105 protein-coding genes, 2 tRNA genes, 1 pseudogene and 1 riboswitch (1 of these 109 running past the window's edge) are annotated in these 112,593 nt (G+C 73.3%); of the genes and pseudogenes, 65 read left to right on the top strand and 43 right to left on the bottom strand.

The features are described 5' to 3' along the window. The 3 genes in view from J7523_RS02890 to J7523_RS02880 are tightly spaced (at most 18 nt apart) and all read left to right on the top strand, a layout consistent with a single transcriptional unit that may run on beyond the window. Positions 1-1,277 carry the 3' portion of an RNB domain-containing ribonuclease gene (locus tag J7523_RS02890; protein ID WP_291881998.1) on the top strand. Its footprint begins 187 nt before the window's first position, so 1,277 of the gene's 1,464 nt are visible here — the last part of the coding sequence; the start codon falls outside the window, past its left edge; its stop codon occupies positions 1,275-1,277. A gap of 7 nt (positions 1,278-1,284) precedes the next feature. Beyond that, positions 1,285-2,625 carry a hypothetical protein gene (locus tag J7523_RS02885; protein ID WP_291881996.1) on the top strand — a complete coding sequence of 447 codons (1,341 nt, stop codon included), beginning with the start codon at positions 1,285-1,287 and terminating at the stop codon, positions 2,623-2,625. Positions 2,626-2,643: 18 nt separating this feature from the next. Continuing rightward, positions 2,644-3,225: a YdeI/OmpD-associated family protein gene (locus tag J7523_RS02880; protein WP_291881993.1), complete on the top strand. Its 582-nt coding sequence runs from the start codon at positions 2,644-2,646 to the stop codon at positions 3,223-3,225. Between the two features lie 66 nt (positions 3,226-3,291). On the opposite strand, the gene J7523_RS02875 is transcribed toward J7523_RS02880, so the two are convergent. Then, the gene (locus tag J7523_RS02875) at positions 3,292-4,830 is read right to left on the bottom strand and encodes an MFS transporter (RefSeq protein WP_291881990.1); all 1,539 of its coding nucleotides are present in this window, start codon (positions 4,828-4,830) and stop codon (positions 3,292-3,294) included. A 266-nt stretch (positions 4,831-5,096) separates the two neighbouring features. Between J7523_RS02875 and J7523_RS02870 the strand changes: the two genes are divergently transcribed. Both J7523_RS02870 and J7523_RS02865 read left to right on the top strand, forming a co-directional pair. Further along, the gene (locus J7523_RS02870) at positions 5,097-6,377 is read left to right on the top strand and encodes a threonine/serine exporter family protein (protein WP_291881987.1); all 1,281 of its coding nucleotides are present in this window, start codon (positions 5,097-5,099) and stop codon (positions 6,375-6,377) included. A gap of 51 nt (positions 6,378-6,428) precedes the next feature. Next, a tRNA-Ser gene (locus tag J7523_RS02865) sits at positions 6,429-6,517 on the top strand. A gap of 46 nt (positions 6,518-6,563) precedes the next feature. On the opposite strand, the gene J7523_RS02860 is transcribed toward J7523_RS02865, so the two are convergent. After that, positions 6,564-7,793 (bottom strand): low temperature requirement protein A, encoded by a 1,230-nt coding sequence (locus tag J7523_RS02860; RefSeq protein ID WP_291881983.1) that lies wholly within the window; start codon positions 7,791-7,793, stop codon positions 6,564-6,566. Positions 7,794-7,901: 108 nt separating this feature from the next. Here J7523_RS02860 and J7523_RS02855 point away from each other — a divergent pair. The 4 genes from J7523_RS02855 to J7523_RS02840 all read left to right on the top strand — a co-directional run bounded on the left by J7523_RS02855 (position 7,902) and on the right by J7523_RS02840 (position 10,399). After that, positions 7,902-7,974: transfer RNA gene (locus J7523_RS02855), tRNA-Arg, on the top strand. A gap of 88 nt (positions 7,975-8,062) precedes the next feature. After that, complete coding sequence (locus J7523_RS02850) at positions 8,063-8,533, top strand: T6SS immunity protein Tdi1 domain-containing protein (protein WP_291881980.1); 471 nt, start codon at positions 8,063-8,065, stop codon at positions 8,531-8,533. Between the two features lie 241 nt (positions 8,534-8,774). Continuing rightward, a complete protein-coding gene (locus J7523_RS02845) occupies positions 8,775-9,944 on the top strand; it encodes a magnesium and cobalt transport protein CorA (protein ID WP_291881978.1) in 1,170 nt (389 codons plus the stop codon). A gap of 110 nt (positions 9,945-10,054) precedes the next feature. Continuing rightward, positions 10,055-10,399: a CD225/dispanin family protein gene (locus tag J7523_RS02840; protein ID WP_291881976.1), complete on the top strand. Its 345-nt coding sequence runs from the start codon at positions 10,055-10,057 to the stop codon at positions 10,397-10,399. Between the two features lies 1 nt (position 10,400). On the opposite strand, the gene J7523_RS02835 is transcribed toward J7523_RS02840, so the two are convergent. Both J7523_RS02835 and J7523_RS02830 read right to left on the bottom strand, forming a co-directional pair. Next, positions 10,401-11,273, bottom strand: coding sequence for a methyl-accepting chemotaxis protein (locus tag J7523_RS02835; protein ID WP_291881973.1), 873 nt, complete (start codon positions 11,271-11,273; stop codon positions 10,401-10,403). A 26-nt stretch (positions 11,274-11,299) separates the two neighbouring features. Continuing rightward, entirely contained in the window at positions 11,300-11,851 is a 552-nt protein-coding gene (locus J7523_RS02830) for a PAS domain-containing protein (RefSeq protein ID WP_291881971.1), read from the bottom strand. Positions 11,852-12,019: 168 nt separating this feature from the next. Here J7523_RS02830 and J7523_RS02825 point away from each other — a divergent pair, with 168 nt between their 5' ends. The 13 genes from J7523_RS02825 (at position 12,020) to J7523_RS02765 (ending at position 25,568) form a co-directional block, all read left to right on the top strand. Further along, on the top strand, positions 12,020-13,093 hold the full coding sequence (locus tag J7523_RS02825) for a sodium/calcium exchanger protein (RefSeq protein ID WP_291881969.1): 1,074 nt from the start codon (positions 12,020-12,022) through the stop codon (positions 13,091-13,093). Between the two features lie 118 nt (positions 13,094-13,211). Next, positions 13,212-14,066 carry an STAS domain-containing protein gene (locus J7523_RS02820; RefSeq protein WP_291881966.1) on the top strand — a complete coding sequence of 285 codons (855 nt, stop codon included), beginning with the start codon at positions 13,212-13,214 and terminating at the stop codon, positions 14,064-14,066. Then, positions 14,066-14,467 (top strand): STAS domain-containing protein, encoded by a 402-nt coding sequence (locus J7523_RS02815; protein WP_291881962.1) that lies wholly within the window; start codon positions 14,066-14,068, stop codon positions 14,465-14,467. The genes J7523_RS02820 and J7523_RS02815 overlap by 1 nt, the downstream gene beginning before the upstream one ends. Next, entirely contained in the window at positions 14,464-14,880 is a 417-nt protein-coding gene (locus tag J7523_RS02810) for an ATP-binding protein (protein ID WP_291881958.1), read from the top strand. Before J7523_RS02815 ends, J7523_RS02810 begins: the two co-directional genes overlap by 4 nt. Further along, positions 14,877-15,902, top strand: coding sequence for an ATP-binding SpoIIE family protein phosphatase (locus J7523_RS02805; RefSeq protein ID WP_291882306.1), 1,026 nt, complete (start codon positions 14,877-14,879; stop codon positions 15,900-15,902). The genes J7523_RS02810 and J7523_RS02805 overlap by 4 nt, the downstream gene beginning before the upstream one ends. Before the next feature lie 7 nt (positions 15,903-15,909). Then, the gene (locus J7523_RS02800; protein ID WP_291881954.1) at positions 15,910-17,664 is read left to right on the top strand and encodes an ATP-binding protein; all 1,755 of its coding nucleotides are present in this window, start codon (positions 15,910-15,912) and stop codon (positions 17,662-17,664) included. Then, on the top strand, positions 17,661-19,292 hold the full coding sequence (locus J7523_RS02795) for a SpoIIE family protein phosphatase (RefSeq protein ID WP_291881952.1): 1,632 nt from the start codon (positions 17,661-17,663) through the stop codon (positions 19,290-19,292). Before J7523_RS02800 ends, J7523_RS02795 begins: the two co-directional genes overlap by 4 nt. Before the next feature lie 22 nt (positions 19,293-19,314). Further along, positions 19,315-20,214 carry a dihydrodipicolinate synthase family protein gene (locus J7523_RS02790; protein ID WP_291881950.1) on the top strand — a complete coding sequence of 300 codons (900 nt, stop codon included), beginning with the start codon at positions 19,315-19,317 and terminating at the stop codon, positions 20,212-20,214. Positions 20,215-20,362: 148 nt separating this feature from the next. Continuing rightward, entirely contained in the window at positions 20,363-20,530 is a 168-nt protein-coding gene (locus J7523_RS02785; RefSeq protein WP_291881948.1) for a hypothetical protein, read from the top strand. Positions 20,531-20,584: 54 nt separating this feature from the next. After that, positions 20,585-21,100 carry a hypothetical protein gene (locus tag J7523_RS02780; protein ID WP_291881945.1) on the top strand — a complete coding sequence of 172 codons (516 nt, stop codon included), beginning with the start codon at positions 20,585-20,587 and terminating at the stop codon, positions 21,098-21,100. A gap of 81 nt (positions 21,101-21,181) precedes the next feature. Then, on the top strand, positions 21,182-23,713 hold the full coding sequence (locus J7523_RS02775) for a sodium-translocating pyrophosphatase (protein WP_291881943.1): 2,532 nt from the start codon (positions 21,182-21,184) through the stop codon (positions 23,711-23,713). Beyond that, positions 23,710-24,759 carry a glycosyltransferase family 1 protein gene (locus J7523_RS02770; protein WP_291881940.1) on the top strand — a complete coding sequence of 350 codons (1,050 nt, stop codon included), beginning with the start codon at positions 23,710-23,712 and terminating at the stop codon, positions 24,757-24,759. Before J7523_RS02775 ends, J7523_RS02770 begins: the two co-directional genes overlap by 4 nt. Before the next feature lie 80 nt (positions 24,760-24,839). Next, positions 24,840-25,568: a hypothetical protein gene (locus tag J7523_RS02765; RefSeq protein WP_291881937.1), complete on the top strand. Its 729-nt coding sequence runs from the start codon at positions 24,840-24,842 to the stop codon at positions 25,566-25,568. A 51-nt stretch (positions 25,569-25,619) separates the two neighbouring features. On the opposite strand, the gene J7523_RS02760 is transcribed toward J7523_RS02765, so the two are convergent. Continuing rightward, the gene (locus J7523_RS02760; protein ID WP_291881934.1) at positions 25,620-25,832 is read right to left on the bottom strand and encodes a hypothetical protein; all 213 of its coding nucleotides are present in this window, start codon (positions 25,830-25,832) and stop codon (positions 25,620-25,622) included. Between the two features lie 324 nt (positions 25,833-26,156). After that, entirely contained in the window at positions 26,157-26,933 is a 777-nt protein-coding gene (locus tag J7523_RS02755) for an alpha/beta hydrolase (RefSeq protein ID WP_291881931.1), read from the bottom strand. A gap of 232 nt (positions 26,934-27,165) precedes the next feature. Here J7523_RS02755 and J7523_RS02750 point away from each other — a divergent pair, with 232 nt between their 5' ends. The 7 genes from J7523_RS02750 (at position 27,166) to J7523_RS02720 (ending at position 36,899) form a co-directional block, all read left to right on the top strand. After that, the gene (locus J7523_RS02750; RefSeq protein WP_291881928.1) at positions 27,166-28,203 is read left to right on the top strand and encodes a LacI family DNA-binding transcriptional regulator; all 1,038 of its coding nucleotides are present in this window, start codon (positions 27,166-27,168) and stop codon (positions 28,201-28,203) included. A gap of 42 nt (positions 28,204-28,245) precedes the next feature. Beyond that, positions 28,246-29,622: a sugar ABC transporter substrate-binding protein gene (locus J7523_RS02745; RefSeq protein WP_291881926.1), complete on the top strand. Its 1,377-nt coding sequence runs from the start codon at positions 28,246-28,248 to the stop codon at positions 29,620-29,622. A 65-nt stretch (positions 29,623-29,687) separates the two neighbouring features. Next, positions 29,688-30,629, top strand: coding sequence for a sugar ABC transporter permease (locus J7523_RS02740; protein WP_291881922.1), 942 nt, complete (start codon positions 29,688-29,690; stop codon positions 30,627-30,629). After that, on the top strand, positions 30,626-31,558 hold the full coding sequence (locus tag J7523_RS02735; protein ID WP_291881919.1) for a carbohydrate ABC transporter permease: 933 nt from the start codon (positions 30,626-30,628) through the stop codon (positions 31,556-31,558). The genes J7523_RS02740 and J7523_RS02735 overlap by 4 nt, the downstream gene beginning before the upstream one ends. A 48-nt stretch (positions 31,559-31,606) precedes the next feature. Then, complete coding sequence (locus J7523_RS02730; protein WP_291881917.1) at positions 31,607-33,736, top strand: beta-galactosidase; 2,130 nt, start codon at positions 31,607-31,609, stop codon at positions 33,734-33,736. Further along, positions 33,733-35,739, top strand: coding sequence for a beta-galactosidase (locus J7523_RS02725; protein WP_291881914.1), 2,007 nt, complete (start codon positions 33,733-33,735; stop codon positions 35,737-35,739). Before J7523_RS02730 ends, J7523_RS02725 begins: the two co-directional genes overlap by 4 nt. A gap of 50 nt (positions 35,740-35,789) precedes the next feature. Continuing rightward, positions 35,790-36,899, top strand: a complete 1,110-nt coding sequence (locus J7523_RS02720) for a WYL domain-containing protein (protein WP_291881912.1) — start codon at positions 35,790-35,792, stop codon at positions 36,897-36,899. Here the strand turns inward: J7523_RS02720 and J7523_RS02715 are convergent. Genes J7523_RS02715 through J7523_RS02705 form a run of 3 tightly spaced genes read right to left on the bottom strand, consistent with a single transcriptional unit; the run spans position 36,877 to position 38,697 of the window. Continuing rightward, on the bottom strand, positions 36,877-37,464 hold the full coding sequence (locus J7523_RS02715) for a DUF664 domain-containing protein (protein ID WP_291881909.1): 588 nt from the start codon (positions 37,462-37,464) through the stop codon (positions 36,877-36,879). The genes J7523_RS02720 and J7523_RS02715 overlap by 23 nt on opposite strands. Before the next feature lie 50 nt (positions 37,465-37,514). Next, positions 37,515-37,859, bottom strand: a complete 345-nt coding sequence (locus tag J7523_RS02710) for a GNAT family N-acetyltransferase (protein ID WP_291882304.1) — start codon at positions 37,857-37,859, stop codon at positions 37,515-37,517. Further along, positions 37,831-38,697, bottom strand: coding sequence for a PQ-loop repeat-containing protein (locus tag J7523_RS02705; protein ID WP_291881906.1), 867 nt, complete (start codon positions 38,695-38,697; stop codon positions 37,831-37,833). Before J7523_RS02705 ends, J7523_RS02710 begins: the two co-directional genes overlap by 29 nt. A 204-nt stretch (positions 38,698-38,901) precedes the next feature. Here J7523_RS02705 and J7523_RS02700 point away from each other — a divergent pair, with 204 nt between their 5' ends. Both J7523_RS02700 and J7523_RS02695 read left to right on the top strand, forming a co-directional pair. Next, on the top strand, positions 38,902-39,864 hold the full coding sequence (locus J7523_RS02700; RefSeq protein WP_291881903.1) for an SPFH domain-containing protein: 963 nt from the start codon (positions 38,902-38,904) through the stop codon (positions 39,862-39,864). Positions 39,865-39,866: 2 nt separating this feature from the next. Next, a complete protein-coding gene (locus J7523_RS02695; protein WP_291881901.1) occupies positions 39,867-40,130 on the top strand; it encodes a hypothetical protein in 264 nt (87 codons plus the stop codon). Positions 40,131-40,135: 5 nt separating this feature from the next. On the opposite strand, the gene J7523_RS02690 is transcribed toward J7523_RS02695, so the two are convergent. The 5 genes and pseudogenes from J7523_RS02690 to J7523_RS02670 all read right to left on the bottom strand — a co-directional run bounded on the left by J7523_RS02690 (position 40,136) and on the right by J7523_RS02670 (position 43,514). Beyond that, positions 40,136-40,975 carry an aldo/keto reductase gene (locus J7523_RS02690; protein ID WP_291881898.1) on the bottom strand — a complete coding sequence of 280 codons (840 nt, stop codon included), beginning with the start codon at positions 40,973-40,975 and terminating at the stop codon, positions 40,136-40,138. A 47-nt stretch (positions 40,976-41,022) separates the two neighbouring features. Continuing rightward, positions 41,023-41,520, bottom strand: a complete 498-nt coding sequence (locus J7523_RS02685; RefSeq protein ID WP_291881895.1) for a hypothetical protein — start codon at positions 41,518-41,520, stop codon at positions 41,023-41,025. A gap of 298 nt (positions 41,521-41,818) precedes the next feature. Beyond that, a pseudogene (locus J7523_RS02680) lies at positions 41,819-42,091 on the bottom strand (RtcB family protein); the annotation flags it as partial. A 485-nt stretch (positions 42,092-42,576) separates the two neighbouring features. Beyond that, positions 42,577-42,804, bottom strand: coding sequence for a helix-turn-helix transcriptional regulator (locus J7523_RS02675; RefSeq protein WP_291881892.1), 228 nt, complete (start codon positions 42,802-42,804; stop codon positions 42,577-42,579). After that, positions 42,801-43,514, bottom strand: coding sequence for a hypothetical protein (locus J7523_RS02670; protein ID WP_291881889.1), 714 nt, complete (start codon positions 43,512-43,514; stop codon positions 42,801-42,803). The genes J7523_RS02675 and J7523_RS02670 overlap by 4 nt, the downstream gene beginning before the upstream one ends. Positions 43,515-43,690: 176 nt before the next feature. Here J7523_RS02670 and J7523_RS02665 point away from each other — a divergent pair, with 176 nt between their 5' ends. Further along, on the top strand, positions 43,691-46,162 hold the full coding sequence (locus J7523_RS02665) for a glycogen/starch/alpha-glucan phosphorylase (RefSeq protein ID WP_291881886.1): 2,472 nt from the start codon (positions 43,691-43,693) through the stop codon (positions 46,160-46,162). Positions 46,163-46,227: 65 nt separating this feature from the next. Continuing rightward, positions 46,228-46,623 carry a DUF5997 family protein gene (locus J7523_RS02660; RefSeq protein ID WP_291881883.1) on the top strand — a complete coding sequence of 132 codons (396 nt, stop codon included), beginning with the start codon at positions 46,228-46,230 and terminating at the stop codon, positions 46,621-46,623. A 48-nt stretch (positions 46,624-46,671) separates the two neighbouring features. Here the strand turns inward: J7523_RS02660 and J7523_RS02655 are convergent, their stop codons facing one another. From J7523_RS02655 to J7523_RS02640, 4 genes are all read right to left on the bottom strand, one after another. Next, the gene (locus tag J7523_RS02655) at positions 46,672-47,565 is read right to left on the bottom strand and encodes a YhjD/YihY/BrkB family envelope integrity protein (RefSeq protein WP_291881880.1); all 894 of its coding nucleotides are present in this window, start codon (positions 47,563-47,565) and stop codon (positions 46,672-46,674) included. Positions 47,566-47,569: 4 nt separating this feature from the next. Next, positions 47,570-48,376, bottom strand: a complete 807-nt coding sequence (locus J7523_RS02650; protein ID WP_291881877.1) for a LysR family substrate-binding domain-containing protein — start codon at positions 48,374-48,376, stop codon at positions 47,570-47,572. Continuing rightward, positions 48,373-49,116, bottom strand: a complete 744-nt coding sequence (gene trmB, locus J7523_RS02645; protein ID WP_291881874.1) for a tRNA (guanosine(46)-N7)-methyltransferase TrmB — start codon at positions 49,114-49,116, stop codon at positions 48,373-48,375. The genes J7523_RS02650 and trmB overlap by 4 nt, the downstream gene beginning before the upstream one ends. 98 nt (positions 49,117-49,214) lie before the next feature. Further along, positions 49,215-50,012 carry a VOC family protein gene (locus tag J7523_RS02640; protein WP_291881871.1) on the bottom strand — a complete coding sequence of 266 codons (798 nt, stop codon included), beginning with the start codon at positions 50,010-50,012 and terminating at the stop codon, positions 49,215-49,217. 126 nt (positions 50,013-50,138) lie between these two features. Between J7523_RS02640 and J7523_RS02635 the strand changes: the two genes are divergently transcribed. Then, positions 50,139-51,152: a cation transporter gene (locus J7523_RS02635; protein WP_291881868.1), complete on the top strand. Its 1,014-nt coding sequence runs from the start codon at positions 50,139-50,141 to the stop codon at positions 51,150-51,152. 99 nt (positions 51,153-51,251) lie between these two features. Beyond that, complete coding sequence (locus J7523_RS02630) at positions 51,252-52,649, top strand: ion channel protein (RefSeq protein ID WP_291881865.1); 1,398 nt, start codon at positions 51,252-51,254, stop codon at positions 52,647-52,649. Here the strand turns inward: J7523_RS02630 and J7523_RS02625 are convergent. Then, positions 52,564-53,592: an alpha/beta hydrolase gene (locus J7523_RS02625; RefSeq protein WP_291881861.1), complete on the bottom strand. Its 1,029-nt coding sequence runs from the start codon at positions 53,590-53,592 to the stop codon at positions 52,564-52,566. The two genes, J7523_RS02630 and J7523_RS02625, sit on opposite strands and share 86 nt — an antisense overlap. Positions 53,593-53,710: 118 nt before the next feature. Between J7523_RS02625 and clpB the strand changes: the two genes are divergently transcribed. The 3 genes from clpB (at position 53,711) to J7523_RS02610 (ending at position 58,156) form a co-directional block, all read left to right on the top strand. After that, a complete protein-coding gene (clpB, locus tag J7523_RS02620; RefSeq protein WP_291881858.1) occupies positions 53,711-56,329 on the top strand; it encodes an ATP-dependent chaperone ClpB in 2,619 nt (872 codons plus the stop codon). A gap of 24 nt (positions 56,330-56,353) precedes the next feature. Beyond that, positions 56,354-57,403: a Gfo/Idh/MocA family oxidoreductase gene (locus J7523_RS02615; protein WP_291881855.1), complete on the top strand. Its 1,050-nt coding sequence runs from the start codon at positions 56,354-56,356 to the stop codon at positions 57,401-57,403. Positions 57,404-57,517: 114 nt separating this feature from the next. Beyond that, positions 57,518-58,156: a UdgX family uracil-DNA binding protein gene (locus tag J7523_RS02610; RefSeq protein ID WP_291881853.1), complete on the top strand. Its 639-nt coding sequence runs from the start codon at positions 57,518-57,520 to the stop codon at positions 58,154-58,156. Between the two features lie 103 nt (positions 58,157-58,259). Here the strand turns inward: J7523_RS02610 and J7523_RS02605 are convergent, their stop codons facing one another. The 3 genes from J7523_RS02605 to J7523_RS02595 form a co-directional block, all read right to left on the bottom strand. Beyond that, positions 58,260-59,039: a DUF4190 domain-containing protein gene (locus J7523_RS02605; RefSeq protein WP_291882301.1), complete on the bottom strand. Its 780-nt coding sequence runs from the start codon at positions 59,037-59,039 to the stop codon at positions 58,260-58,262. Then, positions 58,952-60,196, bottom strand: a complete 1,245-nt coding sequence (locus J7523_RS02600) for a DUF4190 domain-containing protein (RefSeq protein ID WP_291881850.1) — start codon at positions 60,194-60,196, stop codon at positions 58,952-58,954. Before J7523_RS02600 ends, J7523_RS02605 begins: the two co-directional genes overlap by 88 nt. Positions 60,197-60,263: 67 nt before the next feature. After that, positions 60,264-61,061, bottom strand: a complete 798-nt coding sequence (locus tag J7523_RS02595) for an exodeoxyribonuclease III (RefSeq protein ID WP_291881848.1) — start codon at positions 61,059-61,061, stop codon at positions 60,264-60,266. Positions 61,062-61,248: 187 nt separating this feature from the next. Here J7523_RS02595 and J7523_RS02590 point away from each other — a divergent pair, with 187 nt between their 5' ends. Further along, positions 61,249-62,004: an SDR family NAD(P)-dependent oxidoreductase gene (locus J7523_RS02590; protein ID WP_291881845.1), complete on the top strand. Its 756-nt coding sequence runs from the start codon at positions 61,249-61,251 to the stop codon at positions 62,002-62,004. Between the two features lie 15 nt (positions 62,005-62,019). Here J7523_RS02590 and J7523_RS02585 read toward each other — a convergent pair whose 3' ends face one another. Beyond that, positions 62,020-62,610 (bottom strand): TetR/AcrR family transcriptional regulator, encoded by a 591-nt coding sequence (locus tag J7523_RS02585; RefSeq protein WP_291881843.1) that lies wholly within the window; start codon positions 62,608-62,610, stop codon positions 62,020-62,022. A 100-nt stretch (positions 62,611-62,710) separates the two neighbouring features. Between J7523_RS02585 and J7523_RS02580 the strand changes: the two genes are divergently transcribed. After that, the gene (locus J7523_RS02580) at positions 62,711-65,299 is read left to right on the top strand and encodes an MMPL family transporter (protein WP_291881840.1); all 2,589 of its coding nucleotides are present in this window, start codon (positions 62,711-62,713) and stop codon (positions 65,297-65,299) included. Positions 65,300-65,347: 48 nt separating this feature from the next. Here the strand turns inward: J7523_RS02580 and J7523_RS02575 are convergent, their stop codons facing one another. Then, positions 65,348-66,163 (bottom strand): hydrolase, encoded by an 816-nt coding sequence (locus tag J7523_RS02575; RefSeq protein ID WP_291881839.1) that lies wholly within the window; start codon positions 66,161-66,163, stop codon positions 65,348-65,350. A 39-nt stretch (positions 66,164-66,202) separates the two neighbouring features. Beyond that, positions 66,203-67,096 (bottom strand): putative adhesin, encoded by an 894-nt coding sequence (locus tag J7523_RS02570; RefSeq protein ID WP_291881838.1) that lies wholly within the window; start codon positions 67,094-67,096, stop codon positions 66,203-66,205. Positions 67,097-67,233: 137 nt separating this feature from the next. Here J7523_RS02570 and J7523_RS02565 point away from each other — a divergent pair, with 137 nt between their 5' ends. Then, positions 67,234-67,806, top strand: a complete 573-nt coding sequence (locus tag J7523_RS02565; RefSeq protein WP_291881836.1) for a DUF2231 domain-containing protein — start codon at positions 67,234-67,236, stop codon at positions 67,804-67,806. A gap of 105 nt (positions 67,807-67,911) precedes the next feature. Here J7523_RS02565 and glpK read toward each other — a convergent pair whose 3' ends face one another. From glpK to J7523_RS02550, 3 genes are all read right to left on the bottom strand, one after another. Beyond that, the gene (gene glpK, locus J7523_RS02560) at positions 67,912-69,435 is read right to left on the bottom strand and encodes a glycerol kinase GlpK (protein WP_291881832.1); all 1,524 of its coding nucleotides are present in this window, start codon (positions 69,433-69,435) and stop codon (positions 67,912-67,914) included. Between the two features lie 50 nt (positions 69,436-69,485). After that, positions 69,486-70,235, bottom strand: a complete 750-nt coding sequence (locus tag J7523_RS02555; protein ID WP_291882299.1) for an MIP/aquaporin family protein — start codon at positions 70,233-70,235, stop codon at positions 69,486-69,488. Positions 70,236-70,327: 92 nt separating this feature from the next. After that, positions 70,328-72,139, bottom strand: coding sequence for a glycerol-3-phosphate dehydrogenase/oxidase (locus J7523_RS02550; protein WP_291881830.1), 1,812 nt, complete (start codon positions 72,137-72,139; stop codon positions 70,328-70,330). 137 nt (positions 72,140-72,276) lie between these two features. On the opposite strand from J7523_RS02550, the gene J7523_RS02545 reads away from it, so the two are divergent. From J7523_RS02545 to J7523_RS02535, 3 genes are all read left to right on the top strand, one after another. Further along, positions 72,277-73,266, top strand: a complete 990-nt coding sequence (locus J7523_RS02545) for a sugar-binding domain-containing protein (RefSeq protein WP_291881827.1) — start codon at positions 72,277-72,279, stop codon at positions 73,264-73,266. Between the two features lie 246 nt (positions 73,267-73,512). After that, the gene (locus J7523_RS02540; protein ID WP_291881825.1) at positions 73,513-74,427 is read left to right on the top strand and encodes a hypothetical protein; all 915 of its coding nucleotides are present in this window, start codon (positions 73,513-73,515) and stop codon (positions 74,425-74,427) included. Between the two features lie 83 nt (positions 74,428-74,510). After that, a complete protein-coding gene (locus tag J7523_RS02535) occupies positions 74,511-74,690 on the top strand; it encodes a hypothetical protein (protein ID WP_291881823.1) in 180 nt (59 codons plus the stop codon). 194 nt (positions 74,691-74,884) lie between these two features. Here J7523_RS02535 and uca read toward each other — a convergent pair whose 3' ends face one another. The 3 genes from uca to J7523_RS02520 are packed head-to-tail and all read right to left on the bottom strand — an operon-like array spanning position 74,885 to position 79,997. Then, complete coding sequence (gene uca, locus J7523_RS02530) at positions 74,885-78,466, bottom strand: urea carboxylase (protein ID WP_291881820.1); 3,582 nt, start codon at positions 78,464-78,466, stop codon at positions 74,885-74,887. After that, the gene (locus tag J7523_RS02525) at positions 78,463-79,125 is read right to left on the bottom strand and encodes an urea amidolyase associated protein UAAP2 (RefSeq protein ID WP_291881818.1); all 663 of its coding nucleotides are present in this window, start codon (positions 79,123-79,125) and stop codon (positions 78,463-78,465) included. The genes uca and J7523_RS02525 overlap by 4 nt, the downstream gene beginning before the upstream one ends. Beyond that, entirely contained in the window at positions 79,122-79,997 is an 876-nt protein-coding gene (locus J7523_RS02520; RefSeq protein WP_291881815.1) for an urea amidolyase associated protein UAAP1, read from the bottom strand. Before J7523_RS02520 ends, J7523_RS02525 begins: the two co-directional genes overlap by 4 nt. 136 nt (positions 79,998-80,133) lie before the next feature. On the opposite strand from J7523_RS02520, the gene J7523_RS02515 reads away from it, so the two are divergent. The 3 genes from J7523_RS02515 to J7523_RS02505 all read left to right on the top strand — a co-directional run bounded on the left by J7523_RS02515 (position 80,134) and on the right by J7523_RS02505 (position 83,045). Further along, on the top strand, positions 80,134-80,784 hold the full coding sequence (locus tag J7523_RS02515; RefSeq protein WP_291881811.1) for a TetR/AcrR family transcriptional regulator: 651 nt from the start codon (positions 80,134-80,136) through the stop codon (positions 80,782-80,784). A gap of 207 nt (positions 80,785-80,991) precedes the next feature. Next, positions 80,992-82,524, top strand: a complete 1,533-nt coding sequence (locus tag J7523_RS02510) for a sodium:solute symporter family protein (RefSeq protein WP_291881808.1) — start codon at positions 80,992-80,994, stop codon at positions 82,522-82,524. 20 nt (positions 82,525-82,544) lie between these two features. Then, positions 82,545-83,045 (top strand): amino-acid N-acetyltransferase, encoded by a 501-nt coding sequence (locus tag J7523_RS02505; protein WP_291881806.1) that lies wholly within the window; start codon positions 82,545-82,547, stop codon positions 83,043-83,045. A gap of 4 nt (positions 83,046-83,049) precedes the next feature. Here J7523_RS02505 and J7523_RS02500 read toward each other — a convergent pair whose 3' ends face one another. Further along, positions 83,050-83,412 (bottom strand): cupin domain-containing protein, encoded by a 363-nt coding sequence (locus tag J7523_RS02500; RefSeq protein WP_291881803.1) that lies wholly within the window; start codon positions 83,410-83,412, stop codon positions 83,050-83,052. A 20-nt stretch (positions 83,413-83,432) separates the two neighbouring features. Beyond that, the gene (locus J7523_RS02495; protein WP_291882297.1) at positions 83,433-84,287 is read right to left on the bottom strand and encodes an A/G-specific adenine glycosylase; all 855 of its coding nucleotides are present in this window, start codon (positions 84,285-84,287) and stop codon (positions 83,433-83,435) included. Positions 84,288-84,506: 219 nt separating this feature from the next. Here J7523_RS02495 and J7523_RS02490 point away from each other — a divergent pair, with 219 nt between their 5' ends. Continuing rightward, complete coding sequence (locus J7523_RS02490; RefSeq protein ID WP_291881801.1) at positions 84,507-85,538, top strand: TIGR03885 family FMN-dependent LLM class oxidoreductase; 1,032 nt, start codon at positions 84,507-84,509, stop codon at positions 85,536-85,538. A gap of 32 nt (positions 85,539-85,570) precedes the next feature. On the opposite strand, the gene J7523_RS02485 is transcribed toward J7523_RS02490, so the two are convergent. Together J7523_RS02485 and J7523_RS02480 are read right to left on the bottom strand one after the other, a co-directional pair. Continuing rightward, on the bottom strand, positions 85,571-86,032 hold the full coding sequence (locus tag J7523_RS02485) for a pyridoxamine 5'-phosphate oxidase family protein (RefSeq protein WP_291881799.1): 462 nt from the start codon (positions 86,030-86,032) through the stop codon (positions 85,571-85,573). Next, positions 86,029-88,359 (bottom strand): heterodisulfide reductase-related iron-sulfur binding cluster, encoded by a 2,331-nt coding sequence (locus tag J7523_RS02480; RefSeq protein ID WP_291881797.1) that lies wholly within the window; start codon positions 88,357-88,359, stop codon positions 86,029-86,031. The genes J7523_RS02485 and J7523_RS02480 overlap by 4 nt, the downstream gene beginning before the upstream one ends. Positions 88,360-88,615: 256 nt before the next feature. On the opposite strand from J7523_RS02480, the gene J7523_RS02475 reads away from it, so the two are divergent. Genes J7523_RS02475 through J7523_RS02445 form a run of 7 tightly spaced genes read left to right on the top strand, consistent with a single transcriptional unit; the run spans position 88,616 to position 95,838 of the window. After that, entirely contained in the window at positions 88,616-91,660 is a 3,045-nt protein-coding gene (locus J7523_RS02475; protein ID WP_291881794.1) for a Na+/H+ antiporter subunit A, read from the top strand. Next, on the top strand, positions 91,657-92,160 hold the full coding sequence (locus J7523_RS02470; RefSeq protein ID WP_291881791.1) for a Na(+)/H(+) antiporter subunit C: 504 nt from the start codon (positions 91,657-91,659) through the stop codon (positions 92,158-92,160). Before J7523_RS02475 ends, J7523_RS02470 begins: the two co-directional genes overlap by 4 nt. Then, a complete protein-coding gene (locus J7523_RS02465; RefSeq protein WP_291881789.1) occupies positions 92,157-93,752 on the top strand; it encodes a Na+/H+ antiporter subunit D in 1,596 nt (531 codons plus the stop codon). Before J7523_RS02470 ends, J7523_RS02465 begins: the two co-directional genes overlap by 4 nt. Continuing rightward, positions 93,749-94,303 (top strand): Na+/H+ antiporter subunit E, encoded by a 555-nt coding sequence (locus J7523_RS02460; protein WP_291881787.1) that lies wholly within the window; start codon positions 93,749-93,751, stop codon positions 94,301-94,303. Before J7523_RS02465 ends, J7523_RS02460 begins: the two co-directional genes overlap by 4 nt. Beyond that, positions 94,300-94,734: a monovalent cation/H+ antiporter complex subunit F gene (locus J7523_RS02455; protein ID WP_291881784.1), complete on the top strand. Its 435-nt coding sequence runs from the start codon at positions 94,300-94,302 to the stop codon at positions 94,732-94,734. The genes J7523_RS02460 and J7523_RS02455 overlap by 4 nt, the downstream gene beginning before the upstream one ends. Positions 94,735-94,762: 28 nt before the next feature. Further along, positions 94,763-95,242, top strand: coding sequence for a monovalent cation/H(+) antiporter subunit G (gene mnhG, locus J7523_RS02450; protein WP_291881781.1), 480 nt, complete (start codon positions 94,763-94,765; stop codon positions 95,240-95,242). Beyond that, positions 95,239-95,838, top strand: coding sequence for an ATP-binding protein (locus J7523_RS02445; RefSeq protein WP_291881778.1), 600 nt, complete (start codon positions 95,239-95,241; stop codon positions 95,836-95,838). Before mnhG ends, J7523_RS02445 begins: the two co-directional genes overlap by 4 nt. Positions 95,839-95,848: 10 nt before the next feature. Here J7523_RS02445 and J7523_RS02440 read toward each other — a convergent pair whose 3' ends face one another. Next, positions 95,849-96,430: a dienelactone hydrolase family protein gene (locus J7523_RS02440; protein ID WP_291881776.1), complete on the bottom strand. Its 582-nt coding sequence runs from the start codon at positions 96,428-96,430 to the stop codon at positions 95,849-95,851. 158 nt (positions 96,431-96,588) lie between these two features. Here J7523_RS02440 and J7523_RS02435 point away from each other — a divergent pair, with 158 nt between their 5' ends. Continuing rightward, the gene (locus J7523_RS02435) at positions 96,589-98,091 is read left to right on the top strand and encodes an NAD(P)/FAD-dependent oxidoreductase (RefSeq protein WP_291881774.1); all 1,503 of its coding nucleotides are present in this window, start codon (positions 96,589-96,591) and stop codon (positions 98,089-98,091) included. Between the two features lie 30 nt (positions 98,092-98,121). On the opposite strand, the gene J7523_RS02430 is transcribed toward J7523_RS02435, so the two are convergent. After that, positions 98,122-98,412 carry a DUF4235 domain-containing protein gene (locus J7523_RS02430; protein ID WP_291881772.1) on the bottom strand — a complete coding sequence of 97 codons (291 nt, stop codon included), beginning with the start codon at positions 98,410-98,412 and terminating at the stop codon, positions 98,122-98,124. A gap of 138 nt (positions 98,413-98,550) precedes the next feature. Then, a riboswitch (TPP riboswitch) is annotated at positions 98,551-98,681 on the top strand. Between the two features lie 83 nt (positions 98,682-98,764). Between J7523_RS02430 and J7523_RS02425 the strand changes: the two genes are divergently transcribed. The 4 genes from J7523_RS02425 to J7523_RS02410 all read left to right on the top strand — a co-directional run bounded on the left by J7523_RS02425 (position 98,765) and on the right by J7523_RS02410 (position 103,566). After that, complete coding sequence (locus tag J7523_RS02425) at positions 98,765-99,877, top strand: thiamine ABC transporter substrate-binding protein (RefSeq protein ID WP_291881770.1); 1,113 nt, start codon at positions 98,765-98,767, stop codon at positions 99,875-99,877. After that, on the top strand, positions 99,877-101,640 hold the full coding sequence (locus J7523_RS02420; RefSeq protein WP_291881767.1) for an iron ABC transporter permease: 1,764 nt from the start codon (positions 99,877-99,879) through the stop codon (positions 101,638-101,640). Before J7523_RS02425 ends, J7523_RS02420 begins: the two co-directional genes overlap by 1 nt. Continuing rightward, on the top strand, positions 101,637-102,653 hold the full coding sequence (locus J7523_RS02415) for an ABC transporter ATP-binding protein (RefSeq protein ID WP_291881764.1): 1,017 nt from the start codon (positions 101,637-101,639) through the stop codon (positions 102,651-102,653). Before J7523_RS02420 ends, J7523_RS02415 begins: the two co-directional genes overlap by 4 nt. Before the next feature lie 91 nt (positions 102,654-102,744). Then, positions 102,745-103,566: a hypothetical protein gene (locus J7523_RS02410; protein WP_291881761.1), complete on the top strand. Its 822-nt coding sequence runs from the start codon at positions 102,745-102,747 to the stop codon at positions 103,564-103,566. Positions 103,567-103,627: 61 nt separating this feature from the next. Here the strand turns inward: J7523_RS02410 and J7523_RS02405 are convergent, their stop codons facing one another. Continuing rightward, positions 103,628-104,716, bottom strand: a complete 1,089-nt coding sequence (locus J7523_RS02405; RefSeq protein WP_291881759.1) for a GNAT family N-acetyltransferase — start codon at positions 104,714-104,716, stop codon at positions 103,628-103,630. Between the two features lie 53 nt (positions 104,717-104,769). Here J7523_RS02405 and J7523_RS02400 point away from each other — a divergent pair, with 53 nt between their 5' ends. From J7523_RS02400 to J7523_RS02390, 3 genes are all read left to right on the top strand, one after another. Beyond that, complete coding sequence (locus J7523_RS02400) at positions 104,770-105,492, top strand: hypothetical protein (RefSeq protein WP_291881757.1); 723 nt, start codon at positions 104,770-104,772, stop codon at positions 105,490-105,492. Positions 105,493-105,741: 249 nt separating this feature from the next. Then, complete coding sequence (locus tag J7523_RS02395) at positions 105,742-106,926, top strand: Nramp family divalent metal transporter (protein WP_291882295.1); 1,185 nt, start codon at positions 105,742-105,744, stop codon at positions 106,924-106,926. Positions 106,927-107,757: 831 nt separating this feature from the next. Next, positions 107,758-108,075: a hypothetical protein gene (locus J7523_RS02390; RefSeq protein WP_291881754.1), complete on the top strand. Its 318-nt coding sequence runs from the start codon at positions 107,758-107,760 to the stop codon at positions 108,073-108,075. 90 nt (positions 108,076-108,165) lie between these two features. Here J7523_RS02390 and J7523_RS02385 read toward each other — a convergent pair whose 3' ends face one another. The 5 genes from J7523_RS02385 to J7523_RS02365 form a co-directional block, all read right to left on the bottom strand. After that, entirely contained in the window at positions 108,166-109,608 is a 1,443-nt protein-coding gene (locus J7523_RS02385) for a sigma-70 family RNA polymerase sigma factor (protein ID WP_291881751.1), read from the bottom strand. Then, on the bottom strand, positions 109,605-109,886 hold the full coding sequence (locus J7523_RS02380; protein ID WP_291881748.1) for a hypothetical protein: 282 nt from the start codon (positions 109,884-109,886) through the stop codon (positions 109,605-109,607). Before J7523_RS02380 ends, J7523_RS02385 begins: the two co-directional genes overlap by 4 nt. Further along, positions 109,883-110,284 carry a YciI family protein gene (locus tag J7523_RS02375; protein ID WP_291881745.1) on the bottom strand — a complete coding sequence of 134 codons (402 nt, stop codon included), beginning with the start codon at positions 110,282-110,284 and terminating at the stop codon, positions 109,883-109,885. The genes J7523_RS02380 and J7523_RS02375 overlap by 4 nt, the downstream gene beginning before the upstream one ends. A 77-nt stretch (positions 110,285-110,361) precedes the next feature. Then, the gene (locus J7523_RS02370) at positions 110,362-110,709 is read right to left on the bottom strand and encodes a YciI family protein (protein WP_291881743.1); all 348 of its coding nucleotides are present in this window, start codon (positions 110,707-110,709) and stop codon (positions 110,362-110,364) included. A gap of 1 nt (position 110,710) precedes the next feature. Then, a complete protein-coding gene (locus tag J7523_RS02365) occupies positions 110,711-111,076 on the bottom strand; it encodes a YciI family protein (protein ID WP_291881741.1) in 366 nt (121 codons plus the stop codon). A gap of 113 nt (positions 111,077-111,189) precedes the next feature. Here J7523_RS02365 and J7523_RS02360 point away from each other — a divergent pair, with 113 nt between their 5' ends. Both J7523_RS02360 and J7523_RS02355 read left to right on the top strand, forming a co-directional pair. After that, complete coding sequence (locus J7523_RS02360) at positions 111,190-111,930, top strand: SDR family oxidoreductase (protein ID WP_291881737.1); 741 nt, start codon at positions 111,190-111,192, stop codon at positions 111,928-111,930. 172 nt (positions 111,931-112,102) lie between these two features. Continuing rightward, a partial coding sequence (locus J7523_RS02355) for a PadR family transcriptional regulator (RefSeq protein WP_291881734.1) occupies positions 112,103-112,593 on the top strand: 491 nt, incomplete at its 3' end.

Raw genomic sequence — 112,593 nt, 5'->3', positions numbered from 1 at the left:
CCACCGACGTCGAGCTCGTCACGATCGACCCGCCCGGCTCCCGCGACCTCGACCAGGCCGTCCACATCGAGCGCCGCGACGGCGGCTACCGCGTCCGGTACGCCATCGCCGACGTCGCCGCGTGGGTCGCGCCCGGCGGGGCCGTCGACAGCGAGGCCCGGCGCCGCGTCGAGACCCTGTACGCACCCGACGGCCGCACCCCGCTGCACCCGCCCGAGCTCTCCGAGGGCGTCGCGAGCCTGCTGCCCGGCCAGGACGCGCCCGCGCTGCTGTGGACGATCGACCTCGACGCGACCGGTGCGCCCGGGGACGTCTCGGTGCGCCGGGCGCGGGTCCGCAGCCGCGCGCAGCACACGTACGACGACGTGCAGGCCGCCCTCGACGACGGCACCGCCTCGCCGTCGCTGCAGCTGCTCCGGGAGGTCGGACGCCTGCGCGAGGACGCCGAACGGGCGCGCGGCGGCATCACGCTGCCGACCCCCGAGCAGGAGGTCGTGCCCGTCGCCGACGACGGCTGGGCCCTCGTCAGCCGCGCGACGCTGCCCGTCGAGGACTGGAACGCCCAGATCTCCCTGCTCACCGGCATGTGCGCGGCCCGGCTCATGATCGACGCCCGCATCGGCGTGCTGCGCACCCTGCCCGCCGCCGACCCGCGCGACGTCGACCGCCTCCGCCGCTCGGCCGCCGCCCTGGCCGTCCCGTGGCCGCAGGGCGCGTCGCACGGCGAGTTCATCCGTGACCTCGACGCGTCCAAGCCCGCCGAGGCCGCGCTTCTCACCGAGGCCACGACGCTCCTGCGCGGCGCCGCCTACGTCGCGTTCGACGGGACGGTGCCCGACGACGTCGAGCACGCCGCCATCGCGGCCCCCTACGCGCACGCCACCGCGCCGCTGCGCCGGCTCGTCGACCGGTTCGTCGGCGAGGTGTGCGTCGCCGTGTGCGCGGGCGACGAGGTTCCCGGGTGGGTCCGCGACGCGCTGCCGCTCCTGCCGGCGCTCATGGCGGGCGGCGACCGTCGGGCGTCCGAGTACGAGCGCGGATGCCTCGACCTCGTCGAGGCCGTGCTGCTCGCCGACCGGGTCGGCGAGACGTTCTCCGGCGTGGTCGTCGACGTGCGCGACGACCGGACCGCGGGCGTCGTCCAGCTCCGTGACCCTGTGGTGCGCGGACGCGTCGAGGGTGTCGAGCTGCCGCTGGGGGAGCGCGTCGACGTGCGGCTCACGGAGGCGTCCGTCGCCAGGCGGACCGTGCGGTTCGTGCTCGACGGGAACCGCTGAGGCTGCCGTGTCGGACGCGCCGCGCTCCGAGGTGCTCGACGACCTGTACGGGGGAGCGCCCGACGACTTCGTCGCCCGCCGCGACGCCGCCGCGAAGGCCGCCCGGGCCGCCGGCGACCGCGACCTGGCCCGCGAGATCGCCGCGCTGCGCAAGCCGACCGCGGCTGCCGCGCTCATCAACGCCCTGGTCCGCGACGACCCCGGGCTCGCCGACCGGGTCGTCACGCTCGGCGACGCGCTGCGGGAGGCCGAGCGGACCTTCGACGGGCGCGCGCTGCGCGACCTGTCCCGGGAGCGGCGGGCGCTCGTGACCGGCCTCGTCGCGCGGGCACGGACACTGGGCTCCGCTGCCGGTCAGCGCGTCGGGGACGCCGTCGCGCAGGAGGTCGACCAGACCCTCACCGCCGCGCTCGCGGACCCCGACATCGCGCGGGACGTCACGTCCGGCCACCTCGCCGCCGGCCGCGAGTACTCGGGGTTCGGCGGTCTGGGCGGGTTCGGGCTCGCGGTGGCCGACGACGACGCCCCGGCGGGTGGCGCCGACGACGCGCCTGCCGCTCGAGCGGCGAAGACCGGGTCCGGCGGCTCGCTCCGCCGCGTACCGCGCGGGCGTCTGACGGTGGTCGAGGACGTGGACGAGCCCCGCGACGCGGACGACGAACGCACGAGCACCGGCCGCGCGGCGTCGCGCGGGCCCGCGGAGCCCGTCGCGACGTCGATGCGTGCGGGGACGAAGGCCGGCGGCACGACGAAGGCAGGCAAGACGAAGCCAGGCAAGACGAACGACGGCGGCACGACGAAGGCCGGCAAGACGAAGGCCGGCAAGACGAAGGACGGCAAGACGAAGGACGGCGCCACGACGAAGGCCGGTGGGGCGACGACGGGTGCGGGCGGCACGACGACCGACGCTGCCCGCGGGTCGACGTCCGCCGCGGGCAGGGCGCGAACCGGCTCGTCGGCGACGGCTGCGGAACGACGCCGCCGTGCCGCAGAGACCGCTCGGGCGGCAGCCGTCGATGCGCGCGACCGCGCCCGCAAGGCCGCCGATCGCGCGACCGGCCGACGCGACGAGCGCAGGGCCGACCTCGACGCCGCGTCGCAGGCGGCCCGCGCCGCGCACGACCTGCACGACGAGCTCAGGACCGCCATGACCGACCTGCGACGCCGCATCGCGAAGGCGGACAAGGACGCGGTCCGCGCCGAGGACCGCCTCGCCAAGGCCGAGCGTGCGCTGCACGACGAGGAGCGGTCCGCGATCGCCGCCGCCCAGGACCTCCGCCGAGCGGAACGAGCCCTCCAGGCGGCGGACCGCGAGCTCGACGCCCTCGACGACGAGCCACCCTCATGACCCCGACGAAGGAGCCCCATGGCCGGAACCCGTGACGACGCACCTCGGGTGCACGCCGAGACGGTCGAGGAGTGGCGGGCCTGGCTGGAGGCGCACCACGCGGACACCCCGAGCGTCTGGCTGGTGTCGTGGAAGTCGGCGACGGGCCGGCCGTCGGTCCCGTACGAGCGGGCCGTCGAGGAGGCGCTCTGCTTCGGCTGGATCGACTCGACGAACCGGTCGCTCGACGACGAGCGCGGGATGCTCTGGTTCACCCGCCGGAAGCCGGGCAGCGGATGGGCGCGGACGAACAAGGAGCGCATCCTCCGCCTGGAGGCCGACGGTCGGATGACCGCCGCGGGAAGAGCCGTCATCGATGCCGCGAAAGCGGACGGCTCGTGGACGCTGCTCGACGACGTCGAGAACCTCGTCGTCCCGGACGACCTGGCGGCCGCGTTCGACCGCTATCCGGGCTCCCGCGAGCAGTACGACGCGTTCCCGAAGTCGGCGCGCCGCATGATCCTCGTCTGGATCGTCCAGGCGAAGCGCCCCGAGACCCGGGCCGCCCGCCTGGAGCAGACGGCCCGCCTGGCCCAGGAGGGCAAGCGCGCCGTCCAATGACGGCGACCAGACCGGGTCCGTCAGGGGGTGCCCGGCCCCTCCAGCACGGGCACCCCCTGACCGACGTCAGGCCGCGACGGCCGCCTCACGAGGCAGGTCGGCCTTGTTCGCGGAGATCAGGGCGAGCGCCACGAGGAACGCGAGCGCGAGCAGCACCCCGCCGCCGAGGAAGGCGACGTGGTACCCGGCGACCTGCGCCTGCGCGGCGACGGCCGGCTGGGTGACGTCCTGCCCGGACGCCGCGAGGTCGGCCATCTTGTTGGTCGTCGCGGTGATGGCGAACGTGTTGAGCAGCGCGAGCCCGAGCGACCCGCCGACCTGCTGCGACGTGTTGAGCAGCGCGGAGGCGATGCCGGCGTCGTGCCCGCCGACCCCGTACAGCGCGGTGCTCGACGCGGGGATGAACACCATGCTCATGCCGACGCTCATGACGATGAGGCCGGGCAGCACCGAGGTCGCGTACGAGGACGTCGGCGACGTGCGCAGCAGGAGCAGCAGACCCGTGGTGGCGAGCGCGAGCCCGACGAGCATGAGCGGCTTGGGCCCGACGCGCGGCAGCAGCTGCGCGACGACGCCGGCCATGAGGATGATCCCGACGCTGAACGGCAGGAACGCGAACCCGGCCTTCATGGGCTCGTACCCGAGCACGTACTGGAAGTACAGCGTCATGAACAGGAACATCGAGAACAGCCCGGCGCCGACCAGGAAGAACACCAGGTAGGAGCCGCCCCGGTTGCGATCGAGCGCGATGCGCAGCGGCAGCAGCGGGTTCGCGACGCGACGCTCGAGCAGCACGAACGACACGAGTGCGACCGCGGCGAACGCGAGCAGCCCGACGACGAGCGGGTCGGTCCAGCCGACGGCCTGCGGGAGCCCGTCCTCGCCGGTGGTCTGCTTGGCGGCCTCCGTGAACGCGTAGACGAGCGCGACGAGCCCGGACGACGCGAGGATCGCGCCGGGGATGTCGAACCGGGTGTCGCCGTGGGCCTTCGACTCCTTGAGGATCCGCGCGCCGGCGATCGCCGCGAAGATCGCGATCGGCAGGTTCACGAACAGGCACCAGCGCCAGCCGAGGTACTCGGTGAGCGCACCACCGGCCAGCAAGCCGATTGCGGCACCACCGCCGGAGATGGCACCGAACACGCCGAACGCCTTGGCGCGCTCGCGTCCCTCGGTGAACGTCACGGTGATGAGCGCGAGAGCCGCGGGTGCGAGGAGCGCGCCGAAGGCGCCCTGCAGCGCACGGGCCGCGAACAGCAGCGCCTCGCTCTGCGCGGCGCCGCCGAGCGCGGACGCGACCGCGAACCCGAGGAGCCCGATGAGGAGCGCGCGCTTGCGGCCGACGTAGTCGGCGATGCGCCCGCCGAGCAGCAGCAGGCCGCCGAACGCGAGCGTGTAGGCGGTCACGGCCCACTGGATGTCGGCAGGCGCGATGTCGAGGTCCGCGGCGGCGGACGGCAGCGCGATGTTCATGATCGACGCGTCGATGATGAGCATGAGCTGCGAGATGGCGATGACGGCGAGGATCAGCCAGCGTCGCGGGTCGGGTGCGGGGGACTCGGACGCGTCGCGAGGCGCGTCGGTCGTGAGGGCAGGGTCGGTCACAGCAGGCTCCCTGGAGGCGCAGGAAAGGTAGGGATCGGCGTCGTCGCCGGATGAGGTGTGGGGATGCAAGCCGCACGCTAGCGGCGCCCTCTGACATCCCCGGGTCGCAGGGTTGCCGCTGGTCAGCACACCAGCGCGCGAGACGGAGGGTCAAGGGAGATTCGCCCGCAGCGGACAGGGGACTCTCAGGCGGTTCTCAGGTGTTCGCCTCCGGCACGAGGTCCCTGGTCCTGCCGACCAGGGCCGGTCGCCGCCATGATGGGCGGGTGCCCACCGCGCCCACGGACGACGAGCTCGAGCTGATCCGACGCTCCGGCGTCGCGCTGCGGGTAGGGCGGCTCAGCCTGTCCGCCGGCACCGGCTCCTACCGCGTGAAGGCCTCGATGGCCCGCATGGCTCACGCGCTGGGCGTCGACCGCCACGAGGCACAGGTGACGCTGACGGAGATCACGACGACGTCGCACCGCGGCCGCAGCTTCCGCACGGAGGTGTCGGAGGTCCGCCGCGTGGGCGTCAACGCCGACCGCCTCGCCGACCTCGAGATCCTCGTCAGCGACCTGGAGCGCGACGCGAGGACCACGGGCGAGGAGATCACCGTCGAGCGCGCGACGGCCGAGCTCGACCGCATCGCCGCCAAGCCGCCGCTGTACCCGGCCCTCGTGAACGCGATCTGGTCGGGGATGGCGTGCGCGGCGTTCGCGTTCCTCAACAACGGCGGGCCCGTCGAGATCGGCACGGTGTTCGTCGGTGCCGCGCTCGGCCAGCTGGTCCGCCGCGCGATGCTGCACCGTGGGTACAACCAGTTCGGCGTGACGATGCTCGCGGCGGCCGTCGCGGCATTCACGTACCTCGGGCTCGTCGAGCTCTTGCAGGCCGCCGGTGCGATCGAGGGTCGTCACCAGGCCGGCTACGTCTCGGCCGTGCTGTTCCTCATCCCGGGCTTCGCGCTCGTCACCGCAGCGCTCGATCTCGCCCGTCTGGACTTCTCCGCGGGGCTGACCCGCCTGGTGTACGCGCTCATGATCCTGGTGTCCGCGGCGCTGTCGTTGTGGGCGGTGTCGAGCATCGTCGGCCTCGCGCCCGACCCCGCGACGCCGCTCGACCTCGACCCCGGGGTGCTGCTCGTGCTGCGGTTCGCCGCGAGCTTCCTCGGCGTGCTCGGGTTCGCCCTCATGTTCAACAGCCCGTGGCGGATGGCGCTGCTCGCTGCGACCGTCGGGATGCTCGCGAACGTCGGACGGCTCGAGCTCATCGCCGCCGGGTTCGCGGCGCAGAGCGCGGCGGCCATGGCGGCGCTCGTCGTCGGGGTGCTCGCGGCCTACGCCGCCCCGCGGATCCACGTGCCGCGCGTGACGATCTCCGTGCCGGCCGTCGTCATCATGGTCCCCGGCGCGACGGCCTACCGGGCCGTGTTCCACCTCGCCGACGGCGCCACGATCCTCGCGCTGTCGTACACGGTGCAGGCCGCGCTGGTCGTCGTCGCGCTGTCCATCGGCCTCGCCGTCGCCCGGATGCTCACCGACCGGACCTGGGCGTTCGACCGCTGACGGACGGCTTTGGTGCAGGGCGCCGGGCCCGGGTACCCTGTCCCACGTCCTGGAGACGTCGCATAGCCAGGTCTAGTGCGCGACCCTGCTAAGGTCGTGAAGGGGCAACCCTTCCGTGGGTTCAAATCCCACCGTCTCCGCTTCACGAAGGCCCGGTCCACGACGGACCGGGCCTTCGTCGTGAGGTCAGACGGACGCCGCGGCCCGCCGGGCCCGGACGACGTCCCCCACGAGCACGGCGAGCAGCACCGCGTTGGTCAGCCAGCTCAGCGTGAGCGGCGTGACGGCCCCCCGGAGCAGCGCCAGGCCGAGCGCGACGACGACGCCGCCGAGGTGCCACGCCGACCACCGGCCCCCGGTCGCTCGTCGGAAGAGCGCGTTGCCCAGCAGGTAGACGGCCGCCGCGCCGCACATGATCCACGCGGTCCACGCGTCTGTCGCACCCTCGTGCCCACCCGGGTGGAGGAGGACGAGCTCGTCGGCCACGGCCGTCAGGATGATGCCCGTGACCAGCAGGAACGGCACGTACGTGTAGGCCGTCTGCGCGACCATCCCGGGCTGGTCCTGCGCGGCGAAGTACGCCGCGGCCTTCTGCTCGGAACGGTCGAAGAACAGCAGCCACATGAGCACCGTGCTGACGAACGCCGCGAGGAACGCGACGACCGTGACCGCGTCGACCTCGAGCTCGGAGAACGCGGAGCCGGTGACGATGATCGACTCGCCCAGGCTGATGATGATGAACAGGGACACCCGCTCGGCCATGTGCTGGCTGCGGACCTCCCACGTGTTCGGGTTCGTCGGGCCCATGCCCGGCACCCAGAACAGCGCGCGCGGCCCGACGACGTCGATGAGCGCCGCCACGACCCACAGCGTCATCCGTGCGTCGTCGAGCAGCGCACCCGCGACCCAGAACGCCCCGGACACGGACACCCAGATGGTGATCCGCACGAAGTTCGTCGCGTTGTCCGGCCAGTGCCGGCCCATCGCCCACGTGGTGAACGCCGTCCGCCCGACCTGGATGACGACGTACGGCACCGCGAACAGCAGCGCCTTGTCGCCGAACGCCTCCGGGATCGCGCTCGACATCACGAGCCCCAGCAGCATGAGCACGATGAGCATCGCCCGCACCGGCAGCCGGTCCGGGTCCAGCCAGTTCGTCACCCACGTGGTGTCGATCCACAACCACCAGACCGCCCACGCCAGCACCAGTACCTGGAGCAGGTGCTCGACGTCCGGGTGCGCGATGAGGCTGTGCGACAGCTGGGTCACCGCGAACACGAACACCAGGTCGAAGAACAGCTCGACGAACCCGACGCGGCTCGAGTCGTGCCCGCCGCCGTGCCGCAGGACGTCGGCCCGCATGCCCCACCGGCCGCCGCCCGTGCCGAGCCGACCTTCTGTCGCGGGTGCCGTCATGCGCGCGATCCTGCCAGGGGCTGCGGCGACGTGGGCAGGGTCACCCCTATCCGGTTTGGGCCGGGGGCCCGTGACCTGTATCGTCTTACGCGGCCCGCAGAGGGCCATGCGCCCGTAGCTCAATGGATAGAGCATCTGACTACGGATCAGAAGGTTGGGGGTTCGAGTCCCTTCGGGCGCACATCACATTGACAAGGCCCCGGACTCACAGGTTCCGGGGCCTTGTTGTTTCCCGCACGGGAACGCCCAGCCGGCGCTAGCGTGCGTCCGTGGACCTGATCCGTCGATTCGCGCCCGACGACTACGCGCGTGCCCTCGAGTCGTGGGCGTGGCTGGGCGAGGCCGGCGGGGCTCTGACGCCCCGGCTCGCCACAGCGTTCGGTGACGTCTTCCTCGAGGGACCGGACGGCCAGTTCTGGTTCCTCGACACCGTCGAGGGCTCATTGACGGTCTCGTGGGCCAGCGGCGCCGAGCTCCAGGCAGCGCTCAACACTCCGGACGGCCAGGACCGCTACCTCATGGCCGGCCTCGTCGTCGCGGCCTCCGAGGCGGGCCTCAACCCGACGGGCAACCAGGTGCTCGGCTTCACGGTTCCTCCCGTCCTGGGAGGCGAGCTCACGGTCGAGAATCTCGAGCTCGTCGACTTCGTCGTCTCGCTCGCCCTCGGCGGGCAGATCCACCAGCAGGTCAAGGACCTCCCGCCCGGCACGCCGATCTCGGGGCTCCAGGTCTCGGACTGACGTCTCGCTCAGGCTGTCCGTCCGACCACCGTCGAGGAGTACCGTGTCCCCGGCGCCGGGAGGACCGGCGTCCTCAGTGCGGCCAGCGCCGCCGGTCGGAGGAGGTGTCGCATGACTCGCAGCGAACCTCCCAGTAGTCAGCCGCCCCGTCCCCTCGACGGCTGACCGCCCGACCCGTCCGGCACCACGAGTGCCCGCAGCGGTGTGCTCGGGCGGTCCCGACATGACCGCTGGAGCACCCATGACCACCCGCACCCCCGCACGCCCGTCGGCCCGCACGTCCGTGCGTGCCACCGTCCTCGGCCCGCTGGCGGCGCTCGCGCGTCGTCCGCACGACGACGCGGCGCAGCCCGCCCCGGCCGCCGCGACGCCGGCCACGCCCGACGCCCGGTCGAGCCTCGTCGCCGCCGCGACGTACCGGCACGGTCGGCGTGTCGCGGTGTTCGACCAGCTCGACGAGACCGTCCGTGCCCTGCGGGCGAAGCCCGGGACGATGGCGTGGATCGGGCTCGAGCGTCCCGAGCCGTCCGAGCTCGCCCGGCTCGCCGCGGAGTTCGACCTGCACGACCTCGCGATCGAGGACGCGATCGTCGCGCACCAGCGCCCCAAGCTGGAGCGCTACGGGGACACGCTGTTCGTCGTCCTGCGTCCGGCGCGCTACCTGGACGACGTCGAGGAGGTCGAGTTCGGCGAGCTGCACGTGTTCGTCGGCAAGGACTTCGTCGTCACCGTGCGGCACGGTGCCTCGCCGGACCTGGCGGCGGTGCGGCGCCGGCTCGAGTCCGAGCCGGAGATGCTGGAGCGCGGACCCGAGGCGGTGCTCTACGCGATCCTCGACGCGGTCGTCGACGCGTACGTGCCCGTCATCGCGGGCCTGGAGAACGACGTCGACGAGATCGAGTCCGACGTGTTCGGGGGTGGGCTCGAGGTGTCGCGGCGCATCTACGAGCTGTCCCGTGAGGTCGTCGAGTTCCTGCGCAGCGCCCGGCCCCTGCAGCACATCCTCGCGGCGCTCGCCGTCGGGTTCGACAAGTACGGCGTGCACACCGAGCTCCAGCGGTACCTGCGCGACGTCGCCGACCATGTGACTGAGGCCGTCGAGCGTGCCGAGGGTCAGCGGGCGGCGCTGCGCGACATCCTCACGGTGAACTCGACGCTCGTCGCGCAGCGGCAGAACGAGGAGATGCGCGTCCTGACGGAGACGAGCAACGCCCAGAACGAGGAGGTCAAGAAGATCTCCGCGTGGGCGGCCATCCTGTTCGCGCCGACGCTCGTCGGGACCGTGTACGGCATGAACTTCGACGCGATGCCGGAGCTGCACTGGCGGTTCGGGTACCTGTTCGCGGTCGGGGCGATGGCCGTGGTGAGCCTCGGGCTGTTCGGGGTGTTCAAGGTCCGCCGCTGGATCTGACCGGTCGCCTCCCGTTCGCGCCCGCGTGACGAGGAGTGCCCGTACTGTTCGGGCCACGGCACCCGACGACCGTCCGCGCGCCGTCACCCGCCACCACGTGAAGGACCCCGATGACCCTCCCCGACGAGGCCGCGCAGCAGCCGGCGTACGGTCCTGCCGTCCCGCCGCAGCAGTTCTACCCACCGATGCCGCCGAACAAGAACCTCGGCTGGGTCATCGCGGGGATGCTCGTGTTCTGGCCCGTGGCGATCCCGGCGTTGCTCGCCGTGTCGAAGGTCTCCGACCTCTGGTTCACCGGGCGCCACCAGGAGGCGTTCCAGGCCGCGGCCGACGCGAAGAAGTGGGGCCGGATCGCCGTCATCGTCGGCGCGTGCTACTTCGGCCTGATGATGGTCGGCTACGTCCTGTTCATCGTCTTCGCCGTCGTGCTCGCGAGCCAGGCGCCGACGTACTAGGTCATTCCGCGAAGCGCCCGATGTCCGCGCGCAGCGACTCGGCCATCCGGGCCAGGCCGCCCTCGGCGTGACCCGCGGCGGACGAGACACCGGTCGCCTCGGCGTCGATCTCCGCGATCAGCGCGGCGACCCGGCTGATCGACGTCGAGACTTCGCGAGACACCGCCTGGGCCTCGTCGACCTGCGCCGAGATGTCCGCGGACGACGCCGCGACCCGGTCGGACAGCTGCCGGACCTCGTCGGCGACGACCCCGAACGCCTTGCCGTGCTCGCCGGCCCGCGCGGCCTCGATGGTCGCGTTGAGGGCGAGCAGACGGGTCCGGGACGCGACCTCGAGGATCAGGGTGACGGCCTCGTCGATGCGGGTGGAGGCGTCCTCCAGCCGGTGCACGAGGTCGACGGTCGTGCCGAGCTCGTCCACACCGGCCGAGACGGTGCCGCGCAGGCTCTGCGCGGACGCGCCGAGCTCCGTCGACGCGGCCGCGACGTGCTGGGAGACCTCGACGGCCTGCGCGACGATGACGCTGCGGACCTCGGCCTCCTCGGTGGCGGCCTCGTCGGCGGCGCGCAGCAGGTCGCGGGCGTCGTTGATGCGGCGCGCGCCGTCGCGGTACGCCCCGGGCAGGCCGCGTTCGACGAACGTCCGGTGGAAGCGCCCGCGGGCGCTCGCGGCGAGCGCGGCACCCGACTCGCGGACGAACGCGTCGACCACGTCGAGCAGGGAGTTGAGCGCGCGGCCGGCCTCGTCGAGCGCGGGGTCGTCGGATTCGGCGGTGCGGGCCTCGAAGTCGCCGGCGGCCGCACGGTGCAGCACGTCGACGATCGCGTCGAGCCCGCCCGTGCTCGTCGCCGGACCGGGATCGACGACCGTCACGGTCCCGCTCCGCCGGAGCAGCTGCCTCACCGGGCACCGCCCTCGTGCGCGTTGATGACGCTCCACACCCATTCGTCGTAGGTCGTGCGGCGCTCGTCGAGCCAGTCCCGCAGCAGCGCGGACGACGCGTCGACCGCCGCGTTGCCCGTCGGGTGCCGCTGCTCCTCGGCAAGGAGCAGCGCGTAGACGGGTTCGACGGCGCGGATCGCCGCGGGTTCGGGCAGCCGCCGGTTGGAGTGGTAGCCCACCGGGACGCCGTGCGCGTCGGTCGACGGCGTGACGTGCGCGAGCACCCAGTAGAACGACCCGTCGGCGGCGAGGTTCTTCACGTACGCGAAGATCTCGTCGCCCGACTGGACCGTGTCCCACAGCGTGCGGAACACGGCACGCGGCATGTCGGGGTGCCGGATCAGCGAGTGCGGGCGGCCGAGCAGCTCGCGCCGGGTGTAGCCGGAGACGCGGACGAACACGTCGTTCGCGTAGGTCAGGTGCCCGCGCAGGTCGGTCTTGGAGACGATGATCTCCTCACGCGCGAACGTCCTCTCCTGGGAGGTGGGGCGGGCTGCGGGTGGTCGCACACCCCGACCCTTCGTCGCAGGTCGGGCCAGCGATCTGGGACCTAGGTCCCGACCCTCGGGGTGATCGAGCGGGTGATCGTCGCCGGCGGCAGCCGTTGCCGGGCGACTCCGCCCGCCTCCACGATGGGACGGCGTCCGCTCTGCAGCCGGCCCGACGGAGGGCTGCCCGTGCTCCCGGTGATCGAGTTCGTGCTCGGCGTCGCGCTGCTCGTGTACAGCGCGGAGAAGCTCGTCGGCCACCTGGTCGGCGTCGCGAGCCGGTGGGCGGTGTCGCTGTTCCTCGTCGCGGTCGTGCTCACGGGGATCGAGCTCGACGACCTCGCGTACGGCGTCGTCGTCAACGTCGAGGGCATGCCGCAGGTCGCGCTCGGGTCGGTGGTCGGGACGTCGGTCGCGATGACGGGCGTCGTGCTGGCGCTCGCGGCGCTGCTCGCGCCCAGCCGGGTGGACGTGCCCCGCGACTACCTCGTGCTGTTCGTGGCCGCGCCGGTGCTCCTCCTGCTGGTGGCCCTGACCGGTGTGCTCACGCGGGTCGTCGGGGGCGTGCTCGTGGTGCTGTTCCTGGGGTTCGTCGCGTGGGTCGCTGTGCGGGAGTACGTGTCGCGGCGGCCGGTGTTCCGGACCGCCGGGCTCTACGAGGAGCTCGAGCGGGTCGGCGCCGGGGCATCGGCGACGAGCCCGGCCGGCCCTCCCGACGAGCCGCGGGGCGCGTTCGTGCTGCCCGCCGACCTGCGCGTCGACCAGGGGTTCCTCCGGGCGCGACGCCGTTCCGCGCCCGCCGGTGCGGCGCTCGTCGTGCTCGCGCTCGTCGGCGTCGTCGTGGGGTCGGTCGTCGCCGGACGCGGCACCGGCGGGGTGCTCGACACGTTCGGCCTCGACGGCACCGTGTTCGGCGTGACGGTCGCGACGCTCGCGCTGTCGCTGGAGGACGTGCTCCTCACCGTCGAGCCCGCCCGACGCGGCGTGCCGGAGATCGGCGTCGGCAACGTGATCGGGAGCGTGGTGTTCTCCGTGACCGGCAAGCTCGGCGTCGTCCTGCTCGCGGGCGGCGTGATCACCGTCGACCGTTCCGTGCTCGTCTGGCACCTGCCCGTGCTGCTGGTGCTGACGGCGCTCGCGGCCGTGCTGCTCGCGACCGGGCGGCTGCGCCGCCGGCACGGCGTCCTGCTGCTCGGGCTGTACGTCGTCTACGTCGTCGTGAGCCTGACCGTGCTCGGCGGCGTCCCGCTCGACGCGGGCTGACCACGCCTCGCGGCTGTACCGCGGAAGGTAGAGTCGCCCCGCCGGTCGGCTCCTGCGTGCGCACACACGTGGATGCTGCCCCGAACCATCCTCGTCGGACCGTGCAAGGAGACCCCTGATGGCCCAGGAACCCGTCACGCCGCTGTCGTCGTTGCTGCAGGACCGCCGCGAGCGCATCGCCGCCGCGTGGCTCGAGACCGCGGCCGGGGAGCTGCGCGGCCGGATCACCCGGTCCGAGCTGGAGCGTGAACAGACCGACGTGCTCGACACCCTGGTCGCAGGGCTGGCCGCCGGTGGCCTGGCGCTCACCGACCCGGCGTTCGAAGGGCTCCGCGGGCTGCTCGGCAGCGTCTCGACGACGCGGGCGCGGCAGGGCTTCTCGCCGCGCGAGACGGCCATCTCGGTGTTCGCGCTCAAGGAGGGGCTGTACGCGATCCTCTCGGACGGCGACGCGACCCTCGCACCGGCCGACCTGCTCACGCTGCTCCGCCTGGTCGACGACCTGGGGCTGTTCACGTTCGAGACCTTCGCCTCCGCGCGCGAGTCGATCATCGCGGAGCAGGCCGAGCAGCTCCTCGAGCTGTCGACCCCCGTGGTCAAGCTGTGGGAGGGCGTCGTCGCGGTGCCGCTCGTGGGCACGCTCGACTCGGCCCGCACCCAGGTCGTGATGGAGAAGCTGCTCCAGACGCTCGTCGACACGGGCAGCGAGCACGCGATCATCGACATCACCGGCGTCCCGGCCGTCGACACGCAGGTCGCCCAGCACCTGCTGAAGACGGTCGTGGCGGCCCGGCTCATGGGTGCCGAGTGCACCATCAGCGGCATCCGCCCGCAGATCGCGCAGACGATCGTGGCGCTCGGCATCGAGTTCGGCGACATCCGCACCAAGGCGACGCTCGCCGACGCGCTGGTCGCGGCGCTCCGCACCGGCAAGGGCCGGAGGGCGGAGACGTCGGCCCTGACGGTCGCCTGATGGAGAGCGTCCCGATCCTCAAGATCGGCACGACCCTGCTCGTCTCGATCCAGGTGGACCTGCAGGACCACACGGCCCTCCAGCTGCAGGAGGACCTCGCCGACCGGATCACGTCGACGGGTGCGCGCGGTGTCCTCATCGACATCTCGGGCCTCGAGATCGTCGACAGCTTCATCGGCCGGATGCTCGCGTCGATCGCATCGATCTCCCGCGTGCTGGACGCGACGACGGTCGTGGTCGGCATGCGGCCGGCGGTCGCGATCACGATGGTCGAGCTCGGGCTGTCCCTCGGCGGCGTGCGGACCGCGCTCGACGTGGAGAAGGGCCTGCGGCTGCTCGACGTCGGCGAGGACGACGCGGAGCACCTGCTCCTCGACCCGGACGGGACCGAGGCTGAGTGAGCGGCCCCCAGGTGGGTGAGCCGGAGGCGGTGCCCATCGCGGTGGACGCGGACGTGGTCCGGGTCCGGCAGGCCGTGCGCGCGCTCGCCCAGACCGCACGCCTCTCGCTCGTGGACCAGACGAAGTTCGTCACCGCCGCGAGCGAGCTCGCGCGCAACACGCTCGTGTACGGGGGCGGCGGCGAGGCCGTGCTCACGCTCGTGAGCGACGCGCGCCGCACGGGTGTGCGCGTCCGGTTCTCCGACGACGGCCCGGGCATCGCGGACCTCGACCTGGCCATGACCGACGGGTACACGAGCGGCAACGGGCTGGGCCTCGGCCTGTCGGGCGCGCGGCGCCTCGTCGAGACGTTCACCATCGACACGGCCCCAGGCGCGGGCACGCGCATCGAGATCACGTCGTGGTCGCGATGACCGGCACGGGCGTCGCCGACGAGGTCGAGGACGTCGAGTGGCTCGCGGTCGACCACATGAGCGCCGCGGGCGCGGTGCGGCGCTCGGCGACCGGCCTCGCCCACCGGCTGGGGTTCGACGAGGAGCGCACCGCCGGCGTCGCCATCGTCGCGACCGAGCTCGCGACGAACCAGGTGAAGCACGCGGGCGGGGGCAGCATGCTCCTGCGGGCCCGGCGTGGCGTCGTCGAGGCGACGCTCGAGCTCGTCGCCGTGGACCGCGGCCCGGGCATCGCCGACGTGGACCACGCGCTGCGTGACGGGACGTCGACGACGGGGACGCTCGGCATCGGGATGGGGTCGTTCGTGCGGCTCGCCTCGACGTGGGACCTGTGGACGCGTCCGGGGCTCGGCACGGTCGTCGCGGTGACGTTCGCGCGGGACGCCGACCAGGTCGTCACCACGCCCGCAGCCGCGGGCCTCACGCGGCCGATGACGGGCGAGCCGGTCTGCGGCGACGCCTACGCGTTCCGGGTCGACGACGGCGTGGTGTCGGCGATGCTCGTCGACGGCCTCGGGCACGGCCCGCTCGCGGCGAAGGCGGCCCAGGAGGCCGTGCGGGCCTTCCGCGCCGCACCCGAGGGTCCGCCGACCGCGCTGCTCACCGCGGTCCACCGGGCGCTGCACGGCACTCGCGGGGCCGCGGTCGCGGTCGCGCGGGTGGAGGGCGGCTCCGTGCGGTACGCCGGCATCGGCAACATCGTCGGGACGGTCCTCGACGACGCGGGCTCGCGCGGCATGATCAGCCACCCCGGCATCGCGGGCGCGCAGGCCCGCACCATCCGGGAGGCCACGTACCCGATCGGCCCGGCCGGGGTCGTCGTGATGCACAGCGACGGCCTGACGGCGCGGATGGACCTCGCGCCCTACCTGGGGCTGCTCACCCGGTCGCCGCTCGTCGTCGCCACCGTGCTGCTGAGGGACTTCGGGGTCCGGCAGGACGACGCGAGCGCCCTGGTGCTGCCGGCCGCGGCGTCGAGGTGACGCCACGGTGAGGTACCTGCTCAGCGAGGAGGAGCTCGCCGACGAGCGCGACGTCGTGACCCTGCGCCAGCTGGGCCGGGAGGCCGCCGAGCTCCTGGGCCTGGACCGGCAGGACCAGGTGCGCCTCGCGACCGCGCTCTCGGAGGTCGGCCGCGACGTGCTCGCGGGCGGCGGCTCGACGGTGCTCGTCGAGGTCGTCACGGAGCCCGCCCCGGGGGAGCTGCTCGTGACGATGACGTCCCGGTACGAGCTCGCTCCGGACGGCGCCGTCGACGCCGGAGGTGTGCCCGCGGCGCGTCGCCTCGTCGACTCCGTGCAGGTCGCGGCGGGTCCGGCGGGCGGCAGCGTCGTGGTTCTCGGCAAGCGTCTCCCCGTGCGTGGGGGCTGGAACCGCCACACACTGGACGACGTGCGTGGTGCCTTGAGCCGGCCGCGGAAGGCGACGGCCGACGACGAGCTGCGGATCCAGAACCTCGAGCTGGTGCGCACGCTCGACGAGCTGCGCACGCGCAGCGACGAGCTCGCGCGGGCGAACGAGGAGCTCGAGGAGACCAACCGCGGCGTCCTGGCGATGTACAACCAGCTGTCCGACGAGCTCGAGGAGACGAACACCGGCGTCGTCGCGCTGTACGCCGAGCTCGACGAGCGCAGCAAGCAGCTGGCCGCCGCGAACGAGGCGAAGACGCGGTTCCTGCGCAACGTGAGCCACGAGCTGCGCACACCGGTCAACTCGATCCTCGGACTCGCGTCGCTCCTCGCCGAGTCCGCGCTGGACGACGAGCAACGCGTGCAGGTGTCCTACCTGGAGGGCAGCTCGCGTGCGCTGCTCGCGATGGTCAACGAGCTGCTCGACCTCGCGCGCGCCGAGTCGGGCCGTCAGGAGGTCGTCCTCGCCGACGTCGACCTCGGACCGCTGTCCGCCGAGCTGCAGGGGACGCTGCTGCCGCTCGCCCGGCCCGGTGTGGCGCTGGACGTGCAGGTCCCGCCCGGGACGACGCTGAGGACCGACCGCGACCTGCTCGCGCGCGTGCTGCGCAACCTCCTGACGAACGCGCTGAAGTTCACCGACTCCGGCCACGTGCGGCTCACGGCGGCGCCGGACGAGTCCGGCGAGCACGTCGTCCTGCGCGTCGAGGACACGGGCCTCGGCATCGACGCCGAGCACGTCGAGCGGGTGTTCGAGGAGTTCTACCAGGTCCCGAACCGGTTGCAGCCGTCGGTCAAGGGCACCGGCCTGGGTCTGCCGTACGCGCGACGCACCGTCGAGGCGCTCGGCGGCGACCTGGCGCTGACCAGCGAGCCGGGCCGCGGCAGCACGTTCGTCGTCACGCTCCCCGTCGGCTCCGCCGACGGTGCGCCCGTGCACGCCGACCAGGAGCGCCTGCAGCCGCTGCTCGCGCGCGTGCTCGTCGTCGACGACGACGACGCCTACCGTCAGGTGCTCCGAGGCCTCCTCGGCGAGCTCGCCGGTTCGGTCGTGGAGGCGTCGGACGGCCAGCAGGCGCTCGAGCGGCTCCGCGCGTCGACGCCGACCCTGGTCCTCATGGACGTCCGCATGCCCGTGCTCAACGGTGACGCGGTGCTCGCGGCGATGCGGCGCGACCCCGCGCTGGAGCACGTCCCGGTCGTGCTCCTGTCGAGCGCCGAGCCGCTGCGCACCGACGACCTGCCGGGTGCCGTGTTCGTCGCGAAGCGCGACCTCGCCCGCGACGCGCTCCTCGACGCCGCGGCCGCCGCCGGGCTGTCCGCAGGGCAGGCGTGAGCCCCGCGCGGCACGTGCTGGTCGTCGACGACACCGACGCCCACCGGTACGTGATGGCGAGCTGGCTGCGTCGCGCCGGCTACGAGGTGAGCGAGGCGGCGACCGGCGTGGACGCGCTCGCGGCGGCAGGCTCGCACCTCGACGCGATCGTGCTCGACGTGAACCTGCCGGACATGTCCGGGCTCGACGTGGGCCGCCGGGTCAAGGAGGCGACGGCGACGGCGGCGGTGCCCGTGCTGCACGTCTCGGCGACTGCGATCGACGCCCGGGCGCGTTCGTCGGGTCTCGCGCTCGGGGCGGACGCCTACCTCGCGGAGCCGCTGGACCGGGACGAGTTCCTCGCGGTGATCGGGGCGCTGTGCCGGTCGCACGAGGCGCGCCGGGACGTCGACGAGCAGGCGCAGCGGCTGACCCGGCTCGCGACCGCGCTCGTGCCCATGAGCGCGGCGACGTCGCTCGACCAGATCATGCGTGCGGCGGCCGTCGGCACCGCGGGCGTCCTCGAGCGGCCCGTCATCGTCGTCGCCCGCGCGCACGACGGTGCGGTCGCCCGGTGCGTGTGCGCCGGCCCCGGCCAGCCGGTCGTGTACAGCCGGCTGGTGAGCCCGTTCGTGTTCCCGCAGGCCACCGCACCGGGCCAGTTCCGGCCCGACGAGGTGCCTGGCGCGTGGCGCGACATGCTCGACCGGGCCGGTGTGCCGGTCGGCGGGTGGCACTACGTCCCGCTGCGTGATCCCGCGGGCCGGCTCGTCGGCGCGGTCGCAGCGCGGCTCGACGACGACCAGGACGCGCTGACGCCCGAGGAGGAGGCGGTCACGGTCCGCCTCGCTGACGCGCTCACCGTGACGCTCGCGAACATGCACTCGTTCCGGGAGGAGCACGAGCTCGCGCTGACGCTGCAGCGGTCGATGCTCCCCGCGACCCTGCCGACGCTCCCGGGGGTCGACGTCGCCGCTCGGTACAGCGCCTCGGACGCGCAGATGAGCGTCGGCGGCGACTTCTACGACGCGTTCGAGCTCGGCGACGGCACGCTCGCCGTCGTGATCGGGGACGTCCAGGGCCACTCGCTGCGGGCGGCGACCGTGATGGTGGAGCTGCGCATCTCGTTGCGCGCGTACCTGCTCGAAGGCCACCCGCCCGCGCGCGCCCTCGACCTGCTCAACGACCTCCTGATCCGCAACCACCCGGAGTTCGTCACCGTGTGCGTCGCCGTGCTCGACGCTGCGGCGGGCCGGGTCGTCGTGACGAACGCCGGTCACCTGCCCCCGCTGCTCGTCACCGCCGACGGCGCCTCGTACATGGAGGGCTCCTCGCCGCTGCTCGGGCTGCCGAACCGGGGCGAGCGGCTGTCCAGCACCGTTGAGCTCTCCGCGGACCACACCCTCGTCCTCGTCACCGACGGGTTGCTCGAACGGCGGGCGGGTGACATCCGCACGGCGCTCTCGAACATGTCGGACGCCGTCGCCGGCGCCCGCACCCTCCAGCCGGAGCTGCTGTGCGACCTGCTGCTGGAACGCTTCGACATCTCCGGCCGGGAAGACGACGTCGCGATCCTCGTCGTGAGGTCGGCACCGGACCCGGACGCACGTCGTGCCGACCGGCCTGCGACGGACCCCGTCGCGGGCTGACCCGGCTCGTTACGCTGCCGGGATGCCGCTCCTGGGATCCCTGGTCGCCTACCCGCCCACCCCGCGCACGGCCGACGGTCGGGTCGCCGAGCCGGCGCTCGCGGCGCTGGTCGACAGGGCCGTCGAGGCCGGCGTCGGCGGGGTCGCGGTGCTCGGCTCCACCGGTGGCGCGGCCTACCTCGACCGGGCGCAGCGCCGCCGGGTCGTCGAGGTGGCCGCCGAGGCGGTGGCGGGTCGCGTACCGCTCGTGGCCGGGATCGGTGCGACGACGACGGAGGCGGTGATCGCGCACGCGCAGGACGCCGCCGCCGCCGACGGGTTCCTCCTGGCGACCGTGTCGTACCTGCCGCTCACCGACGACGAGGTCGTCGGCCTGTACGCGGACGTCGCACGCGCCGTCGACCGCCCCGTGTGGGCGTACCACAACCCCGTGGCGACGCGGTTCTCGTTCAGCGTGGAGACGATGCTGCGGGTCGCGGCGCTGCCGGGGATCGGCGGCGTCAAGGACCGCGGGGCGGACGCCGCGGAGGTGGCGTCGCGTTCGGCCGGGCTCCTCGCCGGGGCACCCGCGTCGGTCGAGGTCGGGTTCAGCGGCGACCTGCTGGGTGTCGAGGGGCTGCTCGCGGGTGCCCGGACGTGGCACTCGGGCCTCGCCTCCGTCCTGCCAGACCCGTACGTGGCGCTCGCCCGCGCGGGGGTCACGGGCAACCGGGCGGAGGTCGACCGGCTCGTCGCGACGGTGCGGCCCGTTGTCGAGCTGGCGCTCGCGCACGGCGGCCCCCGGGTCGTGCACGCGATCGGCGAGATCCTCGGGCTGGGCACCGGCCGGCTGCCTGCGCCCCTGCTGCCGCCGGCGCAAGGGGTCGTCACCCGTCTGGAGGGGATGATTCCCGCGCTCGCAGAGGCATCCTCGGCGCACTGACCTGCGACGACGCACCCGCGCGACGACCGTCCGCGCGCGACCGCGTCGACCTGTGACCTAGGTCCGGTGTTCGACGTCCTCCGGGCGAGGACAGTGTGAGCGCGGCCACAAGCCGCACATCACGCAGTGCTCAATGAGGAGACCCCTGATGCATCCCGACCTGGCCATCGCCCTGTACTCGCGCGAGGAGCACGACCTCGAGGTTCGGCTGGAGCGGCGACGCTCCACGCTCGAGAGCTACGGCCGTCGGGTGCGTCGGCCGCACCTCGTGCCGTCGCTGCACCTGCACCACGCCGCGACCGTCGGTCGCCGCTAGGTCTCGGGACGTTCGACCCTCGTGACCGGGGGAGGGCAGGACGAGCCTGGAGCCGTGCGGGTGGTCCTCGTGGTCGAGTCCATGTTCGGCGCGACGATGCGCCTGGCCCAGCTCGTCGCCGTCGGGTGTGCGTCGCTGGACGCCCGGTGCGACGTGATCGAGGCAGGGTGCGCGGTCGGGCGGGTGCCGCCCGACCGCGACCTGCTGGTCCTGGCCTGTCCGACGCACATGCGGCACGCCCCCACCTCCCGCACCCGCGAGATGGCGGCCGCCGACGGCATCGTCCTGTCGATGACCGGCGTCACGGACTGGCTGGCGACCGCGGGCCTGCGCCGGGACGAGGCGATCGCCGTCTTCGACACCCGCGTCGACGCGCCTTTCGCGGGGTCCGGCGCGAAGGAGCTCGCCCGGCAGGTGCGGCGGGCGGGCGGCGAGCTGCTGGTGCCGCCGGCGTCGTTCGTCGTCGTCGGCAGACACGGCGGCCCCGCGCCGGGTGAGGAGGACCGGGCGTACGCGTGGGGCAGGGAGCTGGTGCGGGCCGTCAGCACCGTCGGGGCCGAGAAGAAGTGACTTAGGTCGCAGATGAAGGCTGACCAGCGCACCTAGGTTCCGAAGCGCACGTGGAGAACCTGTGACGAGGTGAGGACGGCCGTGGTCGGGACATCAGTGGGTGCGGGGATCGGCACAGCGGGCGGCGAGGCGAGCCTCCAGCTCCCGGACCTCGGCGGCGTCGAGGTGCTGTGGGGGATCTCGGGGCGGCTGCTGCTCGCGCTCGGCCTCGTCGTCTGCATGGCGGGCCTCGCCTTCGGCGTGGCCGTGTACCGGGAGCTCAAGGCGCAGCCGGTGCACACGTCGATGCGCGAGGTCTCCGAGCTCATCTACTCGACGTGCAAGGCCTACCTGACGAAGCAGGGGAAGTTCCTGCTGATCCTGTGGGTGTTCATCGCCGCGGTGATCGTCGTCTACTACAAGGCGCTCGTCGGGTTCGGGTGGGGCCGGGTCGCGATCGTCATCGCGTTCTCGCTCGTCGGCATGGCCGGCTCGTACGCGGTCGCGTGGTTCGGGATCCGCGTCAACACCCTCGCGAACTCCCGCACGGCGTTCGCGTCGCTGCGCGGCAAGCCGCTGCCGCTGCACCGGATCCCGCTGCGGTCCGGCATGTCGATCGGCATGGTGCTCATCAGCCTCGAGCTGATGATGATGCTGCTCATCATGCTGGCGCTGCCGCGCGACGTCGCCGGTGCGTGCTTCATCGGGTTCGCGATCGGCGAATCGCTCGGCGCCTCGGCGCTGCGCATCGCGGGCGGCATCTTCACGAAGATCGCCGACATCGGCTCCGACCTCATGAAGATCGCGTTCAAGATCAAGGAGGACGACGCCCGCAACCCCGGCGTGATCGCCGACTGCACGGGTGACAACGCGGGCGACTCCGTGGGCCCGAGCGCGGACGGCTTCGAGACGTACGGCGTCACCGGCGTCGCGCTCGTGACGTTCGTGCTGCTGGCGGTGCCCGACGCGAAGGTGCAGGCGACGCTGCTGGTCTGGATCTTCGTCGTGCGCGCCGTGATGATCATCGCGGCGGCCGCGTCGTACCAGGTCAACGACGCGTGGACCCGCCGCAAGTACCGCGACGCGGACCGGATGGACTTCGAGGCGCCGCTGTCGAGCCTCGTGTGGATCACGTCGGCCGCCTGCATCGTCGCGACCTTCGTGACGACGCTCGTGGTGCTCGGGGGCAGCGAGGTCGACGCCCAGTGGTGGCGGCTCGCGCTGATCGTCTCGTGCGGCACGATCGCCGGCGCGCTCATCCCGGAGCTCGTCAAGGCGTTCACGTCGACGCAGAGCCGGCACGTCCGTGAGGTCGTCAAGAGCTCGCGGCAGGGAGGCCCGTCGCTCAACATCCTGTCCGGCCTTGTCGCCGGCAACTTCTCGGCCTACTGGCTCGGCATGGTCGTCGTCGGGCTCATGGGCGGCGCGTACCTCATCAGCACGCAGGGGCTCGGCGACCTCATGGTCGCGCCGTCCGTGTTCGCGTTCGGGCTCGTCGCGTTCGGGTTCCTCGGGATGGGCCCCGTGACGATCGCGGTCGACTCGTACGGTCCCGTGACGGACAACGCGCAGAGCGTCTACGAGCTGTCGGTGATCGAGGACCTCGACGACATCGACACCGAGCTCGCGCGGGACCACGGGTTCGACCCGCAGTGGGACCGCGCCAAGCGCATGCTCGAGGAGAACGACGGCGCCGGCAACACGTTCAAGGCCACCGCCAAGCCGGTGCTCATCGGCACCGCGGTCGTCGGCGCGACGACGATGATCTTCTCGATCATCGTCGGCCTGACGCATGGCCTCACGACCGGACTGTCGCAGCTGTCGCTGCTGCACCCGCCGTTCCTGCTCGGTCTCATCACCGGCGGCGCGATGATCTTCTGGTTCACCGGCGCATCCATCCAGGCCGTCACCACGGGTGCCTACCGGGCCGTCGAGTTCATCAAGGCCACGATCAAGCTCGACGGAGAGACGAAGGCCAGCGAGGAGGACTCTCGCAAGGTCGTCGAGATCTGCACCCAGTACGCCCAGCAAGGCATGCTCACGATCTTCCTCGGCGTCTTCTTCGCGACCCTGGCCTTCGCGTTCGTCGAGCCGTCGTTCTTCATCGGCTACCTGATCTCCATCGCGATCTTCGGCCTCTACCAGGCGATCTTCATGGCCAACGCGGGCGGTGCCTGGGACAACGCGAAGAAGATCGTCGAGGTCGACCTGCACGCCAAGGGCACGGCCCTGCACGACGCGACGATCGTCGGCGACACCGTCGGCGACCCGTACAAGGACACCTCCTCGGTGGCCCTGAACCCGGTCATCAAGTTCACGACCCTGTTCGGCCTGCTCGCCGTCGACCTCGCCGTCGACATGACCGGCCGCGGGCAGCACGGGCTGACCGTCGGGCTCGCCGCCGTGTTCTTCCTGGCCTCCGCGTACTTCGTGCACCGCTCGTTCTACGGGATGCGGATCCACAGCTCGCTCGAGGAGGAGCCGGCACCCGCCGGTGGCGCTGCACCGTCGTCGGGCGCGGCTCCGGAGACGGCGACCGACACCACGACCGAGACGGCGACCGACACCGCGACCGGGAGCGACGCCGCGGCGACGGCGCCCGAGGCTCCCGTGCTGGAGGCGCCAGGACGATGACCAAGGTCGCGATCCGCTACGGCCACCTGCTCGTCGAGGGCGGGCGGGTGGCCGGGCACGACGCCGGCGCGACGCTGGTGCGGCGACTGCTGCGGGTGTTCCCCGGCGCGCTGGTCATCAGCGACGGCCCGCGGCGGTGCGACGGCTTCGACATGCTGCCGCTCGAGTTCGTCGACGGGTCCGACACGGTCGTCATCAACATGGACGTCGTCGACTCCTTCAGCGTGTGGCGGCGGCTGCGCGCCGGGTGCGACGAGCCGAAGGTCATGAACTTCGTCTGGTGGGACACCGCGCAGTTCGAGCACCGGGTCGAGCGGGCCGCGCTCGGCATGTCGTGCGCGCTGTTCCCGACCTTCGCGAACTCCGAGCGCACCGCGACCGAGGTCCGCGAGATCGTCGCGCAGTGGACGGTGCAGCAGCTCGCCGAGCAGGCCCGCATCGGCTGGGTCAACCTCGGCATCCGGCTGGAGCACGTGCGGCCCCGGCAGGAGCCTGACGTGCCGGTGGTGCTCTACCCGGCGATCTACCTGTCGGACCGCAAGGCGCCGGCGACGTTCATCGACGTCGTCGAGCGCGTGCACCGCCGGACGCCGATCCGCGTCGAGGCCCGTCTCGTCGAGTCCCACCTCGTGTCCGAGCAAGCCATGCGGCTGTCCCGGCACCCGTGGTGCTGGGTCGGACCCCTGACGGCGAGCCGCGACGACTACTGGCAGGCGCTCGCACGCACGACCGCGTTCCTCGCGACCGCGACCGAGGAGTCGTACGGGCTGGAGTACATCGAGGCGCTCGTCGCGGGGGCCGTCGGGGTGTTCCCCGACCTGCCGTGGGCGCGCGCGATCCTGCCGCCGTCGTTCCCGTTCTTCTACCGGACGCCCGCCGAGGCCGAGGAGCTGCTGCTGCGGGCCGTGACCGACACCGTCGCGTGCCGCCGCGAGCTCGACGACGCCGCCGGGGGCTCGTTCCAGGAGTGGCTGCGCGCGCGGCACGACGACGACGCCTTCGACCGCGCGATCGTCGAGCACGTCCACCGGTGGTTCCCGGCCTGACCTCCGCGAGACCCGCCGTCCCCGACCTCGCGGGACGACTACCGTCCGGGCGCTGCGCCCGCTCACAGATAGGCACCACCATGCGTTCGCGCCCCCTGGCCCTCGCCGCCCTCTCGCTCGTCCTGCTCGGGACGACCACGGCCTGCGCGGGAGGCAGCGGCGCCGCCGCCGAGCCCACCGCGACCCGGACGACGACGACCACGCCGAGCGCCACCTCGACGCCCACCGCGACGACCGAGCACCTCTCGCTGACCCAGGCCCAGGTCGAGGCCGCCCTGCTGCACCCGACGGACGTCGCGGCGGACTGGGTCGTCGAGGCCACCGGGTTCGACCTGTTCGCCGAGGAGGAGTCGACCGGCCCGTCGACCGTCGAACCCGCCGCCTGCCAGCCGGTCCTCGACGCGATCGAGGCCGACGACGTCACCCCCACGGCGACCGCCAAGGTGCACCTGACGAACGGCGACACCACGCAGCTGGTCGCCGAGCAGGTCGAGACCGTCCCCGGCACCAGCGCCGCGGACATCGCGGCCATGGCGACGGCGATCGCGGCATGCCCGACGTTCACGGAGACCGACGCGGACGGCGTCGTCACGGCGTTCGAGCTCGTCACGCTCCCCGTGCCGTCGCTCGGTGACGGCAGCGTCGCGTTCGCGCTCACCGGCACGTCCGAGGACTTCGAGGCGGAGATCGACGCCGTGCTGATCGCCGCCGGCGACGAGCAGATCACCCTGCTCACGCTCGGCGTGACCGACGCGTCGGTCCTCACGCAGGTCGCCGGCGCGGCGGTCGCGAAGGTCCAGGGCGTCTGACCGGAACGGGACCGGTCCGTACGAGGCGCGCGCCGGCGCGCCGGTCGGGCGTCAGGTGCCGTCGTCCGCTGCCGCGGTGTCAGGGAGGTCGGTCGGCTCGGTCGCCGGGGGCGTCGCCGTCGTGTCGCCCAGGGCGCCGCGGAGGGTGGCGCGCCAGATCGCCGCGACCACCTCGTCCTCGGCCGCGGCGAGGGCGGCCTCGTACTCGTCGAGCGACTCGCCGGCCAGGGGCTCGCGGTAGCCGCCCGCGCGGGGTTCGCTCATGCCTGTCGCTCCTCCCCGGTGTCGCCGGGCCGGGCTCGGTGTCGCGTGGCGCCGGTCCGGTGCCGGACCAGTCGAGGTGTCGCGGTGTGCGGGCCCGTGGTCGACGGGCCGAGGGGCGATGGCGTCGGGCCGGCGTGCACGGCTCGGCGTCGGGTGGGCATCGGTGTCGCGGTGCTGCTGGTGCCGCCCTGCCCGCAGCCCCAATGGCCCGGCGCGAGGCGGCCGGGGCCTTGCTTCGCGATCGGGCGTGCCTATGGTGCCGCTGTCCGGTTCCGGGCGGAAGTCCCCCGAGAGGGGTGTTTCCGGCGACGGCCCGGCGCGCGCTCAGGCGGGGCCGGGCAGGCGGCGCAGCCACTCGGTGAGCAGCGCCTCGACGACGCGGGGCTGCTCGAGGATCGCGTTGTGGCCGGCGTCGTCGAGGACGGCGAACGTGGCCCGGGGGTAGTGCTCGAGCAGCCCGAACGCGTCCCGGTACCCGACGACGTGGTCGTGGCGGCCGGTGAGGACGAGCGTCGGGCCGGCGAACGTCCGGCCGTCCGCCTCGGGGTGGTCGGTCAGGGCGTACGCGGACCGGACGGCGGCGAGCGTCGACGCGTCGGCCGCGCGCATGCCGGGCAGGACGTGGTCGCGGAACAGCGCCCAGGTCTGCGGCGACTGCACGACGGCCATGAACGCGTACTCGGCGGCCTCGCGCGGGTCGAGCGTCGCGAGCAGCGCGGGGTCCTCGACGGCGACGTGCGGGCGTGGAGCGTCGCGGACGTCCGCCTCGACGACCGGGCACAGGAGTGCGAGCCCGGTGACCTGGTCGCCGAGCCGCGCCGCGAGGCCACGTGCCAGGAGCCCGCCGTAGGACGAGCCCACGACCGCGAACGGCTCGCCGCCGAGCTCGCTCGCGACAAGGCTGGTCAGGGCGTCGAGCACGTCGTCCGAGCTCGTCGCGGGGACGTCGGCGCTGCGGCCCATGCCGGGCAGGTCGACGTACACGCGGCGCCGGCCGGAGGCCGCGATCGTGTCGTCGAGCGGGGTCATGAAGCGGTGGTCCAGGCCGAAGCCGTGGACGAGCAGCACGGCCGGGCCGTCGCCGCGGGTGACGCTGTACATGGTCGGTCCTCACCTCGTGCGTGGTGGCCCCGGACGGCGACCCGGGCCGCGCGGGAGCCTAACGACCACCTCCGACACGGGGCGGTGGGGACGCGGTCAGGTGGTCGCGCTCCCGCGGCCGGAGATATCGAAACCGTCACCATTTCGTGACCTGGATCACTTGACTACGTAGTCACGCGGCGCCTTGACTACGTAGTCATCCGACAAGGGCGCCGAGAAGGGACATCACCCCGTGGCCGACGAGACCGTCACCAGCAAGCACCGCCCGGTCGTCGCGATGGACGTCGCGCGCTCCGCCGGCGTCTCGCAGAAGACCGTCTCCCGCGTCATCAACGGCGACCCGCACGTGAGCGCCGAGGTGCGCGACCGGGTGCACGCGGCCATCAAGACGCTCGGCTACCGCCCCAACCGTGCGGCCCGGAACCTCGTCCTCGGGCGCAGCCGGACCATCGGCGTCCTGTCCGTCGGGTCGACCGACTACGGCCCCTCGTCCCTCATGGTCGGCGCCGAGCACGCCATCCGGAGCGCGGGCTACACGATGTCCGTGGTCAACACGCTCGAGGGCGAGCCCGAGACCATCACCGCGGCGCTCCGCGACCTGCTGGACCAGGGCGTCGACGGCATCGTCGTCAACGAGCCCGTCGGGATCTTCACCCTGGCGCCGGGCGGCGTCGGTGACCTGCCGCTGCTCAGCCTGTCCGGGTCGTACGGCGTGTCGACCAACGAGGTCGTCGCGGACGCCGACCAGGCGGGCGGCGGTCAGCAGGCCACCGAGCACCTGCTCGGCCTCGGGCACCGCACCGTCCACCACGTCGCCGGCCCCCAGGGCTGGCGCTCGAGCGGGCTGCGACTCGACGGCTGGGAGCGCGCGCTGCGCGCCGCCGGGGTCGAGGTGCCGCCCGTCCGCTTCGGCGACTGGTCCGCGCGCTCCGGGTACGAGGCGGGCGTGCACCTGGCGGCCGACCCCGACGTCACGGCCGTGTTCGTCGCGAACGACCAGATGGCCATCGGCGTGCTGCGCGCGATGACCGAGGCGGGGCGTGACGTCCCGGGCGACGTGAGCGTCGTCGGCTTCGACGACGTCCCCGAGGCTGCGTACCTGCCCCGCGCGCTGACCACCATCCGGCAGGACCTCGGCAACCTGGCCACCTTCGGCGTCGGGATGCTCGTCGACGCCATCGAGAACCCCCGGCGGCAGGACCGCCGCGAGGACGTCCCGGTCGAGCTCGTGGTCCGGGAGACGACAGCCCCACCGGCAGCCACCCGGTAGCGGCTCTCCGCAGCACCCATGCGCAACACGAAGGAGTGGAGCATGTCCAGGAAGACGACGACGTGGCGTCGCAAGGCCACGGGACTCACGGCAGGCATCGCCGTCGCCGCGCTCGCGCTCACGGCGTGCAGCAGCGGCGGGGGTGGCGGTGAGGCCACGACGGCCGCCGTCAGCCAGGCCGACATCGACAAGGCGATGCAGACGCCGACCACGCTGACCTTCTGGACCTGGGTGCCCGACATCCAGAAGGAGGTCGACCTGTTCGAGAAGGCGTACCCGAAGATCAAGGTCGAGGTCGTCAACGTCGGCCAGGGCGCCGACCACTACAAGAAGATGCGCAGCGCGCTGCAGTCCGGCAAGGGCGCTCCCGACGTCACGCAGATCGAGTTCCAGCACGTGCAGTCGTTCGCCCTCGGCGACAACCTGCTGGACCTCACCCCGTACATCCCGGCCGACACCAAGGACGACTACGTCCCGTGGGTGTGGAAGCAGGTGCTGTCGACGGACGGGTCGAAGATCTGGAGCATCCCGCAGGACTCCGGCCCGATGGGGATCCTCTACCGCGACGACCTGTTCCAGAAGGCCGGTGTCGAGGTCCCCGCGACGTGGGACGACTTCGCGACGGCGGCCCAGACGATCCACACGGCCGACCCGAACACGTACATCACGAACCTGCCCGGCAACGACATGGGCCAGTTCGCGGGGATGATGTGGCAGATCGGCGCCCGCCCGTTCGGCTGGGACGGTGACAAGACGGTCACGATCGACGTCAACTCCGACAAGGCCCAGCAGCTCGCGCAGTACTGGCAGGACCTCATCCAGAAGGACCTCGTCTCGGTCGACCCCGACTTCACCGACACCTGGTACCAGGGCCTCGCGAACGGCAAGTACGCGAGCTGGGCACCGACCGCGGCGTGGGGGCCCGTGTTCCTGCAGGGGACTGCGGAGAACACGTCGGGCCTGTGGCGGGCCGCGCAGGTGCCGCAGTGGGAGTCGGGCGGTGACCCCGTGTCCGCCAACTGGGGCGGGTCGTCGGACGCGGTGCTGAAGAGCACCAAGAACCCGATCGCCGCCGCGCAGTTCGCCCTGTGGCTCAACCACGACGCCGCGTCGACTCTGATGATGGCGAACGAGCAGTTCCTCTTCCCGACGACGAACGACACGCTCGAGAGCCCCGAGTTCACCGACCAGAAGTCCGAGTTCTACGGCGGCCAGGAGGTCAACAAGCTCTTCGCCGAGATCTCGACGACCGTCCCCGAGGACTTCGGGTGGCTGCCGTTCATGGACTACGCCTACTCGGCGGGCCAGGAGACGGTCGGCAAGGCGATCGCCGACAAGGGTGACGTCGTCGGCGCGCTCAAGGCGTGGCAGGACGACCTCGTCAGCTACGCGAAGCAGCAGGGCTTCACCGTCAAGTAGCGCCGGTCCGCGCCGCCCCGCGCCCACACCCGCGGGGCGGCGCACCCGGCCTGAGGAGACCCACCATGACCACAGCCGACCTCCGCCTGCCCGAGAAGCCCACGGCCCTGCGCCGCGGCCCGTCGCGGCTCCGCCGTCGCGAGAACACCGCCGCGTGGGTGCTCATCGCCCCGTTCGTCGTCGTGTTCCTGCTGTTCCTCGTCGTCCCGATCGTGTACTCCGGCTACCTCAGCCTGTTCCGTGAGCAGCTCGTCGGCGGCAACACGTTCGTCGGCCTCGAGAATTACACGCGGGCGCTCACCGACCCGTCGTTCCTGTCGGGCGTGGCCCGCATGGCGGTGTTCCTGGTCATCCAGGTGCCCGTGATGCTCGGCCTGTCGCTGGTGTTCGCACTGCTGCTCGACGCGGGCGTGCTGTACCTGCAGCGGTTCATCCGGCTCGGCATCTTCATCCCGTACGCCGTGCCGAGCGTCATCGCGGCCCTCATGTGGGGGTACCTGTACGGCGGGGACTTCGGTCCGTTCGCGCAGCTCGCCGAGAAGCTGGGAGCGCCCGCGCCGCAGTTCCTGTCGGCCGACTGGATGCTGTTCTCGCTGATGAACATCGTGAGCTGGGAGTTCATCGGCTACAACATGATCATCCTGTACGCGGCCCTGCGGTCCGTGCCGCGCGAGCTGTTCGACGCCGCCGCCGTGGACGGTGCGGGGACGGTCCGCACCGCGTGGAGCATCAAGATCCCCGCGATCCGGCCGGCCATCCTGCTGACCGTCATCTTCTCGGTGATCGGCTCGTTCCAGCTGTTCAACGAGCCCAGCATCCTGCGCAACATCGCGCCCAACGTGATCGGCATCGACTACACGCCGAACCTCTACGCGTACAACCTCGCGTTCATCAACAGGGACAGCAACTACGCGGCAGCGATCGCCTTCATCCTCGGCATCGTCATCATGGTCGTGTCGTACACGGTGCAGCTGTCCGCCCAGCGCAAGGAGCGTGCAGCGCGATGACGACGATCCCCGCCACCGTCGAGCCCGTCGTCACCGGGACGCCCCCCGAGACCGGGCAGCCCCGCCGGGCGCACTCGTCCGACCAGCCGCGGCGCAGCAAGCTCCTCACCGTCGCGATGTTCGTCGCGCTGCTCTACTTCCTGCTGCCGCTGTGGTGGCTGGTCGTGGCCTCGACGAAGTCGAACGCCGACCTGTTCACGAGCTTCGGCCTGTGGTTCTCGGGCACGAACTCGCTGTGGGCCAACATCCAGGACGTGTTCACGACGCAGGACGGCGTGTACCTGCTGTGGCTGCGCAACTCGCTCGTCTACGCGGTCGTGAGCGCGGTCGGCGCCGCGTTCCTCGCGACCATGGCGGGGTACGCGTTCGCGAAGTACCGGTTCCGCGGGGGCAATCTCATCTTCAGCGGGATCCTCGGCGCAGTGATGATCCCCATGACGGCCCTCACCATCCCGACGTACCTGCTGTTCGCGAACGCGGGCCTGACGAACACCCCGTGGGCGGTCATCCTGCCGTCGCTCGTCAGTCCGTTCGGCGTCTACCTCATGCGGGTCTACGCGGCCGACGCGGTCGACGACACCCTCATCGAGGCGGCCCGCGTGGACGGCGCCGGGGAGCTGCGGATCTTCTTCACCATCGGGCTGCGGCTGCTCGCACCGGGCATGGTCACGGTGCTGCTGTTCGCGCTGGTGTCGACGTGGAACAACTACTTCCTGCCCCTCATCATGCTCAACTCGCCGGACCTGTACCCGCTCACGGTCGGGCTCGCGCAGTGGCAGGCGCTCGCGGCCGGCGGCTCGGGGTCGCGGGCGCTGTTCTCGACGATCATCACCGGCGCGTTCATCTCGATCATCCCGCTCGTCCTGGCCTTCCTGTACCTGCAGCGGTACTGGCAGTCGGGGCTCGCGAGCGGCGCGGTCAAGGGCTGAGCGCCCGGATCGCGGACTGACGGAAAGCACCACGGGGAAGAGAGAGACATGGCTGTGCAGCACGACGGTGTGCGCTTCGGCGCCGCGTACTACTACGAGTACGCGGGACCGGGCGACGACCCCAAGCCGGAGACGCTCGAGCGGGATCTCGACCTGATGGCGGCGGCCGGGTTCACGGTGATCCGCGTCGGCGAGTCGGTGTGGTCGACATGGGAGCCCGAGGAGGGGCGGTTCGACCTCGACTGGCTCGAGCCCGTGCTCGACGGCGCGCACGCCCGGGGCATCGAGGTGGTGCTCGGCACGCCGACGTACGCGGTGCCGATGTGGTTGGCCCGCCGGTACCCGGAGGTCGCCGGCGAGCTGCGCACCGGCGAGCCGATGGGGTGGGGTGCCCGGCAGGAGGCCGACTTCACGCACCCCGCGTTCCGGTTCCACGCCGAGCGGATCCTGCGGCGCATCGTCGAGCGGTACCGGGACCACCCGGCCGTCGTCGGGTTCCAGGTCGACAACGAGCCCGGCCTGCACCTGCTGCACAACCGCGGGGTGTTCGAGCGGTTCGTCGACCACCTGCGGCAGAAGTACGGCGACGTCGAGACGCTCAACCGCGAGTGGGGGCTCGTCTACTGGTCGCACCGGCTGTCCACGTGGGCCGACCTGTGGACGCCCGACGGGAACGCCCAGCCGCAGTACGACCTCGCGTGGCGGCGGTTCCAGGCGTCCCTGACGACCGAGATGATCGCCTGGCAGGCCGAGGCGGTGCGGGCGTTGGCGCGGGACGAGCAGTTCGTCACCACGTGCATCGCGTACGAGCGGCCCGCGCTCGACGACGCCGACCTCGCGAGCGTCCTCGACGTGACCAGCGGGAACGCGTACTACGGGATGCAGGACGCGCTGGCTCACCCGTCGTCGCAGACCCCGGCCCAGTACTGGACCGCGTACGGCACGTGGGCGCTGTTCCAGGTCGGCGACATCATGTTCTCGTCGCGCGGCGAACCGTTCCTCGTCACCGAGACGGACGCGCAGTCCATCGGCGGCCCGTCGACGAACTTCCCCGCGTACCCGGGGCAGTGGCGGCAGGCCGCGTGGGCGCTCGTCGCGCGCGGCGCCCGGATGATCGAGTACTGGCACTGGCACACGCTGCACTACGGCGCCGAGACGTACTGGGGCGGCGTCCTGCCGCACAGCGGCGTGCCGGGGCGGGCCTACCGGGAGCTGTCGCTGCTCGGGGCGGAGCTCGGTCGGGCCGGCGGCGCGTTGGCCGACGCTGAGCCGGACGCCGACGTCGCGATCCTGTCGTCGACGGACGCGCGGTTCGCGCTCGCGGGCCAGCCGCCGCTGCAGCGGCCCGACGGGACGGGCGACGTCAACAGCTACCCGCGGATCGTCGGCGCGTTCTACCGCGGGGTCTTCGACGCCGGCCTGCAGGTGCGGGTCGTGCGGCCGCAGCACCTGTTCGCCGCCGACCCGGCGGCGGTCGTCGAGAAGCATCCCGTGCTCGTCGCGGCCGGGTACTACCCGGCGTCCGACGGCGACCTCACGTGGCTGCTGCGGTACGCCGATGCCGGCGGCCACCTCGTCGTCGGGCCGCGCACCGCGTACGCGGACCACGAGGGGCGGGCACGTGCGTCGGTGCAGCCCGCTCGGCTCGCGACCGCTGCGGGTGCCTCCTACGACGAGTTCGCCAACCTCGTCGACCCCGTGCCGGTGACCGGTGCGCTCACCGGGGAGGCGACGGCCTGGGCCGAGTGCCTCGTGCCCGACGGCGCGGACGTGCTCGCCACGTTCGACCACCCGCACCTCGGGGCGTGGGCGGCGGCCACGACGCGCGCGCACGGCTCGGGTCGTGTCACCGTCGTGGGGACCGTCCCGGGTCTCGACCTGGCGCGGTCGCTCGCGTCGTGGCTCGTCCCGGTGCCGCTCGCCGGCTGGGAGGACCTGCCGCCGAGCGTCACCGTCCACACCTCGACGCGGCCCGACGGGTCCCGCGTCCACGTCCTGCACAACTGGTCCTGGGAGGCCGCCGCCGTGACCGTACCTGTCGACCTGTCCGTCCTCGTCGCCCCGCGCGGCGACCGTCCTGCGGACCCGCCGCCCGCCGACGCCCCCGGAGGCCCGGTCTCGGCGGGTGACACTCTCACGCTCGGCTCGTGGGACGTGCTCGTGGCGGTGACCCGGTGAGCCGCTGGACGGGCCGCTGGCCCACCGACGGCATCGCGTTCGGCGCCGACTACAACCCCGAGCAGTGGCCGCGGGAGGTGTGGGCCGAGGACGTCTCGCTGATGCAGGAAGCAGGCGTGAACCTGGTCAGCCTCGGCATCTTCTCGTGGGGGCAGCTCGAGCCGGAGGAGGGGCGGTTCGAGTTCGACTGGCTCGACGAGATCCTCGACCTGCTGCACGGCGCCGGCATCGGCGTCGACCTGGCGACCCCGAGCGCGGCGCCGCCCGTCTGGCTGCACCTGCAGCACCCCGAGATGCTGCCAGTCGACGCCGACGGCCTGCGGTTCACGCACGGCAGCCGCGAGTCGTGGTGCGTGTCGTCGCCCGTCATCCGTCACCACGCCACGCGCATCGCCCGCGTGCTCGCCGAGCGGTACGGGCACCACCCGGCCGTGAAGATGTGGCACGTCTCCAACGAGCTCGCGTGCCACAACGGGCGCTGCTACTGCGACGTGTCGGCGGCGGCGTTCCGCGACTGGCTCGGCAAGCAGTACGCCGACGTCGACGCGCTCAACCTCGCGTGGGGCACCGCGTTCTGGGGCCAGCGGTACACGTCGTTCGAGCAGATCCTGCCGCCGCGCCGCACCACGACCATCCCGAACCCCGGGCAGCGGCTCGACTTCGAGCGGTTCTCGTCCGACGCGTTCGTCGCGCACCTCGAGGCCGAGGCGGCGGTGCTGCGCGAGGTCACGCCGCACCTGCCCGTCACCACGAACTACATGGTCATGGGCGACTTCCACCAGATCGACTACCAGGCGACCACGCCGCTCGTCGACATCGTGTCCAACGACCACTACCTGTGGGCCGAGAACCCGCGCGGCTGGGCCGAGCTCGCGTTCAGCGCCGACCGGGTCCGGGGGCTGTCTGGCGGAAGGCCGTGGCTCCTCATGGAGCACTCGACGAGCGCCGTGAACTGGCAGCCGCGCAACCTCGCGAAGGAGCCCGGGCAGATGCTGCGCAACTCGCTGCAGCACGTCGCCCGCGGGTCCGACGGCGTGCTCTTCTTCCAGTGGCGGCAGTCCCGGGCGGGCGCCGAGAAGTACCACTCGGGGATGGTGCCGCACGCCGGGCGCGACTCCGACGTGTTCCGGTCCGTGACGGAGCTCGGTGCGGTGCTCGGACGGCTCGCCGAGGTGCGCGGGTCCGTGGTCCCGCGGTCGCGCGTCGCGCTGCTGTGGGACACGGCCGCGTGGTGGGCGAGCGACCTCGAGGCGCACCCGAGCGTCGACGTGCAGTACCTCGACGTCGCGCGCGACCTGCACGGCGCCCTGCTCGACGCGGGCGTCGCGGTGGACGTGCTGCCCGCGTCGGCGGCGCTCGACGGGTACGACGTGGTCCTCGTGCCGACCCTGTACCTCGCGCCGTCCGACCTCTCCGACCGGTTGTCTGGGGTCGTGTCGCGCGGTGGTCAGGTTCTGGTGACCTACTTCTCCGGGATCGTCGACCAGGCCGACCGCGTGATCCTCGGCGGGTACCCCGGGGCGTTCCGCGACCTGCTCGGCGTACGGGTCGAGGAGTTCGCGCCGCTGCCGGCCGACGGCGTCGTGTCGCTGAGCGACGGGTCGGTCGGGACGGTGTGGAGCGAGCGGCTCGTCGCGACCGGGGCCGAGGTGCTGGCGACGTTCGCGGACGGGCCGTCCGCGGGCCGGCCGGGGCTGACGCGTCGGTCCGTCGAGGGCGGCGGGGGAGCCTGGTACCTGTCGACGCGGCTCGACGGGCCATCCGTCGCGGCGCTGCTCGACCGGGTGCTGTCGGATGCGGGCGTGGAGCCCGTGGTGCCGTCGCCGGGCGGGCTGGAGGTCGTGCGGCGCTCGTCGGACACCGGCTCGTGGCTGTTCGCGATCAACCACACGGGCACCGACCTGCCGCTGCGTGCGTCCGGCACGGACCTCGTCCGGGGTGCGTCGCACTCGTCGGGCGACCGCGTCCCGGCCCGGGGCGTGGTGGTGCTCCGCGAGGACTGAGTACCGTCTCGAGTAGCGGACGAAAGTCGTCCGCTACCCAAGGGGGTGTCGTGGGCGAGGAGCAGAACCCGACGGCGCGGGCGCTCGTCGCGCTCGAGCTCATCCAGCGGTCGCCCGGGATCACCGCGCAGCGGCTCGCCGACGCGCTCGACGTGACCGAGCGGGCGGCCCGCCGGTACGTCGCGACGCTCCGGGCGGCCGACATCCCGATCGTGGCGACCCGCGGCCCGTACGGCGGGTACCGGGTGGGTCGTGGGGTGCGGCCGCCGCCGATGGTGTTCTCGGCCGACGAGGCGCTCGCGCTGGTCATGGCTCTGCTCGACGGCCACCACGACGTCGCCGACCCGGACGCGCCCGTCGGCACCGCGCTCGGCAAGATCCTGCGGTCGCTGCCGTCGGGCGTCGCCGCCTCGGCCGAGGCGGTCCGGTCGGGGGTGTCACCGGCCCCGGACACCGGGTCCGCCCGCCCGGACCCGGCGACCGCGACGGCCCTGGTCGAGGCGTCCACCGCCCACCGGTCCGTGCGCCTGGAGTACCGGTCGGAGAGCGGGCGCACGTGGCACACCGACGTCGACCCGTGGGCCGTCGTCGTGCGGCACGGCCGTTGGTACCTGCTGTGCCACGCGCACCACGCCGACGCCCGGCGCGCCTACCGGGTGGACCGCGTGCTCGACGTCGAGGTGCTCGACGCGACGTTCGTGCCGCCCGACGACCTCGACCCCGTCGCCGAGCTCGAAGCGCACCTGGCCGTCGGGTGGGAGTTCTCGGTCGAGGTCGTCATCGACGCGCCCGTGCACCGGGCCCGGGCGTGGGTGCCGCGGACCATCGGGCGGCTCGAGGCGGTCGACGGCTCGTCGTGCCGGCTGGTCGCGACCACCAGCAACCCTTACTGGTACGCCGAGCGCCTCGCCGCTCTGCCGGTGCCCTTCCGCGTGATCGGCGGCCCCGAGCTGCTCGCCACCGTGCGGTCGCTGGGCCGGCGGATGATCTCGGCGACGAGCGGCGCGACCGGCGCGACGGACAGCGCCGACCCGAGCAGCGCCGCGAACGCCTCGACGCCCCCGACCGCCGGGCGGGACGGCGGACCGTCCGGCCCGTCCACCCCCGCGGGCGTCCACCGCGCCGGGCCCGACGACGTCACGCCCGCCACAGCCACGTGAGCGGGTCGCCGGCCCTGGGCCGCCACCCGTCGGGCGGGTCCTCCCCGACGCGCCCGTCGACGACCTCCCGGATGAGGTCCGCGTGACCGGTGTGCCGCGCGTACTCCTGGACGAGGTCGAACAGCAGGCGCCGCAGGCTCACGTGGTTCCCGGCGTCGTCGGCCCGGTGCACGAGCTGGTCGAGCCCACCGCCCGCGAGCGCGTCCCGCAGCCGGGTGCGCGACCGGTGCACGGCGCCGTCCCAGATCGCGTAGAGGTCGCCGGGGGTGTCGTCGCCCGCCGCGAGGAGCTCGGAGTGGTTCTCCTCCCAGCGCTCGGGGTGCCAGATCGGGCCGGGGTGCTGCCCGGCGAGGTGCCACGAGAAGTAGGTGTCCTCGACGGCGGCGAGGTGCTTCAGCAGGCCGCCGAGCGTGAGCTTGGAGGCGCCGACGGTCTGGGCGAGGCCGGCGGCGTCGAGGTCGTCCGTCTTCCAGCGGAACGTGACGCGCATGAGGTCGAGGGAGCCGACGAGGTGCTCGACGTCGGTCCCGGCGAGAGGTGTTCCGAACTGCTCGTAGGTCGTCATGCGACCGACGGTAGGAACGGTTCCGGACGATGTGCGTCCGGTACTTGAACTCATTCCGGAGACAGCACGCAGCGCATCTCGTAGTTGGGGACGACGACGCCGTTCCGCGCCGTGTTGTCGGGCCGGTACTCGACGACCGAGAACCCCAGACGCTCGAACGCCGGCTTCGCGCTCCGGCTGGCGAACGTGCGCAGCATCGTCAGCCCACGGGACCGGGCGTCGGCCTGCACGGCCTCGACGAGCATCCGTGCGACTCCGCGGCCGCCGGCCCGGGGGTGGACGAAGAGCATGTCGACCAGGCCGTCGTGCCGAAGGTCGGAGAAGCCCACGACCTCGCCGTCCGACTCCGCCAGGACCGTCGCCGCCTCACGCCGGCGGACGTCCCAACCGGTCAGGTCCGCGTCGGCCGGGCCTGCCCACGCCTCGATCTGCTCCGGGTCGTACAGTGCGGCGGCCGTCTGCCGGACCGCGGCCTGGAAGACGGCGAACGTCGCCGGGGCGTCGTCGGGGGACCGGTACGGCCGGAGCGTGATCGTCGGCCCGCCGCTGCTCGTCGCCACCCGAGCACGGTAGCCCGTGGGCGGTGGTGTCTCCGCGGGGCCGGACGAGCGCGTCGGCGGCCCGCGTCCACGGCGGCGACAGCGCGGGTGCGCCGGTGGCACGACGTGCGAGGTGCAGCCGGAGCAGGACCGCCGCCGCGCCGGTGAGCGCCGCGACCGCGTAGACCAGGTTCGCCGGCACGTCCGCGACGACCCCGTACGCGCCCGTGACCAGGCCATTCACCGCCAGGAGTGCCCACGTGCCGCCGGCGATCCCGGACACGTCGGCCGACCGCCACGCGGTGAGCGCCGCCGGCGCGACCAGCCACAGCACCGAGCACCCGAGCACCACGGTGACGACGCCGATCCCGTGGCGCCACGCAGCACCGGACGCGGTGACCAGCACCGACGCCCACACCGCAGGCACCCGCATGCCCGCTCGCGACGCACCGGCGGACAGCGCGACCAGCACGGTCGCCGCCGTCGGCAGGAACGCGGCGACCGACTGCGCGACGACCCACACGTCCCCGAGGTGCACCCCGTACACGCCCCACCCGACGGCGGAGACCAGCGAGCTGAGCAGCGCCGCGACGCTCAGCCCGGCCACGTCACCCGTCGTCCGCACCCGCACGAGCTGGGGCACCGTCCCGCACGCCGAGAGCAGCAGGCACACGAGCCCGAGGACGGCCGTCACGGGAGCACCCACGGGGGTGGGCCGAGACGCATGGCGGGTGCTCCGGGGGTCGACGCGACAGGGCGGGACCGTCACGGCGTGCGACGGTCCCGTGCTCCCTGTCGGCCGGCCGGGCGTCGTCGTTCTGGGACTTCCGTCCCTCGTCGACCACAGCCACAATTGTGATATCACTTTGATATCGCTCGGATCCCGATGGAGGCTGCCATGACCGACACGCACGTCCCGCCGCAGGAGTCGACCGGTGGCATCCCGGCAGGCGCACCCGTCGGTCACGCCGGGACGCGCGTCGAGGTCGAGGAGCGCGAGGCCCGGTCCGCGGGCGCCGCCGTGGCCCTCCCGGTGCTGCTGCTCGCGTTCGTCCTGCTCGTCGTGATGATCCGGATGTTCATCCTCGCGGACACCGAGGACGACGGGCTGTTCGTCCTCGCCGGGATCCTCGCGTTCTTCGGCTCGATCCTCGCGTTCGGCTCGCTCTCCGTCGTCAGCCCCGGGCAGACCCGCGTCCTGCAGCTCTTCGGCCGCTACGTCGGCACGATCCGGCGCACCGGCCTCGTCGTCGCGATGCCCCTCACGCGGCGGCACAAGGTGTCCGTGCGGGTCCGCAACTTCGAGACCAACGAGCTCAAGGTCAACGACGCGGACGGCAACCCGGTGAACATCGCCGCGATCGTCGTCTGGCAGGTCGCCGACACCGCCCGCGCGACGTTCGCCGTCGAGGACTACACCGACTTCGTGCGCGTCCAGTCCGAGTCCGCGCTGCGGCACGTCGCGATGTCGCACCCGTACGATCACGCCGAGCACGGCGAGAACAGCCTCCGCGGCGCGACCGATGTCGTGTCCGCCGAGATCGCCACCGAGGTCGCGGCGCGCGTCGTCATCGCGGGTGTCGAGGTCGTCGAGGCGCGCATCTCGAACCTCGCCTACGCCCCCGAGATCGCGCAGGCCATGCTGCAGCGGCAGCAGGCCGGCGCGATCATCGCGGCCCGCGAGCGCATCGTCGACGGCGCCGTCGGGATGGTCGAGCAGGCCCTCGCGCGGCTCGAGCAGGACGACATCGTCGTGCTCGACGACGAGCGGAAGGCCGCGATGGTGTCCAACCTGCTCGTCGTCCTGTGCGGCGAGAGCCGGGCCACCCCGATCGTCAACACCGGCTCGCTGTACTCCTGAGGATGGCGACCTCCGACGGGTCGGGGGCGGAGCGTCGGCGAGCCGCCGCCGAGCGCCACGCGGTCCTGCTCCGCCTCGACCCCGCCGTGCACGCCGCGCTCGCCCGGTGGGCCGCCGACGACCTGCGCAGCGTCAACGCGCAGATCGACATGCTGCTCCGCCGGGCGCTCAAGGACGCCGGCCGCCTCCCGGCCGAGGCCGGACCCACCCGCGGACCAGGCCGCCCACGGAGCACACGCGAGCCGGGGCCGGGCCCGCGCGGTTGAGCCCGTCAGGCCGGGGGCATCCGGTCGAACGTGTCGGGGTCCGGACCCGTGCGCTCGTCCCGGTTCAGGCGGTCGATGTCCACGAGGTCCTCGTCGCTCAGCACGAAGTCGAAGACGTCGAAGTTCTCCTCCACGCGCGCCCGTGTCGAGGACTTCGGGAACACGACGTGGCCGTGCTGGAGGTGCCACCGCAGGATCACCTGCGCCGGCGTCCTGCCGTGGCTCCGTGCGATGCGCCCGATCGTCTCGTCGCCCAGCACGGCTCCCTGGCCGAGGGGAGACCACGCCTCGACGGCGATCCCGTGCTCGAACGCGAGCGCTCGCAGGCCGACCTGCGTGAGGTAGGGGTGCACCTCGATCTGGTTGACGGCGGGGGTGACGTCCGTCTCCTCCAGCAGCCGGCGCAGGTGGGCGCGCTGGAAGTTCGACACCCCGATGGCCCTGGCCCGTCCGGACGCGTAGATGTCCTCGAGCGCCCGCCAGGTCTCCACGAAGTCGCTCAGCATCGCGAGCGGCCAGTGGATGAGGAACAGGTCGACGTACTCGGTGCCGAGCCGCTCCAGCGTCCGGTCGAACGCCTCGTGCGCGGCCGCGGGGGCGTGCGCGCCGTTGTTCAGCTTGCTGGTCACGAAGACGTCGCCGCGGGCCAGCCCGGACTCCCGCAGCGCCGCGCCGACACCCTCCTCGTTGCGGTAGCTCTGCGCGGTGTCGATGTGGCGGTAGCCGACGTCGAACGCCTGGAGGACCGCGTCCTTGGTCCGCTCGGGCGGGATCTGGAAGACGCCGTAGCCGAGCTGCGGGATCTGCACGCCGTTGTTCAGGGCGATGTTCGGGACGGTGCTCATGGACCCATCAGATCGCGCGGGGTCTCGACATGTCGCGCCGACGGCCGTCAGTCGCCCTCTACGTTGAGGATCTGCCCCAGCGTGTGCCGGACCTCGACGAGGTCGGCAGGCTCGGCCGCTGGCCGCTTCATGGCCACGAGAGTGGCGGCCGCCAGATCGTCGCGTGCCCTTTCGGCCGGGGTCCTTCCGAGAATGCGACCTCGCTCGTCTCGGCGCGTCGCTGGGCGGGCCGACTGCCACGCAATAGCGATGTCAGCCTGATCCGCCTTGAGTCGGAGCCATGGCCGGATCTCCCGAAGAAAGTCGGCCGCGTTGTCGCCGCTTACCTGCCAGATCATTGCGTGGCGACGCAGCGACCGATTCAGTGTGCAGAGCGAACCGCCCCATCGCGCGCGCCAGCGCTCAAGCGTCTCCCGAGCTTCCTTGGACTCGGCTTGCGTGATCTGCGCTCGCAAGCAACGCCCAGTCGTGCCGTTGCTGTATATCCCGAGGGATCCTTCGCCGTCGAAGAACCCAGCAATATACGCCGCCTCGGCGTCGTCCATACCTGCCCCCGTACTCTTAACTCTTCAAGCAGTGGAGGCTGTCTACAGGTCGGCCGCGCCGGCCATTGACGGTTATCCACAGGCGACCCGTTCCGTTTGGCGGCGTCCGCACCGATGTGGCAGTCCACGAGGCAGCGGACTAGCTCTTTCCCGGACCGCGATGGCTTCACGCCACCGTTCGGGCTCGTTCTCGACCGACGAGCGGTGTGGGGCGCCGATCGGCGGTTGGCCGACGTTCTCGGACCGCCGTTCAGAGCGAGTCCGGCCCCCACCCGGTGAACGAGTGGGGGCCGATGCGTCAGTCGCCCTTCACGTTGAGGATCTGCCGCAGCGTGTGGCGGACCTCGACGAGGTCGGCGGCGTCGGCCATGACCCGCTCGACGTCCTTGTACGCCGCGGGGATCTCGTCGATGAACGCGTCGGTGTCACGGAACTCGATCCCGGCCATCGCCTCCCGCAGCTGCTCGTGCGTGAACAGCCGGCGGGCGGCGGACCGTGAATGGTTCCGGCCGGCACCGTGCGGCGAGGACTCCAGCGACAGGCGGTCGCCCTTGCCGGTCGCGAGCGCCGACGAGCCCACCGGAAGGACGACGAAGGGCAACGCGAACCCTAGGACGACGCAGAGCGCCATCGCGAGGTTCGGCTGCCATGCGGTCGAGAAGCCCGCGTCGTCCAGCGGCGCTCCCGCCCAGGAGTCGCGCGTGAGGCGGCTCCACGCCACCGCCGCCACGGTCACCACCGGGAGCAGCCGCCCGCCGACCAGCAGCGTGGTCGCGACGCGGGACCGCGTGCCGCCCGCCTTGACGACCCGCGTGTCGTCGCGATGCCGGGCGACGCGGTCGACAGGGCGCTCTGGCACGACGCGAACAGTAGACCCGATGCGTCGCTGCGTCGCTGCGCCAGGACGTCCGGCTCGTCGTCGCGTGTCGGCGTCAGTCCGGTTCGGGACGAAGCCCGCGATGTCCTCGACGAGGTGGTAGACGGGCACTCCGCGTTCCGCGAGCTCCTCGCGCAGGACGCGCTGGACCTGGTCCGGAGGTCGTCGCGAGGGCTAGCTCACGCCGGTTCCAGGTCGAGCAGGTCGCCCGGGGTGCACCCGAGCGCGTCGCACACCGCCGTGAGCGTGCTGAACCGGATCGCCCGCGCCCGCCCGTTCTTCAGCACGGACAGGTTCGCCACCGTGATGCCCGTCGCGACGGCGAGCTGCACGAGGGTCATGCCACGGTCGTCGAGCAGCGCGCCGAGCCGGCACACGACCCGGTGGGGCGTGTCGTCGTCGCTCACACGAGCCCCTCGGTGTTGGCCGCCAGGCGCGCGCCGCGGGCGGCGGCCGCCGCGAGCGCCCCCAGCAGCAGCGTGACGAGGAGCGGCCACCAGGTCACGTGGACGTCCGGGACGAGCCACCCGGACGGGAGGTCCCACGTGCGGACCCCGTCGCTGAGGGGCGCCTGCTCGCTGAGCGCGACGACCCGCGGGCCCGCGAGCGCGGGCAGGGCGAGCGCCAGCAGCCACGCACCCGCGACGACGGCCGCCGCGACCGTGAGCCGCCGAGCACCACCGGCTGCGAACGGGCGGCCCGCCGCCGTCGCGCGGAGCACCGGGAGGAGCAGCAGCGTCACGACTCCGCCGGTGACGAGCCCGAGCCAGTCGGGCACCCCCGCGAGCGCGGCGGTCAGGGGGTCCGCGTCGAGCACCCAGAGCCTCAGCGGCCCGGACGGCTGTGCCGGCAGCGGCTCGCCCGACGGCCACACGTCGGCGGAGACCGACGGCTCGCACCCGTCGCCCTCGACACAGGGCACGACGACCTCCGACCATGCCGGTGCGGACGGGCCCATCGCGACGGGCACCGCGGCCGCGCCGTCGAGCACGCCACGCACCCCGGCGACCACGCCGACCACGACGGCCAGCCAGGCGGCGACCACGACGATCCCGACGACGGTCGCCGTCGCGACGTCCCGCCGCACGGTCGTGCCAGTGCTCCCCGTCGTGGTCATCGGCCCGACCTCCATATCGACGATCGATGTGCTGCTCCCGCCGGCCATATCGACAGTCGAGATGCTCGACTTGAGCGTCGAACGCGACGTGCTCGGATGCCCCGGGCGACGTGGTGACGTACTTCGTGGTCCTCCCGCCTGGCATGCGACCCCCGGTCGTGGCTAGCGTGCGAAAGGTGACCCAGAACACGGAACCCATCGCCACCCGCGAGCGCACGGTCGACGGCTTCACACGCGAGTTCCTGCGTGAGCTCAACTTCGGGCAGGGCGTCGACCTGTCCCGGGCCTCGGTCAACGACCAGTACCTCGCCCTGGCGAGGACGGTCCGGCACTACCTCATGGTCCGGTGGCTCGAGACGCTGCGTCGTCAGCAGGAGCTCCAGGCCAAGTCGGTGGCCTACCTGTCGGCGGAGTTCCTGCTCGGACGGCAGCTCGACAACGCGCTGCTCGCGTCGGGCCTGCAGGACGTCGTCGAGGAGGGGCTCGGCAACCTCGGGATCGACCTCGCGACGCTGCGCGACGCCGAGGTGGAGCCGGGTCTCGGCAACGGCGGCCTCGGCCGGCTCGCGGCGTGCTTCGTGGACTCGCTCGCGACGATGAACGTGCCGTGCATCGGGTACGGCATCCGCTACGAGTACGGCATCTTCCGGCAGACGTTCGTCGACGGCTGGCAGGTGGAGAAGCCCGACAACTGGCTGGCCCTCGGGTCGCCGTGGGAGTTCCCGCACCCGGAGGCCGCCGTCACGGTGAACTTCGGCGGTCACACCGAGACGTACGACGACGAGGGCACCGAGCGGACCCGGTGGGTGCCGGGCTGGAGCGTGCTCGGCGTCCCGTACAACTACATGGTCCCGGGCTACGAGAACGGCCGCGTGAACACGTTGCGGCTGTGGAGCGCGCAGGCGACCCGCGCGTTCGACCTGGAGATCTTCAACGCGGGCGACTACGCCGAGGCCGTCCGGGCGCAGACGTTCGCGGAGAACATCTCGAAGGTCCTGTACCCCGAGGACTCGACCCCGCAGGGCAAGGAGCTGCGCCTGCAGCAGCAGTACTTCTTCGTCGCGTGCTCGCTGCGCAACTTCCTCGACCAGGTGCTGCCCGAGGGCTTCGACCTGCACAACCTGCCGAAGCGCATCATCTTCCAGCTGAACGACACGCACCCCGTCATCGCGATCCCCGAGCTCATGCGGATCCTCGTCGACGAGCGCGGCTGGGCGTGGGACGACGCGTGGGCGACCGTCCAGCAGGTGTTCGCCTACACGTGCCACACGCTGCTGCCCGAGGCGCTCGAGGTGTGGTCCGCGGAGCTGATGGGCCGGCTGCTGCCCCGGCACCTCGAGATCATCTACCGGATCAACGAGGAGTTCCTCGAGGGCGTGCGCGAGCGGTACCCGGACGACGAGCTGCGGGTGCGGCGCATGTCGATCATCGCCGAGCACCCCGAGCGGTCCGTCCGGATGGCGTACCTCGCGACGGTCGCGGGCACCAAGGTCAACGGCGTCGCGGCTCTGCACTCGCAGCTGCTGCGCGACAAGGTGCTCAGCGACTTCTCCGACTACTTCCCGGAGAAGTTCACGAACGTCACGAACGGCATCACGCCCCGCCGGTTCGTCCGGCTCGCCAACCCGGGGCTGTCGGGGCTCATCACGGGCGCGATCGGCGACGGGTGGGTCACCGACCTGGAGCGCCTCAAGGAGCTCGAGCCGCTCGCCGACGACGCCGAGTTCCGGCGGCTGTTCCGCGAGGTCAAGACGAACAACAAGCACCGCCTCGTCGGCGTGCTGCGCGAGCGCGACGGGATCGAGCTCGACCCCGACACGATGCTCGACGTCATGGTCAAGCGCCTGCACGAGTACAAGCGGCAGACGCTGAAGCTGCTGCACGTGGTGTCGCTGTACGAGCAGATCACGTCCGGCACGCTCGACGTCGAGAAGGTCACGCCACGCACGTTCGCGTTCGGTGCGAAGGCGGCCCCCGGCTACCGGATGGCGAAGCAGATCATCGGGCTCATCAACGCGGTGGGCCGGACCATCAACGAGGACCCGGCGGTCAAGGGGCGCCTCAGCATCGTGTTCCCGGCGAACTACAACGTCACGCTCGCCGAGACGCTCATCCCGGCGGCCGACCTGTCCGAGCAGATCTCGCTCGCCGGCAAGGAGGCGTCCGGCACGGGCAACATGAAGTTCGCGCTCAACGGCGCGCTCACCATCGGCACCGACGACGGCGCGAACGTCGAGATCCGCGAGCTCGTCGGCGACGAGAACTTCTTCCTGTTCGGTCTCACCGAGCCGGAGGTCGCCGAGATCGTCGACGCCGGCTACCACCCGACGTCGTACTACGAGTCGAACCGCACGCTGCGGCACGCGCTCGACCTCATCGCGTCCGGCAAGTTCTCGGGCGGCGACCGCCGGGTGTTCGAGCCCGTCGTCGCGAACCTGCTGCAGGAGGACCGGTTCCTGGTGCTCGCCGACTTCCAGTCCTACCTCGACGCGCAGGAACGGGTCGACGCCGCGTACGCCGACACGGACGCGTGGACCCGTTCGGCCGTCCTCAACGTGGCGCGCTCCGGGTTCTTCTCGTCGGACCGCAGCATGCGCGACTACATCGACCGGATCTGGCACACGCCGCCCGTCGACCCGAACGCGTGAGCCTCGCCGCGGCCGGTCCCTGTCGCGGGGCCGGCCACGGGCGGCGTGCTCGTTACCCTGGTCCCGTGACCCCCAAGAAGTCCCAGGAGATGAAGCCGTCCACGGCGGCCGCCAAGCTCGACGTGTACCTGCCGGCGACCCCTGAGGAGTTCCAGCAGGGGACGATCACGCGCGAGGAGCTCGCCGAGCTGCAGCGCAACCCCCCGCAGTGGCTCGTGGACCTGCACCGCGACGGCCCACACCCGCGCAACGTGGTCGCCGGGCGGCTGCGCGTGTCGATCAGCGGGCTCGCGCGCGGCGGCGTGACCGAGCCGCTCACCACCGAGCAGATCGCCGCGCTCGTGGCCGACCCGCCCGAGTGGCTCGTGCGCGAGCGGGCCACGCAGGAGGAGGTCCGCCGCGAGGAGCGCCGCCTGCGGGCGCGTGAGGCGGACCGTCGCGCGGAGGCCGAGCGGGCCTGACGGCTCCGGCCCGACGTCCTGCGGTGCGGCTGGCCGCCCGCAGGCGGGTCAGCCCGCGTCGTGCCAGTCGGACAGCGGCTCCCCGCGCACGACGCGCCCGAGCCGCCCGTCGTCCAGCGCGCACGCCCGTCCCACCACCGACGCGACGAGGACGGCGAACGACAGCGCGAACAGCCACCCGATGTACGCGAACGTCATCCCGAGCACCCCGAACTGCCGCGCGCCCGTCTCGAGGGCGATCGGCAGGTAGATCGCCCCGACGGCGCTCATCACGGCGAGTGCGACCGCGGACAGCAGCCCGCCGCACAGCAGCACGCGGGCCGCCACCTCGCGTTGCAGCAGCACCCACGGGACGTACGTCCACACGGCGGTCCACACCAGGATCTCGGCGGCCGCGTCGGCGACTCCGGACCACGTCCCCCCGGCGGTGGCCTCGCGGGTGATCCGCAGCAGCGCGACGGCTGCGACGACCGCGACGATGGTCGCGAGCCACCGCCACGCCGTCCGCAGGCCGGGTCGCTCGACCTCCCAGATCTTCGCGTACATCCGCTCCAGCGCCCGCGAGTAGGCGGTCGCGGTGATGAGCGCGACGAGGATCCCGGCGACGCCGATGCTGCTGCTGACCTGCGCGCTCGTCGGCACGCTGCCGGCGAGGGCGTCGCGGGCCTCGGGCGAGAGGCCGACCGCGTCGGCGAGCGCGTCGCCCGGCCCCCGGTGGGACGGCCCGAACGCGGCAGCCACGATGAGCACGGGCACGATCGACGTGAACGCCTGGGCGGCGAGGGTCATGGCCCGGTCGAAGGGCTCGATCCGCACGAACCCCGTCGCGCACGCGGTCCAGAGCCGCCACGCGCCGGTGCCCTGGAGGCGTCGCAGCTGGTCCGTGGCGAGGCCGCGCGCACGCCCGGTGAGCCCGGGATCCGTGCCGCGTGCGTCGGACATGCGCTCAGCGGCCCCGGCGCGGCTTGCGTGCGCCGCGGCTGGCGCTCGCGGCTCGGCCCGGGGTCTTCTTCGCGGTGCCGGACGAAGGACCGTGACCTCTCGACGCTCCGCCGCGCTGCGACGACGGCGGCTTCTTCCTCGCCTCGGCCTTCGGTTGCGCCGGCTCGGCGGGCGGTGCTCCCCGGCCCCTCGACGACCCGGCCGTGCGGCCGCGCACGATGCCGATGAACTCCTGCGTGAGGTCGTCCTCGGCGTCGACGAGCCACGCCAGGCCGATCGGGGACCCCGGGGCGTCGACCACCGGGCGGGCCGTCAGTCCGCGGCGCTGGTGCAGTCGGGCCACCGACTGGGGGAGCAGCAGCACGCCGACGCCGGCCGCGACCAGGTCGACCGCGTCGGGGGTGGTCGGCACGGCTCCGCCCGCGAACGGGGTGCCGGGCGCGTCCGACCAGCCCACGAGGTCGTCGTCCGGACGGATCACCGTCTCGTCGGCCAGGTCGTCGGGGGTGACCTCCTCGGCGACCGAGAACACGTGGTCCTTGGGCACCATCACGACGGTCGCCTCGGTGTAGAGCGGGATGACGTGCAGGCCGTCCCGGTCGACGGGGAGGCGGACCAGGGCCACGTCGGTGCCGCCTGCGCGCAGGGCGGTGACGGCGTCGGACGGGTCGGCGTGCAGCAGCCGGACCGGCACGTCGGGCAGCCGCTCCTGCCACACCCGCAGCCACCGGTCCGGGTTGACCCCGGGCACGATGAGCACCCGGAACTCCCGCCCGCCCGTCGTCGCGCCCGTCGTCGCGTCCTGCGTCATCGAACCCTCCGCACCACGACGTCGCGCACCTCGTGGCCCAGGTCCAGGCCGCGCTGCTCGAACTTGGTCACCGGCCGGTGCGGGGGCCGTGGCACGAACCCCGTGGCCGTGTTCACGAGCCCCGGGTCGGCGGTCAGCACCTCGAGCATCTGGTCGGCGTAGTGCACCCAGTCGGTCGCGCAGTGCAGCGTGCCGCCGACACGCAGCCGGGACCGCAGCAGCGCGACGTGCGCGGGCTGCACCAGTCGGCGCTTGTGGTGCCGGGCCTTGGGCCACGGGTCGGGGAAGAACACGTGCACCGCGTCCAGCGACCCCTCGGGCAGCGCGCGGCGGACCAGGTCGAGCGCGTCGCCGTGCCCCACGCGGACGTTCGTCAGGCCCAGCTCCTCGACGAGCCCGAGCAGGTTCGCGACCCCCGGCAGGTGCGCCTCCATCGCCAGGTAGTCGCGGCCGGGGTCGGCGGCGGCCATCGCGGCCGTCGTCTCGCCCATGCCCGAGCCGATCTCCAGCACCAGCGGCGCGTCCCGGCCGAACAGGGCGCGCACGTCGAGCATCCCGTCGGGCGTCCGGGGCATCGGGCCGTGGTCGTCGTCGTGCACCGAGAAGCCGAACCGCGGCCACAGCCGTTCCAGCGCGTCCTGGCGCTCCCTGCCCAGGGCCGCCCGGCGCGGGTGGAACGTGCGCAGCGGCTCGTGCGGGCGCGACGCCACGTGGCGGAAGGCGTCGGACGGCAGGCTCACGACGGTCAGCCTACGGACGTCCCGACGCGGTCCCGTCGTCGGCCCGCGGCCCGGACGAGGTCCCGGCCGCTCTCGCCGCCCACCGCCCGGGCCACCGGTCAGCCCTGCGCCGCGGGTTGCTCGGCGTTCGGGCCCATCAGCGCGAAGACCTCGCCGAACGGGCCCTGCACGAGGGCCATCCGGCCGTACGGGGTGTCGGTCGGCGGGCTCACCACCGTGCCGCCGAGCTCGGCCGCCCTGGTCGCGGACACGTCCGTGTCGTCGACCCCGAAGTACAACGTCCACGCGGCGGGCGCGTCCGGGCCGACCTGGCTGCCGTAGCCGCCGACGCCCGCGACCGTCTGGCCGTCCACCGACACCGTGGCGTACGTGAACCCCGGCGCCGACATGTCGTCGACGCCCCACCCGTACACGCGCCGGTAGAAGTCGAGCGCGGCGGGCTGGTCGTGCGTCATGACCTCCGACCACACCACCGAGCCGGGCTCGTCGACGGCGTCCCACCCGGTGTGCGTGCCGGGCTGCCACGCGCCGAACACGGCCCCCGTCGGATCCACGTAGATCGCCATCACGCCCATGTCGAGGATCGCCATGCCCGTCACGAGCACCTGACCGCCCGCGTCGGTCACGGCCGCCGTCGTGCCGGCGACGTCGTCGGTCGCCAGGTACACGCACCACGCCGCCGGCGGCGCCGGGTCCTCACCCATCGGCTCGGCCATGCCCGCCACCCGCCGACCGTCGAGCGTCGCCTGCACGTAGCCGCCCGTCTCGGGCCCGCCGACCACGAACTCCCAGCCGAGCAGCGGGCCGTAGAACGCCTCCGCCTTCGGGACGTCCGGGACCGTGATGTCCGCCCACGCCGGCGTGCCCGGCGGGAAGGCGGCGGCGTGCGTCGACATGGGCGGCCTCCTTGCCGTGACCTGGGGACGGCCCCATCACACACCCATCCCGACGACCCCGGCCACCGGGGCGGTGCAAGGGCCGCGGGCGGGCGGGGGGTGCCGGGCTGTGCTACTCACGGGTGCATGGGTGACGAGCGACCCGCGGACGGGGAACGGGGCGAGCCGGTCGTGCCCGTGCTGCCGGCGGGCGCGGCCGAGCAGGCGCAGGAGACCGGGGGCGAGAGCACGCTCACGGTCGCCGTCGCGTTCGCGGCGAACCTGCTGATCGCCGTCGCGAAGACCGCTGCCGCGGTGCTGACGGGTGCCGCGTCGATGCTCGCGGAGGCCGCGCACTCCTGGGCGGACACGGGCAACGAGGTGTTCCTGCTGCTGGCCCAGCGCAAGGCCTCCCGTCCGGCGGACCGGACGCACCCGTTCGGGTACGGCCGCGAGGTGTACGTGTGGTCGCTGTTCGCGGCGATCGGGCTGTTCGCAGTGGGTGCCGGGGTGTCGATCACGCATGGCGTCCAGGAGCTCGTGCACCCCGAGCCGGCGACGGACTTCGGCATCGCGTACGCGGTGCTGGCCGTGTCGTTCGTGCTGGAGGGCGTGTCGTTCTTCCAGGCGTCCAGGCAGGCGAAGCGGTCGGCGGCGAAGCGCGAGCAGGACGTCATCGAGCACGTCCTCGCGACGTCGGACCCGACCGTGCGGGCGGTGTTCTTCGAGGATGCCGCCGCGCTCGTCGGCATCCTCATCGCGGCCGTCGGCATCGGGCTGCACCAGACCACCGGGTCGACCGTGCCTGACGCGGTCGGCTCGATCCTCGTCGGGGTGCTGCTCGGCGTCGTCGCCGTGGTGCTCATCGACCGCAACCGCCGGTTCCTCGTCGGGCAGACGGCCGACGAGGGGCTGCAGCGGGCGGCGATCACGGCGCTGCTCGAGCAGCCGGAGATCGCACGAGTCACGCAGCTGCACCTGCAGTACATGGGCGCGCAGCAGATCTTCCTCATCGGCGCGGTGGACCTGGACGGCGACCCGGACGAGACCGAGGCGTCGCACGTGCTCGCCGCGCTCGAGCGCCGGATCGCCGCGCAGCCTGGCGTCGTCGCCGCGGTGCTGTCGCTGTCCGAGCCGCAGGAGGCGTCGCTGCAGCCGTGACGACCCCCGCCGCCGGGCGGCCGCCCCGTGTCATCCGGTGCGGGTGACGCGGCCGACCGCCCTGAGAGGCGACGCTGGACGACGACCCGAGGAGCGCCCATGACGATGCCGGACACCGACTTCCGCGTCCCCGTCCGACGCCTGCTCGCCCTCACGGTGCCGTCTGCCGTGGTCGGCGTCGTCTGCTCGGTCACCCTCGTCGGGTTGAGCGCGCTCGCGGGCGTGATCGAGGGCTGGCTGTGGGACGACCTGTCGGGCGTGTTCGGGCTGTCCCGCGACGACCCCGTGTGGATCGTCGTCATCCTCACGCTGACGGGCCTGCTCGTCGGGCTCGTGGTCCGCTTCGCGCCGGGCCACGCCGGTCCCGACCCGGCGACCGCCGGGCTCGTCGAGGCGCCGCTGAAGATCGGCGTCGTCCCGGGGCTCGCCCTCGCGATGGTGCTCATGCTCGCCGGCGGCGTCAGCCTCGGCCCCGAGAACCCGATCATGGGGATCAACGCCGCGCTGGTCGTGTGGTTCGGCGGGCGGTACCTCAAGGCGATCGCGCCGCCGCAGTGGGTGATCCTCACGACCGCCGCGACGCTCGGGGCGATGTTCGGGACGCCGCTCGCAGCCGCGCTGATGCTCACGGAGATCGACCCCGGCGACAAGCGGATCCCGATCTGGGACCGCATGTTCGGACCGCTCGTCGCGGCGACCACGGGCGCCCTGACGACGATGCAGCTCTCGCCGGACCTCACCTTCGACATCGGCCTGCCTGACTACGTGACCACGTCGCTCGGCGACATGGGCCTGGCGATCGTGCTCGCCGTGGTCGCCTCGGCCGTGGGGGTGCTCGCGGCCTACGCCTTCACGCCCCTGCACCGGTTCGTGCACCGCGTGCGCCACCCGGTCCTGCTGCTCACGGCCGGCGGGCTGGTGCTCGGTCTGCTGGGCGCCGCAGGCGGCCCGATCACGCTGTTCAAGGGCCTGGAGCAGATGAAGGAGCTGCCCGGCCTGATGGCCACGACGACCGGGCTGGGCTTCCTGACGTACGCGCTGATCAAGCTCGTCGCGCTGCTCATCGCCAGCTCCGTCGGGTTCCGGGGCGGGCGCATCTTCCCGGCGACGTTCGTCGGGGCGTCGCTCGGGTTCGCCGTGCACGGGTTCTGGCCGTCCGTCGACATCACGCTCGCGGTCGGCGCGACGACGGTCGGCATCCTCGTCGCGGCGACGCGCAGCGGGTGGCTCGGGCTGCTGCTCGTCATCGTCATGCTGCCCGACCGCGAGCTGTTCATCCCGATGCTGCTCGCGACGCTCGCGGCGTGGCTCGTCGTCACGAACCGTCCCGAGCTGCGCGCGAAGGACACCGAGACGACCCCGCCACCGCCTCCCGCCGACACGACGGCACCGGTGGTCGACGGCGCCGCGGTCAGCCCGCCGGACGGTCCGTCGCCCGACCCGGACCCGGGGCCAGGTCCGGAGCCGGGGCCGAGCGCGGCGCCGCGTCCGGCGTGACGTGCGTGTCGAGGAACCGCACGACCTCGTCGAGGTAGCGCTCGCGGGCGGGCGACGGGGACAGCGCCAGGTCGTGCGCACCACCCGGGACCTGCACGAACGTCACGTCGGCGCCGAGCAGGGGCGCGCGGGCGGCGATCTGCGCGACGTCGAGCACGGAGTCGCTCGAGACGAGCCTGTCGTGCACCCGGTCGTCCGGCCCGGTGGCGTCGGACGCCAGGACGAGCACGGGCACGTCGACGTCGAGCCCCCGGGCGACGCGCGCGTGCCCGCGGCGGATCGCGCGCACGAACCCGGCTCGCACGGGGAACCCCTCGTGCGGCTTCCACGTGAGGTCGTACGTCCACTCGCCGCCCGAGTCCGCGTGCAGCGCGCGGCCGTAGTGCGGGGCGATGTGCGCGACGACGAGGTTCGGCGCCCACCGGCCGACCACGCCGAGCACGGGTGCGAGGACGTGGCGCTCGAGCCAGGAGCCCCGCACGTCGAGCCAGGGGCTGTTGAGCACGAGCGCGTCGATGAGCCCGTTCCCGCGGCGCGAGTCGGCCCACAGCGACGCGACCAGGCCGCCCGTGGAGTGGCCGAGGAGCACGAGCTGGTCGTGGTCGGCGCGGATCAGCCGGACGGCGGCGTCGATCTCCTCGGTGTACGTCGCGAGGTCGGTCGTGTCGTTGGGCGGGCGGCCGTCGCGGATGGAGCGGCCGTAGTCGCGCAGGTCGAGGGCGTACAGGTCGTAGCCGTGCGCGGCCAGGGCGTCGCCGACGTGCGCCTGGAAGAAGTAGTCCACGAACCCGTGCACGTAGAGCACGGCGCGGCGCGACGGCGCGTCGGTGACGCGGTGGACGAGGGTCGCGACGGGGGCGTCGCCGCGGGCGTCGGGCTTGAGCGCGAGCGTGCGGGCCGTCCAGCCCGGACCGAGCACGTCGGGGACGTCGTCGTCGACCATGCGCGTGATCCTGCCACGGGGACCTTGGCGCCCGCTGGCGCACAGAGTTGAGCGGAATAGACTCAACTTCGGTCGTCGTTGGGCTGTGCAGACACCAGAACACCCCACAGGAGGTCATGTGGACGCCAAGTTCACCACCCGCTCGCAGGAGGCCCTGGGCGACGCCGTCCAGCAGGCCTCGGCCGCCGGCAACCCCCAGCTCGAGCCCGCGCACCTGCTCAACGCGCTGCTCCAGCAGGAGGGCGGCGTCGCGAACGGGCTGCTCGACGCGGTCGGCGCCGACCGTGCCAACCTCGGCCGGTCGATCCGCTGGATCCTCGTCGGCCTGCCCCAGTCGTCCGGGAGCACCGTCGCGCAGCCCACCGCGTCGCGCGCGACCGCGTCCGCCCTGGAGGCCGCGTCGTCCGAGGCGCGCGCCCTGGGCGACGACTACGTCTCGACCGAGCACCTGCTGCTCGGCCTCGCCGCCGGCCAGTCCGGCGTCGCCGACGCGCTGCGCTCCGCGGGTGCGTCGCGCGAGGCGCTGCTCGCGGCCCTCCCGAACGTGCGGGGCTCGGCGCGCGTCACCAGCCCGAACCCCGAGGGCACGTTCAAGGCGCTCGAGCAGTACGGCATGGACCTCACACAGCGCGCCCGCGACGGCAAGCTCGACCCCGTGATCGGCCGCGACGCCGAGATCCGGCGCGTCGTGCAGGTGCTGTCGCGCCGCACCAAGAACAACCCCGTGCTCATCGGCGAGCCCGGTGTGGGCAAGACCGCCGTCGTCGAGGGCCTCGCCCAGCGGATCGTCGCGGGCGACGTGCCCGAGTCGCTGCGCGGCAAGCGCCTCGTCGCGCTCGACCTGGCCGCGATGGTGGCCGGTGCGAAGTACCGCGGCGAGTTCGAGGAGCGGCTCAAGGCCGTGCTCGCCGAGATCACCGGTGCCGAGGGCGAGGTCGTCACGTTCATCGACGAGCTGCACACCGTCGTCGGTGCGGGCGGCGGCGCCGAGGGCGCGATGGACGCCGGCAACATGCTCAAGCCGATGCTGGCCCGCGGCGAGCTCCGACTCGTCGGTGCGACCACGCTCGACGAGTACCGCGAGCGCATCGAGAAGGACCCCGCCCTCGAGCGCCGGTTCCAGCAGGTGTTCGTCGGTGAGCCGTCCGTCGAGGACACCGTCGCGATCCTGCGCGGGCTCAAGGAGCGGTACGAGGCCCACCACAAGGTGACGATCGCCGACTCCGCGCTCGTCGCGGCCGCGACCCTGTCCGACCGGTACATCACCGGGCGGCAGCTGCCCGACAAGGCCATCGACCTCGTCGACGAGGCCGCGTCGCGGCTGCGCATGGAGCTCGACTCGTCGCCCGTCGAGATCGACGCGCTGCGCCGCGCCGTCACGCGCCTCGAGATGGAGGAGGTCGTGCTGTCCGAGTCCGACGAGGAGGCGTCCCGCGAGCGGCTCGAGCGGCTCCGGGCCGACCTGGCCGACCGCCGCGAGGAGCTCGCGTCGCTCACCGCGCGGTGGGAGAAGGAGAAGGCCGGCCACAACCTGGTCGGCGACCTCAAGGCCCGCCTCGACACGCTGCGCTCGGACGCCGAGCGGCTGCTGCGCGAGGGCGACCTGGCCGCCGCCGCACGCATCCAGTACGGCGAGATCCCGGCGCTGCAGCAGCAGATCGCCGACGCCGAGGCGTCCGAGGAGCAGGTCGACGCGGACGTCGCACCGCAGGGCACCCCGATGATCGCCGAGAAGGTCGGTCCCGACGAGGTCGCCGAGGTCGTCGCGCAGTGGACCGGCATCCCCGCCGGGCGGCTGCTCGAGGGCGAGACGGCGAAGCTCCTGCGCATGGAGGAGGTCATCGGCGCGCGGCTCATCGGCCAGTCGAAGGCGGTCGCGGCCGTGTCCGACGCCGTCCGACGGGCGCGCGCCGGCATCTCCGACCCCGACCGGCCCACCGGCTCGTTCCTGTTCCTCGGACCCACGGGCGTCGGCAAGACCGAGCTGGCCAAGGCACTCGCGGACTTCCTGTTCGACGACGAGCGCGCGATGGTCCGCATCGACATGAGCGAGTACTCCGAGAAGCACTCGGTGGCCCGGCTCGTCGGTGCACCTCCCGGCTACGTCGGGTACGAGGAGGGCGGCCAGCTCACCGAGGCCGTGCGCCGTCGGCCGTACTCGGTGGTGCTGCTCGACGAGGTCGAGAAGGCGCACCCCGAGGTGTTCGACGTGCTGCTGCAGGTGCTCGACGACGGGCGCCTCACCGACGGTCAGGGCCGCACGGTCGACTTCCGGAACGTGATCCTCGTGCTCACGTCGAACCTGGGGTCGCAGTTCCTGGTCGACCCGCTGCTCTCGCAGGAGGCCAAGCGCGACGCCGTCATGGGGGCCGTGCGGGCGTCGTTCAAGCCCGAGTTCCTCAACCGGCTCGACGACGTGGTGCTGTTCGACCCGCTGTCGATCGAGGAGATCGGCCGCATCGTCGACCTGCAGGTCGAGGCGCTCGCTCGGCGGCTCGCCGACCGCCGGCTCACGCTCGACGTCACGCCCGCGGCACGCGAGTGGCTCGCGCTCGAGGGCTACGACCCGGCCTACGGTGCGCGTCCGCTGCGGCGGCTCGTGCAGAAGCAGATCGGTGACCAGCTCGCCCGCGGGCTGCTGTCCGGGGACGTGAAGGACGGACAGACGGTGGTCGTCGACCGCGAGGGGGACGCGCTGACGATCTCGTCCGGGGCGGCCGCACCGGTCCACACCTGAGGCCCTTCTGGCACGCTGACCTGCATGCCCGACGCCCTCACGCTGCCCGAGCCTCGCACGCCCGACCCCGCCGACGCCCCACCCCTGCGGTGGGGCGTCCTGGCGCCCGGCCACATCGCGCACCAGTGGACGACCGCCGTGCTCGCGCACACCCGGCAGGAGGTCGTCGCCGCCGGCTCCCGGTCGCTCGACCGGGCGCAGGCGTTCGCCGACGCGCACGGGATCGCCCGCGCGCACGGGTCGTACGAGGAGCTCGTCGACGACCCGCACGTCGACGCCGTGTACGTCGCGAGCCCGCACAGCCACCACCACGACCAGGCCCTGCTCGCGCTGCGGGCCGGCAAGCACGTGCTCGTCGAGAAGGCGTTCACGCGCAACGCCGCCGAGGCCCGTGCGCTCGTCGAGGCTGCCCGCGACGCCGACGTGCTGCTCATGGAGGCCATGTGGACCCGCTACCTCCCACACACCGACGTCATCCGGCAGCTCCTCGACGACGGGGCCCTCGGTGACGTCCACCGCGTCGTGGGTGACTACGGCGTCCGTACCGACCCCGACCCGACGCACCGGCTCCTCGATCCCGCGCTCGCCGGCGGCGTGCTGCTGGACCTCGGGATCTACCCGCTGTCGTTCGCGTCGTTCGTCGCCCGGCACGCCGGTCTCGGCCTCTCCCCGCGCACCGTCCAGGCGGCCGGCTCGCTCACGTCGACGGGCGTCGACGCGCAGATCAGCGTGCAGGTCGGGTACGACGGCGCCGAGGCGCAGCTGTTCACGTCGATGCTCACCGCGTCCGGCCACACCACCCACGTGCACGGCTCCGAGGGGCGCCTCGACGTCGACGACCGCTGCTACGTCCCCGCGGGTGTCACCCTCACCGTCGGCGACCGCACCGGCACGTGGGACGCCAACCGCATCACCGGGTACGGCGGCCTGAGCTTCCAGGCCGCGGCCCTTGCCACGTACGTCGCCGAAGGGCGGCGCGACTCGCCGCTGCTCCCGCTCGACGAGACCGTGGCGATCCTCGAGACCGCGGACGAGATCCGCCACCAGGTCGGGGTCGTGTACCCGGGCGAGTGAGCAGGTAGGTCGCTCGGGGCGCGCCTGCGGCTGCCGCCTGGTCCTCCGCCGGCGGTGCGCATCCCCGCCGCACCCCCGCCGCGCGCCCGCCGTCCGGTCGCGCGATGCTGGACCGTGCCCGACGACCGACCCGGCGCGCAGCGCTGGGTGCCGCCCGACGGCGACGTGGACAGTCTCGCCGCCGCTGCGCCCGCCTGCCGCGGGTGCGAGCTGTGGGCGCCCGCGACGCAGGTCGTGTTCTCGTCGGGATCCCACGACGCCGCGATGATGCTGGTCGGGGAGCAGCCCGGCGACCGGGAGGACCGCGAGGGCGAGCCGTTCGCCGGACCCGCCGGCCGCGTGCTCGACGAGGCCCTTGCCGCGGCGGGTGTCGACCGGGACGTCGTCTACCTGACGAACGCCGTCAAGCACTTCCGGTTCGAGCAGCGCGGCCCGCGCCGCCTGCACAAGACGCCGACGGTCGCGCACATCCGCGCGTGCCTGCCGTGGCTGACCGCCGAGCTGGCCGCCGTGCGGCCGCGGGTCGTGGTGGCGCTCGGTGCGACGGCGGCCCGGGCGGTCCTCGGACGGGAGGTGACGATCGGCGAGGTGCGCGGCCACGTGCTGGACGCCGCCGACGACGTCCCCGTGCCGACGGTGGTCACCGCGCACCCGTCGTCGGTGCTGCGGATCAGGGAGGCCGCCGACCGGTCCGCCGCGCTCACCGCCCTCACCGACGACCTGCGCACGGCTTGGGCCGCGGCGAACGCGTGACCGGTGCCGACGGGCGAGGCTCAGCCGAGCCGTGATGCGGCGGGCGCGGCCCGGCGGAACATCGACGGGCCGCGCCCGCGGTCGGAGCAGCGACCCGCGCGACTCACGGCGTCGGCGTCGGCGCCGCGGTCGGCAACGTCGCCGACCCGTCGAGCAATGAGCCCGTGACGTCGTCCGGGAGCACCGCGAGGCAAAGGCCGCGCCGGTCGCCGCGTGCCCAGCCGGCCTCGGTCGGCGCCCACGTGACGGCCCGCACGCCCGCGGCGACCTCGTCGTCCTCGAGCACGCACGCCCGGGCGACGCGCGCGTCGGCGGCGTCCTGACCGGGCCACACCGCGTCGGACGTGAACTCGTAGTCGGTGACGACCTGCACGGTGTGCGGCTCGGCGCACGGCACCACGCGGACGGTCTCGACCGCGCCGTCGGTGGGCAGCGACTCGAGGCAGTTGCCGGTGACGAGCTGGGCGGCGTGGGCGTCACGGGCGTGCGGCACGTCGGGCGGCAGCGGACGCTGCGCGGACGCGGTCAGGACGGCCACGACGATGCCCGCGGCGAGCGCGACGGTGCCGACCGCACCGAGCACGACGCCGGCGACCGCGAGGCCGCGTCCCCGAGTCTGCCGTGCGGCGGTGCGGCGCAGCGCGACGATCCCGAGCGCGAGCGCGACCGGCCCGAAGAGCAGCACGCCCGTGATGAGCGACGCGACGGCCGTCGGCTCGACGGGCGCAGGGGCGGGCTCCCACCCCGGCGCGTAGTACGGCTCGGGGTAGCCCTCGGGCTCGTCCGTCGGGGTGCTCAGGACTCCGTCACCTCGTCGCCGAGGTCCAGGTCGCCGCCCGTGATGGAGCCCGTGAGGCTCTCGCCGTCGGACACGAACACGCACCACCCGGTGTCGCCGCCGGGCTCGTCGAAGTCGTCGGGGTGCGGCGTGAAGACGTCCGCGAACCCGTCGACGTCGAGCAGCCCCGGTGCCGCGGCCTCGATCTGGTCGTAACAGAGGTCCACGGCGGCGGCGTACTCGGTGTCCTCCGGGTCGGTGGTCACCGGAGCGGTGAGCTGGACGGTGCCCACGACCTCCGTGTCGTGCGGGGTCGTGCAGTCGACGAGCTCGGCGTCGCTCATGTCGTACTCGGTCGGGTACGCGGCGATGCAGGTGCCGACCGAGAGGTCGGTGCGCAGCTCGTAGTAGGCGTCGCCGGAGCTCTCGGTGCCGGTGCCGGACATGCCCTCCGACCAGCCCTCGTCGAACCCCTGCCGGAACTCGGGGTCGGTCTGGTACGCCGTGAACATCAGCAGCCCGACCGCGATGGCCCCGACCAGCACCAGCGTGCCGATCCCGCCGACGACCACACCGGCGATCGCGAGACCCCGCCCGCCTGCGCCCGTGCGGCGGATCCGCCGCAGCGATGCGATGCCGAGGCCCAGGCCCACGGGCGACGGGAGGGCACCGAGGATGACGAACCCGCCGACGCTGGTGACGAGCGAGGCGATCGCCAGACCGTCCGTGCCGGGCGCCTCGGTCCCGTACCCGCTGACGTACCCGGGCGCGCCACCGTACCCGGGCACGCCACCGTACGTGGGTGCGCCGGTGCCGTAGGGCGAGCCGGGCGTGCCGTACGGCACCGGGTACGTGGCGGCCGACGGCTGGCCGGGGGCGTTCGTCGGGCCGTAGCCGGGTGCGGAGCCGTAGGGCGGGACCGGAGCGGGTCCGTACGGCGACGCGGGGGCGGACCCGTAGGGCGGCGGGACGGGCGCCGCGCCGTACGTGGGCGAACCGTACGGTGCGGGCGGCGGTGCGGACTGCGGAGTGGCCGCGAACGGGTCACCCGCGCCGGACCCGAACCGGGAGTCGCTCGCCGCCGGGTAGCCGGGCGTCGGGTACGCGCTGCCGTACGGCGAGGGCGTGGCCTCGTACCCGCTGGACGCGGGCGGGACCGCCTCGTACCCGCTCGGCGCGGGTGCCGGCGGCACGCCCTCGCCGGGGTTCGAGGGCTGGTCGGGAGCGGCGTACGGGTTGGCCCCGTCGGGGCTGTGGCTCATGCGGGCAACCTAGCGGACCGCCCGCTCGCGCAGACCGTCGCGTCCGCCGGATCACCCGGCCGCCCGGTCATGCCGGGTCGGCGATCTCGAGGACCACGGGCACGTGGTCGGACGGCGCCTTGCCCTTGCGCTCGTTGCGCTCGATCGTCACGCCGGTGACCCGGGCGGCGAGCGCGGGCGACGCGTAGGTGAGGTCGATGCGCATGCCCTCGTTCCGGGGGAACCGCAGCTGCTGGTAGTCCCAGTACGTGTAGGTGTGCTCGGCGGGCTGGTGCACGCGCGAGACCTCGGCGTAGCCGACGTCGGCGAGCGCGGTGAAGGCGTCCCGCTCGGCCGGCGTCACGTGCGTACGGCCCGCGAACCACGCGATGTCCCACACGTCGGTGTCGAGCGGGGCGATGTTCCAGTCGCCGACCATGGCGACCTGCGCCTGCGGGTCGGCGTCGAGCCACCCGTGCGCGGCGTCGCGCAGGCGGGCCAGCCAGTCGAGCTTGTACGTGTAGTGCGGGTCGCCGACCTCGCGCCCGTTCGGGACGTACAGGCTCCACAGCCGCACGCCGCCGCACGTCGCGCCGATGGCCCGCGCCTCGGCGGCCGCCGGGTCGCCCCACGTGGGCATGCCCGGGAAGCCGACCTCGACGTCCTCGATGCCGACCCGGGACACGATCGCGACGCCGTTCCACTGGCTGAACCCGCTCGTGACGACCTCGTACCCGAGCGCCTCGAACGCCTCGCGCGGGAACTGCTCGTCCTTGCACTTGGTCTCCTGCAACGCCAGCACGTCGACCCCGGTCCGCTCGAGGAAGGCGACCGCGCGGTCGGTGCGGGCGCGGATCGAGTTGATGTTCCAGGTGGCGAGGCGCATGAGCGTGGAGGGTACCGGCGCCCGCCGACAGGACCGTCACCCGCGTGCACGTGCAGCGCACGCCCGATCGGACGAACGGGACGAAGCGGGTGTTGAGGGCGAACGTTCCTCTCCAGTACGGTCCGCGAGACGGTGCGGGCACGGTCCCCGGCCGGGTCGTGTCGGATCGGGGCGGGGAAGGGTGGACGTGGACGAGGACCTCAAGGGCCGCCGCGCGCTCGTGACGGGCGGTGCCTCGGGCATCGGGCGCGCCGTCGCGGTCGCCCTCGCCCGGGCCGGCGCCGACGTCGCGATCACGTACCTCGCGCACGAGCCCGCGACGGTCCTCGCGGAGATCACCGAGGAGGGCCGGACGGCCGCCGCCTTCCAGCTCGACGCGCGCCGCAGCTGGGACGTCGACAAGGCCGTGACCGACGCCGCGGCGGCGCTCGGCGGCGGCATCGACATCCTCGTGAACAACGTCGGCGGCATCGTCGAGCGGCGCACGCTCGCGTCGCTGGACGACGCGCACTGGCACCACGTCCTCGACCTCAACCTGTCGTCGGCGTTCTACGCGAGCCGGGCCGCGCTGTCGGTGATGCCCGACGGCGGTCGCATCGTGACGATCGGGGCCCAGGCGGCCCGCAGCGGCGGCGGGACGGGCATGGTCGCGTACACGACGGCGAAGGCCGGCGTCGAGGGGTTCACCCGGGCCCTGGCCCGCGAGCTCGGACCGCGGCGGATCACGGTCAACGCGGTCGCGCCCGGGTTCGTGACCGCGACCCCGTTCCACACCCAGCACACGCCCGAGCCCGCGCAGCGCGGCGCCATCGCGGCGTCGTCGCTCAACCGCGCGGGCGTGCCGGACGACGTCGCGAGCGCCGTCCTCTACCTCGTGTCCGACGGTGCCGCGTTCGTGACGGGTGCCGTGCTCGACGTCAACGGCGGCGCCTGGTTCTCCTGAGGGGCCGTGACGGCGTCAGGCCGGCTCGGCCGCCGGCCAGCCCCGGACGGCGGCCCACGCCCACGTCGCCGCGTCGTGCGCCGGCGCGAGCGGCTCCTGCTCGAGCCACGCGACGAGCACCCCGATGACGGCCCCGCCGAACGCGGCGGCCGCGACCTCGGGTGGCAGCTCCGCGAGCGCACCCGGGATGCCGTGCATGCGCAGGCCCTCGAGGGACAGCTGCTCGACGCGGCGTCGCAGCCGGGTGACGGCGACCGGTGAACCGTGCTCGCCGAACGCGCGCCGGTAGAGCTCGGCATGCTCGGCGAGGTGCTCCGCGTATCGGACGAGCACCTCGGGGGGCGCCGCGCCGAGCCCGGGGTGGATGCTGGACAGGTCCGCCCCGGCGGCGGCGGCGCGGGTGTCCAGGGCGTCCGCGAGCAGCGTGTCGGTGTCGGGATAGTGCTGGTAGAAGGTGCTGCGGTTCACCGTGGCGCGGTCCGCGACGTCCGCGACGGCGATCTCGTCGAGCGTGCGCTCGCGGGCCAGGGAGAGCAGCGCGTCCTGCAGGAGCGTCCGCGTGCGCTGGACCCGGGGGTCGAGGCGGGCGGCGTCGTCCTGGGTCACCGGCTCATGATGGCACGAGAACTGTCCGACAGTTGTCGTATAACCTGCATCCGTCGACCACACCGCCGCACCCGGCGACCGTCCCGACCGGAAGACCACCATGGCTGAGCTCCTGTACCGCCTGGGCCGCACCTCCGCCCGCCGCGCCAAGACCGTCGTCGCCACGTGGTTCGCGGTGCTCGTCGCCGTGGGCATCGCGTTCGCCGTCGCCGGTGGCACGCTCGCGAGCAGCTTCTCGATCCCGGACACCCCGACGGCCGAGGTCACCGACAAGCTTGCGAGCGAGCTGCCCGAGGCCGCCGGCGGCAGCGGGACCGTCGTGTTCTCCACGCAGGACGGCTCCGCGTTCACCGCCGCCCAGCAGGCCGCGATCTCGGCGCGGGTGGCCGCCGCGTCCGACGTCGAGGGCGTCGAGCAGGTCGTCGACCCGTTCGCCACGCAGGCGCAGCTCGAGGAGCAGGCTCAGCAGGTCGCGGACGGCGAGGCGCAGGTCGCCCAGGCCCGGACGCAGCTCGAGGACGGCCAGGCGCAGCTCGACGCGGGCAAGGACCAGCTCGAGGCGGGCCAGGCGCAGATCGACGCGGGCCAGGCGCAGATCGACGCCGCCCGCGTCCAGGCGGAGGCGGCGGGGCTCAGCCCGCGGCAGACCCCGCAGATCGACGCGCAGCAGGCCGAGCTCGACGCCCAGCAGGCGCAGCTCGACGCCCAGCGCGCCGCCGTCGAGGCGCAGCAGGCCCAGCTCGACGCCGGCACGGCCGAGCTCGAGGCGAAGGAGCCGCAGCTCGAGGCCGGTGCCGCGCTGCTCGACATGGCCACCGAGATCCGGTTGGTCTCCGCGGACGACAACGCCGCGGTCGCCCCCGTGACGTTCACCGTCCCGCAGCTGGACCTGTCGCAGGAGACGAAGGACGACCTCATGGCCGCCTTCACCGCCGAGCCCGTCGAGGGCGTCGACGTCGAATTCTCCACCGAGATCGCGGGCGGCGTGCCCGAGCTGCTGGGGGTCGGCGAGGTGCTCGGTGTCGTCGTCGCCGGCGTCGTGCTCGTCGTCGTGCTCGGCACGTTCGTCGCGGCCGGTCTGCCGATCCTCACCGCCATCATCGGCGTCGGCATCGGTGCGCTCGGTGCGATGTCGCTGTCGGGCGTCATCGAGATGGTCTCGGTCACGCCGATGCTCGGCCTCATGCTCGGCCTGGCCGTCGGCATCGACTACTCGCTGTTCATCATCAACCGCCACCGACGGCAGCTGAAGCAGGGCTACGACGTGCACGAGTCGATCGGGCTCGCGAACGGCACGTCCGGCAACGCCGTCGTGTTCGCGGGGACGACCGTGCTCATCGCGCTCGTCGCGCTCAACATCACCGGCATCCCGTTCCTCGGGCTGATGGGCAGCGTCGGCGCGTTCTGCGTGCTCGTCGCGGTGCTCATCGCGGTGACGATGACCCCCGCGCTGCTCGCGCTCGTCGGGATGCGCGTGCTGAACAAGCGTGAGCGGGCCGCCCTCGCGGCGAGCGGAGAGGCCGGCGCACCCGTGCCGACCACCACGAAGCCGCTGCGGCCCATGTCGACGCCCGGAGCCGTGGTGCGCGCGCTCGCGTGCATCGGCGCGCTCGTCGTCGTCGCGCTGCCCGCGCTGGAGCTGCGCCTCGGCCTGCCGGACGGCGCGACCGAGCCGCACGAGTCGACCCAGTACCACGCCTACTCGACCATCGAGCAGCGGTTCGGCGAGGGCCAGAACGGCACGCTGCTCGTCGTGGCCGAGCTGCCGAAGGCCCCGGCCGAGGGCCAGGAGACCGTCACGCAGGCGGCGATCGCGCGACAGATCTTCGACCAGGACGACGTGGTCGCGGTCGCGCCCATCGGCACGTCGCAGGACGGCACGACGATCGCGTTCCAGGTCATCCCGAAGGAGGGCCCGACGAGCGAGTCGACCGAGGACCTGGTGAACACGCTGCGCGACCTCACGCTCGACGACGGCGTGACCATCGGTGTCGCCGGCCAGGCCAGCGGCAACATCGACGTCTCCGCGACGCTCGCCGACGCGCTGCCCACCTACCTCGCCGTCGTCGTCGGCCTGTCGCTGCTCATCCTGGTGCTCGTGTTCCGGTCGATCTTCGTGCCGGTCGTCGCGACGCTCGGGTTCATCCTGTCGTTCTTCGCCGCGCTCGGCGGGGTCGTCGCGATCTACCAGTGGGGCTGGCTCGGCGGCGTGTTCGGAGTCGAGACGCCCGGCCCGGTGCTCAACTTCCTGCCGACGATCCTGGTCGGCATCCTGTTCGGCCTCGCGATGGACTACCAGCTGTTCCTCGGGTCCGGCATGCGCGAGGCGTACGCGCACGGGGCACCCGCGCGCATCGCGGTCGTGCAGGGACTGCGGGCCGGTCGGTCCGTCGTCACGGCCGCCGCGATCATCATGATCTCGGTGTTCGGCGGGTTCGTGTTCTCGCACGCGGCGATGATCCGGCCCATCGGGTTCGCGCTCGCGTTCGGGGTGCTCGTCGACGCGTTCGTCGTGCGCATGGTGCTCATCCCGGCGCTCATGCACCTCGTCGGCGACAAGGCGTGGTGGCTGCCGCGCTGGCTCGACAGGGTCCTGCCCGACGTGGACGTCGAGGGCGCCGCCCTGGAGCGCCGCCACCCGCACGAGCACGAGCTCGACGCCGAGGCCGAGCCGGCCACGACCGCCTGACCCGCACCCCGCTGCGCCGCTCGCTCCCGCTCGGGACGGGCGGCGCGGTCACGTCAGGTCGTCGAAGTCCCCGCGGACCCAGGCGGCGTGCCGGTCGGCGGAACGATGGACGACGGCCAGCGCGTCCGCCGGGACCACGCCGTCGAAGTTGTTGTAGAGCCGGTCGAAGGGTCGGGCCGCCACGTGCTCGGCCAGCCGTAGCGCGACGGCACCGGAGAGCGGGAGCCGGTTCGGGTAGCTGCGCATGAAGCTCACCGACGTCCGGTCGGGGTTCGCCATGATCGTGTCGCCCGCGAGCAGCACCCCGCGGCCCTCCGCCCCGGCGGCCCAGTGCACGACGGCGCTGCCGGGGAAGTGCCCGCCCGGCTGCGACAGGACGACACCCGGCAGCACCTCACGCTCGCCGGTCCACGTCTCGATGACCGCGTCGGGTCGTTGCACCCACCCGGCGTCCGCCTCGGCGACCAGCACCGGCACGCCGCCGAGCGCGCGGCTCCACTCGACCTGCACCCCGTACATGTGCGGGTGGCTCGCGACGACCGCGACGACGTCGCCGACGGCCCGCACCGCGTCGACCGCCTCGTCGTCGAGGTAGCCGATCGGGTCCCACAGCAGCACGCCGTCGGACGTGCGGAGCAGCTTGGCCTGCTGAGCGATGCCGACGCCGGGGGTCGCCGACAACCCGAACAGGTCAGGTTCCAGCTCGACGACCGCGACGTCGTGCCCCTCGGCCTGCAGCTCGCCGAGCGTCGTCCAGTGCGTCCCGTCGGCGGGGACCCACTGCCGCTCGTCCGCGCAGATCGGGCACACCTCCGGCCGTCCGGCGTTCTCCACGGCACACGTGCGACAGATCGCCCAGGTCATGCCGCCGAGCATGGCACGGGGCACCGACGCGCGCGTCGGCTACGCCGTGAACTCGAGCAGGTACCCGGTCCAGTCCTTCCGGCCGGGCAGGGTGCGCTTGCAGCAGGCGAAGTGGACGACGCCGCCGCCCCTCGCCGCGATCTGCGTGACGAGCACGGACAGCAGCGTGTTCTCCTGGACGGTGATCGCCCCGCCGCGGACCGTGAGGCCGAGGGGCGGGCTGACCGTGTAGTTCTCCGCCTCCTCGCCGGGTCCGACGACCTCGGGGTACGGCTGCGGCACCGGCTTCGTGACCGTCCCGCCGTTCTGGAGGAGGTGCACGTCGCCTGCCGAAGGCGGGTTGCCCAGCTCGATCGCGTTCGCGACGCGCTGCTCCAGCAGTGCCCCGTCGGGCAGGTAGAAGACGAGGTGCACGCCGTCCGGGACCTTGAACGTCGTGCCGCCGCCGCGTCGCCGGGTGCCCTCGACCGGCTGCTTGGCGAGCATCTGCCGGTTGATCGCGCCGTGGCCGCTGATGACGGTGCCGTACACCTGGTGGAACGTCGTGCGCAGCCAGGTCATCTGGCGCTCGTCCCACTCGCTGCGGGCGGGCAGCGCGGAGAACGCGTCGTGGAGGGTGGCGAACACCGACGGGCCGCGGGACGGATAGTGCGCCGCGACGGCGTGCTGGAAGGTGACGGTGTCCTCCTCCGCCGAGCCCGGGACCGGGCCGCCGCCGAGGTCGACCCGGGTGCGTTGCACGGCACGACGTCCCGACCCGTACCCGGCGAGCAGCGCGGAGACGGCCGCGTTGCCCGCCGTCTGCTGCAGGCCGACGAGCGACGGAACCCCGGGAGACACGCCCGGCACGGCCTCGGGGCGTCGGGCCCGCGCCCCGCCGCCGTCCTGCTCGCCACCGTGGTCCGTGCCCTGCTCCCGCGCCCCCCGCGCCATGCCGCCAGGATCGCAGGATCGCCGCGCGAGCGCGCGGGCGGCAGGTGTCGCGGGCCGGATGCGGCGACGTGCCCCCGCTGGGATGCTCGTCGGATCGGTGCAGCAGCGCGCCCGGCAGCCGTCGAGGAGCGTGCACCATGCCGGACAACCCGCTCGTGCGTCTCGCGCACGTCGCCGAGGACCTGACCGCCGCCGACCGGGTCGTGGCGCTGATGCGGCCGGTCGCGGACGTCGTGCTCGGCGACCCGACCCGGCGGCGCCTGCTGCAGGGCGAGCCGCTCGGCCACGCGGCCCACCCGCTGCTCACGGACCTGCCGATCGGCTTCTGGGCGTCCGCGTCGGTGCTGGACCTGCTCGCGCCACGGTCGTCGCGCAAGGCGGCGGACCGGCTCGTCGGGCTGGGGATCCTCGCGGCGGCGCCGACGGCGCTGACCGGCCTCGCCGACTGGTCGCTGGGCGACCGGCGGGTCCAGCGGGTCGGGGCCGTGCACGCCGTCCTCAACGTGACCGCGCTCGCGCTCTACGCGACGTCGTGGACGCTGCGGCGGTCCGGTGCGCGCACGGCGGGCGTCGTGACGGCGCTGGTCGGCGCCGGGGTGCTCGGCGCCAGCGGGTACCTGGGCGGCCACATGTCGTTCGCGCTCAAGTCCCCGCCGCCCGAGGCGGCGGACCCGGACGCGCGGACCGCGGCCACCGCGCCCGCCGTCTAGGGCACGGCGAAGGCCGGGTGCACGTGCCCGGCACCCGGCCTCCGTCGTTCGCCGGTGCGCAGCGTCCCCTCGGTGCGCGCTCCGGCCCTCGGGCGTGAGCGGCCCCTAGCTCACGTCGTCGTCCACCCAGTCGAAGGTCCGCGTGACGGCCTTCTTCCAGAGCCGGTACTGCCGGTCGCGCTCGCCCGTGTCCATCGCGGGGGACCAGCGCTTGTCCTCGGCCCAGTTGTCGATGACGTCCTGCTCGCCCGACCAGAACCCGACGGCGATGCCGGCGGCGTACGCGGCGCCGAGCGCGGTCGTCTCGGCGACCTTGGGACGGACCACGTCGACGCCGAGGATGTCGGCCTGGAACTGCATGAGCGTCTCGTCGGCGACCATGCCGCCGTCGACCTTGAGCTCGGTGAGGTCCACCCCGGAGTCGGCGTTCATGGCGTCGAGCACCTCGCGGGTCTGGAAGGCGGTGGCCTCCAGCGCGGCACGGGCGATGTGGCCCTTGTTGACGTACCGGGTGAGCCCGACGAGCGCGCCGCGTGCGTCGGACTTCCAGTACGGCGCGAACAGGCCCGAGAACGCCGGCACGAAGTACGCGCCGCCGTTGTCCTCGACCGTCTTGGCGAGCTCCTCGATCTCGGGCGCGGAGCTGATGATCCCGAGGTTGTCGCGCAGCCACTGCACGAGCGAGCCCGTCACGGCGATGGAGCCCTCGAGCGCGTAGACCGCAGGGGCGTCGCCGATCTTGTAGCAGAGCGTGGTGAGCAGCCCGTTCTTCGACGGGACCGGTGACGTGCCGGTGTTGAGCAGCATGAAGTTGCCCGTGCCGTACGTGTTCTTCGCGTGGCCGACCTCGAAGCACGCCTGCCCGAACGTCGCGGCCTGCTGGTCGCCGAGGATGCCCGCGATCGGCACGCCCGGCAGCATGCCGCCCTCGCGGCCCTTGCCGTACACCTCGGACGACGAGCGGATCTCCGGGAGCATCGACACGGGGATGCCCATGTCGCCGGCGATCTCCTCGTTCCACGTGAGGCTGTCGAGGTTCATGAGCATCGTGCGGGACGCGTTCGTGACGTCGGTGACGTGCACGCCGCCGTCGATGCCGCCCGTCATGTTCCACAGCACCCACGCGTCGGTGTTGCCGAACGCGAGGTCGCCGCGCTCGGCCTTCTCACGGGCACCGTCGACGTTGTCGAGGATCCACTTGACCTTCGGGCCGGAGAAGTACGTCGCGAGCGGCAGGCCGACCCGGTCCTTGTAGCGTTCCGCGCCGCCGCCGAGCGCCCCCAGCTCGTCGGCGATCTTGGCCGTGCGCGTGTCCTGCCAGACGATCGCGTTGTACACCGGCTTGCCGGTGGTGCGGTCCCACACGACCGCCGTCTCACGCTGGTTGGTGATGCCGACGGCCGCGAGGTCGCGGTGCGTGAGGTTCGCACGGGTCAGCGCGAGGCCGACGACCTCGCGGATGTTCGTCCAGATCTCCTCGGGGTCGTGCTCGACCCATCCGGCCCTGGGGAAGATCTGCTCGTGCTCCTTCTGGCCGACGGACACGATCTGGCCGCCGTGGTCGAAGACGATCGCGCGGGAGCTCGTCGTGCCCTGGTCGATGGCGAGGACGTACTGGGTGTCGGGCATGGTGCGGTCTCGTTCCTTCCGGGGGTCTTCGGGTGGGAGGTGGCTGCCGGTCACGTGTAGGCGGCGCCCGCCAGGCCGGCGAGCACGCCGCCGATGACGGGGCCGAGCACGGGCACCCAGGAGTACGACCAGTCGCTCGAGCCCTTGCCGCGGATCGGCAGGACGAAGTGCGCGATGCGCGGGCCGAGGTCACGTGCGGGGTTGATGGCGTAGCCGGTGGGGCCACCGAGGCTCGCGCCGATGCCGACCACGAGCAGCGCGACGGCGAGCGGGCCGAGGCCCGACGGGGTCTTGCCGAACGCGATGACGACGAACACGAGGACGAAGGTGCCGATGATCTCGGTGATGAGGTTCCACGTGTAGGAGCGGATCGCGGGACCGGTCGAGAACACGGCGAGCTTGACGCCGGGGTCGGCGTCCTCGTCGAAGTGCTTCTTGTAGGCGAGGTAGCACAGGACGGCGCCGAGGAACGCGCCGATGAACTCCGCGAGGATGTACCAGAACGCGTTGCCGACCGTCGGGTTGATGGTGGCCGTGACGTCGCCGCCCGGCCCGGTGAGGGTGGCGAACGGTGCGTCGGCCGCGAGCAGGCCGAGCGTGACGGCGGGGTTGAGGTGCGCACCGGACTTGAAGGCGGTGTAGACACCGGCGAACACGGCGAGGCCCCATCCGAAGTTGATGAGGAGCCAGCCGCCGTTGAATCCCTTGTTCACCGGCAGGATCACGTTCGCGACCACACCGGTACCGAGGAGGACCAGCATCCCGGTGCCGAGGATCTCGGAGACGAACGCGTGGGACATGAGAGTGTCCACGAGCTACCCCTTCTGTTGACGTCGTTGTCACGTGCGCCCCGCGACGGGGCGCGGGGGGTCTTCGGTGGTTCCCGCTGCGCTCAGGTGCCGACGGGGCCGGACGAGCCGCGGCCCGCGGGCGACCCGGGCTTGGTGCCGGCGCCCACCTCGTCGCCGAGGCCCTGCATCGGTGCCAGGTCGACGGCGCGCAGGCGGACGCGCTCGGCGGCGGCGTCGTCGGGCTGCAGCGCGGCGGCCTCCTCGGCTTCGGCGCGTGCGGTGTACGCCTCGATCTCGCGGCTGCGGGTGCGCTCGTCCCAGCCGAGCACCGGCCCGACGAGGTCGGCGATCTCGTCGAGCGCGCCCACGCCCTTGTCGGCCTGCTCGTAGTTGAGCCGGGTCCGGTGCATGAGGACGTCGTCGAGGTGCAGCGCACCCTCGTGGCTCGCGGCGTAGACGATCTCCGCGCCGATGTACGCGGGAGCGCCCTTGAGCGGGTTCGCGAGGGACGGGTTCACGTCGACGAGGTCGATGATCTCGCCGAGCAACGAGCCGTAGCGGTGGAGCAGGTGGTCCATGCGGGGCCGGTCCCACCCGTACCGGGTACCGATCGCGCGGGCCTGCCGCTGGAACACCTGGAGGCCCTCGGCGCCGACGAGCGGCAGGTCGTGCGTGATGGACGGCAGGCTCGTCGCGCGCGACCCGATCGCGAAGTCCACGGCGTCCTTCGCCATGACGCGGTACGTGGTCAGCTTGCCGCCCGCGATCACGGTGAGGCCGGGGGCGGGCGCCGCGACGGTGTGCTCGCGGGACACCTTCGCCGACGACGTGCCCTCCTTGACGTGCGGCTGCAGCAGCGGCCGCAGCCCGGCCCACGTGCCGATGACGTCCTCGCGGCTGATCGGCCGGGAGAGCACCGTGTTGGCGTGCTCGATGACGTAGTCGATGTCGGCGCTCGTCGCGACGGGGTGCGTGAGCTCCTGCTCCCACGGGGTGTCGGTCGTGCCGATCACCCAGTACCGCGACCACGGGATGATGAACAGCACCGACTTCTCGGTCTGCAGGATCAGGCCGGTGTCGCCGGCGATGCGGCTGCGCGGGACGACGATGTGGATGCCCTTGCTGGCGAGCACGCGCAGGCCGCCCTCGGACCCGGCGAGCGCCTCGGTCTGCTCGGTCCACACGCCGGTCGCGTTGATGACGTGCCGGGCGCGGACGTCGAGGCGGTCGCCCGTCTCGAGGTCGACGAGCTCGGCACCGGTGACCGCGCCGCCCGTCGTCGTCTGGAGGCCCACCACCTGGGTGCGGGACGCGGCGTGCGCGCCGTAGGAGACGGCGGTGCGGACGAGGGTCTCGACGAGGCGTGCGTCGTCGACGCTCGCGTCCCAGTACTGGACCGCGCCGATCGCGGCGTCGTGCCGCAGGTCGGGGAAGCGGCGCTCCATGCCCTTGCGGGTGAGGTGCCGGTGGATCGGCATGGCCCGCTTCGAGCCGGACACGGTGGCGAGCGTGTCGTACAGCGCGACGCCCGCGCCGACGTACGCGCGCTCCCAGACGCGGTTCTCGAGCGGGTACAGGAACGGCACCGGCTTGACGAGGTGCGGCGCGAGCCGGCCGAGCAGCAGGTCCCGCTCGGTGAGCGCCTCGCGGACGAGGTGGAAGTCGAGCATCTGCAGGTAGCGCAGGCCGCCGTGCACGAGCTTGCTGGACCTGCTCGACGTGCCGCTGGCCCAGTCCTGCGCCTCGACGACCGCCGTCGACAGGCCGCGGCTGACGGCGTCGAGCGCGATCCCCGCACCCGTCACCCCGCCGCCGATGACGAGCACGTCGAGCTCGCTGCCGCGGTCGGCGCTGGCCCGCAGCGCGTCGAGCGCGTCCTGTCGTCCCTGTGCCGTCAACGGTGCTGTGCGCATGTGCAGTCCCCCGGGTGATTCGTCCGCTACGTGTCGCTGTCTTCCACACGTGCTCGCTATGGTCATCATGAGGCGAACAAACGCGCAACCGGGCTGCACGAACGTGCACCGGCCGCCGGCACCGGGGGGTGGTCCGCATGTACGTGGAGCGTGAGCAGGACGTCCTGCGGGCGGCGTCGATGTACTACCTGCAAGACCTCAAGATGGAGGTCATCGCGCGGCACCTCGGGACCTCCCGGTCCACGGTGTCACGGCTCATCAAGCGCGCAAGGCAGGCGGGCCTCGTCGAGATCACGCTGCGCCCCGCGAGCACCCGTGCACCCGGGCTGGGCCGTTCGGTCGCCGCGGCGTTCGGCATCGACACCTACGTCGTGCCCGTCCCCGACTCCGCCTCGCAGATCGAGCGCCTCGACCAGGTGTGCATGACCGCGGCCCGCCTGCTGTCGTCGTGGTTCGACTCCGACATGGTCATGGGCGTCGCCTGGGGGACCACGCTCGCGGCGGTGTCCCGCTACCTGGCGCCCAAGCCGACGCGCGGGTCCGCCGTCGTGCAGCTGAACGGTGCCGCCAACATGCGCACGTCGGGTATCGAGTACGCGTCGGACCTCATCTCGTCGTTCGGCACCGCGTTCGGGGCGGCCGTGCACCACTTCTCCGTGCCGGCGTTCTTCGACTACCCCGACACCAAGGCCGCCATGTGGCGCGAACGGTCCGTCAAGCGCGTGCTCGACATGCAGCGCCGCGCCGACATCGCGGTCTTCTCGGTCGGCGCCGTGGCCGGTGCGGTGCCGTCGCACGTCTACTCGGCCGGCTACCTCGACGACGCCGACGTGAAGCTGCTGCACGAGGAGGGCGTGGTCGGCGACGTCTGCACCGTGTTCCTCCGGGCCGACGGGTCCTGGCAGGACGTCCACCTGAACGAACGTGCGACCGGCCCGACGCCTGACGAGCTGCAGCACGTGCCCCGGCGGGTGTGCGTCGTCGCGGGGGACAACAAGGTCGCACCGCTGCTCGCCGCGCTGCGTGCCGGGGTCGTCACGGACCTCGTCGTCGACGAGCTGACGGCCACCGCGCTGCTCGAGGCGGCCGCGCCCCCGCTGCCCCGGCGGGTGCGCACGAAGGTGTGAACGCAGTTGATCTCAGTCGAGGACCCGCCGCGGTGGTGGCGACTCTGCTGCTATCGCGGACGGGGTCGATGGTCCCGCAGCTCTGGTCGCTGGCGTGCGATGTCGTGGCCGCCGCGACGGTGCCGCGGCGTGCTTGACCTGCCCGTTCGAACCTGTGGAAACGCGCGTCGGACCTGGACGGATCCTCCTAGCGTCGTGGCCGCGCCGGTACAGGCGCACTGCCACGGACCCTTTGCTAGGAGAGACATGAGAAGCACGATCGCGGGGATCGTCACCGTTGCGACGACTCTGACACTGACCTTGATTGCGGGGCCGGCCAACGCCGCAGACCCCACAGAGAGCGCCGCCAGGCTCATCGAGCAGGTTGCCCCCGACCAAGGTGAGGTCCAGCGGGTCACCGCGACGGCCGCGGGTCTGACCGCGACCATCCGGGAGCAGACGATCACTGCCCCACGCACCGCCGACGGCGCCGTGCAGGTCGGCGCGGTGCAGGTCATCCTGCCCGACCAGGTTGGTGGGCGGGCAAGCGTCGCCAACGACGGGACCGTCGTCTACTCCGGCACCGGAGGTTCCGTCGCTGCCGCTATCCAGATCCTGGACGACGCTTCCGTGCGGCTCCAGACCATCACACGCGAAGCGGGCGCGGATCGCTCGTTCACCTACACCTTCCCCGGGCTGACTCCTGTGAAGGGGGCGAACGGCACCGTCGACCTGCTGGCCAACAACGCAGACGGCTCGGTGGCAGTCGTGGCGGGCACGGTGGCGCCCGCGTGGGCGAGGGATGCCAAGGGGCGGGTCGTCAAGACGTCCTATCGGATCTCGGGAGACCGGCTCGTTCAGGTTGTCGAGCCGACATCCACGACCACCTACCCGGTCGTCGCTGACCCGAAGGTGACCCACACCTGGTGGAACCAGACGATGTACTTCAACAAGAGCGAGACGAACAAGGTCTCGGCGGGCGCCTCGGCTGTGCAGATCGCGGGCACCATCACGGCCGGGACGATGATCGGTGCGATCGCCGCTGTTGGAGCTTCCATCATCCAGGCCGTGGCTCAGTACGCTATGGGCAACGACCAGTGCATCAAGTTCGTCGTCTATGCATCAGGAACGGCACTGCCTCAGCCGTACGGTGGCAGCGAAGCGGGAGGCTACTGCAAGTGACGGACGGGCCCCTGGTCATCCTGGCAACGCTTATCGGCCTAGCGACGGGCGCTGGCGTTGTGTACTTCCGAGGACGTCGACAGATGCTCGGGCAAGTGGTTTGCGGCTTGCTGGCGTTGTCCGCCGGGTTTGTGCTGGCGCGCGCGACCGGCAGCTTCGGGTCGTGGGTGGGCGTGGGCTCGACGATGTTCGTCGTGACGGTGTTCGTCGGCGACGGCTGGAGGCGCCGACGACGTTCTGAACGTCGGGCGACACCGGCCTGAGGTGAATGAGGTCCTCCCGGTCGTCCAGCGGAATGCTCCTGCTCGACGACTGGGAGGCGCTCGTGACGGGTGCACTTGCATTGCTGTCAGAGCCGTCAGAGCAGTCAGAGCAGTCAGTCGCAGCCGTGGGCGCAGGCGCACATCGCGCCTCGCGTCGTGAGCAGGGTCCGATCTCGGCCGTGGAATGCGACCGGTCATGCGGCCGTCGCGACGGGGGTCGGGTCGACGATGACCAAGACCTGGCCCGGGCCCACCTGGTCGCCGGGCGTCACGACGATGTCGAGCACCGTGCCGCCGACCGTCGCCGTCACGGGCGCCTCCATCTTCATGGCCTCCAGGGCGAGGAGCTGTTGGCCGGGCTCGACCACGTCGCCGGGCCGGACGTCGATGCGGAACACCGTGGCGACGAACGGCGCCTCGACGCCCTCGCACCCGTCGGGGACGTCGGTGCCCGCCGCCGCGAGGACGGGCTCGGGGTCGCGGCGGTCGAACTCGCCGGCGGCCTCCCAGGCCGACCGCTCGGTGCCGAACGCGGCGGACTGTGTCCGCTGGAAGTCGGCGATCGAGTCGGCGTTCGCGGCGAGGAACCGCTCGTGCTCGGCGAGCGAGAACGTGCCGTCCTCGATGCGGACGTCGAGCCGGCCGGCGGCCATGTCGGTGCGCATGTCGAGCAGCTCGTCCGCGCCGACCGGGTACCAGCGGATCACGTCGAAGAACCGCAGCAGCCACGGCGTGCCCGGCTCGAACGGCCGGTGCCGGGCGTACGTGTCCCACACCTGGATCGTCCGGCCGACGAACTGGTAGCCGCCCGGACCTTCCATCCCGTAGATGCACAGGTACGCGCCGCCGATGCCGACCGCGTTCTGCGGGGTCCAGGTGCGCGCCGGGTTGTACTTGGTGGTCACGAGCCGGTGCCGGGGGTCGAGCGGGGTCGCGACGGGTGCGCCGAGGTACACGTCGCCGAGGCCCATGACCAGGTACGACGCGTCGAACACGGTCCGGTAGACGTCGTCGACCGAGCCGAGACCGTTGATGCGGCGGATGAACTCGATGTTCCACGGGCACCACGGGGCGTCGTCGCGTACGCCCGCCATGTACCGCTCGATCGCCTCGCGCGTCGCCGGGTCGTCCCACGAGAGGGGGAGGTGCACGGTGCGGGACGGGACGACGAGGTCGGTCGTCGACGGGAGGGTCCCCTCGATCTCCTGCACCAGGTCGAGCGCCGTGCGCAGGGGGAGCGCGTCGGGGTCGACGTGCAGCTGCAGCGAGCGGATGCCGGGCGTCACGTCGACGACGCCACGCAGCCCGTCGTGGTCGACGCGCTGCTGCACCGCGTCGGCGAGCGCGTGCACCCGCATCCGGGAGGCCAGGTCGAGCCGCATCTCCCCGTACTCGACGAGCAGGTTGTCGTCGCCGTTGCGGCGGTACGTGACGAGCGCGTCACCCTCCCGACGGGCGAGGATGCCGCCGTCGTCGTGCGCGGTCCGGCTCGGCACCGGTGTGGCCGTCGGCCGCCGGCGCAGCGCGTCGGCCTGCGGCTCGTCGACGGGCACGAACCGCACCTCGTCGCCCGGGCGGAGCTGCCCGAGCTTCCAGAGCTGGCCGAGCGCGACCGTCGCGGGGCACGTGAACCCGCCGAGGGACGGCCCGTCGGGGCCCAGCAGGATCGGCAGGTCGCCCGTGTAGTCGACGGCACCGACCGCGTACGGGGTGTCGTGGATGTTCGACGGGTGCAGACCGGCCTCGCCGCCGTCGCTGCGGGCCCACGCGGGCTTCGGGCCGACGAGCCGGACGCCCGTGCGCGCCGAGTTGAAGTGCACCGACCAGGTGGCGGCGTAGAACTCGGCGACGTCGTCGGGCGTGAAGAACTCCGGCGCCGCGTGCGGGCCCTCCAGGGCGCCGACGAGCCACGAGCCGGTGATCGTCGGCCGTTCCTCCGCGGGCACCGGGCCGGCGTCGCCGTCCGCGTCGGTGCCCAGGCCCAGCAGGTCCCCGGGCCGCAGCGGGACGCCCGTCGCGCCGCCGATCCGGCCGAGGTCGAACGTCGACGCCGAGCCCAGCACGCGCGGCACGTCGAGGCCGCCGCGGACCAGCAGGTATGTCCGCATGCCCGCGGTCGGGGTGCCGATCGCGAGCACGCCGCCCGCCGGGACGTCGACCGGCTCCCACTGCGGCACGGGTGCACCGTCGAGCGTCACCGGGGTCGGGGCACCCGTCACCATGACCGTCGCGGGCGTGACGAACCGCAGCTCGGGACCGGCCATCGTGCACTCCAGGCCCGCCGCACCCTCGGGGTTGCCGAGCGCACGGTTGCCCAGCCGGAACGACAGGTCGTCCATCGGGCCCGACGGCGGGATGCCGACGTGCCACAGGCCCGTGCGGCCCGGCCAGTCCTGGACGGCCGTGAGCATGCCGGGTCGCACGACCTCCACGCGGGGCGACTCGTCGTGCAGGTGGGCGAGCGTGCCGGTGTGGTGCAGCGCGTCGGCGACGGCCGGGGTCCGCACGATCGTGCGCAGCAGGCCGAGGTTGGTGGCGATGCCGTCGACGCGGGTCTGCGCGAGGGCGTCGTCGAGCGCGCGCCACGCGGCGGCACGGTCGTCGGCCGCCGTGACGACCTTGGCCAGCAGCGGGTCGTAGTGCGTCGACACCTCGAGACCCGGTGCGACCCACGTGTCGACGCGCGCGCCCGAGGCGGTCTCGAACGCGGTGACGGTGCCCGCCGACGGGAGGTGGTCGCGGTCGGGGTTCTCCGCGTACACGCGGGCCTCGACCGCGGCCCCCCGGGGGTGGAGGGGCGTCTCGACGACCGTCGTGTCCCCCTGCGCCAGCCGGATCATCCACGCCACGAGGTCGACCCCGAACACGGCCTCCGTGACCGGGTGCTCGACCTGCAGGCGCGTGTTGACCTCGAGGAACGCGGCCTCCTCGCGCTCCGCGTCGTACACGTACTCGACCGTGCCCGCGGACCGGTAGGCCACCGACCCCGCGAGGTCCCGCGCGGCGGACGCGATGCGCTCGCGGACCTCGTCGGGCAGCGCGGGCGCCGGAGCCTCCTCGACGACCTTCTGGTGGCGGCGCTGCAGCGAGCAGTCGCGGTCGCCCAGCGTGACGACCCGGCCGAGACCGTCGCCGAACACCTGCACCTCGACGTGGCGCGCGGCCGTGATGAGACGCTCCAGGTACACGCCGGCGGACCCGAACGCGGCACCCGCCGTGCGCCGCACCGCCTCCCATGCGGCCGCGAGCTCGTCGGGCGAGTGGCATGCCCGCATGCCGATGCCACCACCGCCGGCCGTCGCCTTGAGCATCACCGGGAAGCCGATGCGCGCCGCCTCCGCCTGCGCGTCGTCCAGCGTGTCCAGCAGCCCCGTGCCGGTGAGCATCGGCATGCCGACCGCCCGCGCCGCGTCGCGTGCGGTGTGCTTGGAGCCGAACAGCTCGAGCTGCTCAGGCGTCGGGCCCACGAACGCGACGCCCGCCGCCTCCGCCGCACGCGCGAAGCCCGCGTTCTCCGACAGGAAGCCGTAGCCCGGGTGGATCGCACCCGCACCCGTCGCGAGGGCCGCCTCGACGATCGCGTCCGCGCGCAGGTACGACTGGGCCGCCGGTGCCGGTCCCAGCCGCACCGCGACGTCCGCGTCGTGCACGTGCGGGGCGCCCGCGTCGGCGTCCGAGTACACCGCGACCGTGCGCAGGCCCAGCTCCCGGGCGGTGCGCAGGATCCGGACGGCGATCTCGCCGCGGTTCGCGACGAGCAGGGTGTCGAAGGTCATGAGGTTGCTCCCGCCTTCTGGTCGGTGCGCGTGACGATCATGCGGACCGGCGTCGGGTCGAAGCCGTTGCACGGGTTGTTGACCTGCGGGCAGTTGGAGACGACCACCAGCACGTCCCGCTCGGCCCGCAGCGACACCGACAGACCGGGGGCGGAGATGCCGTCCACGATGCCGAGCGCGCCGTCGGGGTCGACCGGCACGTTCATGTACCAGTTGATGTTCGACACCAGGTCCCGCTTGCCCAGGCCGTGCCGGCCGCCCTCCGCGAGGAAGTTCTCGGCGCACGCGTGCTGCGCGGCGGTGTGGTGGCCGTAGCGCAGCGTGTTCGACTCCTTCGAGCACGCGCCGCCGAGAGTGTCGTGCCGGCCGCACGTGTCCGCCGTGACCGTCATGAGCGGCCCGTGCTCGCAGTCGCGCAGCACCGAGCCCGTCGTCAGGAAGATCGAGTCCTGCGCCTGGATCGTGTCCGGCGCGCTGTACCGCAGCGCCGTGTCGTGCGCGTCGTACACGAGGAAGTCGACGGCCTGGTTGCCGCCCAGGTCGACGATCGTCAGCGTGTCGCCGGCGGCGACCACCGCGGACCACGGGGCGCGTGCGGGGACGACCTCGTCGCGGAGCACGTCGCCGCTCGGCACGGGCTCGGTCAGGTCGGCGGTCATGCGATCCCCCGGGCGGTCAGGTCGGCGACGGTGTTGGCGAAGGCGCGGCGGCCCTCGGGTGTGGCGGTCCACAGGGGGTCGGACTCGTCGGCCGCGCGCCCCTTCCACGCGAGGACCTCGAGCGGGGTGCTGGTGAACTCCGGACGCGGGTCGAGCGGGTGTGCGGTGTTCGCGACGAGCAGGATGAGCGGCGCCTCGGCGCGGATCGTGAGGGATCGCCCGGCGCCGGCAGAGCCCTCGAACACCGGGTGGCCGTCCGCGTCGATCCGGACGCCCTGGAAGAACGAGATGCTCGGCGGCAGGTCCCGGCGCGACAGGCCGTGCTTCGCGGCGGCCACCGCGAACAGCTCCCGGCCCGCGGGCGACGTGCCGTGCGGTGAGCCGTCGCCGTAGCGCTGCTCGTTGCGGGCCCGCGTCGACGTCCCGTAGAGCGCGTCCTGCCGTCCGGACGTGTCGCCGACGACCGACGCCAGCACCCGGCCGGCGTCCGAGAGCAGCAGGTGCCCGGTCGTCAGGTACACCTGCCACTGGACCTTGACCGTGTCGGCGACGTTGAGCCGCTCCCACGGCCGGTCGGCCCGGTAGGCGAGCACGTGCGCGCACGCGTCGCCGGCGACGTCGGTGAGGCGGACGTGCGTACCGCGGGCGACGACGAGGTGCGTGTAGCCGCCGCCGGCGACGACCTCGGCGTGCACGAGGTCCTTGCGGGCGACGCCCTGCGGGAGGTCGGGCCAGGCGCTCGCGGGCACGGTCGGCATGGTGGTCACCCGGCCGCGGTGGGCCGCTTCCTGCGCACGGGCGTGAGCCTTGGCGCCCGCCGTCGTGGCGGTCCCGGTGGCGGTGCCGGTGGTCGGGCCGGTCGTCGTGGTCATGTCCGCTCCTGGTCCGTGCGGGACGTTTCTGTCGTCTGACAGAAAAACCATGCCGAGGGGCGGTTCCGGCCCGGTCACCGGTGTGTAAACCTCTCGTTACGGCGCCCTGACCAGGCGGTGATACGTTCGGCGGGCCATGGCTAGCAGACCCGGTCGACCCCGCGCGAGCGGCGACCCGTACGGCGAGCGCGACACGCGCCAGGACGTGCTCGACGCCGCCGCCGCCCTGTTCTGCACCGTCGGGTTCACCTCGACCAGCACCCGGTCGGTCGCCGAGCGCGCCGGCGTCCGGCAGGCGACGATCTACCACCACTTCGCCGGCAAGGACGCGATCCTGCTCGAGCTGCTGCTCGGCACGGTCCGCCCGTCCGTCGAGCTCGCGGACGCGCTCGCGACCGCGACCGCGACCGACCCTGCCGACGCCCGGCTCTGGGCGCTCGCGCACGCGGACGTCCGGCTGCTCACGTCCGGCCCGCTCAATCTCGGCGCGCTCTACGTGCTGCCCGAGGTGGCCGGCGAGCAGTTCGCGGAGTTCCACGCGCAGCGCGACCGGTTGCGGGCGAGGTACGACGAGCTCGCGGCGGCCGTCGTGCCGGACGGGTCGGGGGCCGAGCAGGGACCGCTCGTGCTCGGGCTCGTCGAGTCGGTGATCCTGCGGCGCCGAGACTCCGACGACCTCGACGCCGGCGCCGTCGCCGACGCGGTGGCCGACGGGGTGCTACGGCTCCTGGGGTGCGACGAGCAGCGGATCGCGGCCGCCCGGACAGCGGCCGCCGCGCTCGTCTGACGTACCCGCACGCGCCCGCCCTCGCGTGTGCGGGCGTGTGCGCGGACACAGCGGTCAGTGATTTAACACAGGCGTTTCACCGGTGCAGCAGAGCCGACACGGATCGGGTGGTCAATGAACCTGTCGGACGACAGAAACTCCGACGGCTCGTCCTGACCCGCCGCCCGGAGCCCCCACTCCGCGCGGCCACAGCACCCCGGAGCGACCATGATCATCGCCGGAGTCGGGCTCTCCGTCCTCGCCGTCGTGCTCGTCGGCATCGTCGTCGCGCGCAAGGTCGACGGCGACAGCGCGAACTACCTCGTCGCCGGGCGCAGGCTCGGCGTCCCGCTCGTCGCGGCGTCGCTCATGGCCGCGGCGGTCGACTCCAACGCGACCGTCGGGAACACCGACCTGACCGCGTCCTTCGGGTTCTGGGCGGGCGCGCCGCTCGCGATCGGGCTGGCGATCTGCCTGCTGCTCACCGGGCTCTTCCTGGCCAAGCCGATGAACCGCATGGGGCTGTTCACGCTCGGCGACTTCTACCGGGTGCGGTACGGGCGCGGCGTCGAGATCGCGGCGTCCGTGCTGATGATCTTCGCGTTCGCGATCCTCATGGCCGGCAACCTCGTGGCCTGCGGGTTCCTGCTGGAGCGGTTCCTGGGCATCGACTACTGGGTCGGGGTCGTCATCTCGGTCGTGCTCGTGCTGGCGTACACGGTCGGCGGCGGCATGTTCTCCGACGCGTACACGGCAGCCATCCAGATCACGATCACGGGCGTCGCGACGGTCGGGATGCTGTGGTGGGTCGGCTCGACGATCGGCTTCCACATCGCCCCCGGCACCGGCCCGTTCGACCTCGAGCAGCTCACCTCGACGGATGCGGGCGCACCGATCAACTGGGCGACGCTCATCGCGCTCGGCATCGGCGACATCGTCGCGATCGACTTCATGCAGCGGATCTTCGCCGCCCGCAACCCGCAGATCGCCCGCCGGGCGTGCTTCAGCGCGTCGGCCGGCACCGCGTTCGTCGGCGTCGCGTACGGGCTCATCGCCCTGACCGCCGCGACGACGCTCGGCCTCAGCCCCGACGACGGGCCCGTGCTGTTCACGCTGCTCGACGACTACGCGCCCGCCGGCCTGACGATCCTGGTGCTGTCGGGCATCGTCGCCGCGTCGTTCTCGACGGCGTCGGGCGCCATCCTCGCGACCTCCGCCGTCGCGGTCCGCAACATCTTCGGGGTGCGGCGCGTCGTCGACGAGCCCGGCGTGAAGGACCCGCTGCTGCGGTGGACCCGCCTCGCGATGCTGCCGATCGTCGCGTTCGGTGTGTTCATCGCGCTCGAGGTGGCCCAGACCGGGATCCTGCTCACCCTGGCGTTCGACCTCATGCTCGCCGGGCTCGTGGTGCCGTTCCTGCTCGGGCTGTTCTGGAAGCGCGGCGGGACGCGGGCGGCCGTCGCGGCGATGGCGGTGGGCCTCACGGTGCGGCTCGTCCTGTTCGTCCTGACGCCCACCATGTACGGGGTGCCGAACGACGTGCTCTACATCGAGAACTCCTGGATCGACGCGACGTTCGACGGCTGGCCGACCATGTACGCGGCGGTCGCGTCCCTCGTGTCGTACCTGGTCGCGGCGTTCGTCTGGCCGCGGACCGTCGCCGAGGAGGCGTGGGCGCTCACCGACGTCGCCCCGGCACGCGCCACGGTCGGCGCAGCCGGCGAAGGTGACGAGGAGGAGACGGTGCCCGTCCTGGCGTGAGTGACTATTACATTGGGTGCATGAGCATCCAGGTTCGGCCGGCGGTCCCGGCTGACGTGCGGGCGATCCGGGGCCTCGTGCAGCCCTACGCGGAGCAACGGATCCTGCTCGCCAAGGAGTGGGTCGGGTACTACGAGGCCGTGCAGGAGTTCCTCGTCGCGGTCACCGACGACGGCACGGTCGTCGGCTGCGGGGCGCTGCACATCATGTGGGACGACCTCGCCGAGATCCGCACGCTCGCCGTGGACCCGGCGTACCGGGGGCAGCGGGTCGGGCACCTGCTGCTGGTGGCGCTGCTCGACCGGGCCCGCGAGCTCGGGCTGCGGCGGGTGTTCTGCCTGACGTTCGAGGTCGCGTTCTTCACGTCGCACGGCTTCGGGATCATCGAGGGCACGCCCGTGACGCCCGACGTCTACGCCGAGCTGCTGCGCTCGCACGACGACGGCGTCGCGGAGTTCCTCGACCTCGCGCGCGTGAAGCCGAACACCCTGGGCAACACCCGGATGCTCGTCGAGCTCTGACGGGTCACAGAGCGAGCTCCCGGAAGTGGGGGCTCAGGTCGAGGGCCCCGGACGTCTCGACGACCACGGCCGTGAGGTCCGTCGTGGCCCACGTCTGGTGCGTCTCGCCGGGCTCCCACACGACGAGCGTCCCGGGGCCGACCGGGCGGCGCGGCTCGTCGTCGACCTGGACCTCGCCCGTCCCGACGACGACCGCGAACACCTGACGACGGACGGCCGGGTGCCGGCCGAGCGTGCCGCCCGCGGCGACGTGCGCGACGTTCACCGACGTGGATGCGGCGTCGGTCAGGGGCGGCAGGAAGTCCATCTCGACGCCCGTCGAGCCGAACGCGTCGATGGTGCGGGACGGGGTGACGTACAGGCGCATCCCCGCATCCTGCCGCGACGTCAGTGGGGCAGGTGGTAGGTCGGCGGGTCGGTGTCGGTGCGCGTGACGAGGCCGTCGGCGACGAGGGCGTCGAGGCAGCGCTCGCGCTGGGCGGTGTCCGGCCAGACGGCGTCGACCACCTCCGCCGGGACGGGGCCGGGCGCCTCGCGCAGCAGCGCCATGATCCGCCCGCGGACCTGCCGGTCGGTGCCGGTCCACGCCTGGGTGCGCCGACGGGCGGCGTGCTCGTCGGACGGCTTCCCGGCGGCCCGCCAGACGCACAGCGACGCGACCGGGCACGCGTCGCACCGGGGTGACCGCGCGGTGCAGACGACGGCGCCGAGCTCCATCGACGCGGCGGCCCAGCGGGCGGCGGTCGCGTCGTCGTCGGGCACGTAGGTGTCGGCGAGCGCCGTCTCGGCGACGGTCTGCGACGGGGCCGGGAGCGCCGCGCCGAGCACGGTGCGGGCGAGGACCCGGCGCACGTTGGTGTCGAGGACGACGGACCTGCGACCGAACGCGAACGCCTGCACGGCGGCTGCGGTGTACGCGCCGATGCCGGGCAGCGCGAGGAGCTCGGCCGTCGAGGACGGGATGAGTCCGTCGTGCCGGTCGACGATCGCGCGGGCGCACTCCTGCAGGCGCAGCGCGCGACGGGGGTAGCCGAGCCGGTCCCACGCGCGCAGCACGTCGGCGGTGGAGGCGGCCGCGAGGTCGGCCGGGGTCGGCCACGTGCGCATCCAGGACCGCCACGCGGGCTCGACGCGGACGACCGGTGTCTGCTGCAGCATCACCTCGCTCACCAGGACGCCCCACGGCGTGCGGTCGGGCGCGCGCCACGGCAGGTCGCGGGCGTGCTCGTCGAACCACGCGATGACGCTGGTGCGGAGCGCGTCGGGCGCCGGCGGTCCGGGACGGTCCGACGCGGCCGTCGGCGGCGCCCCGGGGGCCTCGGGGGCGACAGGGCGGGCGGACGTCGGCACCGCAGCATCCTGCCCCACGCGGGATCCCCCGGCGTCGTCGGCGGAGCCGCGGGGCGCCCGCTTTGCCGCTCGCCGCGCGCGTCGGCGCGCGGCCCGGTAGGAACGGTCGGCATGACCGTTGTCGGCTTCCACGCCTCGCACGAGCAGGTCCACCCCGCCGCGCTGCTCGCCGCCGTGCAACGCGCCGAGCAGGCCGGGTTCGACGCCGCCATGTGCTCCGACCACTTCGCGCCCTGGAGCGTGCGGCAGGGGCACTCCGGGTACGCGTGGTCGTGGCTCGGCGCCGCGCTCGCGACCACCCGGCTGCCGTTCGGGGTCGTCTGCGCGCCCGGTCAGCGGTACCACCCGGCGGTCGTCGCGCAGGCCGCCGGGACGCTCGCCGCGATGTTCCCGGGCCGGTTCTGGGTCGCGCTGGGCAGCGGCGAGAACGTCAACGAGCACATCACGGGCGACCCCTGGCCGCCGAAGGAGGAGCGCGACGCCCGGCTGCGCGAGTGCGTCGACGTCATCCGGGCCCTGCTCGCGGGCCAGACCGTGACGCACGACGGGCTCGTGACGGTCGACCGGGCGAAGCTGTGGACCCTGCCCGACGTGCCGCCGCGACTGATCGGCCCCGCGGTCACCCCGCAGACGGCCCGGCGCCACGCCGAGTGGGCCGACGGGCTCGTCACCGTCAACCAGCCGCCCGACGTGCTGCGCCGCGTGCTCGACGAGTACCGCGACGCCGGCGGCCGCGGCACGACGGCCCTGCAGGTGCACGTCTCGTGGGCGCCCGACGAGGCGACCGCGCTCGCCACCGCCCGCGAGCAGTGGCGGTCCAACGTGCTCGGGCCGCCACGCGCCTGGGACCTCGACACCCCCGAGGCGTTCGACTCCGCGACCGACGACGCCGGCGACGACCAGGTGCGGACGAGCGTCGTGGTCGAGCACGACCCCGCGCGGCTCCTCGACCGGCTCGTGGCGCTCGCGGACCTCGGGTTCGACGCGCTCTACCTGCACCAGGTCGCGACCGACCCGCGCCCCGACCACGACAAGCACGACGACGCCGCCCCGACCGCCACCCCCCGCAGCGCGACCCTCGACGCGTTCGTCGACATGGCTGCCGAGCACGTGCTCCCGACGCTCCGCCGCGAGTCCAGGTAGCCGTCGGTCGTGCGGACCGGCGCGGCTGAGCGCTACGCCAGCCAGACGCCGTCGCGCATGAGCCAACGGCCCGCGAGCTCGTCCTCCTCGCGCCAGGCCTGGACCGTGCGCGGGTGGACCCGGAAGTAGGGGTAGTCGGCGCGGATCGTGCGGGGGTCGAATCCCGTCTTCGCCGCGAAGGCGTCGCCGACCTGCGCGGGCAGAGCCTCGCGGGGGACCACCTCGACCGTGCCGTGCACGAGCACGACGTCCCGGGTCTGCCCGATGCCGACCTGCACGGAGCCGTTGGACGCGAGGTTCCGGCCCGCCGGGCTCGCGGCCGCGGTGGACAGCAGGAGCGTCGAGCCGTCCCAGAGGAACGACAGGACGGTCAGGCGCGGGGTCGAGGCGTCGTCGGTGGTCGCGACCCAGGCGTCGACGTCGTGCGCGAGCCGGTGCTCGGTGTCGGAACGCCGCTGCTCGGCCGTGCGCGGGCCGGCCGTGTCGGCGCTCATGCGTCGTCGCCCGTGCGGGCCGTGCGGACCCGGTCGAGCAGCAGCGTGGCGATGTCGGCGACCTCGGGGACCCCGACGGTCGCGCGTGCGGCGGGTCCGGGTCCGGGGCCGGCGGACGGGGCGGTGGGGTCCGACGTCGTCGCGCCCGCGGCTGCCGCGCCGGCTGCCCCCGTGCCCGCGGACGCGTGGCCGGCGGCAGCCGCGACCCCGTCGGACAGCATCACCGAGCAGAACGGGCAGGCGGTCGCGACGACGTCCGCCCCGGTGCCGATCGCCTCCTCCGCCCGGGCGGTGCTGATCCGGGTGCCGATGGACTCCTCCATCCACATGCGCGCGCCGCCGGCGCCGCAGCAGAACGACGCCTCCCGGCTCCGCGGCATCTCGGCGAGCTCGACCCCGGGCAGGGCCCCGAGCAGCTCGCGCGGCGGCGAGTACACCTGGTTGTGCCGGCCGAGGTAGCAGGGGTCGTGGTACGTGACCCGGCGTGCGGAGGGCGCGTCCGCGGACGCTGCCCGGGGATCGTCGTCCGCGAGCGGCACGAGCCGTCCGTCGGCGACCAGGGTGTTGAGCAGCTCGGTGTGGTGCAGCACCGTGAACCGGCCGCCGAGCTGCGGGTACTCCCGGGAGATCGTGTTGAAGCAGTGCGCGCAGGTGACGACGATCGTCTGGGCGCCGACCTCGTTGAGCACCTCGACGTTGGCGGACGCGAGCATCTGGTAGAGCAGCTCGTTGCCGGCCCGGCGGGCGGGGTCGCCCGTGCACGACTCGCCGTCGCCCAGGACCGCGAACGTGACGCCCGCGGTGTGCAGCAGCTCGGCGACGGCCCGGGTGGTCTTCTTCGCGCGATCCTCGTAGGCGCCCGCGCAGCCGACCCAGAACAGGTAGTCGACCTCGGTCGCGGACTCGACGTCGGCGCCGACCACGGGGACGTCGAACGGCAGGCCCTTGGCCCAGTCGAGCCGCGCGCGGGAGGGCAGGCCCCACGGGTTGCCCTGCCGCTCGAGCTTGGTGAACGTGCCGCCGAGCTCCTTGGGGAACGCCGACTCCATGAGCACCTGGTAGCGCCGCATGTCGACGATGGTGTCGACGTGCTCGATGTCCACCGGGCACTGCTGCACGCACGCACCGCACGTGGTGCACGCCCACAGCGCGTCGGCGTCGATGACGCCGGATCCCACGAGATCGACCCCGGCGTGCGCGTCCTCGAGCGTCGCGGCGCGGCCGTCCGACCGGGAGGACGGCGCCTTCGTCCCGCCGGAGGCACCCGACGCCGCGCGCAGGTAGGGCGCCGTCGCGGCCGCGTGGTCACGCAACGCGAGCGTGACCAGCTTCGGGGACAGCGGCTTGCCCGTGGCCCACGCCGGGCACTGGTCCTGGCACCGGCCGCACTCCGTGCAGGTCGCGGTGTCGAGCAGCTGCTTCCAGGACAGGTCCTCGATCGCGCCGGCGCCGAGGCGCGCGTCGTCGGGCAGGTCCTCCAGCGCGGCCAGGTCGATCGGCGCGCCGGTGCGGTCCGTGAGCGGAGCCAGCGGGCCGAGGGCTGGTCCGCCCGCGGCCTGGCGGCGGGCGTACACGTTGACGATGGCCAGGAACCGGTGCCACGCGACGCCCATCGTGGGCTGCAGCCCGACGACGACGAACCACGACATCGACACGAGGATCTTCACGGTCGCGATCACCACGACCGCGGTCGCGAGCGTGTCGTGCGCGGCTGGCACCCAGGACGCACCGAACCACGCGGTGAGCGGGAAGTGCCACGCCGTCGCGAGGTGCTCGGTGGCCGGGTCCTGCGCGGCGAGCGCGTACTCGAGGCCGCGCAGCAGGATCACCGCGAGCACCACGGCGAACACCGTGAACTCGACGAAGAACGCCTGCCCCTGGTTCGAGCCGAAGAACCGGGACCCGCGCCGCGTCGACCCGAGCCGCAGGCGCAGCACGAACAGCGCGACGATCCCGAGCAGCGCGGCCCACGCGAACAGCTCGATCGCCCACTCCAGGGGCGGGAAGTGACCGATCACCGGCAGCGAGGACTCAGGGTCGACGACCTGCCCGTACCCGGTGACGAGCGTGACGAACAGCAGCGGGAACGACACCATGACGACCCAGTGGGCCGCCCGCACGACCGGCCGGTGCTGGAACCGGGTGTGCCCGAGGACCTCGCGCGCGAGCGTGCCGAGCCGCGTGCCGACGGGCGCGAGCCGCCCGGGCGCGGGCTTGCCGATCGCCGCGGTCCGCCCGATCGTCACGGCCCCGCGCACGAACAGCCCGACGCCGACCACGGTCGCGACGACGACGAGCCCGAGACACACCCACTGCAGCGGATCCACGCGCACACGCTAGTGGGCGGCGCGCGCCGGGGCTGTGGCACGTCCGCCGAGTTCGTGGCTTCGCGCCGAGTTCGTGGGTTGCAGCCCACGACCTCGCCGACAACCCACGACCTCGGCAAGAACCCGGAGGGGGCCAGCGACCGGTGTGGCGTGCCGGCTGCTGAGCCGATCATGCGGACGCACTTGATAGTGTCTTGACCGAATCCTTTCGACCTCCCGACCGACCACCCGCCCTCGACCGGACGGAGCCGGACGCGTGCTGTTGCTGCTGCTCGTGCACTTCGCAGCGGCCGTCGTCGCGCCCGCCCTGTTCGGGTGGCTGGGCCGCCGGGCGTTCTGGGTGCTGGCCCTCGCGCCGGCGAGCGCGTTCGTCTGGGCGCTGTCGTGGACCTCGGCGGTCGCGGACGGCCGCGGCCCGGTGGAGCAGGTCGAGTGGGTGCCTGCGCTGGGCCTGGAGCTGACGTTCCGGCTCGACACGCTGTCGTGGCTCATGACGATCGTGGTCGGGGGCGTGGGCGCCCTCGTGCTCGTCTACTGCGCCGGGTACTTCAAGGCGGCCGCGCAGGGCCTCGGTCGGTTCGGCGGCGTGTTCGTCGCGTTCGCGGGGGCCATGCTCGGCCTCGTCACGGCCGACGACATGCTGCTGCTGTTCGTGTTCTGGGAGCTGACGACGGTCACGTCGTACCTGCTCATCGGCCACTACGCGGACCGCAAGGCGAGCCGGCGGGCGGCCATGCAGGCCATCGTCATCACGACGGCGGGCGGCCTCGCGATGCTCGTCGGCGTGGTGCTGCTCGGCCAGGCGGCGGGCACGTACCGGCTCTCCGCGGTGATCGCGCACCCGCCGGGCGGCACGGTCGCCACGGTCGCGGTCGTCTGCCTGCTGCTCGGCGTCATCACCAAGTCGGCGCTCATCCCGTTCCACTTCTGGCTGCCCGCCGCGATGGCCGCGCCGACCCCGGTGAGCGCCTACCTGCACGCCGCCGCGATGGTGAAGGCCGGCGTCTACCTCGTCGCCCGGTTCGCCCCCGCGTACGCGACGAACGAGGTGTGGCACTGGACGGTCCTCGTGCTCGGCTGCGGCACGCTGATCCTCGGCGGGTACCGGGCGCTGCGGCAGCACGACCTCAAGCTCGTGCTCGCGTTCGGCACGGTCAGCCAGCTCGGGCTGATCGTGCTGCTCGTGGGCCTCGGGACCAGGGCGGCGGCGCTCGCGGGGCTGGCGATGCTCGGCGCGCACGCGATGTTCAAGGCGTCGCTGTTCCTGGTGGTCGGCGGGATCGACGCGGCCACCGGCACGCGTGACCTGCGGCGGCTCTCGGGCGTCGGGCGGCGGCTGCCGCTGACCGCGACCGCGGGCGCCCTCGCGACGGCGTCGATGATCGGCCTGCCGCCGTTCGCCGGGTACGTCGCGAAGGAGGCGGGCCTCGAGTCGCTGCACGACCTGCCCTGGGTGCTCGCCGCCGTCGCCGTCGGCTCGGTGCTCACGGTCGCGTACGGGTGCCGGCTGTGGTGGGGGGCCTTCTCGACCAAGCCGGCCGTGGTGCCCGCCGCGGTCGCGGAGTCCGACGCGGGCCAGAGCGCGTCCATCGCGGACGCCGGCCGGGAGTCCGCCGCGCCCGCGCCGATCACGACCCCGTCGCTGCTGCTCGTGTGGCCCGCGCTGATCCTCGCGGTCCTCGGCCTGGCCGTCGCGCTCCTGCCGCAGCTCGGCGAGCACCTGCTCGCGCCGTACGCGGACACCTATCCGGAGGGCAAGCCCGGGCACCTCGCGCTCTGGGCCGGCCTGACGCCGACGTTCCTGCTGACGCTCGGCATCCTCGCCGTCGGTGCGCTGCTGTTCGCGATCCGCGACCGGGTGGAGCGGTGGCAGTCCGGCGTCTACCGCGGCCCCGACGCCGACCGGGTGTACCGCCGGTTCATGCGCCGGCTCGACGACGTCGCGGCCGACGTCACGGCGATCACCCAGCGCGGTTCATTGCCGCTGTACCTGGGCATCATCCTGCTGGTGTTCGTGGTCGGCGTCGGCGGCACGACCCTCGTCGCGACGACGTTCGACGGGGACGTCACGGCGTGGGACCAGCCCGCACAGGTGATCTTCGGGGCCATGACGATCGTGTCGGCCATCCTCGTCGCCCGCGCCCGGCGCCGCCTCAAGGCCGTGATCCTGCTCGGCATCGGCGGGTACGCCGTCGCGGGGCTCTACCTGCTGCACGGCGCGCCCGACCTGGCCCTCACCCAGGTGCTCGTCGAGACCGTGACGCTCGTCGTGTTCGTGCTCGTGCTGCGTCGGCTGCCTCCCTACTTCTCCGACCGGCCGCTCGCCGCGAGCCGGTGGGTGCGGCTCGGCATCGGGCTCGCGGTCGGCCTGACGGTCGCGGGGATCGCGCTCGTCGCGCCCGGCGCCCGGTTGCACGCGCCGGTGTCGGAGCACTTCGCGCAGGAGGCCGTCGAGTTCGGCGGCGGCAAGAACATCGTCAACGTGACGCTCGTCGACATCCGTGCGTGGGACACGATGGGCGAGATCTCGGTGCTGCTCGTGGCGGCCACCGGCGTCGCGTCGCTCGTCTTCCTGTCCCGCCGCTCGGGCGCCATCTTCCGCGAGCGCGACGCGCCGGCCGACCGGGCCGTCTGGGGCGGGATCCCGGACACCATGGCGGGACTGCGGAGGCCGGACGGTCCCCGCACGGGCGCCGACGAGTCCCGCGGCCAGGGCCCGACGAGCGAGGTCGCCCCCCGCTCGGCGGCGCGCGCCCGCGAGTGGCTGCGCGCCGGCCGGACCCTGGCCCCCCAGCGGCGGTCCGTGATCTTCGAGGTCGTGGTCCGGCTGCTGTTCCACACGATGATCGTCTACTCGGTCTACCTGCTGTTCAGCGGCCACAGCCAGCCGGGCGGCGGGTTCGCCGCCGGGCTCGTGACGGGGATCGCGCTCATCGTCCGGTACCTCGCGGGCGGGCGGTACGAGCTCGGCGAGGCGGCACCCGTGCAGCCCGGTCTGCTGCTCGGCGGCGGGCTGTTCCTGTCGGCCGGTGTCGGGCTCGTCGCGCAGCTCGCGGGCGGGTCGGTGCTCCAGTCGTGGCAGCTGGACCTCCACCTGCCGGTGATCGGGGACCTGCACCTGGTGACGAGCCTCTTCTTCGACATCGGGGTCTACCTCGTGGTCGTCGGTCTCGTGCTCGACGTGCTGCGCAGCCTCGGCGCCGAGATCGACCGGCGCGCGGAGACCGGCGAGGACGGCGAGATCGGGGACGCGGTCGGCGGCGACGCCGAGCCCGCCGACGCACCGGGGGCCGCCCGATGATCGACATGAGCCCCAACCTCGTCCTCGTGGTCACCATCGCGGTGCTGTTCACGGTCGGCGTCTACCTGCTGCTCGAGCGCAGCCTGTCGCGCGTGCTCATCGGCGTGATCCTCGTCGGCAACGGCGCGAACCTGCTGTTCCTCGTGGCCGGGGGTGCCGCGGGCGGTCCGCCCATCGTCGGCGTCACGCCCGACGGCGAGATGAGCGACCCGCTGCCGCAGGCGATGGTCCTCACGGCCATCGTCATCACGCTCGGCATGACCGCGTTCCTGCTGGCCATGGCGTACCGGTCGTGGCAGCTGCACCGGCACGACGAGGTGCAGGACGACGTCGAGGACCGCCGCATCGCCCGCCTCGCCGCGATCGACGAGCTCGCCGTGTCCGACAGCGACGACCAGGGACCGGTCGCGACGCTCGACGAGGAGGCCGCCGAGGCGCACGACGAGACGGACGAGGGGCATCCGGCTGATCCTCAGCCGGCGGGGGAGGTGACCCGATGACCGACCTCACCTGGGTCGTCCCGATGCCCGTCGTCGTCCCGCTGTTCGCCGCGGGCCTCGCGCTCGCGATGTACCGGCGGCCGAACGCGCAGCGCGTCATCTCGGTCGTCGCGCTGTCGACCGTGCTGCTCGCGTCGGTGACGCTGCTGGTCGTGGTGGACGACGGACCGCTCGTCATCGACGTCGGCGGCTGGGCGGCACCGGTCGGCATCGACCTCGTCGCCGACCGCCTGTCGGCCCTCATGCTCACCATCTCGTCGGCCGTGACGCTGTGCGTCCTGCTGTACTCGCTCGCGCAGGGCAACGAGGACGACGAGGAGTCCGCGCCGATCTCGATCTTCCACCCGACGTACCTGGTGCTGGCCGCGGGGGTCGCCGACGCGTTCCTGTCCGGCGACCTGTTCAACATCTACGTCGGGTTCGAGATCCTGCTCGCGGCGTCGTTCGTGCTGCTGACCCTCGGCGGCACGGGCGAGCGGATCCGGGCGGGCACGATCTACGTGGTCGTGGCCCTGCTGTCGTCGGTGCTGTTCCTCGTCGCCCTCGCGATGATCTACGCCGCGTGCGGCACCGTGAACCTCGCACAGCTCGCGCTCCGCCTGCCCGAGATCGACCCCGGCGTGCGGCTCGTGCTCCAGGTGCTGCTGCTGCTCGCGTTCGCGATCAAGGCGGCGATCTTCCCGCTGTCCGCCTGGCTGCCGGACTCGTACCCGACCGCGCCCGCGCCCGTCACCGCGGTGTTCGCGGGCCTGCTCACCAAGGTCGGCGTCTACGCGATCATCCGCACGCAGACGCTGCTGTTCCCGGACGGCCGGCTCGACGACGTGCTCATGTGGCTCGCGCTCGCGACGATGGTCGTCGGCATCCTCGGCGCCGTCGCGCAGGACGACATCAAACGTCTGCTGTCGTTCACGCTGGTCAGCCACATCGGGTACATGGTGTTCGGCATCGCCCTGGCCACCGACGCGGGCTGGACGGCGGCCATCTACTACGTCGCCCACCACATCACCGTCCAGACCGCGCTGTTCCTCGTCGTCGGGCTCGTCGAGCGTGCGGGCGGGTCGACGTCGCTGACCAAGCTCGGCGGCCTCGCCAAGCTCGCGCCGGTGCTCGCGATCCTGTTCTTCGTGCCCGCGATGAACCTCGCCGGTATCCCGCCGCTGTCCGGGTTCCTCGGCAAGGTCGGGCTGCTGCAGGCCGGTGTCGCGGTCGGCACGCCGCTCGCGTACGTGCTCGTCGTCGGGTCCGTCGTCACGTCGCTGCTCACGCTGTACGCGCTGGTCAAGGCGTGGAACAAGGCGTTCTGGCAGACCCCGCCCGTCGAGCGCCCGCCCGTGCGGCTGCCGTTCGGGATGGTCGGCCCGGCCGCCGCGCTCGTCGCCGTCGGCCTGATGCTGACGCTCGCCGCCGGACCGCTGTACGCGTACACCGAGCGCGCCGCCGTCGCGCTCACCGAGAAGACGCCGTACATCGACGCGGTGCTGCCGGACGGGCAGCGCGGCAAGGGCGTCTCGGCGACGTTCGACGAGGACGACGTGGCCGGTGCAGAGCCCTCCACGCAGCACGGCACGGTCGAGGGGGGCCACGGATGAGCCTGCATCCCCGCCGCGCCCGGTGGCGCACCCAGTGGGCGACCGTCGTGTGGCTCACGGTCGTCTGGGTGTTCTTGTGGGGCGACCTGTCCGTCGGCAACGTGCTCGCGGGGCTCGTGCTCGGGTTCGTCATCACGAGCGGCCTGCGGATGGCGCCGATCTGGTTCCACGGGCACCTGCGCTTCTGGCCCCTGCTGCACCTGGTCGCGCGGTTCGCCGTCGATCTCGTCCGCGCGTCGTTCGAGGTCAGCCTCATCGCGCTGCGCCCCGGGTACACGCCCCGCGGCGCCGTCATCGGCGTGCAGCTGCGCAGCCACTCCGACCTGTACCTCACGCTGACCGCCGAGCTGTGCTCGCTGGTGCCCGGCTCGCTGGTCGTCGAGGCGCACCGGCTCACCGGGATGCTCTACCTGCACGTGCTCGACGTGCGGCAGTCCGGCGGCATCGAGGCGGCCCGGCAGGCCGTGCTCGACCAGGAGGCACGCGTGCTGCGCGCGTTCGCGTCCGACGAGGAGCTCGCGGCCGCCCATCTCGTGGCGGTGGGACCGTGAACGTCGTCGTGGTCGTCTGCTCGGCGCTGCTCGTCGTCGGCGCCGGGCTGGCCGTCGTCCGGGCCGAGAAGGGTCCGTCGATGCTCGACCGGACCATCGCGCTCGACATCGTCGTCACCACGATGCTCGCCGGCATCGCCCTGTACGCCGCCGTGTACCGCCGGGCCGACGTGGTGCCGATCCTCGTGGTGCTGTCGCTCGTCGGTTTCGTGGGGTCGGTGACGATCGCGCGGTTCGCGTCCGTGGAGCCCGAGGGTGAGGGACGGGTCCGGACCCGCGAGGAGATCGCCGCCGAGGAGGCCGAGCGGCGGGCCGCCGAGGAGTCGTCGCGTGCCGAGGCGGAGGGGGCCGTCACGGGCGACCACCACGAGTCGCCGCCCGTCGACGCCGACGAGCACCACGGCGGCGGAGCTGCGGGGGAGGTCCGATGACGCGCGAGCACGGACCGGGGGAGGACGGATGACGCACGGAGCCTGGGACACGGTCGCCGACGTCGTGTCGATGATCTGCCTGCTCGGCGGGGCGTTCCTCGCGTTCGCGGCCGGGGTCGGCGTGCTGCGGTTCCCCGACCTGCTCTCGCGCATGCACGCCGGGACGAAGCCGCAGGTGCTCGGCCTGGTCCTGGTGCTCGTCGGGCTCGCGCTGCGGCTGCGGTCCGGCGGGGCGGTGTGGGCGCTCGTGCTGGTCGTCGTCTTCCAGATGCTCACCGCACCCGTCGCCGCGCACATGGTGGGGCGTGCCGGGTTCCGGACCGGGAAGGTGCGGTCCGACCTGCTCGTGGTCGACGAGCTCACGCGGGACCTCGACGCGCGCGACGCCGCGGACGGCGGGAACGGCGGGACCGACGCGCGCCCCGGCAATGGCAGCGGCACCGACGGCGGCAGCAGCGCCGGCAACGGCAGGGGCGCCGACGACGGCACCGGGACGGTCCGGACGTGACCGAGCGCGCCGCCTGGACCGTCACGACCCACGACTGGTCGGCGGACGTCGACCGCGACCACCTCGCCGCGATCCGTGCCCGGCCGGACGTCTACGCGGCCGGCGGGCGGCGGCACCTGATCCTCGAGGTGCTCGCGTACGCCGACGAGGAGGCCGCATCGATCGGGCGGGTCGGCCGGGCCGTCGTCACAGGGTTGCCCGACGGCTCGGTGTCCGTCGCGGACGACGGGCGTGGCACGGACACCCGCGTGGACGAGCACGGGCGCGTGATCCGCAAGCACGTCATGGCGACCAAGGACGTCCGGTTCTTCGACGCGGTCGACGCCCCCACGCTGCCCGACGGCCTGCCGCGCCGGGGCATGTCGACGGTCGCCGCGCTGAGCGAGGTCTTGGTCCACGAGAACCACCGGGCGACCGGCGCGTGGTCGCAGACGTACCGGCACGGCGTCCCCGACGGCGAGCTGCACCCGGTCTCCGGGCGCGGCGGCTCGGGCACGACGGTGACGTTCCGGCCGGACCCTGGGGTCGGGGAGCCTGCGGAGCTCGCCGGCTCCGACCTCGTCGCGTTCCGCTGGCTGGTCGTCGAGCTGCGCTGACCGCGGGGCGTCACCCGACCCGCTCGAGGAACGCGAGCACCCGCTCGGTCAGCAGCCCCGCGGCGTCCGGCCGGTAGGACGGCAGGCTCGAGTCGGCGAACAGGTGCTGGTCGCCGGGGTAGAGGAACAGCTCGGCGTCGTCGGGTGCCTCGGCGACGAGCGCCCGGGCCGCGTCGACGTCCCCCTCGTCGACGAAGTACGGGTCGGCGTCCATGCCGTGCACCTGCACCGGCACCCCGGCGGGCCAGCCGTCGCCGAACTCGTCGGTCGGGAGGCACGAGTGCAGGAACAGCGCCCCGACCGCGCCCGGCCGGGTCTGCGCGAGGAGCTGCGCCGGCATGACGCCGAGCGAGAAGCCCACGTAGACGAGCGCGTCGGGGAGCCCGTCGGCCGTCGCGCGCCCGCGCTCGAGCACCGTGCCGAACCCGATCTCGCCCGCGTGCGCGACCCCGGCCTCGACCGAGTCGAACGTGCGCCCGTCGAACAGGTCGGGCACGTGCACGGTGTGCCCGGCGTCCCGCAGCGTCTGCGCGAACGCCTCGACGCCGGGCGTCAGGCCCTGGGCATGGTGGAACAGCAGGATCTCGGGCATCGTCCGCTCCGTCCGGTGTGCGTCGCGCCGGTTCGGGACCCCGGCGGACCGATCCTGCCGTGAGCCACCGACATCCGCGCGCACCGGCGGCAAGGGTCGGCCGGGTGACGACGGGCGCCGCCGACCGGTGCTTGAATCCCAGAGGAGGAGGCGCGCACATGACCCGGGACGTCGTGGTCGTCGGTTCGGGGCCCAACGGGCTCGCGGCCGCGGTCACGCTCGCGCACGTCGGCCTGCACGTCACCGTCGTCGAGGCGCAACCCACCGTCGGCGGCGGCGCGCGCACGCTCGACCTCGGCCTGGCCGACGGGATCGTGCACGACGTCTGCTCCGCGGTGCACCCCATGGCGTGGGCGTCGCCGTTCTTCCAGCAGTTCGACCTCGCGGCCCGTGGTGTCGAGCTGCTCACCCCCGAGGTGTCGTTCGCCCAGCCGCTCGCCGACGGGCGCGCGGGCCTCGCCTATCGCGACCTCGACCGCACCGTCGACGGCCTCGGCGTCGACGGCCCGGCCTGGCGCGACGTGCTGGGCCCGCTCGTCGCCGACCACGAGCACACCGTGCAGCTCGCGCTCGGCGACAAGCGCAGCATCCCCGCCGGGCTGCTGCCGCACGGTACGAAGGCGGCGCTGCACTTCGGGCTCGAGGTGCTCGAGCAGGGCACGCGCGCGTGGGACCGCCGGTTCTCCGACGACGTCGCGCCCGCGCTGCTCACCGGCGTCGCGTCGCACGCCATCACGCCCGTGCCGTCGCTCGCCGCCGCCGGGACCGCGCTGCTGCTCGCCGCCCTCGCGCACGCCGGAGACGGCTGGCCGATCCCGCGGGGCGGGTCGGGGGCGATCGTCGCGGCGCTCGTCGCCGACCTGCGCGCGCACGGCGGCGAGGTCGTCACCGACCACCCGGTGCGGTCGCACGCCGACCTGCCGCCCGCGCACGCCTACCTGTTCGACACCACGCCCCGCGCCGTCGTCGAGATCCTCGGTGACCGGCTCCCGGCCCGCACCCGCCGTCAGTTCCTGTCGTTCAAGCACGGCAACGGCGCCGCCAAGGTCGACTTCGTGCTGTCCGGGCCCGTGCCGTGGACGGTGCCCGAGGTCGGGCTCGCGGGGACCGTGCACGTCGGCGGCACGCGCGCCGAGATGGCGGCGGCCGAGGCCGACGTCGACGCGGGACGGCACGCCGAGCGCCCGACGATCCTGCTGAGCGACCCGACGGTCGTCGACGCCGGACGTGCCGTCGGCGGCCTGCGACCCCTGTGGACGTACGCGCACGTCCCGGCGCACTCCGACGTCGACGTCACCGAGGCCGTCACCGCCCACATCGAGCGCTACGCCCCCGGGTTCCGCGACGTCGTCGTCGCCTCCCGCTGCGTCCCCGCGTCCCGGATGGCCGAGCACGACGCGAACTACGTCGGCGGCGACATCGCCGGCGGCGCGACGACGATGGGGCAGATGCTCGCCCGGCCGACCCCGCGCCTCAACCCCTACGCGACCGGACGCGACGGGGTGTACCTGTGCTCGGCGTCCACGCCGCCCGGGCCCGGGGTGCACGGGCTGTCCGGGTGGTACGCCGCCCGGCGGGTGCTGCGCGAGGTGTTCTGCGAGCCGGCCGTCCCGGACCTGGCCCCGTTCGCCCGCCACCTGGTCGACGACCCGTCGATCTGACGGCCCGGCCGACCGCGCACGGGGCGCCCGTCAGGTCAGAGGGTCGGTCCGGCGCTTGCGCTCGATCTTCGCGACGTACTTCGTGGTGCCACGGGTCGCCAGAACCCGGGAGACCCCGACGACCGCACCCATCGCGGCCGCGGCGGCGATGAGCTCACCGATGGGGGACTCGTCGGCCGCGTTGTCGGGCTGCGGTGCAGGGCGCCCGACGATCGCCTTCCACGCCTGGTTGACGACCTGCCGCGCGACCATCGCCGCGATGATCGTGACGGCGGCACCGGCGATCTTCGCGACCATCGAGTGGTCGGACTGCTCCTCCATGACGAACCTCCAGGTGGGGGGCCTGCGACGGGCCTGCCGTCCACCGTAACGGGCGACCGGACCGGTCGCCCCCCGACCGCGCGTCCGACGTGCCTGGACGCCCGTCCGGGGAGTCCTCGGGACGGGCGTAGGATCGCGGACGAACGACAGGGGAGCGTCAGGAGGACCGGCACCGCGCCGGGCCCCCGGGACGCTGAGAGTGCGGACCACCGCAGACCCTCGAACCTGATCCGGTTGGTACCGGCGTAGGGAGTCGGGCTTCTCAGTCTCCGCGGTCGTCGTCCGGCCCCCGCGTGAGGCCGACGACGGGTGCGGCGACCCCCTCCTTCATGACCGAGGAGGAGCACCACACATGGCGAGCACGATCTCGCACCCGGGCCGCAGCCCCCGCCGCGCCCGCACGCTCATGACGGCGGCCGCGGCTGCGGCCCTGGCCCTGTCGGGCTGCTCGGCGATCGGCGCCTCCGGCTCCGACGGCGACGCCACGTCGAGCGCGTCGGGCTCGTCCGGCACCGTCACGCTCGTCACGCACGACTCGTTCGGCCTGTCCGACGGCATCCTCGACGACTTCACGAAGCAGACCGGCCTCACGGTCAAGGTCGTCCAGCCGGGCGACGCGGGCACGCTCGTCAACCAGCTCGTCCTCACCAAGGACGCACCGCTGGGCGACCTCGCGTACGGCATCGACAACTCGTTCGCGTCGCGCGCGATCGACGAGGGCGTCGTGGTCCCGTACACGTCGACCGCCCCCGCGGCGAAGGACGGCGAGCAGTACGCCGTCGGCGACAGCGGCGCGCTCACGGCGGTCGACATGGGTGACGTCTGCATCAACACGGACCACACGTGGTTCCAGCAGCACGGCCTCGCGGAGCCGACGTCGCTGGACGACCTCACGAAGCCCGAGTACAAGGACCTGCTCGTGGTCCCTAACGCGGTCACGTCGTCGCCGGGCCTCGCGTTCCTGCTCGCGACGGTCGGCGCGTTCGGCGAGGACGGCTGGCAGGACTACTGGACGAAGCTCAAGGCCAACGGCCTGAAGGTCGCGGACGGCTGGACCGAGGCGTACATGACGGACTTCACGGCCGGCGGCGGCAACGGCCCGCGGCCGATCGTGCTGTCCTATGCGTCGTCCCCGCCGTACACCGTGCCGGACGGTGGCACCGAGCCGACCACGGGTGCGCTGCTCGACACCTGCTTCCGTCAGGTCGAGTACGCGGGCGTGCTCGCGGGGGCGAAGAACCCGACGGGTGCGCAGAAGCTGCTCGACTTCCTGCTGTCCGACGAGGTGCAGGACGACATCCCCGGGTCGATGTACATGTACCCGATCAGCAGCACCGCGACTCTGCCCGACGACTGGGCGCAGTGGGCCCCGCTGGCCACGAAGCCGTTCACCGTGGCGCCCGATGAGATCACGCAGAACCGCGAGGCGTGGCTCGCCGACTGGTCGGAGACCGTGATCGGCTGATGACGACGGCGACGACGACCCGACCCGACCTGCCGGTGACCGGCGGGCCGGGTCGGGTCGTGCGTCCGCGCCCGTCCGGGGGCACCGTCGTGTTCTGGGCGGTTGCCGTCGCCGTCCCGCTGCTGTTCCTCGGGGTGTTCTTCGCGTGGCCGGTCGTCGTGATGGTCGGCAAGGGGTTCGTGGCGGACGGGCACCTGGACCTGTCGGGGTTCGCGGAGGTGTTCTCCCGGCCGCGCACGTGGCGGATCGTCGGGCTGACGCTCGCGCAGGCGTCGATCGCGACGGTCGTGTCCGTGCTGCTGGGCGTGCCAGGCGCGTACGTCCTCTACCGGCGACGGTTCCGCGGGCGCGGCGCGGTGCGTGCGCTGGTCACGGTGCCGTTCGTCCTGCCCACCGTCGTGGTCGGTGTCGCGTTCCGGTCGCTGCTCGTCGACGGCGGCCCGCTCGGGTTCCTGCACCTCGACGGCACGTTCGCCGCGATCGTGTCGGCGCTCGTGTTCTTCAACTACGCGGTCGTCGTCCGGGCCGTCGGGGGGCTGTGGGAGCGGCTCGACCCGCGCGCGGCCCAGGCCGCCCGGGCCCTCGGCGCGTCGCCGTGGCGGGCGTTCCGCACGGTCACGTTGCCCGCGCTGACCCCCGCGATCGCGTCCGCCGCGTCGCTGACGTTCCTGTTCTGCGCGACGGCGTTCGGCACCGTGCTGGTGCTCGGCGGGCTGCAGTTCGGCACCGTCGAGACCGAGATCTGGATCCAGACGACGCAGTTCCTCGACCTGCGCGCGGCGGCCGTGCTGTCGGTCGTGCAGCTCGTCATCGTCGCCGGGGTGCTCGTCGTCGCAGGCCGGGCCCGGTCCCGGCAGGAGCGGGCGCTCGCGCTGGGTGCGCCGGCGCAGACCGTCCGGCCGCTCACGTTCCGTCGGCCCGCTGGGCGGCCGCGCGGTGACGGGCACGCAGCCGCGCTGGGCGCCGTCGCCGTGACCGCCGCCGTCGTCGTGCTCCTCGCGCTGCCGCTGGTCAACCTCGTGGTCCGCTCGCTGCGCGTCGGCGACCGCTGGGGCGTCGACCACTACACCTCGCTCGGCACCACCGGCGGCGCGCTGACCGTGACCGTGTGGCAGGCGACGCTCAACTCGCTGCGCGTCGCGGTCGACGCGACCGTGCTCGCGCTCGTCGTCGGCGGGCTGGTCGCTCTCGTCGTGTCGCGTCGTCCCCGCCGGGTGGCCGGGAGGAGGGCTGTCGCGGGGCTGGACGCGCTGTTCATGCTGCCGCTCGGCGTCTCCGCCGTGACCGTCGGCTTCGGGTTCCTGCTGTCGATGCACCGCCCGTTCGGGCTCGACGTCGACCTGCGGACGTCGCCCGTGCTCGTGCCGATCGCGCAGGCCGTCGTCGCCGTGCCGCTCGTCGTCCGGACCGTGCTGCCCGTGCTGCGCGCGATCGACCCGCGCCTGCGTGAGGCCGCCGCGACGCTCGGCGCCGGACCGGGCCGCGTGCTGCGGACCGTCGACCTCACCATCGCCGCCCGGTCCGTCGGTCTCGCCGTCGGGTTCGCGTTCGCAGCGTCGCTCGGGGAGTTCGGCGCGACGTCGTTCCTCGCGCGCCCGGATCGGCCCACGCTGCCGGTCGTGATATTCCGGCTCATCGGGCGGCCAGGGGCCGACACGTACGGGATGGCGCTCGCCGCGTCCGTGGTGCTCGCGGTGCTCACCGCCGGCATCGTCGCGGCGTGCGAGCGGCTGAGGGCTGCAGGAACGGGAGGCGAGTGGTGAGCGCAGGTCTGGTCGTCAGCGACGCGGTCGTCCGGTACGGGACGACGACCGCCGTCGACGGGGTGACGCTGCACGTCGCGCCCGGCGAGGTCGTCGCGCTGCTCGGGCCGTCCGGGTGCGGCAAGTCGTCGCTGCTGCGGGCCGTCGCGGGGCTAGAGCCGCTCGCGGGCGGGTCAGTCGCGTTCGACGGGGTCGCGGTCGACGACGTCCCCGTGCACCGGCGCGGCTTCGGGCTGATGTTCCAGGACGGGCAGCTGTTCGCGCACCGGGACGTCGCCGGGAACGTCGCGTACGGGATGCGGACGGCGGCTGACCGGGCGGCGCGCGTCGACGAGCTGCTCGATCTCGTCGGCCTCGCCGGCTACGGCCCCCGCCCGGTCGCGACCCTGTCGGGCGGCGAGCGTCAACGCGTCGCGCTCGCCCGGGCCCTCGCACCCGCGCCCCGGCTCCTGCTGCTCGACGAGCCCCTGTCGGCCCTCGACCGCGCGCTGCGCGAGCGGCTCGCGGTCGACCTGCGGGCCGTGCTCGTCGCGACCGGCACCACCGCGGTGCTCGTCACGCACGACCAGGACGAGGCCTTCGCCGTGGCCGACCGTGTCGCCGTGATGCGCGCCGGGCGGCTGCTCCAGGTCGACGCGCCGGCCGACCTCTGGCGCCGCCCGCGGTCCCGCGAGGTCGCGGAGTTCCTCGGGTACGAGGCGTTCGTCGAGGCGTCGTCGGTCGCCGCGGCGCCACTCGTCGAGGCGCTCGCGCGGGACCTGCGGGACGACGACGTCGTGGCCCTCGCCGAGGGCGCCTTCGTCGTGCGCACCGGCGGCGGCGACCCGGACGCCGTCAAGGGCGAGGTGCGCGGCGTGACGTCCCGCCGGGGCCGGTCCGAGGTGCGCGTCGACGTCGAGGGCATCGGCACCGTCACCGCGCTCGCGCCCGTCGGGGCGCGGTTCGACGCGGGCACGGTCCTGCCGCTCGTCGTCGACGCCGACGCGCTCGCCGTCCTGCCGGCGGGCGACTGACTCGTCGGTGGGCATGCGCCCGCCCCCCGCACTACGGTCGGAATCGTCCGGGCAGCACGGACCGGGCACCCGCCGACGAGGGGTGAGAGCGATGACGCTGGACCGCCGCGAGATCGTGTCGATCGACATCCCGGTCCCGATGGCGACCGTCTGGGAGCACCTGCGCGACCCGCAGCTCATCCACCGCTGGTACGGCTGGGACGAACCCGGGCTCGACGACGAGATCCACCGGGTGTTCCTCGACCGGTCCATCGAGGAGCACGTGTTCGAGGGTGACAAGGTCGTCCACGAGCGCCCCACCGAGGGCCGGCGCATCGAGGGCGACACGACCACCCGGCTGCTGTCGTGGCCGCACCACAAGGGCGACGTCGTCGCCGTCCGGTCCACCGTGCACGAGCCGGGCCACTCCCACTTCATCGTCACCCGCCCCAGCCACGACGGCCGGTCCACGTACGACGGCGTGCGCGACGAGGTCGACGAGCACTGGATCGCGTCCGCCCAGCAGCTCAAGTTCGCGCTCACCGTGCAGCCCGGCCAGGACCGGCGCACCCTCAGCGTGTTCGGGCTCGACGCCGGCGACCGGCACGACCGGCTCCTCGACCGGGCCGGGTTGCGCGGCATCCGGGGCGTCCCGATCGGCGGGCACGTGCAGGCCCGCCGGCCCGACGGGACGCTGCTCGGCGGCACGCTCGTCTACAAGGAGGAGCAGCAGTTCGGGATCGCCCTGCACGGCATCACCGAGTCGTTCCTCGTGATCTTCGAGACGCCCGTCGCCAGCCGGCCGCCGCACGGGACCATCGGCGCCGTGCTCAGCACGTACGGGCTCGACGACCCGACGTTCGAGCAGGTCCGCGAGCGCTGGTCCGGGTGGTGGCGGGGGGCGCTGCCGAGCGGGCAGGCCGCGGCGGTCTGACGACGACGAAGGCGCGCGGCCCGTCGGCTGCGCGCCTTCGTCGTGCTCACGCCCGTCCCCCTCAGGTGAGGCGGAGCTGCCACTCGCCGGAGCCACCCGCCGGGCGGAAGCCGAGCGCGATGTTGATGTCGAGCATGTACGAGTTCTCCTCGGCGTTCCACGTGCCGACCCGCCGGACCGTCGGACGCTCGCGGGCCAGGTGCTCGAGGTTCGCCGCCTTCACGAGCATGCCAAGCCGACGGCCACGGTGCTCCTTGATGACGAGCGTGTCCTCCTGCGCGACGTACCGGTCGGTGTGCGGGAAGACGAGGAACACCGTGTACGCGGCGAGCGTCCCGGTCGGCACGTGCTCGGCGGCCGTGACGAGCAGCTCCCAACCGCGCTCGGCGAACTGCGCCTCGGTCGTCCGGATGCGGGCCGCGTCCCAGACGTCCTCCTCGTAGTCGAGGTCGCCCAGCGGCACGTCCGTGCTCATCCGCGTGTTCAGCCGGGCGTACTCGTCGACCCACTCGTCGGGGCAGCGCGAGCCCCAGTGCAGCAGCCGGTACTCGTCGCCCGCCCGCTCCTGCGCCGCGGCCCGGTGCGCCGCGAGGAACGCCGGGTCGAGCGGCACGTCGAGCACGGAGTACCGGTCGACCTGCGCGAGGTCCCATCCCCGCTTGAGCGCGAACCGCACCGACGCGGACTCGGTGTCCACCCGGCCCGACCCCGTCGAGGGCGTGAGGGTCGTCGGTCCCTCGGGCGGCTCGACGCGCTGGTCGGTCGACGCGATCATCGTCGTCCGACCGGCCGCGCGGGCCACCTCGATCGCCCGGTCGTGCAGCGCCGAGCCGACGCCCTGCCCCTGGTGCGCGCGGAGCACGCCCATGTCGAACGTCGCCTGGTGCGTGTTGTCCTGCAGCGGGAGGTTCATCGCGAGGAAGCCGCACGGCTCGCCGCCCTCCGGACCGGCCATGAACCGCAGCTTGCGCACGTACGTCTGGTCGTGCAGCCCGCCGAGCTCGTCGGGCAGGCTCCGGTGGAAGTCGTCGACGCCCCACGACTCCTCGATGACCGCGTTGCGCACATCGAGGTACGCGCGCAGCAGCTCTGCGCCCGGTGCGTCCGCGGTGGCGGGGACCGGGATCTCGGTGATCGACCACGATGTCATGCCGACCACGATCCGCCTGTGCCGTGCGCGGGTCGAGGCGATTTACTTCGAGCATGCTCGAACTCATCGGCTGGGCCGGGTCGCTGCTCGTCATCGTGTCGCTCATGCAGGCGCGTGTCCTGCGGTTCCGGGTGCTGAACCTCATCGGCGCGTTCCTCGCGACCGTCTACAACACGGCCGTCGGCATCTGGCCGTTCGCCGCGATGAACGCCGTCATCTCCGTCATCGACGTCTACTGGCTGTGGCGTCTCACCCGCGAGCGGCACGACGACCAGGTGTACGCCGTCGTCGAGGTCGCGCCGGACGACGCCTACCTGCAGCACATCCTGCGGGTGCACCGCGACGACATCGCGTCGTTCCAGCCGGGGTTCACGGGTGCCGACGTGTCGACGCCGGGGGTGTCCGCGGCGGGAGCGAGCGGGCCGGTCGGCGCGGGGACGGGTGCTGCTGCTGCTGCCGGCGACACCGTGGCGGCGGCCGCCGGGGACGGGCGGGCGTCGTTCCTCGTCGTGCGCGGGGACGAGACCGTCGGCGTGGTCGTCGTGCGCGGGGTCGGCGAGGGAGTCGGGCGCGTCGAGCTCGACTGGGTGTCGCCACGGTTCCGCGACTTCACGCCGGGGGAGTTCGTGTACCGGCGCAGCGGGGTGTTCGCGGCGCACGGGTTCCGGACGCTCGTCGTCCAGCCAGGGCCGAAGAGCACCGAGTACCTGCAGAGGGTCGGGTTCCAGCCGCGCGACGGGGTGTGGGAGCGGCAGGTGGAGGACGTCGCGGCCTGACGGCGCCGCGGTGCGCGTGCACGTGGATGTGGACCACCACGAGTAGAGTTTCGGATAACCGAACTTTCAGGAGGTCTCGTGGACGCCGAGGTCCCGCGCACGGTCGCCGACGACGTCGTCGGTGACGTGCTTGACGACGGCCTCGACGCCACCGACGGCCGGCCCGCCCGGATCGTCGGACGCACCGCGGCGACCGGGACCGCCGTCCTCGACCGCCCCGCCCCGCGGCTCGGCCGCGCCCGCACCCCGCTGCTGCTCGGGCCCGCGTTCGTCGCGGCCATCGCGTACGTCGACCCGGGCAACGTCGCCGCGAACCTCACCGCCGGCGCGCGCTACGGGTACCTGCTGCTGTGGGTGCTCGTCGTCGCGAACGGCATGGCCGTGCTCGTGCAGTACCAGTCCGCGAAGCTCGGCCTCGTCACGGGCGACTCGCTGCCCGGCGTGCTCGGCAGCCGGATGCGCCGCGGCCCCAGGCTGGCGTACTGGGTGCAGGCGGAGGTCGTCGCGGCGGCGACCGACCTGGCCGAGGTCGTCGGCGGAGCCATCGCGCTGCAACTGCTGTTCGGCGTGCCGCTCCCGGTCGGTGGGCTGATCGTCGGGGTCGTCTCGATGGGGCTCCTGCTCACCCAGAACCGCTACGGGCAGCGGCGGTTCGAGTCGGTGGTCGTCGCGCTCCTGGCCGTCATCACGATCGGGTTCCTGTGCGGTCTGCTGGTGAGCCCGCCCGACGCCCGCGGCGTGCTGTCCGGCCTGGTCCCGCGGTTCGACGGGCCCGACTCGGTGCTCCTCGCCGCGAGCATGCTCGGCGCCACCGTCATGCCGCACGCCATCTACGTGCACTCGGCACTCGTCCGCGACCGGCACGGCAAGGCGTCCCTGTCGGCCCGCACGCACCTGCTGCGCGCGACGCGGTGGGACGTCGGCACGGCCCTGCTCATCGCCGGTCTCGTGAACATCGGGCTGCTGCTGCTCGCCGCGTCGGGCCTGCGCGGGGCGTCCGGCACCGACTCGATCGAGGGTGCGCACGCCGCGATCGTCGTCGCGCTCGGACCGGCCGTCGGCGTCGCGTTCGCCGTCGGGCTGCTCGCCTCCGGCCTCGCGTCGACCTCGGTCGGCGCCTACGCGGGCGCCACGATCATGGAGGGCCTGCTGCACCGCCGGGTCCCCTTGCTGGTCCGCCGCGTCGTCACCCTCATCCCGGCCGTGGTGCTCCTGGCCGTCGGCGCGGACCCGACGTGGACCCTCGTGCTCAGCCAGGTGGTGCTGAGCTTCGGCATCCCGTTCGCCGTGATCCCCCTGGTCCGCCTGACCCGCAACCGTGCGCTGATGGGCACCGCCCGCAACGGCCCGTGGCTCCACGCGGTCCTCATCACGGTGGTGGCGATGGTCGTCGCCCTCAACGTGACCCTGCTCTTCCTTCTGGTCACGACCTAACCCCGCCGCCGAGGCCGTGGGTTGTCGCCGAGTCCGGCGCTTCCAGGCCACGGTCTCGACGGGAAGCCACGGTCTCGGGGGGAAGCGCCGGAGAACCCGTCGACCGGACCACAGGTCGTAGGCGGTGGGTGGGCGTCCACAGCGGGCCAGCGACTCGTCCGGTGCTCCGGCGGGGACCCTCAGGGTGGGCGCATGCCTCGACGACCCGGCGACCCGCACCGTGCTCCGGCGGCCGTGCTTCCTCGTCTGCGACTTGCTCGTGACCACCCGCCGGGGACGCTCGAGCGCGCGGAGCGTTCCGGTCGTGTGGTCCGCGTGGCCCGGGGTGCCTACCTCGCGACGCGGTCGGCTGGGCCTGCGGGCGTCGACCCGGGATGGGCGCGCGAGGTCGCGCTCGCCCGCGTGCTCGGAGTGCACGACCGGCTACGCGCACCGCACTGGTTCGCCCGCGAGTCGGCCGCGCTGCTCTGGGGGCTCCCTGTGTGGACGCTGCCGTCGACCACACACGTCATGCATGCGCACAAGGCGTCCGGCAGCCACGACCGAGCCGTGTCGCATCATCGCGGCACTCCCCGGACGGCAGAGCAGGCGACCGTTCTCGGGGTACCGGTCACGTCTCTCGAGCGCACGGTCGTCGACTGCGCCGCCGCCCTCCCGCCCCTTGACGGGCTCGTCGTCGCCGACGCAGGTCTCCGCGCGGGAGCGAGCCGCCACGTGATGGCACGGTTGCTGGCCGAGCGTGAGGGTCGTCGAGGCATCCGGCGTGCTCGGGTGGTGATCGATCTGGCAGATGACGGAGCCGAGTCAGCTGGGGAGTCAGCGGCTCGCTTCGTGGTGCTGCGTGACGGCCTGCCGCTCCCGACCACCCAGGTGAGCGTCAGCACCCCTGCCGGCACGTTCTGGTCGGACCTCGGCTGGCCGGAGTGGAGGGTGGCCCTCGAGTACGACGGTCGGGGAAAGTACGCCGCCGAGGCAGGGGAGGCTTTCATCCGGGAGAAGCGTCGGCACGACGCCATCCAGGACGCCGGATGGCGCGTGGTGCGTGCGACGAAGGAGGACCTGCGTGGGACGACCCTGTCGCGCCGGGTCCTCACGGCGGCCCGGGTTGCCCGCTGGACCCCGACGGCCCGTCCCGAGCTCCGGGCTTGACCCGAGGACGTGGGTTCCCCGCGAGACCGTGGCCTGAAACCACCGGACTCGGCGACAAGCCACGGACTCGCGCCAAGTCGTGCCGACCTGTCAGGCGTCGCCGAGGGCCGCCAGGCGGGACTCCAGGTGGGTGCGTTCCGTCGGGTTGGTCACCAAGGTGAGGGCCTGGCGGTAGGCCGCGGCCGCCGCCGCCGGGTGGCCCGCCCGCACCAGGAGCTCGGCGCGGACGGCGGGGACGCGGTGGTGCCGGGGGAGGGCGTCCTCGAGGCCGTCGAGGAGCGACAGCCCGGCGTCGGGCCCCGACGCCTCGGCGACGGCGACGGCGCGTGCCAGACGGACGACGGGCGACTCCGTGAGGGCCTCGAGCTCGGCGTAGAACGCGGCGATCACGTCCCACCGCGTGGCGTCGGCCGTCGGGGCCGTGGCGTGCTCGGCGGCGATCAGGGCCTGCAGCTGGTACTCCTGCGTGAGCGCTGTCGTGCGGTGCGCGGACCGCTCGACCTCGATGTCGTCGGAGCCGGCCAGGGGTGCGTCGGCGCTGCCCTCCGCCGCGAGGAGCCCGCTGGCGCCGGCGCCCGGTCGGGGCCGGGCGGCGTTCCGCGGCTGGGGGTCGGGCGCGGACGCGGGGACGCCGGAAGGTGACGCCGCGTCCAGCGACCGGAGGATGCCGACCGCCTCGGCAATCTCGTCGCGGTGCCACCGGCTGCGGTCCTGGTCCGGCAGGAGGACGAGGGACCCGGACGGGTCGAGCCGGGTGTCCCGCCGGGAGTGCTGCAGCAGCAGCAGCGCGAGCAGCGCCCGCACCACGCCCCGGCCGGGCAGCAGCCCGTCGAGCGCGCGCAGCAGCCGGATGGCCTCGTCGCCCAGGTCGACGCGCAGCGGCACGTCGCCGACGCCGGGGTGGTAGCCGGACGTGAAGGCGAGGTAGACGACGGTCGCGACGACGTCCAGCCGCTCGTCGAGCCGGGCGGCGGGCGGGGTCGCGAACGGGATGCCGGACGACGCGAGCCGCTTCTTCGCCCGGGTCAGCCGCGCGGCCATCGCGGTCTCCTGCACGAGCAGCAGCCGCGCGATCTCGGCGGTCGTGAGGCCGACGACGAACCGCAGCGTCAGGGCGACGCGGTCGTCGGGCGCGAGGGCCGGGTGGCAGCACATGAAGACGAGCCGCAGCTGCTCGTCGGCGACGTGCGCGCCGGGGTCGACGGCGGCGGCCGCGAGCGCGCGCATCTCGTCGTCGATGACCATGAGCGGTTCCTTCCGGCGCAGCACGGACTCGCTGCGCAGCCTGTCGAGGACCCGGCGGCGGGCGGCGGTGAGCAGCCACGCCCCGGGGTTGGTCGGGATGCCGTCGTCGGGCCAGTGCTTGGCGGCGGACTCGAACGCGTCGGACACGGCGTCCTCGGCGAGGTCCGGCCGGGCGAACTGGCCGATGAGCAGGCCGATGAGCCGGGACCAGTGCGTGCGCCAGGCGTCGGCGAGCGCGTCGTCGACGGAGGCGTGCGCGCGTGCCGGCACAGCGGCGGCGTCCGTCATCCGGCCACCGGCCGGACCTCGAAGGCACCGGTCGTCGAGTCGGGCAGCACGTCCAGCACCGCGTCGAGGTCGGGCGCGTCGAGGAGCAGGACCCCGGCCAGCGGTCCGTCGTGCTCGTCGGACGGCCGGTCCAGCGCGAGCCGGCGCAGCACGGTCGTGGCGGTCTCGGAGGGCCGGACGACCTCCCGGGCGAGCACGGTGACGCCGCACCGTGCCGCCCGGGCGGCCAGGCCGCCGTCGTCCGCGGTCGTCCCGCGCTCCAGGACGACGAACCTCACGAGGCCCGTCCTGCGAGCGCCGCGTCCTCGGGCACGGGCCGACCGTCGACGTACGTGACGGTCGGCCGGAGCTCGATCGTGCCGCCGTTGACGAGCATCGGCTGCACGGCATCGGTGAGCGCGTCGAGGTCGTCGGTCGTGACGAGGTAGAACCCGCCGAGCTGCTCGACGGTCTCCGCGTACGGCCCGTCGGTCACGGTGAACCCGTCGCCGGACGGGCGCACGGACCGCGACCGGACGGCGGGCCGCAGCGCCGCCTGGCTCCGGATCGACCACCCGTGCGCCTCACAGTGACGACGGAACCCGAGGTGCGCCTCCCACGCCTGGGCCAGCGCGGCGGGCGGCAGGCCCGCCTCGTGCTCGTCGTCGCGGTGCAGCATCACCATGTACTCGGTCATCGGAGGTCCTCCCGGTCCGACGTGCGCCGGTGCGCCCGTTCGTCCTGATGACGCGCGAACCGCCCGCGGATCGACACTCACAGCTGCATGATCTCGCGCACCTCGATGCTGTAGTGCGCGGGGAGCAGGTGGGCGTGCTTGAGCACGGTGTCGACGTCGGGCGCCTCGGCCAGGTAGAAGCCGCCGAGCTGCTCGGCGGTCTCCGCGAACGGGCCCTCGGTGATCGTCGTCTCGCCGTCGGGTCGGCGGAGCGTGTGCGCGGTCGCGACCGGCTGCAGAGCCTCGCTCGCGAGGAACGTGACACCGTAGTCGGCGGCCCGGTCCGAGTACTCGCGGTGCTGCCGGAAGTACTCGGCCTGCTGAGCCTCGTCGGCCTCCGCCCACACGCGCTCGTCCTCGTAGAGCAGTACGAGGTACCTGGTCATGTCACACCTCCGAGTGGTCGACGACGGGACGGATCTCGGCGGTCTCCGACTCGCGCTGGAACGCACCGACGAGCTGGACGAGGTCGTCGAGGTCCGCAGTCTCGATGAGGTAGAAGCCGCCGAGCTGCTCGGCGGTCTCGGCGAACGGGCCCTCGGTGACCTGCAGGGGACCGTCGCCGCGCCGGACGAGGATCGACGTCGACGCCGCCTGGAGCTCCTCGCCGCCGACGATCTTGTGGCCGTTCTCGGCGCACCGGAGGCCGAACAGCCGGTGGTCCTCGTCGGTCCGCTGCACCAGGTGCTCGTCCCGGGCGGACCAGACGTTCTCGTCCCCGTGCAGGAGGACGACGTAGCGGGCGGTGGTCATGGCCTGTCCTTTCGTCGTCGCGAGCACCCTCACTGTGCCCGTCGGAGGGATGACGCGCGAGGGTCTGGGAAATCGACAGGCCGCCGGGTGCGACCCGGAACAGACTGGTGGACGTGCGACGTGCGGTGGTGACGGGCGGCGGGACGGGCATCGGGCTCGCGGTGACGCGGCGGCTGGTGGCCGACGGTGCGGACGTGGTGGTCGTCGGACGACGGCGCGACGTGCTCGACCGGGCGGCGGCGCAGGTCGACGCCGCGGCCGGCCGTCGGGCGGTGAGCGTGGAGACGGCCGACCTGCGCGAGCCCGACGAGGTGCAGGCGCTGGCGGACCGCGTGGTGGCGCGCGGACCGGTCGACGTCCTCGTCCTGAACGCCGGCGGCATGCTCGAGCGGCACGGTGGCGGTCTCGCGGAGACGGCCCGGCTGTGGACCGACGAGTTCCGGCTCAACGTGCTCACGACCGTGCTGCTCGGCGAGGCGCTGCTTCCGCACCTGACGCGCCCGGGCGGCCGGGTCGTCGCGATGAGCTCGGTCGCGGCGCTGCGCGGGGCCGGTTCGTACGGCGCGGCGAAGGCGGCGATCAGCTCGTGGGTCACGGGGACGGCGGCGGCCGTGGCGTCGGACGGGATCACGGTGAACGCGGTCGCGCCGGGGTTCGTGCCGGACACGGAGTTCTGGGACGGGCGGCTCGACGACGCCGAGCGGCAGCGGCGCGTGTCGCGGATCCCGGCGGGCCGGCCGGGGACCGTCGAGGAGGTCGCGGCGGCGGTCGCGTACCTGGCGGCGCCGGATGCGGGGTGGACGACGGGCCAGGTGCTGGCGGTGCACGGCGGGGCGGTGCTCGCCCGGCTCTGAACCCGATGTATCGATAGGGTTGCCAACGATAGGTCAGCGATATATCGTTACGGCATCCGGTCGAGGACGCACGTCCTCCCGGAGGCCGCCCGGCCGCGCGACACCGCGACGGCCCCGCGGCACGGCCCCCGCCGACCGGCCCGGGCCTCCGCGAAACCCCAGGAGCACACCCATGAACCCCCACGACCGACACCCCCGACGCGGCCCGCGGCCGCCCTACGACCCCACCACGCCGGACCTCGACGCCCGCGGGTGGCGACCCCGCCGCCGGCGCGACGACTTCCCCGGCTCCCCGTCCGACGACACCGGCCTCGACCCGCGCGCCGGCGACCCCCGCGGTCCTCGCGGCGGTCGGCCCGGGCCCGGCGCCGAGCCGGGCCACGAGCACGGCCACGACCATGGCCACGAGCACGGCCGCGGCTACGGGTACGGCTACGGCCGCGGCCCCGGTGGCCGCGGGTTCGGCCCCGGCTTCGGCCCGGGCGGCCCGCGCTTCGAGGGCCGCCGCGGCGGCCCCGGCGGTCGCCGTGCCGGACGCGGTGACATCCGCGCCGCGATCCTGCTGCTCCTCGCCGAGCAGCCCATGCACGGCTACCAGCTCATCCAGGAGATCCTCGACCGGTCGGGCGGCCAGTGGCGGCCCAGCCCCGGGGCGATCTACCC

Source organism: Cellulomonas sp. (genome assembly GCF_017744555.1).
Taxonomy (GTDB): Bacteria; Actinomycetota; Actinomycetes; order Actinomycetales; family Cellulomonadaceae; genus Cellulomonas.
The sequence above is the reverse complement of the archived record's forward strand: the minus strand, read 5'-3'. Positions and strand labels throughout refer to the sequence as shown.

What these genes read in the sequence shown, in the direction of transcription:
- J7523_RS02880 (WP_291881993.1), top strand. Translation starts at nt 2,644, where the DNA reads ATGGCCGGAACCCGTGACGACGCACCTCGGGTGCACGCCGAGACGGTC.
- J7523_RS02860 (WP_291881983.1), bottom strand. Translation starts at nt 7,793, where the DNA reads ATGACGGCACCCGCGACAGAAGGTCGGCTCGGCACGGGCGGCGGCCGG.
- J7523_RS02845 (WP_291881978.1), top strand. Translation starts at nt 8,775, where the DNA reads ATGACCACCCGCACCCCCGCACGCCCGTCGGCCCGCACGTCCGTGCGT.
- J7523_RS02840 (WP_291881976.1), top strand. Translation starts at nt 10,055, where the DNA reads ATGACCCTCCCCGACGAGGCCGCGCAGCAGCCGGCGTACGGTCCTGCC.
- J7523_RS02820 (WP_291881966.1), top strand. Translation starts at nt 13,212, where the DNA reads ATGGCCCAGGAACCCGTCACGCCGCTGTCGTCGTTGCTGCAGGACCGC.
- J7523_RS02815 (WP_291881962.1), top strand. Translation starts at nt 14,066, where the DNA reads ATGGAGAGCGTCCCGATCCTCAAGATCGGCACGACCCTGCTCGTCTCG.
- J7523_RS02805 (WP_291882306.1), top strand. Translation starts at nt 14,877, where the DNA reads ATGACCGGCACGGGCGTCGCCGACGAGGTCGAGGACGTCGAGTGGCTC.
- J7523_RS02790 (WP_291881950.1), top strand. Translation starts at nt 19,315, where the DNA reads ATGCCGCTCCTGGGATCCCTGGTCGCCTACCCGCCCACCCCGCGCACG.
- J7523_RS02785 (WP_291881948.1), top strand. Translation starts at nt 20,363, where the DNA reads ATGCATCCCGACCTGGCCATCGCCCTGTACTCGCGCGAGGAGCACGAC.
- J7523_RS02770 (WP_291881940.1), top strand. Translation starts at nt 23,710, where the DNA reads ATGACCAAGGTCGCGATCCGCTACGGCCACCTGCTCGTCGAGGGCGGG.
- J7523_RS02765 (WP_291881937.1), top strand. Translation starts at nt 24,840, where the DNA reads ATGCGTTCGCGCCCCCTGGCCCTCGCCGCCCTCTCGCTCGTCCTGCTC.
- J7523_RS02760 (WP_291881934.1), bottom strand. Translation starts at nt 25,832, where the DNA reads ATGAGCGAACCCCGCGCGGGCGGCTACCGCGAGCCCCTGGCCGGCGAG.
- J7523_RS02755 (WP_291881931.1), bottom strand. Translation starts at nt 26,933, where the DNA reads ATGTACAGCGTCACCCGCGGCGACGGCCCGGCCGTGCTGCTCGTCCAC.
- J7523_RS02745 (WP_291881926.1), top strand. Translation starts at nt 28,246, where the DNA reads ATGTCCAGGAAGACGACGACGTGGCGTCGCAAGGCCACGGGACTCACG.
- J7523_RS02740 (WP_291881922.1), top strand. Translation starts at nt 29,688, where the DNA reads ATGACCACAGCCGACCTCCGCCTGCCCGAGAAGCCCACGGCCCTGCGC.
- J7523_RS02735 (WP_291881919.1), top strand. Translation starts at nt 30,626, where the DNA reads ATGACGACGATCCCCGCCACCGTCGAGCCCGTCGTCACCGGGACGCCC.
- J7523_RS02730 (WP_291881917.1), top strand. Translation starts at nt 31,607, where the DNA reads ATGGCTGTGCAGCACGACGGTGTGCGCTTCGGCGCCGCGTACTACTAC.
- J7523_RS02715 (WP_291881909.1), bottom strand. Translation starts at nt 37,464, where the DNA reads ATGACGACCTACGAGCAGTTCGGAACACCTCTCGCCGGGACCGACGTC.
- J7523_RS02700 (WP_291881903.1), top strand. Translation starts at nt 38,902, where the DNA reads ATGACCGACACGCACGTCCCGCCGCAGGAGTCGACCGGTGGCATCCCG.
- J7523_RS02695 (WP_291881901.1), top strand. Translation starts at nt 39,867, where the DNA reads ATGGCGACCTCCGACGGGTCGGGGGCGGAGCGTCGGCGAGCCGCCGCC.
- J7523_RS02690 (WP_291881898.1), bottom strand. Translation starts at nt 40,975, where the DNA reads ATGAGCACCGTCCCGAACATCGCCCTGAACAACGGCGTGCAGATCCCG.
- J7523_RS02685 (WP_291881895.1), bottom strand. Translation starts at nt 41,520, where the DNA reads ATGGACGACGCCGAGGCGGCGTATATTGCTGGGTTCTTCGACGGCGAA.
- J7523_RS02670 (WP_291881889.1), bottom strand. Translation starts at nt 43,514, where the DNA reads ATGACCACGACGGGGAGCACTGGCACGACCGTGCGGCGGGACGTCGCG.
- J7523_RS02655 (WP_291881880.1), bottom strand. Translation starts at nt 47,565, where the DNA reads ATGTCCGACGCACGCGGCACGGATCCCGGGCTCACCGGGCGTGCGCGC.
- J7523_RS02650 (WP_291881877.1), bottom strand. Translation starts at nt 48,376, where the DNA reads ATGACGCAGGACGCGACGACGGGCGCGACGACGGGCGGGCGGGAGTTC.
- J7523_RS02640 (WP_291881871.1), bottom strand. Translation starts at nt 50,012, where the DNA reads ATGTCGACGCACGCCGCCGCCTTCCCGCCGGGCACGCCGGCGTGGGCG.
- J7523_RS02635 (WP_291881868.1), top strand. Translation starts at nt 50,139, where the DNA reads ATGGGTGACGAGCGACCCGCGGACGGGGAACGGGGCGAGCCGGTCGTG.
- J7523_RS02630 (WP_291881865.1), top strand. Translation starts at nt 51,252, where the DNA reads ATGACGATGCCGGACACCGACTTCCGCGTCCCCGTCCGACGCCTGCTC.
- J7523_RS02625 (WP_291881861.1), bottom strand. Translation starts at nt 53,592, where the DNA reads ATGGTCGACGACGACGTCCCCGACGTGCTCGGTCCGGGCTGGACGGCC.
- J7523_RS02615 (WP_291881855.1), top strand. Translation starts at nt 56,354, where the DNA reads ATGCCCGACGCCCTCACGCTGCCCGAGCCTCGCACGCCCGACCCCGCC.
- J7523_RS02600 (WP_291881850.1), bottom strand. Translation starts at nt 60,196, where the DNA reads ATGAGCCACAGCCCCGACGGGGCCAACCCGTACGCCGCTCCCGACCAG.
- J7523_RS02595 (WP_291881848.1), bottom strand. Translation starts at nt 61,061, where the DNA reads ATGCGCCTCGCCACCTGGAACATCAACTCGATCCGCGCCCGCACCGAC.
- J7523_RS02580 (WP_291881840.1), top strand. Translation starts at nt 62,711, where the DNA reads ATGGCTGAGCTCCTGTACCGCCTGGGCCGCACCTCCGCCCGCCGCGCC.
- J7523_RS02575 (WP_291881839.1), bottom strand. Translation starts at nt 66,163, where the DNA reads ATGACCTGGGCGATCTGTCGCACGTGTGCCGTGGAGAACGCCGGACGG.
- J7523_RS02570 (WP_291881838.1), bottom strand. Translation starts at nt 67,096, where the DNA reads ATGGCGCGGGGGGCGCGGGAGCAGGGCACGGACCACGGTGGCGAGCAG.
- J7523_RS02565 (WP_291881836.1), top strand. Translation starts at nt 67,234, where the DNA reads ATGCCGGACAACCCGCTCGTGCGTCTCGCGCACGTCGCCGAGGACCTG.
- glpK (WP_291881832.1), bottom strand. Translation starts at nt 69,435, where the DNA reads ATGCCCGACACCCAGTACGTCCTCGCCATCGACCAGGGCACGACGAGC.
- J7523_RS02555 (WP_291882299.1), bottom strand. Translation starts at nt 70,235, where the DNA reads ATGTCCCACGCGTTCGTCTCCGAGATCCTCGGCACCGGGATGCTGGTC.
- J7523_RS02550 (WP_291881830.1), bottom strand. Translation starts at nt 72,139, where the DNA reads ATGCGCACAGCACCGTTGACGGCACAGGGACGACAGGACGCGCTCGAC.
- J7523_RS02545 (WP_291881827.1), top strand. Translation starts at nt 72,277, where the DNA reads ATGTACGTGGAGCGTGAGCAGGACGTCCTGCGGGCGGCGTCGATGTAC.
- J7523_RS02540 (WP_291881825.1), top strand. Translation starts at nt 73,513, where the DNA reads ATGAGAAGCACGATCGCGGGGATCGTCACCGTTGCGACGACTCTGACA.
- J7523_RS02535 (WP_291881823.1), top strand. Translation starts at nt 74,511, where the DNA reads ATGCTCGGGCAAGTGGTTTGCGGCTTGCTGGCGTTGTCCGCCGGGTTT.
- uca (WP_291881820.1), bottom strand. Translation starts at nt 78,466, where the DNA reads ATGACCTTCGACACCCTGCTCGTCGCGAACCGCGGCGAGATCGCCGTC.
- J7523_RS02525 (WP_291881818.1), bottom strand. Translation starts at nt 79,125, where the DNA reads ATGACCGCCGACCTGACCGAGCCCGTGCCGAGCGGCGACGTGCTCCGC.
- J7523_RS02520 (WP_291881815.1), bottom strand. Translation starts at nt 79,997, where the DNA reads ATGACCACGACGACCGGCCCGACCACCGGCACCGCCACCGGGACCGCC.
- J7523_RS02515 (WP_291881811.1), top strand. Translation starts at nt 80,134, where the DNA reads ATGGCTAGCAGACCCGGTCGACCCCGCGCGAGCGGCGACCCGTACGGC.
- J7523_RS02510 (WP_291881808.1), top strand. Translation starts at nt 80,992, where the DNA reads ATGATCATCGCCGGAGTCGGGCTCTCCGTCCTCGCCGTCGTGCTCGTC.
- J7523_RS02505 (WP_291881806.1), top strand. Translation starts at nt 82,545, where the DNA reads ATGAGCATCCAGGTTCGGCCGGCGGTCCCGGCTGACGTGCGGGCGATC.
- J7523_RS02500 (WP_291881803.1), bottom strand. Translation starts at nt 83,412, where the DNA reads ATGCGCCTGTACGTCACCCCGTCCCGCACCATCGACGCGTTCGGCTCG.
- J7523_RS02490 (WP_291881801.1), top strand. Translation starts at nt 84,507, where the DNA reads ATGACCGTTGTCGGCTTCCACGCCTCGCACGAGCAGGTCCACCCCGCC.
- J7523_RS02485 (WP_291881799.1), bottom strand. Translation starts at nt 86,032, where the DNA reads ATGAGCGCCGACACGGCCGGCCCGCGCACGGCCGAGCAGCGGCGTTCC.
- J7523_RS02470 (WP_291881791.1), top strand. Translation starts at nt 91,657, where the DNA reads ATGATCGACATGAGCCCCAACCTCGTCCTCGTGGTCACCATCGCGGTG.
- J7523_RS02465 (WP_291881789.1), top strand. Translation starts at nt 92,157, where the DNA reads ATGACCGACCTCACCTGGGTCGTCCCGATGCCCGTCGTCGTCCCGCTG.
- J7523_RS02460 (WP_291881787.1), top strand. Translation starts at nt 93,749, where the DNA reads ATGAGCCTGCATCCCCGCCGCGCCCGGTGGCGCACCCAGTGGGCGACC.
- mnhG (WP_291881781.1), top strand. Translation starts at nt 94,763, where the DNA reads ATGACGCACGGAGCCTGGGACACGGTCGCCGACGTCGTGTCGATGATC.
- J7523_RS02440 (WP_291881776.1), bottom strand. Translation starts at nt 96,430, where the DNA reads ATGCCCGAGATCCTGCTGTTCCACCATGCCCAGGGCCTGACGCCCGGC.
- J7523_RS02435 (WP_291881774.1), top strand. Translation starts at nt 96,589, where the DNA reads ATGACCCGGGACGTCGTGGTCGTCGGTTCGGGGCCCAACGGGCTCGCG.
- J7523_RS02430 (WP_291881772.1), bottom strand. Translation starts at nt 98,412, where the DNA reads ATGGAGGAGCAGTCCGACCACTCGATGGTCGCGAAGATCGCCGGTGCC.
- J7523_RS02425 (WP_291881770.1), top strand. Translation starts at nt 98,765, where the DNA reads ATGGCGAGCACGATCTCGCACCCGGGCCGCAGCCCCCGCCGCGCCCGC.
- J7523_RS02420 (WP_291881767.1), top strand. Translation starts at nt 99,877, where the DNA reads ATGACGACGGCGACGACGACCCGACCCGACCTGCCGGTGACCGGCGGG.
- J7523_RS02410 (WP_291881761.1), top strand. Translation starts at nt 102,745, where the DNA reads ATGACGCTGGACCGCCGCGAGATCGTGTCGATCGACATCCCGGTCCCG.
- J7523_RS02405 (WP_291881759.1), bottom strand. Translation starts at nt 104,716, where the DNA reads ATGACATCGTGGTCGATCACCGAGATCCCGGTCCCCGCCACCGCGGAC.
- J7523_RS02400 (WP_291881757.1), top strand. Translation starts at nt 104,770, where the DNA reads ATGCTCGAACTCATCGGCTGGGCCGGGTCGCTGCTCGTCATCGTGTCG.
- J7523_RS02385 (WP_291881751.1), bottom strand. Translation starts at nt 109,608, where the DNA reads ATGACGGACGCCGCCGCTGTGCCGGCACGCGCGCACGCCTCCGTCGAC.
- J7523_RS02375 (WP_291881745.1), bottom strand. Translation starts at nt 110,284, where the DNA reads ATGACCGAGTACATGGTGATGCTGCACCGCGACGACGAGCACGAGGCG.
- J7523_RS02370 (WP_291881743.1), bottom strand. Translation starts at nt 110,709, where the DNA reads ATGACCAGGTACCTCGTACTGCTCTACGAGGACGAGCGCGTGTGGGCG.
- J7523_RS02365 (WP_291881741.1), bottom strand. Translation starts at nt 111,076, where the DNA reads ATGACCACCGCCCGCTACGTCGTCCTCCTGCACGGGGACGAGAACGTC.